Annotated in this window: 104 protein-coding genes and 1 pseudogene; 35 read left to right on the forward strand and 70 right to left on the reverse strand. The window is 57.4% G+C overall.

All coding sequences use genetic code 11. The features are described 5' to 3' along the window. From CWM54_RS18950 to fkpA, 9 genes are all read right to left on the reverse strand, one after another. Positions 1–262 (reverse strand): GTP-binding protein (locus CWM54_RS18950; protein WP_000031674.1); only part of this gene is annotated, 262 nt, incomplete at its 3' end. A gap of 67 nt (positions 263–329) precedes the next feature. Then, the gene (gene fusA, locus CWM54_RS18955) at positions 330–2,444 is read right to left on the reverse strand and encodes an elongation factor G (protein WP_061153132.1); all 2,115 of its coding nucleotides are present in this window, start codon (positions 2,442–2,444) and stop codon (positions 330–332) included. 96 nt (positions 2,445–2,540) lie between these two features. Further along, positions 2,541–3,011, reverse strand: coding sequence for a 30S ribosomal protein S7 (gene rpsG, locus CWM54_RS18960; RefSeq protein ID WP_008807044.1), 471 nt, complete (start codon positions 3,009–3,011; stop codon positions 2,541–2,543). Between the two features lie 96 nt (positions 3,012–3,107). After that, a complete protein-coding gene (gene rpsL / locus CWM54_RS18965; RefSeq protein ID WP_002920115.1) occupies positions 3,108–3,482 on the reverse strand; it encodes a 30S ribosomal protein S12 in 375 nt (124 codons plus the stop codon). Between the two features lie 124 nt (positions 3,483–3,606). Beyond that, entirely contained in the window at positions 3,607–3,894 is a 288-nt protein-coding gene (gene tusB / locus CWM54_RS18970) for a sulfurtransferase complex subunit TusB (RefSeq protein WP_061153131.1), read from the reverse strand. Positions 3,895–3,901: 7 nt separating this feature from the next. Further along, positions 3,902–4,261: a sulfurtransferase complex subunit TusC gene (gene tusC / locus CWM54_RS18975; RefSeq protein ID WP_100698126.1), complete on the reverse strand. Its 360-nt coding sequence runs from the start codon at positions 4,259–4,261 to the stop codon at positions 3,902–3,904. Continuing rightward, on the reverse strand, positions 4,261–4,647 hold the full coding sequence (tusD, locus tag CWM54_RS18980) for a sulfurtransferase complex subunit TusD (RefSeq protein ID WP_074387078.1): 387 nt from the start codon (positions 4,645–4,647) through the stop codon (positions 4,261–4,263). The genes tusC and tusD overlap by 1 nt, the downstream gene beginning before the upstream one ends. Further along, positions 4,647–5,369: a transcriptional regulator gene (locus CWM54_RS18985; RefSeq protein ID WP_002920130.1), complete on the reverse strand. Its 723-nt coding sequence runs from the start codon at positions 5,367–5,369 to the stop codon at positions 4,647–4,649. The genes tusD and CWM54_RS18985 overlap by 1 nt, the downstream gene beginning before the upstream one ends. 168 nt (positions 5,370–5,537) lie before the next feature. Next, complete coding sequence (gene fkpA / locus CWM54_RS18995; RefSeq protein WP_008807040.1) at positions 5,538–6,368, reverse strand: FKBP-type peptidyl-prolyl cis-trans isomerase; 831 nt, start codon at positions 6,366–6,368, stop codon at positions 5,538–5,540. Positions 6,369–6,590: 222 nt separating this feature from the next. Between fkpA and CWM54_RS19000 the strand changes: the two genes are divergently transcribed. After that, on the forward strand, positions 6,591–6,809 hold the full coding sequence (locus CWM54_RS19000) for a protein SlyX (RefSeq protein WP_002920136.1): 219 nt from the start codon (positions 6,591–6,593) through the stop codon (positions 6,807–6,809). Between the two features lie 58 nt (positions 6,810–6,867). Here CWM54_RS19000 and slyD read toward each other — a convergent pair whose 3' ends face one another. From slyD to kefG, 4 genes are all read right to left on the reverse strand, one after another. Next, positions 6,868–7,458 carry a peptidylprolyl isomerase gene (gene slyD / locus CWM54_RS19005; RefSeq protein ID WP_100698128.1) on the reverse strand — a complete coding sequence of 197 codons (591 nt, stop codon included), beginning with the start codon at positions 7,456–7,458 and terminating at the stop codon, positions 6,868–6,870. A 93-nt stretch (positions 7,459–7,551) separates the two neighbouring features. Beyond that, complete coding sequence (locus CWM54_RS19010) at positions 7,552–7,752, reverse strand: YheV family putative zinc ribbon protein (protein WP_002920143.1); 201 nt, start codon at positions 7,750–7,752, stop codon at positions 7,552–7,554. Positions 7,753–7,763: 11 nt separating this feature from the next. Continuing rightward, on the reverse strand, positions 7,764–9,569 hold the full coding sequence (gene kefB, locus CWM54_RS19015) for a glutathione-regulated potassium-efflux system protein KefB (RefSeq protein WP_074387077.1): 1,806 nt from the start codon (positions 9,567–9,569) through the stop codon (positions 7,764–7,766). Then, the gene (gene kefG, locus CWM54_RS19020) at positions 9,556–10,119 is read right to left on the reverse strand and encodes a glutathione-regulated potassium-efflux system ancillary protein KefG (RefSeq protein WP_100680880.1); all 564 of its coding nucleotides are present in this window, start codon (positions 10,117–10,119) and stop codon (positions 9,556–9,558) included. The genes kefB and kefG overlap by 14 nt, the downstream gene beginning before the upstream one ends. Positions 10,120–10,292: 173 nt before the next feature. On the opposite strand from kefG, the gene CWM54_RS19030 reads away from it, so the two are divergent. The 4 genes from CWM54_RS19030 to CWM54_RS19050 all read left to right on the forward strand — a co-directional run bounded on the left by CWM54_RS19030 (position 10,293) and on the right by CWM54_RS19050 (position 14,542). Beyond that, positions 10,293–12,197 carry an ABC transporter ATP-binding protein gene (locus tag CWM54_RS19030; protein ID WP_074387075.1) on the forward strand — a complete coding sequence of 635 codons (1,905 nt, stop codon included), beginning with the start codon at positions 10,293–10,295 and terminating at the stop codon, positions 12,195–12,197. 225 nt (positions 12,198–12,422) lie between these two features. Continuing rightward, the gene (locus CWM54_RS19040; protein WP_162493231.1) at positions 12,423–13,421 is read left to right on the forward strand and encodes a hydrolase; all 999 of its coding nucleotides are present in this window, start codon (positions 12,423–12,425) and stop codon (positions 13,419–13,421) included. After that, entirely contained in the window at positions 13,418–13,636 is a 219-nt protein-coding gene (locus CWM54_RS19045) for a YheU family protein (RefSeq protein WP_061153124.1), read from the forward strand. The genes CWM54_RS19040 and CWM54_RS19045 overlap by 4 nt, the downstream gene beginning before the upstream one ends. A gap of 36 nt (positions 13,637–13,672) precedes the next feature. Further along, the gene (locus CWM54_RS19050) at positions 13,673–14,542 is read left to right on the forward strand and encodes a phosphoribulokinase (protein WP_100698130.1); all 870 of its coding nucleotides are present in this window, start codon (positions 13,673–13,675) and stop codon (positions 14,540–14,542) included. A gap of 55 nt (positions 14,543–14,597) precedes the next feature. Here the strand turns inward: CWM54_RS19050 and CWM54_RS19055 are convergent, their stop codons facing one another. Next, positions 14,598–15,002: an OsmC family protein gene (locus CWM54_RS19055; protein ID WP_004202200.1), complete on the reverse strand. Its 405-nt coding sequence runs from the start codon at positions 15,000–15,002 to the stop codon at positions 14,598–14,600. A 306-nt stretch (positions 15,003–15,308) separates the two neighbouring features. Here CWM54_RS19055 and crp point away from each other — a divergent pair, with 306 nt between their 5' ends. Beyond that, a complete protein-coding gene (crp, locus tag CWM54_RS19065; RefSeq protein ID WP_000242758.1) occupies positions 15,309–15,941 on the forward strand; it encodes a cAMP-activated global transcriptional regulator CRP in 633 nt (210 codons plus the stop codon). 51 nt (positions 15,942–15,992) lie between these two features. After that, positions 15,993–18,071, forward strand: coding sequence for a YccS/YhfK family putative transporter (locus CWM54_RS19070; protein ID WP_100698132.1), 2,079 nt, complete (start codon positions 15,993–15,995; stop codon positions 18,069–18,071). Here CWM54_RS19070 and argD read toward each other — a convergent pair. The 5 genes from argD to ppiA form a co-directional block, all read right to left on the reverse strand. Beyond that, positions 18,061–19,281: a bifunctional acetylornithine/succinyldiaminopimelate transaminase gene (argD, locus tag CWM54_RS19075; RefSeq protein WP_100698134.1), complete on the reverse strand. Its 1,221-nt coding sequence runs from the start codon at positions 19,279–19,281 to the stop codon at positions 18,061–18,063. The two genes, CWM54_RS19070 and argD, sit on opposite strands and share 11 nt — an antisense overlap. A 90-nt stretch (positions 19,282–19,371) precedes the next feature. After that, positions 19,372–19,935, reverse strand: coding sequence for an aminodeoxychorismate synthase component 2 (gene pabA / locus CWM54_RS19080; protein ID WP_074387071.1), 564 nt, complete (start codon positions 19,933–19,935; stop codon positions 19,372–19,374). Between the two features lie 32 nt (positions 19,936–19,967). Beyond that, positions 19,968–20,570, reverse strand: a complete 603-nt coding sequence (locus CWM54_RS19085; protein ID WP_061153119.1) for a putative adenosine monophosphate-protein transferase Fic — start codon at positions 20,568–20,570, stop codon at positions 19,968–19,970. Further along, positions 20,560–20,727 (reverse strand): YhfG family protein, encoded by a 168-nt coding sequence (locus tag CWM54_RS19090; protein ID WP_100698136.1) that lies wholly within the window; start codon positions 20,725–20,727, stop codon positions 20,560–20,562. Before CWM54_RS19090 ends, CWM54_RS19085 begins: the two co-directional genes overlap by 11 nt. A gap of 106 nt (positions 20,728–20,833) precedes the next feature. Beyond that, positions 20,834–21,403 carry a peptidylprolyl isomerase A gene (gene ppiA / locus CWM54_RS19095; RefSeq protein WP_002920238.1) on the reverse strand — a complete coding sequence of 190 codons (570 nt, stop codon included), beginning with the start codon at positions 21,401–21,403 and terminating at the stop codon, positions 20,834–20,836. Between the two features lie 277 nt (positions 21,404–21,680). Here ppiA and tsgA point away from each other — a divergent pair, with 277 nt between their 5' ends. Continuing rightward, positions 21,681–22,868, forward strand: coding sequence for an MFS transporter TsgA (gene tsgA / locus CWM54_RS19100; RefSeq protein ID WP_061153118.1), 1,188 nt, complete (start codon positions 21,681–21,683; stop codon positions 22,866–22,868). Here the strand turns inward: tsgA and CWM54_RS19105 are convergent. Next, positions 22,865–24,187 (reverse strand): cytosine deaminase, encoded by a 1,323-nt coding sequence (locus CWM54_RS19105; protein WP_061153117.1) that lies wholly within the window; start codon positions 24,185–24,187, stop codon positions 22,865–22,867. The two genes, tsgA and CWM54_RS19105, sit on opposite strands and share 4 nt — an antisense overlap. Before the next feature lie 238 nt (positions 24,188–24,425). On the opposite strand from CWM54_RS19105, the gene nirB reads away from it, so the two are divergent. The 3 genes from nirB (at position 24,426) to cysG (ending at position 28,818) form a co-directional block, all read left to right on the forward strand. Next, on the forward strand, positions 24,426–26,969 hold the full coding sequence (nirB, locus tag CWM54_RS19110; protein WP_100698138.1) for a nitrite reductase large subunit NirB: 2,544 nt from the start codon (positions 24,426–24,428) through the stop codon (positions 26,967–26,969). Then, positions 26,966–27,292: a nitrite reductase small subunit NirD gene (gene nirD, locus CWM54_RS19115; protein WP_012540420.1), complete on the forward strand. Its 327-nt coding sequence runs from the start codon at positions 26,966–26,968 to the stop codon at positions 27,290–27,292. The genes nirB and nirD overlap by 4 nt, the downstream gene beginning before the upstream one ends. A 152-nt stretch (positions 27,293–27,444) precedes the next feature. After that, the gene (cysG, locus tag CWM54_RS19120; protein ID WP_100698140.1) at positions 27,445–28,818 is read left to right on the forward strand and encodes a siroheme synthase CysG; all 1,374 of its coding nucleotides are present in this window, start codon (positions 27,445–27,447) and stop codon (positions 28,816–28,818) included. Between the two features lie 74 nt (positions 28,819–28,892). On the opposite strand, the gene trpS is transcribed toward cysG, so the two are convergent. From trpS to CWM54_RS19185, 12 genes are all read right to left on the reverse strand, one after another. Continuing rightward, positions 28,893–29,897 (reverse strand): tryptophan--tRNA ligase, encoded by a 1,005-nt coding sequence (gene trpS, locus CWM54_RS19125; RefSeq protein ID WP_008807022.1) that lies wholly within the window; start codon positions 29,895–29,897, stop codon positions 28,893–28,895. Continuing rightward, positions 29,890–30,651 carry a phosphoglycolate phosphatase gene (gene gph, locus CWM54_RS19130; protein WP_012540418.1) on the reverse strand — a complete coding sequence of 254 codons (762 nt, stop codon included), beginning with the start codon at positions 30,649–30,651 and terminating at the stop codon, positions 29,890–29,892. The genes trpS and gph overlap by 8 nt, the downstream gene beginning before the upstream one ends. Next, positions 30,644–31,321, reverse strand: coding sequence for a ribulose-phosphate 3-epimerase (gene rpe / locus CWM54_RS19135; RefSeq protein ID WP_004202179.1), 678 nt, complete (start codon positions 31,319–31,321; stop codon positions 30,644–30,646). Before rpe ends, gph begins: the two co-directional genes overlap by 8 nt. Positions 31,322–31,338: 17 nt before the next feature. Further along, positions 31,339–32,166 (reverse strand): adenine-specific DNA-methyltransferase, encoded by an 828-nt coding sequence (gene dam, locus CWM54_RS19140; RefSeq protein ID WP_074387066.1) that lies wholly within the window; start codon positions 32,164–32,166, stop codon positions 31,339–31,341. A gap of 78 nt (positions 32,167–32,244) precedes the next feature. Next, entirely contained in the window at positions 32,245–33,546 is a 1,302-nt protein-coding gene (damX, locus tag CWM54_RS19145; protein ID WP_100680885.1) for a cell division protein DamX, read from the reverse strand. Positions 33,547–33,630: 84 nt separating this feature from the next. Then, complete coding sequence (gene aroB, locus CWM54_RS19150; protein ID WP_061153111.1) at positions 33,631–34,725, reverse strand: 3-dehydroquinate synthase; 1,095 nt, start codon at positions 34,723–34,725, stop codon at positions 33,631–33,633. Between the two features lie 55 nt (positions 34,726–34,780). After that, positions 34,781–35,302 carry a shikimate kinase AroK gene (gene aroK, locus CWM54_RS19155; RefSeq protein WP_004106441.1) on the reverse strand — a complete coding sequence of 174 codons (522 nt, stop codon included), beginning with the start codon at positions 35,300–35,302 and terminating at the stop codon, positions 34,781–34,783. A 270-nt stretch (positions 35,303–35,572) separates the two neighbouring features. Next, on the reverse strand, positions 35,573–36,814 hold the full coding sequence (gene hofQ, locus CWM54_RS19165; RefSeq protein WP_100698141.1) for a DNA uptake porin HofQ: 1,242 nt from the start codon (positions 36,812–36,814) through the stop codon (positions 35,573–35,575). Then, positions 36,750–37,130: a HofP DNA utilization family protein gene (locus CWM54_RS19170; RefSeq protein ID WP_100680887.1), complete on the reverse strand. Its 381-nt coding sequence runs from the start codon at positions 37,128–37,130 to the stop codon at positions 36,750–36,752. Before CWM54_RS19170 ends, hofQ begins: the two co-directional genes overlap by 65 nt. Further along, the gene (locus CWM54_RS19175) at positions 37,120–37,548 is read right to left on the reverse strand and encodes a pilus assembly protein PilO (RefSeq protein ID WP_100698143.1); all 429 of its coding nucleotides are present in this window, start codon (positions 37,546–37,548) and stop codon (positions 37,120–37,122) included. The genes CWM54_RS19170 and CWM54_RS19175 overlap by 11 nt, the downstream gene beginning before the upstream one ends. Next, positions 37,538–38,071, reverse strand: a complete 534-nt coding sequence (locus tag CWM54_RS19180) for a PilN domain-containing protein (RefSeq protein WP_061153109.1) — start codon at positions 38,069–38,071, stop codon at positions 37,538–37,540. The genes CWM54_RS19175 and CWM54_RS19180 overlap by 11 nt, the downstream gene beginning before the upstream one ends. Next, positions 38,055–38,855: a pilus assembly protein gene (locus tag CWM54_RS19185; RefSeq protein WP_100698145.1), complete on the reverse strand. Its 801-nt coding sequence runs from the start codon at positions 38,853–38,855 to the stop codon at positions 38,055–38,057. Before CWM54_RS19185 ends, CWM54_RS19180 begins: the two co-directional genes overlap by 17 nt. Before the next feature lie 118 nt (positions 38,856–38,973). Between CWM54_RS19185 and mrcA the strand changes: the two genes are divergently transcribed. Then, positions 38,974–41,532 carry a peptidoglycan glycosyltransferase/peptidoglycan DD-transpeptidase MrcA gene (gene mrcA, locus CWM54_RS19190; protein ID WP_100698147.1) on the forward strand — a complete coding sequence of 853 codons (2,559 nt, stop codon included), beginning with the start codon at positions 38,974–38,976 and terminating at the stop codon, positions 41,530–41,532. A gap of 53 nt (positions 41,533–41,585) precedes the next feature. Here mrcA and nudE read toward each other — a convergent pair whose 3' ends face one another. Next, positions 41,586–42,146 carry an ADP compounds hydrolase NudE gene (gene nudE / locus CWM54_RS19195; RefSeq protein WP_012967138.1) on the reverse strand — a complete coding sequence of 187 codons (561 nt, stop codon included), beginning with the start codon at positions 42,144–42,146 and terminating at the stop codon, positions 41,586–41,588. Between the two features lie 320 nt (positions 42,147–42,466). On the opposite strand from nudE, the gene CWM54_RS19200 reads away from it, so the two are divergent. From CWM54_RS19200 to pckA, 5 genes are all read left to right on the forward strand, one after another. Next, on the forward strand, positions 42,467–44,596 hold the full coding sequence (locus CWM54_RS19200; protein WP_100698149.1) for an intracellular growth attenuator family protein: 2,130 nt from the start codon (positions 42,467–42,469) through the stop codon (positions 44,594–44,596). Between the two features lie 60 nt (positions 44,597–44,656). Then, positions 44,657–45,340 (forward strand): GMP/IMP nucleotidase, encoded by a 684-nt coding sequence (yrfG, locus tag CWM54_RS19205; RefSeq protein WP_074387058.1) that lies wholly within the window; start codon positions 44,657–44,659, stop codon positions 45,338–45,340. Next, positions 45,337–45,738 (forward strand): ribosome-associated heat shock protein Hsp15, encoded by a 402-nt coding sequence (gene hslR, locus CWM54_RS19210; protein ID WP_008807008.1) that lies wholly within the window; start codon positions 45,337–45,339, stop codon positions 45,736–45,738. Before yrfG ends, hslR begins: the two co-directional genes overlap by 4 nt. 18 nt (positions 45,739–45,756) lie before the next feature. Beyond that, the gene (gene hslO, locus CWM54_RS19215; RefSeq protein WP_162676854.1) at positions 45,757–46,641 is read left to right on the forward strand and encodes an Hsp33 family molecular chaperone HslO; all 885 of its coding nucleotides are present in this window, start codon (positions 45,757–45,759) and stop codon (positions 46,639–46,641) included. Between the two features lie 359 nt (positions 46,642–47,000). Then, positions 47,001–48,623, forward strand: coding sequence for a phosphoenolpyruvate carboxykinase (ATP) (pckA, locus tag CWM54_RS19220; RefSeq protein WP_100698151.1), 1,623 nt, complete (start codon positions 47,001–47,003; stop codon positions 48,621–48,623). A gap of 77 nt (positions 48,624–48,700) precedes the next feature. Here the strand turns inward: pckA and envZ are convergent, their stop codons facing one another. Both envZ and ompR read right to left on the reverse strand, forming a co-directional pair. Next, complete coding sequence (envZ, locus tag CWM54_RS19225) at positions 48,701–50,056, reverse strand: two-component system sensor histidine kinase EnvZ (protein WP_008807005.1); 1,356 nt, start codon at positions 50,054–50,056, stop codon at positions 48,701–48,703. Then, positions 50,053–50,772 carry a two-component system response regulator OmpR gene (ompR, locus tag CWM54_RS19230; protein ID WP_001157751.1) on the reverse strand — a complete coding sequence of 240 codons (720 nt, stop codon included), beginning with the start codon at positions 50,770–50,772 and terminating at the stop codon, positions 50,053–50,055. Before ompR ends, envZ begins: the two co-directional genes overlap by 4 nt. A gap of 227 nt (positions 50,773–50,999) precedes the next feature. Here ompR and greB point away from each other — a divergent pair, with 227 nt between their 5' ends. The 5 genes from greB to feoC all read left to right on the forward strand — a co-directional run bounded on the left by greB (position 51,000) and on the right by feoC (position 57,145). Further along, a complete protein-coding gene (gene greB, locus CWM54_RS19235; protein ID WP_008807004.1) occupies positions 51,000–51,473 on the forward strand; it encodes a transcription elongation factor GreB in 474 nt (157 codons plus the stop codon). A 100-nt stretch (positions 51,474–51,573) separates the two neighbouring features. Beyond that, on the forward strand, positions 51,574–53,904 hold the full coding sequence (locus tag CWM54_RS19240) for a Tex family protein (protein WP_100680890.1): 2,331 nt from the start codon (positions 51,574–51,576) through the stop codon (positions 53,902–53,904). Between the two features lie 418 nt (positions 53,905–54,322). Then, positions 54,323–54,550, forward strand: a complete 228-nt coding sequence (gene feoA, locus CWM54_RS19245) for a ferrous iron transporter A (RefSeq protein WP_002920506.1) — start codon at positions 54,323–54,325, stop codon at positions 54,548–54,550. A gap of 27 nt (positions 54,551–54,577) precedes the next feature. Next, positions 54,578–56,896, forward strand: a complete 2,319-nt coding sequence (feoB, locus tag CWM54_RS19250; protein WP_100698153.1) for a Fe(2+) transporter permease subunit FeoB — start codon at positions 54,578–54,580, stop codon at positions 56,894–56,896. A gap of 9 nt (positions 56,897–56,905) precedes the next feature. After that, positions 56,906–57,145, forward strand: coding sequence for a [Fe-S]-dependent transcriptional repressor FeoC (gene feoC, locus CWM54_RS19255; protein WP_061153100.1), 240 nt, complete (start codon positions 56,906–56,908; stop codon positions 57,143–57,145). Positions 57,146–57,231: 86 nt separating this feature from the next. Here the strand turns inward: feoC and CWM54_RS19260 are convergent, their stop codons facing one another. Both CWM54_RS19260 and bioH read right to left on the reverse strand, forming a co-directional pair. Next, positions 57,232–57,501, reverse strand: a complete 270-nt coding sequence (locus tag CWM54_RS19260; RefSeq protein ID WP_002920510.1) for a YdgH/BhsA/McbA-like domain containing protein — start codon at positions 57,499–57,501, stop codon at positions 57,232–57,234. 120 nt (positions 57,502–57,621) lie between these two features. Then, entirely contained in the window at positions 57,622–58,395 is a 774-nt protein-coding gene (gene bioH / locus CWM54_RS19265; protein WP_100698155.1) for a pimeloyl-ACP methyl ester esterase BioH, read from the reverse strand. A 39-nt stretch (positions 58,396–58,434) separates the two neighbouring features. Here bioH and gntX point away from each other — a divergent pair, with 39 nt between their 5' ends. The 3 genes from gntX (at position 58,435) to gntT (ending at position 61,396) form a co-directional block, all read left to right on the forward strand. Further along, positions 58,435–59,109 (forward strand): DNA utilization protein GntX, encoded by a 675-nt coding sequence (gene gntX, locus CWM54_RS19270; RefSeq protein ID WP_100698157.1) that lies wholly within the window; start codon positions 58,435–58,437, stop codon positions 59,107–59,109. Positions 59,110–59,167: 58 nt separating this feature from the next. Continuing rightward, positions 59,168–59,743, forward strand: a complete 576-nt coding sequence (nfuA, locus tag CWM54_RS19275) for a Fe-S biogenesis protein NfuA (RefSeq protein WP_061153097.1) — start codon at positions 59,168–59,170, stop codon at positions 59,741–59,743. Positions 59,744–60,079: 336 nt separating this feature from the next. After that, positions 60,080–61,396 (forward strand): gluconate transporter, encoded by a 1,317-nt coding sequence (gene gntT, locus CWM54_RS19280; protein ID WP_008806999.1) that lies wholly within the window; start codon positions 60,080–60,082, stop codon positions 61,394–61,396. Positions 61,397–61,498: 102 nt separating this feature from the next. On the opposite strand, the gene malQ is transcribed toward gntT, so the two are convergent. Both malQ and malP read right to left on the reverse strand, forming a co-directional pair. Continuing rightward, on the reverse strand, positions 61,499–63,592 hold the full coding sequence (malQ, locus tag CWM54_RS19285; RefSeq protein WP_074387052.1) for a 4-alpha-glucanotransferase: 2,094 nt from the start codon (positions 63,590–63,592) through the stop codon (positions 61,499–61,501). Positions 63,593–63,602: 10 nt separating this feature from the next. Further along, positions 63,603–65,993 (reverse strand): maltodextrin phosphorylase, encoded by a 2,391-nt coding sequence (gene malP, locus CWM54_RS19290; RefSeq protein WP_100698158.1) that lies wholly within the window; start codon positions 65,991–65,993, stop codon positions 63,603–63,605. A 624-nt stretch (positions 65,994–66,617) separates the two neighbouring features. Here malP and malT point away from each other — a divergent pair. Next, entirely contained in the window at positions 66,618–69,323 is a 2,706-nt protein-coding gene (gene malT, locus CWM54_RS19295; RefSeq protein WP_061153094.1) for an HTH-type transcriptional regulator MalT, read from the forward strand. A 15-nt stretch (positions 69,324–69,338) separates the two neighbouring features. On the opposite strand, the gene CWM54_RS19300 is transcribed toward malT, so the two are convergent. Genes CWM54_RS19300 through glpE form a run of 3 tightly spaced genes read right to left on the reverse strand, consistent with a single transcriptional unit; the run spans position 69,339 to position 71,357 of the window. Beyond that, positions 69,339–70,097: a DeoR/GlpR family transcriptional regulator gene (locus CWM54_RS19300; protein ID WP_002920548.1), complete on the reverse strand. Its 759-nt coding sequence runs from the start codon at positions 70,095–70,097 to the stop codon at positions 69,339–69,341. Between the two features lie 49 nt (positions 70,098–70,146). Next, positions 70,147–70,977: a rhomboid family intramembrane serine protease GlpG gene (gene glpG, locus CWM54_RS19305; protein ID WP_008806994.1), complete on the reverse strand. Its 831-nt coding sequence runs from the start codon at positions 70,975–70,977 to the stop codon at positions 70,147–70,149. 50 nt (positions 70,978–71,027) lie between these two features. Beyond that, complete coding sequence (gene glpE / locus CWM54_RS19310) at positions 71,028–71,357, reverse strand: thiosulfate sulfurtransferase GlpE (RefSeq protein WP_032733885.1); 330 nt, start codon at positions 71,355–71,357, stop codon at positions 71,028–71,030. A gap of 203 nt (positions 71,358–71,560) precedes the next feature. Here glpE and glpD point away from each other — a divergent pair, with 203 nt between their 5' ends. Beyond that, entirely contained in the window at positions 71,561–73,069 is a 1,509-nt protein-coding gene (gene glpD / locus CWM54_RS19315) for a glycerol-3-phosphate dehydrogenase (protein WP_100698160.1), read from the forward strand. Between the two features lie 62 nt (positions 73,070–73,131). Here glpD and CWM54_RS19320 read toward each other — a convergent pair whose 3' ends face one another. From CWM54_RS19320 to asd, 8 genes are all read right to left on the reverse strand, one after another. After that, the gene (locus tag CWM54_RS19320) at positions 73,132–73,431 is read right to left on the reverse strand and encodes a helix-turn-helix domain-containing protein (RefSeq protein ID WP_004174017.1); all 300 of its coding nucleotides are present in this window, start codon (positions 73,429–73,431) and stop codon (positions 73,132–73,134) included. Beyond that, the gene (locus CWM54_RS19325) at positions 73,431–73,778 is read right to left on the reverse strand and encodes a type II toxin-antitoxin system RelE/ParE family toxin (RefSeq protein WP_100698162.1); all 348 of its coding nucleotides are present in this window, start codon (positions 73,776–73,778) and stop codon (positions 73,431–73,433) included. Before CWM54_RS19325 ends, CWM54_RS19320 begins: the two co-directional genes overlap by 1 nt. A gap of 214 nt (positions 73,779–73,992) precedes the next feature. Next, positions 73,993–76,440 carry a glycogen phosphorylase gene (glgP, locus tag CWM54_RS19330; RefSeq protein WP_100680896.1) on the reverse strand — a complete coding sequence of 816 codons (2,448 nt, stop codon included), beginning with the start codon at positions 76,438–76,440 and terminating at the stop codon, positions 73,993–73,995. 17 nt (positions 76,441–76,457) lie between these two features. Beyond that, complete coding sequence (gene glgA, locus CWM54_RS19335; protein ID WP_100698164.1) at positions 76,458–77,891, reverse strand: glycogen synthase GlgA; 1,434 nt, start codon at positions 77,889–77,891, stop codon at positions 76,458–76,460. Next, positions 77,891–79,186 carry a glucose-1-phosphate adenylyltransferase gene (glgC, locus tag CWM54_RS19340; RefSeq protein WP_008806989.1) on the reverse strand — a complete coding sequence of 432 codons (1,296 nt, stop codon included), beginning with the start codon at positions 79,184–79,186 and terminating at the stop codon, positions 77,891–77,893. The genes glgA and glgC overlap by 1 nt, the downstream gene beginning before the upstream one ends. Before the next feature lie 80 nt (positions 79,187–79,266). After that, positions 79,267–81,243 carry a glycogen debranching protein GlgX gene (gene glgX, locus CWM54_RS19345; protein ID WP_100698166.1) on the reverse strand — a complete coding sequence of 659 codons (1,977 nt, stop codon included), beginning with the start codon at positions 81,241–81,243 and terminating at the stop codon, positions 79,267–79,269. After that, positions 81,240–83,426, reverse strand: a complete 2,187-nt coding sequence (gene glgB, locus CWM54_RS19350; protein WP_100680898.1) for a 1,4-alpha-glucan branching enzyme — start codon at positions 83,424–83,426, stop codon at positions 81,240–81,242. The genes glgX and glgB overlap by 4 nt, the downstream gene beginning before the upstream one ends. A 236-nt stretch (positions 83,427–83,662) precedes the next feature. Further along, positions 83,663–84,769, reverse strand: a complete 1,107-nt coding sequence (gene asd / locus CWM54_RS19355) for an aspartate-semialdehyde dehydrogenase (RefSeq protein WP_061153088.1) — start codon at positions 84,767–84,769, stop codon at positions 83,663–83,665. A 103-nt stretch (positions 84,770–84,872) separates the two neighbouring features. Here asd and CWM54_RS19360 point away from each other — a divergent pair. After that, positions 84,873–85,234 (forward strand): annotated as a pseudogene (locus CWM54_RS19360) (hypothetical protein). On the opposite strand, the gene gntU reads toward CWM54_RS19360, so the two are convergent. From gntU to CWM54_RS19385, 5 genes are all read right to left on the reverse strand, one after another. Then, a complete protein-coding gene (gene gntU / locus CWM54_RS19365) occupies positions 85,231–86,571 on the reverse strand; it encodes a gluconate transporter (RefSeq protein ID WP_061153086.1) in 1,341 nt (446 codons plus the stop codon). The pseudogene CWM54_RS19360 and the gene gntU overlap by 4 nt on opposite strands. Continuing rightward, positions 86,571–87,101: a gluconokinase gene (gene gntK / locus CWM54_RS19370; RefSeq protein WP_012540395.1), complete on the reverse strand. Its 531-nt coding sequence runs from the start codon at positions 87,099–87,101 to the stop codon at positions 86,571–86,573. The genes gntU and gntK overlap by 1 nt, the downstream gene beginning before the upstream one ends. A gap of 180 nt (positions 87,102–87,281) precedes the next feature. Further along, complete coding sequence (gene gntR / locus CWM54_RS19375; RefSeq protein ID WP_002920777.1) at positions 87,282–88,277, reverse strand: gluconate operon transcriptional repressor GntR; 996 nt, start codon at positions 88,275–88,277, stop codon at positions 87,282–87,284. Between the two features lie 114 nt (positions 88,278–88,391). Beyond that, positions 88,392–89,087, reverse strand: a complete 696-nt coding sequence (locus tag CWM54_RS19380; protein ID WP_061153085.1) for a pirin family protein — start codon at positions 89,085–89,087, stop codon at positions 88,392–88,394. Positions 89,088–89,208: 121 nt separating this feature from the next. After that, positions 89,209–90,246 (reverse strand): oxidoreductase, encoded by a 1,038-nt coding sequence (locus CWM54_RS19385; protein ID WP_100698168.1) that lies wholly within the window; start codon positions 90,244–90,246, stop codon positions 89,209–89,211. 264 nt (positions 90,247–90,510) lie between these two features. Between CWM54_RS19385 and CWM54_RS19390 the strand changes: the two genes are divergently transcribed. Then, positions 90,511–91,164: a bactofilin family protein gene (locus CWM54_RS19390; RefSeq protein WP_100698170.1), complete on the forward strand. Its 654-nt coding sequence runs from the start codon at positions 90,511–90,513 to the stop codon at positions 91,162–91,164. 227 nt (positions 91,165–91,391) lie between these two features. Then, a complete protein-coding gene (gene yhhY / locus CWM54_RS19395; RefSeq protein ID WP_004181470.1) occupies positions 91,392–91,880 on the forward strand; it encodes an N-acetyltransferase in 489 nt (162 codons plus the stop codon). A 464-nt stretch (positions 91,881–92,344) separates the two neighbouring features. Here the strand turns inward: yhhY and ggt are convergent, their stop codons facing one another. Then, entirely contained in the window at positions 92,345–94,090 is a 1,746-nt protein-coding gene (gene ggt / locus CWM54_RS19405) for a gamma-glutamyltransferase (protein WP_100698172.1), read from the reverse strand. A 123-nt stretch (positions 94,091–94,213) separates the two neighbouring features. Here ggt and CWM54_RS19410 point away from each other — a divergent pair, with 123 nt between their 5' ends. After that, complete coding sequence (locus tag CWM54_RS19410; RefSeq protein ID WP_061153080.1) at positions 94,214–94,534, forward strand: DUF2756 family protein; 321 nt, start codon at positions 94,214–94,216, stop codon at positions 94,532–94,534. 23 nt (positions 94,535–94,557) lie between these two features. Here the strand turns inward: CWM54_RS19410 and ugpQ are convergent, their stop codons facing one another. The 10 genes from ugpQ to livK all read right to left on the reverse strand — a co-directional run bounded on the left by ugpQ (position 94,558) and on the right by livK (position 104,654). Beyond that, positions 94,558–95,298, reverse strand: coding sequence for a glycerophosphodiester phosphodiesterase (gene ugpQ / locus CWM54_RS19415; RefSeq protein WP_100698174.1), 741 nt, complete (start codon positions 95,296–95,298; stop codon positions 94,558–94,560). Then, a complete protein-coding gene (locus CWM54_RS19420; RefSeq protein WP_044649551.1) occupies positions 95,295–96,365 on the reverse strand; it encodes a sn-glycerol-3-phosphate import ATP-binding protein UgpC in 1,071 nt (356 codons plus the stop codon). Before CWM54_RS19420 ends, ugpQ begins: the two co-directional genes overlap by 4 nt. 1 nt (position 96,366) lies before the next feature. After that, positions 96,367–97,212, reverse strand: coding sequence for a sn-glycerol-3-phosphate ABC transporter permease UgpE (ugpE, locus tag CWM54_RS19425; protein WP_064323935.1), 846 nt, complete (start codon positions 97,210–97,212; stop codon positions 96,367–96,369). Further along, on the reverse strand, positions 97,209–98,096 hold the full coding sequence (gene ugpA, locus CWM54_RS19430; RefSeq protein WP_061153076.1) for a sn-glycerol-3-phosphate ABC transporter permease UgpA: 888 nt from the start codon (positions 98,094–98,096) through the stop codon (positions 97,209–97,211). The genes ugpE and ugpA overlap by 4 nt, the downstream gene beginning before the upstream one ends. Positions 98,097–98,202: 106 nt before the next feature. Beyond that, positions 98,203–99,519: a sn-glycerol-3-phosphate ABC transporter substrate-binding protein UgpB gene (ugpB, locus tag CWM54_RS19435; RefSeq protein ID WP_061153075.1), complete on the reverse strand. Its 1,317-nt coding sequence runs from the start codon at positions 99,517–99,519 to the stop codon at positions 98,203–98,205. A 284-nt stretch (positions 99,520–99,803) separates the two neighbouring features. Further along, positions 99,804–100,517 carry a high-affinity branched-chain amino acid ABC transporter ATP-binding protein LivF gene (livF, locus tag CWM54_RS19440; RefSeq protein ID WP_100631027.1) on the reverse strand — a complete coding sequence of 238 codons (714 nt, stop codon included), beginning with the start codon at positions 100,515–100,517 and terminating at the stop codon, positions 99,804–99,806. Position 100,518: 1 nt separating this feature from the next. After that, a complete protein-coding gene (gene livG, locus CWM54_RS19445) occupies positions 100,519–101,286 on the reverse strand; it encodes a high-affinity branched-chain amino acid ABC transporter ATP-binding protein LivG (RefSeq protein ID WP_008806972.1) in 768 nt (255 codons plus the stop codon). Continuing rightward, positions 101,283–102,560: a branched chain amino acid ABC transporter permease LivM gene (livM, locus tag CWM54_RS19450; RefSeq protein ID WP_008806971.1), complete on the reverse strand. Its 1,278-nt coding sequence runs from the start codon at positions 102,558–102,560 to the stop codon at positions 101,283–101,285. Before livM ends, livG begins: the two co-directional genes overlap by 4 nt. Next, positions 102,557–103,483 (reverse strand): high-affinity branched-chain amino acid ABC transporter permease LivH, encoded by a 927-nt coding sequence (gene livH / locus CWM54_RS19455; protein ID WP_002920807.1) that lies wholly within the window; start codon positions 103,481–103,483, stop codon positions 102,557–102,559. The genes livM and livH overlap by 4 nt, the downstream gene beginning before the upstream one ends. A gap of 61 nt (positions 103,484–103,544) precedes the next feature. Then, entirely contained in the window at positions 103,545–104,654 is a 1,110-nt protein-coding gene (livK, locus tag CWM54_RS19460; RefSeq protein WP_002920808.1) for a high-affinity branched-chain amino acid ABC transporter substrate-binding protein LivK, read from the reverse strand. Positions 104,655–105,077: 423 nt separating this feature from the next. Here livK and panM point away from each other — a divergent pair, with 423 nt between their 5' ends. From panM to CWM54_RS19485, 3 genes are all read left to right on the forward strand, one after another. Then, positions 105,078–105,461: an aspartate 1-decarboxylase autocleavage activator PanM gene (gene panM / locus CWM54_RS19475; RefSeq protein ID WP_100698175.1), complete on the forward strand. Its 384-nt coding sequence runs from the start codon at positions 105,078–105,080 to the stop codon at positions 105,459–105,461. A 312-nt stretch (positions 105,462–105,773) separates the two neighbouring features. After that, a complete protein-coding gene (locus tag CWM54_RS19480) occupies positions 105,774–106,316 on the forward strand; it encodes a LemA family protein (RefSeq protein ID WP_100698177.1) in 543 nt (180 codons plus the stop codon). A gap of 3 nt (positions 106,317–106,319) precedes the next feature. After that, a complete protein-coding gene (locus tag CWM54_RS19485; RefSeq protein WP_100698179.1) occupies positions 106,320–108,365 on the forward strand; it encodes a DUF2207 domain-containing protein in 2,046 nt (681 codons plus the stop codon). Positions 108,366–108,637: 272 nt separating this feature from the next. Here CWM54_RS19485 and livJ read toward each other — a convergent pair whose 3' ends face one another. The 3 genes from livJ to CWM54_RS19500 all read right to left on the reverse strand — a co-directional run bounded on the left by livJ (position 108,638) and on the right by CWM54_RS19500 (position 112,656). Next, positions 108,638–109,741, reverse strand: a complete 1,104-nt coding sequence (gene livJ / locus CWM54_RS19490) for a branched chain amino acid ABC transporter substrate-binding protein LivJ (RefSeq protein WP_074387034.1) — start codon at positions 109,739–109,741, stop codon at positions 108,638–108,640. Positions 109,742–109,998: 257 nt separating this feature from the next. Further along, positions 109,999–111,243, reverse strand: a complete 1,245-nt coding sequence (locus tag CWM54_RS19495; RefSeq protein WP_100698181.1) for an aromatic amino acid transport family protein — start codon at positions 111,241–111,243, stop codon at positions 109,999–110,001. 147 nt (positions 111,244–111,390) lie between these two features. Next, positions 111,391–112,656 carry a 4-aminobutyrate--2-oxoglutarate transaminase gene (locus CWM54_RS19500; protein WP_100698183.1) on the reverse strand — a complete coding sequence of 422 codons (1,266 nt, stop codon included), beginning with the start codon at positions 112,654–112,656 and terminating at the stop codon, positions 111,391–111,393. A gap of 118 nt (positions 112,657–112,774) precedes the next feature. Between CWM54_RS19500 and CWM54_RS19505 the strand changes: the two genes are divergently transcribed. Beyond that, on the forward strand, positions 112,775–114,298 hold the full coding sequence (locus tag CWM54_RS19505; protein WP_100698185.1) for a PLP-dependent aminotransferase family protein: 1,524 nt from the start codon (positions 112,775–112,777) through the stop codon (positions 114,296–114,298). Between the two features lie 52 nt (positions 114,299–114,350). On the opposite strand, the gene rpoH is transcribed toward CWM54_RS19505, so the two are convergent. Beyond that, positions 114,351–115,205 (reverse strand): RNA polymerase sigma factor RpoH, encoded by an 855-nt coding sequence (rpoH, locus tag CWM54_RS19510; protein ID WP_002920815.1) that lies wholly within the window; start codon positions 115,203–115,205, stop codon positions 114,351–114,353. Positions 115,206–115,343: the final 138 nt, after the last annotated feature.

Below are 115,343 nucleotides of genomic sequence, written 5' to 3' on the forward strand. Positions count from 1 at the left end.
AGTCGGCGTGGCCCGGGCAGTCTACGTGCGCGTAGTGGCGAGTCGGGGTGTCATATTCAACGTGGGAAGTGTTGATGGTGATACCACGAGCTTTTTCTTCCGGTGCGTTATCGATCTGGTCGAATGCACGAGCAGCACCGCCGTAGGTTTTAGCCAGTACGGTAGTGATTGCAGCGGTCAGGGTAGTTTTACCATGGTCGACGTGGCCGATAGTACCAACGTTGACGTGCGGTTTTGTACGTTCAAATTTTTCTTTAGACACGGCTATATTCCTTACTATAGTGCTCTCCCCTTCGGAGAGAGCACGGGACTTAGTTTAATCCAGTGGATTATTTACCACGGGCTTCAATAACGGCCTGAGCAACGTTGTTCGGCGCATCATCATACTTCAGGAATTCCATGGTGTATGATGCACGACCTTTGGTCAGAGAACGCAGCTGAGTTGCATAACCGAACATTTCGGACAGCGGAACTTCAGCGTGGATCTTAACGCCGGTTACTTCGGATTCCTGACCGCGCAGCATACCGCGACGACGGCTCAAGTCACCGATAACATCACCCGTGTTCTCTTCCGGAGTTTCTACTTCAACCTTCATGATCGGCTCAAGCAGAACTGGTTTTGCTTTCTTAAAGCCTTCTTTAAAGGCAATAGACGCAGCCAGTTTAAACGCCAGCTCAGAGGAGTCAACGTCGTGGTAAGAACCGAAGTGCAGACGGACACCCATATCAACTACCGGGTAACCTGCCAGCGGGCCAGCTTTCAGCTGTTCCTGGATGCCTTTATCAACGGCCGGGATGTATTCGCCAGGGATTACACCACCTTTGATGTCGTTGACGAACTCGTAACCTTTCGGGTTAGAGCCCGGCTCCAGCGGGTACATGTCGATCACAACGTGACCGTACTGACCACGACCACCAGACTGTTTGGCGTGTTTACCTTCAACATCGGTAACTTTCTGGCGAATCGCTTCGCGGTAAGCAACCTGAGGTTTACCAACGTTCGCTTCAACGTTGAATTCACGCTTCATACGGTCAACGATGATGTCGAGGTGCAGCTCACCCATACCAGCGATGATGGTCTGGTTAGACTCTTCGTCAGTCCATACACGGAATGACGGGTCTTCTTTAGCCAGACGACCCAGAGCCAGACCCATTTTTTCCTGGTCAGCTTTGGTTTTCGGCTCAACGGCGATGGAGATTACCGGCTCAGGGAATTCCATACGCTCCAGAATGATCGGCGCGTCCGGGTCACACAGAGTGTCACCGGTGGTCACGTCTTTCAGACCGATAGCAGCAGCGATATCGCCCGCGCGAACTTCTTTGATCTCTTCACGTTTGTTAGCGTGCATCTGAACGATACGACCGAAACGCTCACGTGCAGTTTTCACGGAGTTCAGTACGGTATCACCAGAGTTAACCACACCGGAGTACACACGGAAGAAGGTCAGGTTACCCACGAACGGGTCAGTAGCGATTTTGAACGCCAGTGCAGAGAACGGCTCTTCGTCGCTTGCGTGACGCTCAGCCGGAGTATCTTTACCGTCGTCCAGAATACCGTTGATTGCCGGAACATCGACCGGGGATGGCAGGTAATCAATTACCGCATCCAGCATCGCCTGAACACCTTTGTTCTTGAACGCAGAACCGCAGGTTACCAGGATGATTTCGTTGTTCAGAACGCGCTGACGCAGAGCTTTTTTGATCTCTTCTTCAGTCAGTTCTTCACCACCCAGGTATTTTTCCATCAGCTCTTCGGAAGCTTCCGCAGCGGACTCGATCAGGTTCTGGTGCCATTCGTCAGCCAGGTCCTGCATTTCAGCCGGGATATCTTCGTATTCGAAGGTAACGCCCTGGTCGGCATCGTTCCAGTTGATGGCTTTCATTTTCACCAGGTCAACAACACCGGTGAAACCTTCTTCAGCACCAATCGCCAGCTGCAGCGGAACCGGGTTCGCGCCCAGACGGGATTTGATCTGACCAACAACTTTCAGGAAGTTCGCACCCATGCGGTCCATTTTGTTAACGAACGCAATGCGCGGAACTTTATATTTGTTTGCCTGACGCCATACGGTTTCAGACTGCGGCTGAACACCACCAACTGCGCAGTAAACCATTACCGCACCATCAAGAACACGCATGGAACGTTCTACTTCGATAGTGAAGTCAACGTGCCCCGGGGTGTCGATGATGTTTACACGGTGCGGTTCATACTGCTTAGCCATACCAGACCAGAATGCAGTAGTCGCAGCGGAAGTGATGGTGATACCACGCTCCTGCTCCTGCTCCATCCAGTCCATGGTAGCGGCGCCGTCATGAACTTCACCGATTTTGTGGTTTACACCGGTGTAGAACAGAATACGTTCGGTAGTAGTGGTTTTACCGGCGTCGATGTGCGCACTGATACCGATGTTACGGTAGCGTGCGATGGGTGTTGTACGAGCCATTTGATTCCTCGTTTATTTCTTTAGGCGTTCAGTTAAGTTATCCAGAGCGGGCGACTCATCTGAAGCGCCCGCCTGGTGACTATGACTCCGAAGGGATTACCAACGGTAGTGTGCGAACGCCTTGTTGGCTTCGGCCATACGGTGAACGTCTTCACGTTTCTTAACTGCAGTACCTTTGTTGTCTGCAGCATCAGTGAGTTCGTTCGCCAGGCGCAGAGCCATGGATTTATCACCGCGTTTACGAGCAGCTTCAACGATCCAACGCATTGCCAGAGCATTACGACGAACCGGACGAACTTCAACTGGAACCTGATAAGTAGAACCACCAACGCGGCGAGACTTAACTTCTACAGTCGGGCGCACGTTGTCGAGAGCGACTTCGAAAGCTTCCAGTTCATTTTTACCAGAGCGCTGAGCCAGGGTCTCCAGCGCGCTGTATACGATTGCTTCTGCAGTAGATTTTTTACCATCTACCATCAGGATATTGACAAATTTAGCCAGCAGTTCTGATCCGAACTTCGGATCCGGCAGAATTTTACGCTGACCAATGACGCGACGACGTGGCATGGAAATACTCCGTTGTTAATTCAGGATTGTCCAAAACTCTAAGAGTTTAGTATGACATTAAGGTAAATCAGTTTGGCCTTACTTAACGGAGAACCATTAAGCCTTAGGACGCTTCACGCCGTACTTGGAGCGAGCCTGCTTACGGTCTTTAACGCCGGAGCAGTCAAGCGCACCACGAACGGTGTGGTAACGAACACCCGGAAGGTCTTTAACACGACCGCCACGGATCAGGATCACGGAGTGCTCCTGCAGGTTGTGACCTTCACCACCGATGTAGGAGGTGACTTCGAAACCGTTAGTCAGACGCACACGGCAAACTTTACGCAGTGCGGAGTTCGGTTTCTTAGGAGTGGTGGTATATACGCGAGTACATACGCCACGTTTCTGCGGGCAGGCTTCCAGCGCAGGCACGTTGCTCTTTGCAACTTTGCGTGCGCGTGGTTTGCGTACCAGCTGGTTAATTGTTGCCATTAAATAGCTCCTGGTTTTAGCTTTTGCTTCGTAAACACGTAATAAATCGCCTCATATAATATGAGGACGCAGAATTTTAGGGCGGTGCCGAAAAGGTGTCAAGAAATATACAACGATCCCGCCATCACCAGGCCAGCTGACCGGCATGTTTTACCGTGAGTCTGACGAAATCAGTATAGCTAACCCTACCGACACTGTCCGCAATTTGACCAGCCAGCCCGCGGGCGTCAACGTCGTCTTGCAGCACATAAAGGGTTATGGGGGCGGATTGCAGGATCTCAAGGAAACGGCCACCGGCGATGGCCGCCGTGACGCCATCAGACAGCAGTAACAGATCGTCACCGTGATCCATCAGGCGAAGTATTGCTGCGATATCGGCATGCCAGGGAGAAACACTGAGCGTATGGAGCATGGGGGCCTCAGAAACGCAAAATCACATCAAATTCATGCAGACGGGCGCGCAGGGCATCCGACGCCAGGCATTCGACATCCACCACCCACGCGGTAGCGGGGTCCAGACCGCGCTCCCGTGCGGAATCGGCACACAGCCAGCACTGATCGATATCATACAGTGACAGCAGTTTAAAGGTGGCAATGTAGTCGCGAGCCAGCACTACACCAGGCCGCTGATCGGGCAGCAGTTGAAAAACGCCGTCGCCGACAAAAAATACGCCAATCTCGTCGGTAAGCGCGGAGGTGGCGAGTAAGGCATCGAGGCCTTCCCTGCCGGCGGTGCTGCCGTGCGGCGCGGAGGAAAAAACAAAAGCCACACGTTTCATCAGAACTGTACCATCCGATCGCAAGTGAGCGCGGCTTCCGCCAGCGCACCGAGCCCGCTAAGCGTGAAACCCGGCTGCAAATTGTGGCTGGCTAGCGCGAGCTGTTGCGCTTCACGTTCGTCCGTTACGCCTCGACGTAAGGCAGCCGCCACGCAGATGTGCAATGCCACACCTTGTTCATCGTGCAGTGACTGCCATGCGCGCACCAGATCGAACTCATCGCTGGCGGGCGCCGTCAGCTGATTAGCGTTGAGTACGCCTTCGCGATAGAAAAAAACACATGCCAGTTCATGACCTTCCTGCAAAACGGCCTGGGCAAACTGCCAGGCGCTGCTTGCCTGCTGCGTCCCATAGGCAGGGCCAGTCACCGTAATGGCAAAACGCATTACTTATCCAGCCCCTGGAAATCGCCGCTCTTGAACTGGCGGATATAGAGGTAGACGGTGTGCTTGGAGATGTTCAGACGATCGGCCACCTGGTTAATGGCATCTTTGATATCGAAGATCCCTTTTTCGTAGAGATTCAGCACGATTTGACGGTTTTTCGCATTATTAGACACGCTGCGATCGGCATTCACCTCTTCAATGGTGAATTCCAGCGTCTGCGCGACCAGATCGTCAACCGAGGAAGCAAAGTTCACCGGCGAGTTAACCTCGGGCGTTTCTGGCGGAATAAAGGTGCTCATGATCTGGGAAAACGGCACATCCAGATTCATGTTGATGCACAGCAGACCAATCACCCGATGATCGCGGTTGCGAATGGCAATCGTCACCGACTTCATCAGTACGCCACTTTTGGCGCGGGTGAAGTAGCATTTGGAAACGCTGCTATCGGCGCCCGTCATATCGTGCAGCATGCGCAGCGCAAGATCGGTAATCGGTGAACCGATTTGGCGGCCGGTATGTTCACCATTGGCGATACGGATGGCAGAGCATTTAAGATCCTGCAAAGAATGCAGCACGATTTCACAGTGCGAACCGATGAGCATCGCCAACCCGTCCACCACCGCTTCATAAGATTTAAGAATATCGAAATCGGTCTGGTCAAAGGGACGTTGATCCAGCAGGTCAAGCTCGCTGGTTTCGTTGGTTAAAAGCGACCTGGACATGAAAAAAAGCACTCCTTTTCAGGAGCCTGTCGTTATTGTCAGGGCAGGCTCATCATCATTATTAAGCTATCTAAAGTAATACAGCGCCTGAGGATCTTTCCAGTTTTAATTATATCTGCGCTCAATAAAAAAGCCGCCGCCTCTGACGAGACGGCGGCCTGAACTCGATTACTTCTTAGCGTCAGCGTTCGCGTCTGCGGCTTTCGCTTCGCCAGCGGCTTCCGGCTGTGCATCCGCCTTCGGCGCCGGTTTGATATCCAGCAGTTCTACGTCAAAGACCAGCGTAGAGTTGGCCGGGATCCCCGGAACGCCGGTTTTGCCGTACGCCAGATCCGGTGGAATGACCAGCTTGATTTTACCGCCTTTCTTGATGTTCTTCAGGCCTTCCGTCCAGCCCGGGATCACGCCGTCCAGGCGGAAAGAGAGCGGCTCACCGCGGGTATAAGAGTTATCAAACTCTTTACCATCGATCAGGGTGCCTTTGTAGTTAACGACCACAGTGTCGCTGTCTTTCGGCGCATCACCAGTGCCTTCTTTCTCGACTTTATACAGCAGGCCAGTTTTCGAGGTTTTCACGCCCTTCTCTTTAGCAAAGCTATCGCGGAAGGTTTTGCCTTTGGCTTCGTTCTCAGTTGCGTCTTTTTCCATTTTCTGCTGAGCCGCGGTCTTCACGCGCGTTTCAAAGGCCTGCAGAGTCTGTTCGATCTCCTGGTCGGACAGCTTGCTCTTGTCGGCAAACGCGTCCTGTACGCCGGCGATCAGCTGGGCTTTGTCCAGCTTAATGCCCAGCTTTTCTTGTTCTTTCAGGGAGTTTTCCATGTAACGCCCCAGGGACGCGCCCAGCGCATAGGCGGATTTCTGATCGTCATTTTTAAATGCCGATTTACTCTCAGCCGCTGGGGCTGCCTTCGCCGCCGTATCTGCAGCAAAGGTCAGCGGTGCGTTCAGGGCGACGGCCATTGTGGTCGCCAGCAGCGTTACTTTAAACAGTGATTTCATCCATTTCTCCAGGGCCGGGGCCTCTCACCCCAGGGTTATCGTAAAAAGCAAAAAACGTACTATAGAACGTTGCCGTTAAAATCTACATACGGACGTTCCTGAATCTCGCCTCTTTTAGGACTATTTTTGTATGAATAAGTTTCCTGTCAGACGCAGCGATGCTGCGCGAAAAGAGAAACTTAAGTAGAATCCGCTCGCAGGATCAGACTAAAGAGGTTACCCATGCACGATAGCACATTAGAAACGCGCCTTGCAGAGCTGGAAAGCCGGCTGGCGTTTCAGGAAATCACCATCGAAGACCTCAATAAAACCGTGACCGCCCACGAGATAGAGATGGCGAAGATGCGGGAGCATATGCGTCTGATGATCGAGAAACTGAAGGCGACTCAACCGTCCCATATCGCCTCTCAGGCAGAAGAGACGCCGCCGCCACATTATTGAGACGTAAAAAAAGCGGGTTTCCCCGCTTTTTTTGGCTATCCGCGCGAACGCGACGCCATTAGTGGCAACCGCAACCGCCGTTACCGCAACCACCTTTGCCGTGTTCATGGTCGTGACCATGATCGTGGCCGTGGCCGCCGCAGCAACCGTCATGACCGTGGTCATGATCGTGATCGTGGCCATGAGCGCCATGCACGTGACCATGCTCCAGCTCTTCAGCCGTTGCTTCACGAATAGCGACAACTTCCACATTGAACTTCAGGTTCTGGCCAGCCAGCATGTGGTTGCCATCAACCACAACGTGGTCGTCTTCAACTTCAGTGATTTCTACCGGTACTGGACCCTGATCGGTTTCCGCCAGGAAGCGCATGCCAACCTGCAGTTCATCAACGCCCATAAAGACGTCTTTCGGTACACGCTGCACCAGATTTTCGTCATACTGGCCGTAAGCGTCGTTAGCGACGACAGCTACGTCAAATTTGTCGCCCACTTCGTGGCCATCCAGCGCGTTTTCCAGGCCGGAAATCAGGGAGCCGTGACCGTGCAGGTAATCCAGCGGCGCGCTTACCGGAGACTCATCAACCAACACACCGTCTTCTGTACGTACCTGATAGGCCAGGCTGACCACCAGGTCTTTTGCTACTTTCATGATATCTCCTGAGATGGGAAGAATAGTGGCGCAGATTGTAGCGGAATTCTGCTGCCGTGTACCCTCTAGCTTAAAAAAAGCCGACGGATAACGCTAGTCGGGATGAAAAATGCCAATCACCTGCTCCTCTTTGCGTACATGCTCGCGGGCCTCTTTATCCGCCTCACGCATTTGGTGACCGCACTTAACGCATTCAACGACATCGACATTATTCTCACGCCACATCGCCAGCGAATCCTGCGCCTGGCACGCCGGACATTTCGCCCCGGCAATAAAACGTTTACGTACTGCCATATGATTTACCTTTATTCAAACTCGTCCCAGCCGTCCAGCTGCCGGCTTTCTTTCTGCATTTCACGCTGAAAAATCTCTTCCAGTTCGCGTCGGGCTTCCCGCACGCGAGATATCTGTACCGTATCAGTATGCACCGGCATTAACTCACGCAGCATTCGCATATCGAGCCGTCGGAAGTGCAGCTGCGCGCGCTGCGCCTGGTGAGGATGCATGCCCAGGGTGATAAGCGCTTTCCGCCCCAGCTCCAGCGCACTGGAGAAGGTTTCACGAGAAAACTGCGTCACGCCGGCCTGCAGCAGCTCATGCGCCTCAACGCGACCACGTGCGCGGGCCAGAATATGCAGATGTGGAAAGTGTTGTTGACACATTTCCACCAGCCGCATGGTGTCTTCCGGCTCATTACAGGTGATGACGATCGACTGCGCCTCTTCCGCACCTGCCGAGCGCAGCAGCTCCAGCTGGGTAGCGTCGCCAAAATAGACTTTATAGCCATAGTTGCGCATCAGATTCACCGCGCTGATGTCCCGCTCCAGCACCGTAATACGCATCTTATTGGCCATCAGCAGGCGGCCGATGACCTGACCAAAGCGACCAAACCCGACAATAATCACCTGCGGCTTGTCATCCTCCACCCACGGCGCCTCATCGGTATCGTCCGCTGGATTCAGCCGTCGCGACAATAGCTTATCTATCCCCTTCATCAGCAGCGGCGTCGTCATCATCGACAACGTCACGGCCACCAGAAGCAGCGCCATCTGGTCATGCTGAAACAACCGCTGAGACGCGGGCAACGAAAAGAGGACAAAGGCGAACTCGCCGCCCTGGCTTAATACGCCCGCGAACTGCATCCGCTCTGAACTTCGCAGGCCATAGAGGCGGGCCAGGAGATAGAGCACCAGCATTTTTACCGCCACCAGCACCGCCACGCTCACCGCCACCCACAGCAGATGGGTATACAGCACGCCAAGGTTCAGCGCCATGCCGACGGAGATAAAGAACAGCCCAAGCAGCAGCCCCTTGAACGGATCGATAGCGATTTCCAGTTCGTGGCGATACTCGCTTTCCGCCAGCAGCACGCCGGCGATAAAGGTACCAAGCGCCATCGACAACCCCAGCGCCTCCATAAACAGCGCCGACCCAAGGACCAGCAGTAGCGTGGCGGCAGTAAACACTTCCCTGACCCCTGAGCTGGCGATGAAACGGAACACCGGCCGCAGCAGATAGCGTCCGCCAATCAGCATCCCGGCAAAGGCCAGGACCTTCATACCGACCGTCAGCCAGTTAACATGCTCATCCGCGGAACCGGCCAGCAGGGGAACCAGCGCCAGCGCCGGGATCACCGCCAGATCCTGAAACAGCAGCACCGAAAAGCCTAATTGCCCCGACTCACTGCGGCTCATTCCCTTCTCACGCATCAGCTGCAGCGCCATGGCGGTGGAAGACATCGCCAGGCCGATCCCGCCGACCACCGCCGCCTGCCATGAAAACCCGGTCGTCATCAGCAGACCGCCGAGGATCGCCGCGCTGAGCATCACCTGCGCCGCGCCAACGCCGAAGATGGAGCTCCGCAGCCGCCATAACTTGGCCGGATTAAGCTCCAGGCCGATGATAAACATCAGAAACACTACGCCGAGCTCAGAGAAATGGAGAATCTCATCCACATCGCTGATAAACCCAAGTCCCCACGGACCAATCGCAATCCCGGCCAGCAGATAGCCCAGCACCGCGCCAATACCCAGTCTTGAGGCCAGAGGGACGGCAATAACGGCGGCGAACAAAAACAGAACGCCCGCCAGCAGCAAATCAGATCCCGCCATGTATACCTCCGGCGGCGATGGGGTTAGCCAGCCAGTCCCGGTAGGCCCGGGCGCGGCTACGCAACTCCTCTGGCTGTTGCCGCCGGGCCCAGTAGACAATAATGGGACTCATCCAGTGCATACGGCACATGCCGGCGGTCAGTTCAAAAGGACGTAAAATATCGTTCATCGGATAGCGATTGGCATCGCGACGGTAGGCGCTCTCAGGTTCGCCGGTGGTGATCACACTACGCCAGTACTTTCCCGCCAGTTCGTTCCCCCCGGCACCGCTGGCGAAGCCGCGGCTTAACACACGATCCAGCCACTCCTTGAGCAGCGCCGGACAGCTCCAGGTATATAAAGGATGCTGGAAAACAATCACCTCATGCTGGCGCAGCAGGTCCTGTTCATGAGCGATATCGATAAAAAAATCCGGATAGTGCGCGTAAAGATCGTGCACGGTGACGTTCGGCAACTGTAAGGCCGGCTCTAATAAAACCCGGTTGGCCACGGAATCATGAGATTCTGGGTGGGCATACAGCAGCAACACTTTCGCTGTCTGAGACATCATTCCCCTCCCGTAGGTCTTCTGGCGGCCTGCGCAGCCCCGGCGTTTTAACACCGCCAGAATGACTTTGTGTATCGTCTTCGTTTTGGGCTACCATGGCGGCCCGGTGAAGCGATTCGCTTCCACACTACATTATCATAATGACAAATTAACATAGTCTGAACATACGGCGCCTTATGATTGTTTTCTCCTCGTTACAAATTCGTCGCGGCGTACGCGTCCTGCTGGACAACGCCACCGCTACCATCAACCCAGGTCAGAAGGTCGGACTGGTGGGGAAAAACGGCTGCGGGAAATCGACGCTGCTATCGCTTTTGAAAAACGAGATAAGCGCTGACGGCGGCAGTATGACCTTTCCAGGCAGCTGGCAGCTGGCATGGGTGAATCAGGAAACCCCGGCGCTTCCTCAGCCGGCTATCGATTATGTTATTGATGGCGATCGTGAATACCGCCAGCTGGAAGCCGCACTCCAGCAGGCTAACGAGCGCAACGACGGCCATGCCATCGCCACGGTCCACGGCAAGCTGGACGCCATCGACGCCTGGACTATCCGTTCGCGCGCTGCCAGCCTGCTGCACGGTCTGGGATTCAGCAACGAACAGCTGGAGCGGCCGGTCAGCGATTTTTCCGGCGGCTGGCGTATGCGCCTTAACCTTGCCCAGGCGCTGATTTGCCGTTCTGATCTGCTGCTGCTCGATGAACCGACTAACCACCTCGACCTCGATGCCGTCATCTGGCTCGAGAAATGGCTTAAGGGTTACACGGGCACGCTGATCCTGATCTCACACGATCGCGATTTTCTCGATCCTATCGTCGACAAAATTATCCATATCGAACAGCAGACGATGTTTGAGTACACGGGTAACTACAGCTCGTTCGAAGTGCAGCGCGCTACCCGACTTTCTCAGCAGCAGGCGATGTACGAAAGCCAACAGCAGCGCGTTGCGCATCTGCAAAGCTATATCGATCGCTTCCGCGCCAAAGCCACCAAGGCCAAGCAGGCGCAAAGCCGTATCAAAATGCTCGAACGGATGGAGCTTATCGCCCCGGCGCACGTGGATAACCCGTTCCACTTCAGCTTCCGCCAGCCGGAGAGTCTGCCTAACCCGTTACTGAAAATGGAGAAAGTCAGCGCCGGTTACGGCGAGCGTATTATCCTCGACTCCATCAAGCTCAATCTGGTGCCGGGCTCGCGCATCGGCCTGCTGGGCCGCAACGGCGCCGGGAAGTCGACGCTGATTAAGCTGCTGGCAGGTGAACTCCAGCCGGTGAGCGGCGAGATCGGCCTCGCAAAAGGTATCAAGCTCGGCTACTTCGCCCAGCATCAGCTTGAGTTCCTGCGTGCCGATGAATCACCGATACAGCACCTGGCGCGCCTGGCGCCGCAGGAGCTGGAACAAAAGCTGCGTGATTATCTGGGCGGCTTTGGTTTCCAGGGCGATAAAGTCAGCGAAGAGACCCGCCGCTTCTCCGGTGGAGAAAAAGCGCGCCTGGTACTGGCCCTGATCGTCTGGCAGCGCCCTAACCTGCTGCTGCTCGATGAACCGACCAACCACCTTGACCTCGATATGCGTCAGGCCTTAACCGAAGCGCTGATTGACTTTGAGGGAGCGCTGGTTGTCGTGTCGCACGATCGTCACCTGATCCGCTCCACCACCGACGATCTGTACCTCGTCCATGACGGTAAAGTTGAGCCGTTCGACGGCGATCTGGAAGATTATCAGCAGTGGCTCAGCGACTCGCAAAAACAGGAATCCCAGAGCGGCGAGGCGCCAAAAGAGAGCGGCAACAGCGCACAGGCACGCAAGGACCAGAAGCGTCGGGAAGCGGAACTGCGCAGCCAGACCCAACCGCTGCGCAAAGAGATCGCCCGCCTGGAAAAAGAGATGGACAAGCTCAACGCGCAGTTGGCCAGTGCGGAAGAAAAACTTGGCGACAGTGAGCTTTATGACGCCTCACGCAAAGCCGAGCTGACCGAATGCCTGCAGCAGCAGGCCAGTGCGAAGTCCGGGCTGGAGGAGTGCGAAATGGCCTGGCTGGAGGCCCAGGAGCAGCTGGAGCAGATGCTTCAGGAAGGCTAATATTGACTTCCTCATCCTGCCTGCGCGTACGATGCCGCTGGCAGGGTGGGTTTCTGCCCTCTCCATGGCCTGCCATCAGTGACATCAATGATTTGTTTTTGCTGTAACCTGGCGTCACTGGCCACAAGACCACATATTGGCTAACCCCTGTGCGCCCTGCGCGGTATAGTCATCATCACGTTTATTAATTGTTCTGGTGCTATGGTTGAAATCATCCCCACAGACATGACGCCCCCCGAAAACGATTCGCGTGAGTTCCATCCGATGCGCGGCGTGGGCAATCGTCATCTGCAAACCATGCTGCCGCGGCTGATCCGCCGTAAATTGCGCTTTACCCCGCACTGGCAGCGCCTTGAGCTGCCGGACGGCGATTTTGTCGATCTGGCCTGGAGCGAAGACCCGCATCAGGCGCGCCATAAGCCGCGCCTCGTCGTCTTTCATGGTCTGGAAGGAAGCCTGCACAGCCCGTACGCCCATGGTCTGATCCATGCGGCGATGCAGCGCGGCTGGCTGGGCGTGGTTATGCATTTCCGCGGCTGCAGCGGCGAACCTAACCGCAATAACCGCATCTATCACTCCGGCGAAACAGAAGATGGCACCTGGTTTCTGCACTGGCTACAGCGCGAGTTTGGCCCCGCGCCGACCGCGGCCGTCGGCTATTCACTGGGCGGCAATATGCTGGGCTGCCTGCTGGCAGAAGAAGGCGACCGCTGCCCGCTGGATGCGGCGGTGATCGTCTCCGCGCCTTTCATGCTCGAAGCCTGCAGCTATCATATGGATAAGGGCTTCTCGCGGGTTTATCAGCGCTATCTGCTCAATCTGTTAAAAGCCAATGCCTCACGCAAGCTGAAAGCGTATCCGGGCTCACTGCCTGTCGATTTACGCCAGCTTAAAGGGATGCGCCGCATCCGGGAATTTGACGATATGATCACCGCCAAAATCCATGGCTTCGCCGATGCGCTGGATTATTACCGGCAATGCAGCGCCATGCCGCGGCTCAGCGATATCACTAAGCCGACGCTCATCATTCACGCGAAAGACGACCCATTTATGGATCACCACTCCATACCACCGCAGGAGCAACTGCCCGCGAACGTTGAGTATCAATTAACCGAGCAAGGCGGTCACGTTGGCTTCGTCGGCGGCACCCTGCGTAAACCGGAGATGTGGCTGGAACGACGCATCCCGGACTGGTTAAACCGTTGGCTGGAGGTCCCCGTATGATTATTCCCTGGCAGGATCTGGATCCCGAAACGCTGGATAACCTGATTGAAAGCTTTGTGTTACGTGAAGGCACCGATTATGGTGAACATGAACGTTCACTTGCCGATAAAGTCGCCGATGTTAAACAGCAGCTGAAACGCGGAGAGGCGGTCCTCGTGTGGTCTGAACTGCATGAGACGGTCAATATTATGCCGCGCGGCCTGTTTAACGGCTAAGGCGACGCCACTACATCGTTTAACCAGGGAGTTGTTATGTCTGCCAAACATCCGGTGATCGCCGTCACGGGCTCCAGCGGCGCGGGCACTACCACCACCAGCCTTGCCTTTCGCAAAATCTTCGCGCAGCTAAACCTGCACGCCGCGGAGGTGGAAGGCGATAGCTTTCATCGCTACACCCGCCCGGAAATGGACATGGCGATCCGCAAGGCGCGGGATCAGGGCAAACATATCAGCTACTTTGGCCCGGAGGCGAACGATTTTGGCCTGCTGGAGCAGACCTTTGTCGACTATGGCCGCCACGGAACAGGCCAGTCGCGGAAATACCTGCACACCTATGACGAAGCCGTACCGTGGAATCAGGTGCCAGGGACTTTCACCCCCTGGCAGCCGCTGCCGGAGCCGACAGACGTACTGTTCTATGAGGGGCTGCACGGCGGGGTTGTCACGCCGCATCATGATGTCGCCAGCCATGTCGACCTGCTGGTCGGCGTAGTGCCTATCGTTAACCTCGAGTGGATCCAAAAGCTTATTCGCGACACCAGCGAGCGCGGCCACTCCCGGGAGGCGGTGATGGACTCAGTCGTCCGCTCGATGGAAGACTACATCAACTTCATTACCCCGCAATTTTCCCGCACCCATATCAACTTTCAGCGCGTGCCGACGGTAGACACTTCCAACCCGTTTGCCGCGAAAACTATTCCCTCGCTGGACGAGAGCTTTGTGGTGATCCATTTCCGTAACCTGCAGAATATCGACTTTCCCTGGCTGCTGGCGATGCTGCAGGGGTCGTTTATCTCGCACATGAACACGCTGGTGGTGCCGGGCGGTAAAATGGGGCTGGCGATGGAGCTTATCATGGCGCCGCTGGTCGAGCGCCTGATGGAAGGCCGCAAGATCGGCTAACAGAAAAAACCCCGGCCAGGCCGGGGTTGAGATGCTTCACAACGGCAGGCGAAGACTACGCCTCGATCACTTCATAGGAGTGGGTGATCTTCACTGCTTTTTCCAGCATCAGCGCCACCGAGCAGTATTTCTCTGCCGACAGATCCACCGCCCGGGAGACCGCGGCATCTTTCAGCGCCTTACCGGTGACGATAAAGTGCAGATTAATATGCGTAAACAGACGCGGCGCCTCTTCGCGGCGCTCCGACGTCAGCTTCACTTCGCAGTTGGTCACCTCATGGCGACCTTTTTGCAGAATAGAAACCACATCGATCGCACTGCAACCGCCCGCCGCCATCAGCACCATCTCCATCGGGCTGGGTGCCTTATCCCCGGAGTTGCCATCCATCAGAATCTGGTGTCCTGACGCGGACTCCCCGATAAAGGTTAACCCTTCAACCCATTTCACACGCGCTTGCATAAAATTTAACTCCAGTATCGCAATTTTCCTGTCAGATTACGCGCACATAACAATTCTCGCAACGGAAGGCGACCTGCGTCATGCTGAAGCGAGACACCAGGAGACATGCGGCGAAAGCTATGCTAAAACAGTCTGGATGCTACAGTATTACATTGATGTACTGCATGTATGCAGAGGAGTTCACATTACGGGCTGTCGAAAAATCATCAGCCAGCTTCCCAGGTATAGGGAAACAATACGATTGCATGCCCGGACGCCGTGTAGTGTCGGCGCCCGGAGATAGCTTATAACAGAGGATAACCGCGCATGGTGCTTGGCAAACCGCAAACAGACCCTACCCTTGAATGGTTCTTGTCTCATTGCCACATTCATAAGTACCCATCAAAGAGCACGCTGATCCACCAGGGTGAAAAAGCAGAAACGCTGTACTACATCGTTAAAGGCTCCGTGGCTGTACTCATCAAGGATGAAGAAGGTAAAGAGATGATCCTCTCCTACCTCAACCAGGGCGATTTCATCGGTGAATTAGGCCTGTTTGAAGAGGGTCAGGAGCGTAGCGCCTGGGTACGGGCGAAAACCGCATGTGAAGTGGCCGAAATCTCTTATAAGAAATTCCGTCAGTTGATCCAGGTTAACCCGGACATTCTGATGCGTCTCTCTTCGCAAATGGCTCGCCGTCTGCAGGTCACGTCTGAGAAAGTGGGCAACCTCGCCTTCCTCGACGTGACGGGCCGTATCGCCCAGACGCTGCTGAACCTGGCGAAGCAACCTGATGCCATGACCCACCCGGACGGTATGCAAATTAAAATTACCCGTCAGGAAATTGGTCAGATCGTCGGCTGCTCTCGTGAAACAGTTGGCCGTATTTTGAAAATGCTGGAAGATCAGAACCTGATTTCCGCACACGGTAAAACTATCGTCGTCTACGGCACCCGTTAAGTTGCTAAGCGGCGTATTGCTCCTGCAGTACGCCGTTCTTGTTTTTCCCTCATGTGGCGCAGGCTGATTTACCACCCGGAAGTCAACTATGCACTGCGGCAAACGCTGGTGCTGTGTCTGCCTGTGGCCATCGGTCTTCTGCTCGGCCATCTCCAGCAGGGGCTGTTGTTTTCCTTAGTGCCCGCCTGCTGCAACATTGCCGGTCTTGATACCCCGCATAAGCGCTTTTTCAAACGCCTGATTATCGGCGGCTGTTTGTTTGCCGGATGCAGTCTGGTCGTGCAGTTGCTGCTCGCCCAGGCCATTCCTTTGCCGCTTATTCTCAGCGGTCTGGCGCTATTGCTCGGCGTCACCGCGGAGATCAGTTCGCTGCACGCTCGCCTGCTGCCCGCGTCGCTGATCGCCGCTATCTTTACCCTGAGCCTGGCGGGCAATATGCCCATCTGGGAGCCACTGCTGATCTACGCTTTCGGTACGCTGTGGTACGGCGTGTTTAACTGGCTCTGGTTCTGGCTGTGGCGCGAACAGCCGCTGCGGGAGTCGCTCAGCCTGCTTTACCGGGAACTGGCTGACTATTGTGAAGCCAAATACAGTCTGTTGACGCAGCATACCGATCCGTCGACCGCCCTGCCGCCGCTGCTCACCCGCCAGCAGAAGGTAGTCGACCTGATTACCCAGTGCTATCAACAGATGCATATGCTGGCCTCCAACCAACGCAACGACCACAAGCGTCTGCTGCGGGCGTTCCAGGTTGGGCTGGATCTACAGGAACATATTTCGGTTAGCCTGCATCAGCCAGAAGAGGTGCAAAAGCTGGTGGAACGCAGCCATGCCGAAGCGGTGATCCGCTGGAATGCGCAAACCGTCGCTGCCCGCCTGCGCGTGCTGGCGGATGATATTCTCTATCATCGCTTTCCGCAGCGCTTTCAGATGGATAAACAGATCGAGGCTCTGGAAAAGATCGCTCGCCAGCATCCGGATAACCCGGTCGGTCAGTTCTGCGCCTGGCACTTCAGCCGTATCGCCCGGGTGCTGCATACCCAGCGCCCCCTGTATGCCCGGGATCTGATGGCCGACAAAGAGCGTCGTTTACCGCTGTTTCCCGCGCTAAAGAACTATCTCTCGCTGAAATCACCCGCGCTGCGCAATGCCGCGCGCATCAGCGTGATGCTGAGCTTCGCCAGCCTGATGGGTAACGCCCTGCATTTGCCGAAGCCCTACTGGATCCTGATGACGGTGCTCTTCGTCACGCAAAACGGCTACGGCGCCACGCGGGTGCGAATTGTTCACCGGGCGGCGGGAACGCTCGCCGGCCTGGTCATCGCCGGGCTAACCTTGCACTTTCACGTTCCGGAGAGCTATACCCTGAGTGGAATGCTGCTGATCACCCTGCTCAGCTATCTGATCATTCGCAAACACTATGGCTGGGCGATGGTAGGCTTTACGGTGACGGCGGTGTATACCCTGCAGTTGCTGACGCTCAACGGGGAACAGTTTATTGTCGCCCGGCTTATCGACACGCTTATCGGCTGCCTGATCGCCTTCGGCGGGATGGTCTGGCTCTGGCCGCAGTGGCAGAGCGGCCTGCTGAAAAAAAACGCCCACGATGCGCTGGAGGCCGACCAGCAGGCGATTCGCCTGATCCTCAGCGCCGACCCAAAAGCCCCCGCGCTGGCCTACCAACGCATGCGCGTCAACCAGGCGCACAACGCGCTCTACAACTCCCTGAATCAGGCAATGCAGGAGCCCGGGTTTAATACCCACTATCTGGAAGATATGAAGCTGTGGGTGACGCACAGCCAGTTTATCGTCGAACATATCAACGCTATGACCACCCTCGCCCGGGAGCACACGATGCTGACCCCGGATCTTGCCCAGCGCTATCTCGAATCCTGTGAGATTGCCCTGCAGCGCTGCCAGCAGCGGCTGGACAGCGATGGTCCCGGCAGCGCAGGGGATGCCAATATTCTGGAGTCGCCGGAAACAGAGGTGCCGAACGGTCCGTTAAGCACCCTGGAGCAACACCTGCAACGCATTCTGGGCCATCTGAACACCATGCATACCATATCGTCCGTAGCATGGCGTCAGCGGCCGCATCATGGCATCTGGCTGCGGAAAATCAGCCGTTAATCACCTTTGCCACTGCCTGGGCAAAGCGCGCCATCCCCTCGGCAATATCCTGCTCTTCGATGATCAGCGAGGGAACAAAACGCATCACGTCCGGCCCGGCGTTGAGCACCATGACGCCGGCTTGCGCAGCGGCATAGAGGAAATCGCGCGCGCGGCCCTTGTGCTGCGGCTTGAGTTCGGCGCCAATCAGCAGGCCCATCCCGCGAATATCACTGAACAGATCAAATTCAGCATCCAGCTGCTGCAAGTGTTTGACGAACAGTTCACGCTTCGCGTTCACGCCATCCAGCACCTCCGGGGTATTGATCAGGTCGAAGGCGGCGTTGGCGACCGCGCAGGCCAGCGGGTTGCCGCCGTAGGTTGAGCCATGGGATCCCGCATGGAAGGCACTGGCGATCTCATGGGTGGTCAGCATGGCGCTGACCGGGAAGCCGCCGCCGAGCGCCTTGGCGCTGGTCAGAATATCCGGAGTCACACCGTAGTGCATATAGGCGAACAGCGATCCGGTACGCCCCATGCCGCACTGCACTTCATCAAAGACTAACAGCGCCTGGTGCTGATCGCACAGCTCACGCAGCCCCTGCAGGAAGGCCGGCGTCGCTGCCGTCACGCCGCCTTCGCCCTGAATCGGCTCCACCACCACCGCGCAGGTGTGGTCATCCATCACCGCTTTTACCGCCTGCAGGTCGTTGAAGGGAACATGGACAATATCCGCCGGTTTCGGGCCGAAACCATCGGAGTACTTCGGTTGCCCGCCGACGGAAACGGTAAACAGGGAGCGGCCATGGAAGGCATTATGGAAGGCAATGATTTTGGTTTTATACGGGCTATGGCGGGTCACCGCATAGTGACGCGCCAGCTTGAAGGCCGTTTCATTGGCTTCAGTCCCGGAGTTCATAAACACCACGCGCTCGGCGAAGGTGGCATCGACAAGTTTACGTCCCAGACGCAGCGCTGGCTCATTGGTAAAGACGTTGCTGGTGTGCCACAGCGTTTCGCCCTGCTCGTGGAGCGCCGCCACCAGCGCCGGATGGCAATGGCCGAGCGCCGTCACCGCGATACCGCCAGCGAAATCGACATACTCTTTGCCCTGCTGATCCCAGACGCGGCTGCCTTTCCCTTTCACAGGGATGAATTCTGCTGGTGCATAAATCGGCAAAATAACTTCATCGAATGTGGCGCGGGTGATTGCCGGTTGTTCAGTTGCCATGTCTTGCCCATCCCTCTTCGTTATGCAGATGTAATCATGAAAATATAATCACAAAATATGCATAAAAAATCAGTCAATGGCAACTGAAAATCACCGCTTCAGAAAGTTTTCCAGCAATTGATGGCCCTGCTCGCTGAGGATGCTTTCCGGATGAAACTGCACGCCCTCAAGATCCCAGTCGCGGTGGCGGATCCCCATAATCTCAGCGCTGGCGCTGCGGGCGGTGACGATAAACTCGGGCGGGAGCGTCGGCGGGTCAATCACCAGCGAGTGATAACGGGTCACCGTCAGAGGATTATTCAGCCCCTGAAACACCCCTTCGCCGTTATGCTCGATAAGCGAGGTTTTACCATGCATCACCTGTGCCGCCCGTACGATGGTCGCGCCAAACGCCTGGGCTATCGCCTGGTGCCCGAGACAGACGCCCAGTAGCGGCGTTTTCCCCGCATAGTGGCGGATAATCGCGAGGGAAATCCCCGCCTCATTCGGCGTACAGGGGCCAGGCGAGATCACGATCTTCTCCGGCGCCAGCGCCGCTATCTCCTCCAGCGTCAACGCATCGTTGCGCCTGACCAGTACTTCCGCACCCAATTCACAGAAGTACTGATACAGATTCCAGGTGAAAGAGTCATAGTTATCGATAAGCAGGATCATAGTGGCTCCGGAACAATCAAAACCGGGCTATTCTACTCAGATTCCCGCGCTTCGCTTACCACTTTGCGAAAGATCGCCACCAGCGGAGCCGGATCGCCCATCGCGCTCTGCTGGCAGGCCGCGTTCCAGCCGGCAGGGTCGACGTCACGCCAGTCAAGAAGGTAGCCGGCATGTATCGCCAGCTGTTCAAAGAAAATGCGCTGGGTCAGGCCATTGCCAAGACGAAAAGGGTGCAGCACATTAATTTCACCATAGAACCAGCTCAGGCGTTCGATAAAGGTATCGCGCGGCAGGCCGCTAAGGTAATCCTCCTGCTCAAGGGCCTGCATCAGGGCGTTCCCCTCCTCCTCGATCCGGGCAAAATGGCAGAACGGCGTATCGCCCAGGTAGAGGTTCACTTCGCGCAACCGCCCCGCCCAGTCAAACAGGTCCTGGTACAGCTGATGATGAATCGCGCACAGATAGGGTAAGCCGCGCACGCGCGGGCCCAGCGGCAAGGTTGCCGCCCGCAGCGCCGTCATCTCAAAGGCGGCCTGTTGCAGATTTTTAGCCTGCCGGATGCCGAGGCGGTTGCGCAGGACATTCAGCGTCGGGTAGAGGTAAGGATCGCGTTCATCACCAAATTTATCGCTCATACTCCCTCCGCAGCGTCGCCAGACGCGCCAGCGCCTCCTCGGCAGTCAGCGTAACCAGCTGCACCGTCACACCTTCAAGGCGACGACTGGCCTGAAAATTGGTATTGCGTGTCTGTTCCCAGAGTCGGGATTTTTGCTTTTCGGTGAGTGGACGCATCGTCGCCCCCCTTATCGTCCCCTATGTGCCACAAGTATAAGCAGCAATTTCAGGTTATGCCGGGAGGCGACCGGACGCGGCGATAGCACACCGCGCCGTGGAAGGATTAGGGCAGCACTTTCGCAGAGAGGATAACGACTGGTTTGGTCGGCACATTCTGGTACGGGCCGACGTTATGGGTCTGGACCTGGGAGATCTTATCCGCAACGTCCATACCTTTCACTACCTTGCCAAACACCGCATAGCCAAAGTCGCGCTGACCATGGTCAAGGAAGGCGTTATCCGCCACATTGATGAAGAACTGGCTGGTGGCGCTATCCTGATCGGCGGTACGCGCCATCGCGATGGTCCCGCGGGTGTTGCGCAGGCCGTTGTCTGCTTCATTCTTGATCGGCGGGTTAGGCTGTTTCTGCTGCATCTGCTCGTTAAAGCCGCCGCCCTGCACCATGAATCCCGGGATCACGCGGTGGAAGGTGGTGTTGTTGTAGAAGCCACTGTTGACGTACTTCAGGAAGTTATCCACGGAAATCGGGGCTTTCTGGCTGTTTAACTCAAGCTCAATATTACCTGCCGAGGTGGTCAGCAGCACATGCGGATCGCCCTTTGCCGCCATGGCCGGGGAGAACGCTGAAATGGCGAAAACGGCAGCCATCGCCGCCAGTGTTGATTTGAGCATGGAAATTCCTTAACGGAGCAGAATAAAAGCGAGTGCCTTGATTCTAAAGAGCCTTTGCATCCTGGGCCAGCCTTTTACCAAATTTTACTTAGCTGTAATAATTGTAACCGCGCAAACGTTATCCTGTACGACGGATAAAGTGTGATGAAAGTCACATTAACCTATGCAAAAGATAACCACTTTCACAATAAACATTTGATTACATCACCTGAACGAATAAAATCTGTCCGCCCGGCGCAGCGTCAACGCGCTTTACCTTTCTATTCACAGGCCAGTCATGACTAACAGCAACCGTATTAAGCTCACATGGATCAGCTTCTTCTCCTACGCCCTGACCGGCGCGTTGGTGATCGTCACCGGGATGGTGATGGGTAACATTGCGGATTATTTCCATCTGCCCGTTTCCAGTATGAGCAACACCTTTACCTTTCTGAACGCCGGTATTCTGATCTCCATCTTCCTCAATGCCTGGCTGATGGAAATCGTGCCGCTGAAAACTCAGCTGCGCTTTGGCTTTATTTTGATGGTGCTGGCGGTGGCCGGCCTGATGCTCAGCCACAGCCTGGCGCTGTTCTCCGCATCGATGTTTGTTCTCGGCCTGGTGAGCGGGATCACCATGTCGATCGGGACCTTCCTGATCACCCATATGTATGAAGGCCGTCAGCGCGGGGCGCGTCTGCTGTTTACCGACTCCTTCTTTAGTATGGCGGGAATGATTTTCCCGATGGTCGCCGCCGTCCTGCTGGCGCGCAGCATCGAGTGGTACTGGGTTTACGCCAGTATCGGTCTGGTGTATGTCGCCATTTTCGTCCTGACTTTTGGCTGTGATTTCCCGGTGCTGGGCAAAAAAGCGCAGAGCGAAAACAGCCAGCCGGTAGTGAAAGAGAAGTGGGGCATCGGCGTGCTGTTCCTCTCCGTTGCGGCGCTGTGCTACATCCTCGGTCAGTTGGGCTTTATCTCCTGGGTACCGGAATATGCGAAAAGCCTGGGCATGAGCCTCGGGGACGCCGGTAAACTGGTGAGCGATTTCTGGATGTCCTACATGATCGGCATGTGGTCATTCAGCTTTATCCTGCGCTTCTTCGACCTGCAGCGTATCTTAACCGTCCTCGCCGGGCTCGCGACGGTGCTGATGTACCTGTTTATCAATGGTTCGCCAGAGCACATGCCGTGGTTTATTCTGACCCTGGGCTTCTTCTCCAGCGCCATCTACACCTCGATCATTACGCTCGGCTCGCAGCAGACGCGGGTCGCTTCGCCGAAGCTGGTGAACTTTATCCTCACCTGCGGCACCATCGGCACCATGCTCACTTTCGTCGTCACCGGCCCGATTGTGGCTGCCAGCGGTCCACTGGCAGCGCTGCACACCGCTAACGGCCTCTATGCCGTGGTGTTCGTGATGTGCTTTATCCTCGGCTTCGTCTCCCGTCACCGCCAGAACAACGCTCAGGCGGCGTCTCACTAAGCCTTCGGCCCCTTTGCGTCCGCAAGGGGGCTGTTCCTCATAAAAGAGAGCTCCTCGCCACCGCGGTCGGTCTGGATCCAGGTTTGCGCCAGCTGGGTGGTCGCGATCACCCTTCCCTGGCGAATTGACCAGCGCACAGGCACCTGGCAGCGGACGGCCTCAAAGCCATTCTCCGCCGGGAGAATGATCAGGTTAGCCGGGTTGCCGCTGACAATGCCGTAATCCTCCAGGCCAAACGTGCGGGCGCTGTTGTCGGTGATAAGCTTCAGGCCATCGTTGATCTGCTGGTAGCCCATCAGCTGGCAGACGTGCAGCCCCATATGCAGGACCTGCAGCATATTGCCGGTCCCCAGCGGGTACCATGGGTCAAAGACGTCATCATGACCAAAGCACACGTTGATCCCCGCCGCCATCAACTCCTTCACTCGGGTAATCCCCCGTCGCTTCGGGTAGTCATCAAACCGGCCCTGCAGATGAATATTCACCAGCGGATTGGCGACAAAGTTGATACCAGAGAGCTTAAGCAGGCGGAACAGGCGCGAGGTATAAGCGCCATTATAGGAGTGCATGGCGGTGGTATGGCTGGCCGTCACCCGCGCCCCTATTCCCGCCTTTAACGCCAGCGCGGCAACGGTTTCAACAAAGCGCGACTGTTCATCGTCAATTTCATCGCAGTGAATATCCAGCGGGCGGTCATATTTCTGCGCCAGCCGGAAGGCGATATGCAGCGACTCCACACCATATTCACGGGTGAACTCAAAATGCGGGATGGCCCCAACGACGTCCGCCCCCAGCTTGAGGGCCTCCTCCAGCAGCGCCTCGCCGTTGGGGTAAGAGAGGATCCCCTCCTGCGGAAAAGCGACAATCTGCAACTCGACCCATGGCGCTACCTCCCGTTTGACCTCCAGCATCGCTTTCAGCGCTGTTAACGTGGGATCGGAGACGTCGACATGAGTGCGGACAAACTGCACGCCATTGGCGATCTGCCACTTCAGGGTTTTCCACGCCCGGGCTTTGACGTCCTCATGGCTGAGCAGCGCTTTTCGCTCCGCCCAGCGCTCAATCCCCTCGAACAGGGTGCCGGACTGGTTCCAGTGCGGCTCGCCGGCCGTCTGGGTGGTATCCAGGTGGATATGCGGCTCAATAAAAGGCGGGATCGCCAGCCCACCGCGAGCGTTCAACACTTCGTAACTTTCGTCGCTCGCCTCGCCCATCGGCGTGATCTCGCCAAAGCGGCCCTTATCAATCGCTATCTGCCACAGGCCGTCGCGGTCTGCCAGGCGTACGTTCTGAATTAACCAAAGCGGCGCTGCTGTCATATCACCTTCTCCATTCAATATGGCTAGTTTTCTGCCCAACCCCAATCGCGGCCCATCCAATTCTTGTACACAAAATCAGCAAAAAGGAAAAGCCAGCGTTTTCCATAACTTATAAAAATACTGACAAATCAATCATATACCCATTAAGTGGTAGGTGAAGTTGTCATTGATTTGCATCAATAAGCCTGATGGCTGAATCGTTAAGGTAGGCGGTAATAGAAAAGAAATCGAGGCAAAAATGAGCAAAGTCAGAATCGCTATCATCGGTAACGGCATGGTTGGCCATCGCTTTATCGAAGAGCTTCTCGATAAGGCGCCTGCCGGACAGTTCGACATTACCGTGTTCTGTGAAGAACCGCGTATCGCCTACGACCGTGTCCACCTGTCGTCTTATTTCTCCCACCATACCGCAGAAGAGCTGTCGCTGGTGCGCGAAGGTTTCTATGAGAAACACGGCGTCAAGGTGTTGGTCGGCGAACGGGCGATCACCATCAACCGCCAGGAGAAGGTGATCCACTCCAGCGCCGGGCGCACCGTGTTCTACGACAAGCTGATTATGGCGACCGGCTCATACCCCTGGATCCCGCCGATTAAAGGCGCGGAAACTCAGGATTGCTTCGTCTATCGCACCATTGAAGATCTTAACGCGATTGAATCCTGCGCCCGTCGCAGCAAACGCGGCGCGGTGGTCGGTGGCGGCCTCCTTGGCCTGGAAGCCGCAGGCGCCCTGAAAAACCTCGGCGTGGAAACCCACGTGATCGAGTTCGCGCCGATGCTGATGGCCGAGCAGCTCGACCAGATGGGTGGCGAGCAACTGCGGCGCAAAATTGAAAGCATGGGCGTGAAAGTTCACACCAGTAAAAATACCAAAGAGATCGTCCAGCAGGGCACCGAGGCGCGTAAAACCATGCACTTCGCCGACGGTAGCGAGCTGCAGGTCGATTTCATCGTCTTCTCAACCGGGATCCGCCCGCGCGATAAGCTGGCCACCCAGTGCGGGCTGGCAGTCGCCCAGCGCGGCGGCATCATGGTCAACGATAGCTGCCAGACCTCCGACCCGGACATCTACGCGATCGGGGAATGCGCCAGCTGGAACAACCGCGTGTATGGCCTCGTCGCGCCGGGTTATAAAATGGCCCAGGTGGCCGTCGACCATCTCCTCGGCAGTGAAAACAGCTTCACCGGCGCCGACCTCAGCGCCAAGCTGAAGCTGCTGGGTGTGGACGTGGGCGGGATCGGCGATGCCCACGGCCGTACGCCGGGCGCCCGCAGCTACGTTTATCTCGACGAAAGCAAAGAAGTCTACAAACGTCTTATCGTCAGCGAAGACAACAAGACCCTGCTCGGCGCGGTACTGGTCGGCGACACCAGCGATTACGGCAACCTGCTGCAGCTGGTGCTCAACGCTATTGAGTTGCCGGAAAATCCGGATTCGCTGATCCTCCCGGCCCACGCCGGCAGCGGCAAGCCGTCGATCGGCGTCGATAAACTGCCGGACAGCGCGCAGATTTGTTCCTGCTTTGACGTCAGCAAAGGCGACCTGATCGCCGCCATCAACAAAGGCTGCCACACCGTAGCGGCGCTGAAAGCGGAAACCAAAGCCGGTACCGGCTGCGGGGGTTGTATCCCGCTGGTCACCCAGGTGCTCAACGCCGAACTGGCGAAACAGGGCATCGAAGTGAACAATAACCTGTGTGAACACTTCGCTTACTCCCGCCAGGAGCTGTTCCACCTGATCCGCGTCGAAGGTATTAAAACCTTCGACGAACTGCTGGCCAAACACGGCCAGGGCTACGGCTGCGAAGTCTGTAAACCGACCGTTGGTTCCCTGCTGGCCTCCTGCTGGAATGAGTACATCCTCAAACCTCAGCACACGCCGCTGCAGGACACCAACGACAACTTCCTTGCCAACATTCAGAAAGATGGCACCTATTCGGTGATCCCGCGCTCCGCTGGCGGCGAAATCACGCCGGAAGGGCTGGTCGCCGTGGGCCGTATCGCGCGTGAATTCAATCTGTACACCAAAATCACCGGCTCCCAGCGCATCGGCCTGTTTGGCGCGCAGAAAGACGACCTGCCGGAGATCTGGCGGCAGCTGATTGAAGCAGGCTTCGAAACCGGCCACGCCTACGCCAAAGCGCTGCGAATGGCGAAAACCTGCGTCGGTAGCACCTGGTGCCGCTACGGGGTCGGCGACAGCGTCGGCTTCGGCGTGGAACTGGAAAACCGCTACAAAGGCATCCGCACCCCGCACAAAATGAAGTTCGGCGTCTCCGGCTGCACCCGCGAATGTGCGGAGGCCCAGGGCAAAGACGTGGGGATCATCGCCACCGAGAAAGGCTGGAACCTGTACGTGTGCGGTAATGGCGGGATGAAGCCGCGCCACGCCGATCTGCTGGCCGCGGACCTTGATCGCGAGACGCTGATTAAGTATCTCGACCGCTTTATGATGTTCTACATCCGCACCGCCGATAAGCTGACCCGCACCGCGCCGTGGCTGGACAACATGGAAGGCGGCATCGACTATCTGCGCAGCGTCATCATCGATGACAAGCTGGGCCTGAACGACCATCTGGAAGAGGAGCTGGCTCGCCTGCGCGCCGCCTTCGCCTGCGAGTGGACCGAAACCGTCAACAACCCGGCGGCGCAGACCCGCTTCAAACACTTTATCAACAGCGACCAGCGCGACCCGAACGTACAGGTGGTGCCGGAACGTGACCAGCACCGCCCGGCCACGCCCTATGAGCGCATCCCGGTCACGCTGGTGGAGGAAAACGTATGAGCCAGTGGGTAAACATCTGCAAAATTGACGACATCCTGCCGGCCACCGGCGTCTGCGCGCTGCTCGGCCAGCAGCAGGTGGCAGTCTTCCGTCCCTACCAGGACGACAGGGTATTCGCCATCAGCAACATTGACCCGTTCTTCAACGCCAGCGTGCTGTCTCGCGGGATTATCGCCGAACATGACGGCGCGCTATGGGTTGCCAGCCCGCTGAAAAAGCAGCGCTTCCGCCTGAGCGACGGCCTGTGCATGGAAGATGCCAGCCACTCCATCGCCCGCTTCGACGCCCGGGTGAAAGACGGCCAGGTGCAGCTTAAAGCGTAAGTCCTCTTCCTCCCCCCGGCTACGGGGGGAGACATAAGCAACACTTCTGACCGACAACGCATGAGTGCGGGATAAGTCGCATGTTTTGTATTACCTTTGCTGCTATTCTACGACCACGCATTTTCTACCCCTTATTTTCATGAGGTTATTCTGTGGATCACTTACCCATATTCTGCCAGTTGCGCCAGCGGGATTGTTTACTGGTTGGCGGCGGGGATGTCGCCGAACGCAAGGCCCGTCTGCTACTGGATGCTGGCGCAAACGTCACGGTCAATGCGCTCGACTTCACCCCGCAGTTTCAGGTGTGGGCCGATTCACAGATGCTAACCCTGGTGCAGGGGGAGTTTATCCCCTCGCTGCTGGACACCTGCTGGCTGGCCATTGCCGCTACCGATAATGAGATGGTGAACCAGCAGGTCAGCGATGCGGCCGAAGCGCGGCGTATCTTCTGTAACGTGGTGGATGCCCCGCGTCAGGCTAGCTTTATTATGCCATCCATCATTGACCGCTCGCCGCTGATGGTCGCCGTCTCTTCGGGCGGGACATCGCCGGTACTGGCGCGCCTGCTGCGCGAGAAGCTGGAGTCAGTCTTACCCCTGCATCTCGGCCAGCTGGCCCGCTATGCCGGCCATCTGCGCGCGCGCGTTAAGCAGCAGTTTGCCAGCGTGGGCGAACGTCGCCGCTTCTGGGAGAAGCTGTTTGTGAACGACCGGCTGGCGCAGTCGCTGGCCAATAACGATCGGCAGGCGGTGGCGGATACCACCGAGCAGCTACTGACGGAGCCGTTGGAGCATCGCGGCGAGGTGGTGCTGGTTGGCGCCGGTCCCGGTGACGCCGGGCTGCTTACGCTCAAAGGCCTGCAGCAGATCCAGCAGGCCGACGTGGTGGTTTATGACCGGCTGGTTTCCGACGACATCATGAATCTGGTGCGTCGCGACGCTGACCGGGTATTCGTCGGCAAACGTTCTGGCTACCACTGCGTCCCGCAGGAGGAGATCAACCAGATCCTGCTGCGTGAAGCGCAAAAAGGAAAACGCGTGGTCCGGCTGAAAGGCGGCGATCCCTTTATCTTTGGCCGCGGAGGGGAAGAGCTGGAAACCCTCTGTGAGGCGGGCATCCCCTTCTCCGTTGTTCCAGGCATCACCGCCGCCTCCGGCTGCTCCGCCTACTCGGGGATCCCGTTAACACACCGCGATTTCGCCCAGGGCGTCCGCCTGGTCACCGGCCACCTGAAAACCGGCGGCGAGCTGGACTGGGCGAACCTGGCGGTGGAGAAGCAAACCCTGGTGTTCTATATGGGTCTGAACCAGGCGCCGGCGATCCGCGAGAAGCTCATTGCTCACGGCATGGCTGAAGATATGCCCGCCGCCATCGTCGAGAACGGCACCGCCGTGTCGCAAAAAGTGGTCAGCGGCACCTTAGGGCAACTGGATATCCTGGCGCAGCAGATGGCCAGCCCGGCGCTGATCATCGTCGGTCGCGTGGTTGGCCTGCGGGATAAACTGAACTGGTTCTCGAACCACTAACCTTCGCCTCCCCACGTGGACGACAGACATAAAAAAGGCGGGATAATATCCCGCCTTTTTAGCTGTTGCGTCGCTTACGGCCTGGCGACAAAACCAATCGCTTCGTATACCGCTTTCAGGGTCTGAGAAGCGCGCGCGCTGGCTTTCTCTGCGCCGTCTTTCATTACCTGGTTGAGAAACGCTTCGTCGTTACGGAAACGGTGATAGCGCTCCTGCAGCTCAGTCAGCATGCCCGACACCGCTTCAGCGACTTCGCCTTTCAGGTGGCCATACATTTTGCCTTCAAAATGCTGCTCCAGCTCAGGAATGGTTTTCCCGGTGACCGCGGAGAGGATATCCAGCAGGTTGGAGACACCCGCTTTTTCTTTCAGGTCGTAGCGTACCACCGGCGGCTCGTCGGAGTCGGTGACCGCGCGTTTGATCTTCTTGACCACCGATTTCGGATCTTCCAGCAGGCCGATGACGTTGTTGCGGTTGTCGTCGGACTTGGACATCTTCCTGGTCGGCTCCAGCAGCGACATCACGCGTGCGCCGGACTTCGGAATAAACGGCTCAGGCACTTTAAAGACATCGCCATAGATGGCGTTAAAACGCTGAGCGATATCGCGGCTCAGTTCCAGGTGCTGTTTCTGATCTTCCCCTACCGGAACCTGGTTGGTCTGATACAGCAGAATGTCAGCGGCCATCAGTACCGGGTAATCAAACAGACCGGCGTTGATGTTTTCCGCGTAGCGTGCGGACTTGTCTTTAAACTGGGTCATGCGGCTCAGTTCGCCGAAATAGGTGTAGCAGTTCAGCGCCCAGCCTAACTGGGCGTGTTCCGGCACGTGCGACTGAACGAAGATGGTGCTTTTTTGCGGATCGATGCCGCAGGCCAGATACAGCGCCAGGGTATCCAGGGTCGCCTTGCGCAGCTGCTGCGGATCCTGACGCACGGTAATGGCGTGCTGGTCCACGATGCAATAGATGCAGTGGTAATCGTCCTGCATGTTTACCCACTGACGCAGCGCACCCATGTAGTTGCCAATGGTCAGTTCACCTGAGGGCTGTGCGCCACTAAAAACGATGGGCTTAGTCATGTTTCAATTCCTGAGTTTCACTGTGCGGTAACCCGAGAGCGGGTAAGAGTTCATTAAACTGGTCGAAGAGATAGTCCGGCTCGCTCAGCGCAAGCGGTTCGCCATAGTTATAACCGTAGGTCAGGCCGACAGAGCAGCAGCCTGCCGCTTTGGCCGCCTGAATATCATTGCGCGAATCGCCGACGAACAGCAGCTCGGCAGGAGCCAGAGAGAGCTTTTCCGCCACCAGCAGCAGCGGTTCCGGATGCGGCTTTTTGTTCTGCACGTCATCGCCGCCAATCACCACGGTAAAATATTTCGCGATATCGAGCGCGTCCAGCAGCGGGGCGACAAACGGCGTCGGCTTATTGGTGACCAGCGCCAGCGGCAGGCCTTTGGCATGCAGCGCGCCCAACGTATCGGCCACCGCCGGGAACAGGAAGCTACCCTCTTCCGCCGTTTCGGCGTAATAGCGGTCAAACAGTTTACGCAAAATGCGCAGCTGTTCGTCTTGCGGAATATCATGATCGTCGACGGAAGGCTTACCCATCGCCGCCCGTAACGTCGCACGCTCCTGACGAGCCCAGGTCAGCGCCCGCTCCATCAGGACATCGGCGCCGTTGCCGATCCAGGTGACAACGCGTTCTTCTCCCGCCACCGGCAACTCCAGGGCGTAGAGGGCGTTATCAACCGCCGAGGTTAGACCCGGCGCGCTGTCCACCAGCGTGCCGTCGAGATCAAACGCGATGCCGCGGATCGCCTGTAATTTATCCATGACTCACCTTCGCTAATTCACTACGCATTTGATCAATCACTTTCTTGTAGTCCGGCTGACCGAAGATCGCCGAACCGGCAACAAACATATCCGCACCCGCCGCGGCGATTTCGCCAATGTTGCTGGCTTTCACGCCGCCATCCACTTCCAGGCGAATATCGTAGCCAGAAGCATCGATGCGCTGGCGTACTTCACGCAGTTTATCCAGCGTCTGGGGAATAAAAGACTGGCCGCCAAAACCCGGGTTAACCGACATCAGCAGGATCACGTCCAGCTTATCCATCACATAATCGAGATAACTCAGCGGCGTTGCCGGGTTAAACACCAGGCCCGCTTTACAGCCGTGCTCTTTAATCAGCTGCAGGCTACGATCGACGTGTTCGGAGGCTTCAGGATGGAAGGTGATGATGCTGGCGCCGGCTTCAGCAAAATCAGGAATGATGCGGTCGACCGGCTTCACCATCAGGTGGACGTCGATCGGCGCGGTAATACCGTAGTTACGCAGCGACTTCAGCACCATCGGGCCAATCGTCAGATTCGGCACGTAGTGGTTGTCCATGACGTCGAAGTGCACGACATCCGCACCTGCCGCCAGCGCCTTCGCGGTATCCTCACCCAGACGGGCAAAATCAGCTGACAGAATCGAAGGGGCAATCAAATACTGCTTCATCCGCATCTCCTTGAAATTTATTTGGTCTTAGGCGGACGGTAGAGCGCTAATAGCTCATCCACCTTTTTACGCGTACCACCGTTGCTGCTGATGCTGCGCCGAACCTTCACAATATGTGTTTCTGCCGCGTTTTTATACCATTCCTGCGTCAACGGTGTGCGGTGGTTGGAAATCAACACCGGGATCCGCTTTTTCATCAGCGATTCCGCCTTTTGCGCCAGCAGTACCTGTTGTTCCAGATTGAAGCTGTTGGTGTGGTAGGCGGTAAAGTTCGCCGTCGCCGTCAGCGGCGCATAGGGTGGATCGCAATAAACCACCGCGCGGCTATCGGCACGTTGCATGCACTCTTCATAAGATTCGCAGTAAAACTCGGCGTTTTGCGCTTTCTCGGCGAAATGATAGAGCTCTGCCTCGGGGAAATAGGGCTTTTTATAGCGGCCAAACGGCACATTAAACTCGCCGCGCAGATTGTAGCGACACAGGCCGTTGTAGCCGTGGCGATTCAGATACAGGAACAGCACCGCGCGACGCAGCGGATCCTGGCTTTGGTTGAATTCATCACGATACTGGTAGTAGCGCTCAGCGATGTTGTTTTCCGGGACAAACATCTCACGCGCAGCGGCGACGTATTCGTCGGTACGCAATTTAACGATGTTGTACAGGCCAATTAAGTCACTGTTGATATCCGCGAGGATATAACGAGAAAAGTCGGTATTGAGAAATACCGACCCGGCGCCCACAAAGGGCTCGATTAAGCACTCGCCTTCCGGCAAATGCTTTTTAATATCGTCAAGCAGGGGGTACTTCCCCCCTGCCCACTTCAGAAAAGCGCGATTCTTTTTCATGCTGCCTAACTAATTACACATTCTCCGGCTGTGGAGAAAGCTCCGACAGCATCCTGCGCTTAAGACTACCCCACGGCATTATTTCAGGTCAGCCTGAACCTGATGCAGTGGTTTTGCCCATGGATTTTTCGCCTGCACGTCCGCCGGCAGTGAGGTGACAGCGCGTTTCGCTTCTTCTTTCGAAGCATAGATACCGCTCACCAGCACGTACCACGGTTGGCCGTTACGCGACGTTTCATAGACAACATATCGATCCAGCTTCTCTTTCTTCGCCCAGTTGTTCAGGTTGTCGTAGTTAGAGGAGCTGCTGAGCTGCAGGGTATAGTTACCCGACGGCGCAGATTTCATTGAACTCACGTCACCTGCCGTTTTACCGCTCTTCGCGGCTGGCGCTGCCGTGGCTGCCGTTGCGGCTGGCGCGGCAGTGGTGGTGGTTGCTGTTGCTGCCGGTTTGCTCTGCGCTGTTGCCACCGGTTTGCTTTCGGTTACGGTGGTTTTCGCCGGGGCGGTAGTCGCCGCGCTTTCAACATGCTTCGGCTGAACCGGCTTCGTTTCTACCGGCGCTTTTGCCACGGCCTGAGGCTTCGTCTGTGGCTTCGCTTCGATAACGGTGTGCTTACGCTCAGCCGGACGCGGCGTTGCAGCCGTCTGACGCTCGGTCGCCTGGCGCGGAGCCGCAGTGCCATTGGCACCATTACGGATCTGCGCGACGGTTGCCGGTTCAGTTGGCAGCGTCGAGTTAGCCACAGCGCCGTCCAGCTGGCCCTGCTGCTGGGTCAGCGCATTGTTCAGATCGCCCTGAACTTCAACACGCTGCTGGCCCTGCGGTTCTGCCGCGGCCTGGCCCTGCGTCGGGTTCGCGGCAATAGGCGGAACCGTTACGTCCTGCTGTGGGGCGGTATTGGCGGAGGTCTGTTCCTGGCCGGCAGCAGGCGTAGGCGTGCTGGTGGACTGGTCGTCAGACAGATTAATGCTCTTCTCGCCGGAAGCGGTCTGCTGGCTGGACGATGATGGCGATTTCAGCGCAGAACCGATACCCACGATTAACAGCAGCAGCACCAGAATCCCCACGCCCATCATGATGTACTGACGGGAAGCAGGTTTGGCTGGCGCTTTTTTACGCTTGCGCGGACGACGCTCTACAGGCTGCTCTTCGAGCAGTTCCTCGTCTTCCGCATCCAGTTCTTCTTCGAACTCTTCCTCTTCACGCTCGCGACGGGCCTTACCGGCGCGCGTCGGACGGCCTTCATCGGCATCAAGATCGACGTCGTCAAAATTGATCTGCGGATCGGCATCACGCTCGGAAGACTGACGGGAACGACCAGCACGACGATCGTTGCGATCGGCTTTCATATCGTCTTCTGGTTTGAAATCATCCATTTAACACCCCACTAAAAGGCTTATGCTCACGATTATTGCACATCACCCGAAATGATAACGCCGCGCGAACGCGGCCAGACCTTCTTATTGTTGCGCCTGCTGAGTATCAGCAATCGCGCCAAGAACCACATCGTGCGGCACTCCGCCGCGCAGCTCGCTGCTTCCTATTGCGAGCGGGAGCACCAGCCGCATGTCGCCCGCCAGTACTTTTTTATCGCGCATCATATGGGGCAAATACGCCTGCGCACTCATCTCCTGCGGGCCGCGTACCGGTAAGCCTGCACGCTTGAGCAGAGCGATAATGCGCTGAGTATCCTGCGTGCGGAACTGCCCCAGCCGTTCGGACGTATGCGCCGCCATCACCATTCCTGCCGCCACCGCTTCGCCGTGCAGCCAGTTACCGTAGCCCATTTCCGCCTCGATAGCATGGCCGAAGGTATGTCCAAGATTGAGTAAAGCACGTAACCCAGTTTCACGCTCGTCGGCAGCGACAACTTCCGCTTTCAGCTCACAGCAACGGCGAATACAGTACGCCATCGCTTTTTCATCCAGCGCCAGCAGCGCATCAATGTTGTTTTCCAGCCAGCTGAAGAATTCGCCGTCGAGGATCACCCCGTACTTGATAACTTCAGCCAGTCCGGAAGCGAGCTCGCGCGTCGGCAGGGTCTTCAGACAGTTAAGATCAACCACCACGGAAACCGGCTGCCAGAAGGCGCCAATCATGTTTTTGCCGAGAGGATGGTTCACTGCGGTTTTGCCGCCGACCGACGAATCGACCTGCGACAACAGAGTGGTGGGGACCTGGATAAAACGCACGCCGCGCTGATAGCTTGCCGCGGCGAAACCGGTTAAATCACCAATTACGCCGCCGCCAAGCGCCACCAGTGTGGTGTCGCGACCATGCGGTTTTTGCAACAGAGCGGTAAAAACGGTATCCATCACCGCCAGGCTTTTATACTGCTCGCCATCGGGCAGGATCACGCTGTCAACGTTGACCCCTGCCTGCTCCAGCACAGAGCGGACGGTATCCAGATAAAGCGGCGCCAGCGTTTCGTTGGTGACCAGCATAGCCTGGTCGCCCGACTTGAGTGGCAGGAAGGAAGCTGGATCGTTAAACAAACCAGCCGCGATGGTAATCGGGTAACTACGTTCCCCGAGGGTAACAGTAAGCCTCTCCATAACGCGACGTCCACCTCAGTGACTTTTACTCTGACGCACTTTTATTAAGCCAGAATCAATTGCTTTCCAGCATATGAATAATCTGGTTCGCGACGACTTTCGCACTCTGATCGTCTGTGCGGATAGTCACATCGGCGATCTCTTCATACAGCGGGTTACGCTCGTCAGCCAGCGCTTCCAGCACTTCACGAGGCGGCGCATCGACTTGTAGCAAAGGACGCTTTTTATCGCGCTGCGTACGGGCCAACTGCTTCTCGATTGTCGTTTCCAGGTAGACCACCACGCCGCGGGCGGAGAGACGGTTACGCGTTTCACGGGATTTTACAGAGCCGCCGCCAGTCGCCAGCACAATCCCCTGTTTTTCCGTCAACTCATTGATAATTTTTTCTTCACGGTCGCGGAAGCCGTCTTCGCCTTCAACATCGAAGACCCAGCCCACATCAGCGCCAGTGCGTTTCTCAATTTCTTGATCGGAATCGTAAAATTCCATGTTGAGCTGTTGGGCTAACTGGCGCCCAATAGTGCTTTTGCCGGCACCCATAGGCCCAACCAGAAAGATATTGCGTTTCTCTGCCATTTTTTCGGTACTACTAAGACTATTCGTTAATGATAAACCCGCTTCGCAGACACCCAGCGCCGCAGGGCATGAACTGAAACCTCATATGCAATAGAGCGAGAGTCAGACTAAAAATTATCTCAATACTCCGGCTGGTTTGGCAACTGAATAAAATCGCCGGACAATAAAGGGAGGATTGATGTCGTACCCGACTCTCAAATCGGTACCCCTTGTATGCTAAATCCGTCCTCACGTCAAACACCTGAAACGTGTTTAGCATGAAAAACCTGCTTAACGTACTGCCAGAATCCGTGGCGTAATAAAGACAACCAGTTCACGGCGTTCATTATCTTTCCCGTCGCGCCGAAACAGACGCCCCAGCACCGGGATATCGCCAAGCAGCGGGACGCTGTCGCGGGCGGTTTTGTTTTTCTGCGAAAAGATGCCGCCCAACGCTAAGGTCTCGCCGCTGCGAACTTCCACCAGAGTCTCTATCTCCTGTTTATCGATGGCCAGCGCCTCGCCATTATCCTGCTTCAGCACCTGGCCCGGCGTATTTTCGCTGATCCGCAGCTTCAGTCGCACTCTCCCCTGCTGCAGCACCGTCGGCGTCACCTCCATCCCCAGCACGGCTTCTTTAAACTCCACCGACGTGGCGCCGCTTTCACCGCTGGAAACCTGATAGGGGATCTCGCTCCCCTGCTTGATGCTGGCGGGCTGCATATGCGAGGCCAGCAAACGAGGGCTGGCGATAATATCGACCTGCTGCTTGCGCTCCAGCGCGGAAAGCTCGAGTTCAAGCAAGCGACCGTTGATCTTGCCGATGTTAAAGCCCGCACGGGTGCTGGCATCGTTCACCGACAAATCGCTGCTCAGGGTGGTGATTTTACCGGAGCCCGGCGTGCCGCCGACCTCCGCCAGCCGCCACTTCACCCCCAGCTCGCGAAGGCTGGTTTCGCTCATCGACACGATATGGGCAGCCAGCTCAACCTGCCCGACGGGCAAATCCATCTCCTGCGCCCAGGCTTTCAACGCCGGCAGGTGCCGGGCATCATCGCGGATCAGCAACCGGTTGGTCCGCTTGTCCGCCATCAGGTGCCCCCTGGCGCTGAGCAACTTACCGCCTGTTTTAGCCAGCTCCTCGGCATCGGCATAGTGCAGGGTCACGTTCTCGGCCTGCAAGGGCAGGTTCTGCAGGCGTTTCTCCTGTTCGGCTTCACGCTGCGCCTGATTTGCCTTTTGCCAGGCCTGGGTATGCGCGTAGATGACCGTCCCCTGCTGTTGCAAAGAGAGGCCTGCGCTATCCGCCACCGCCCGCAACGCCTGGGTCCAGGGTACCTTTTGCAGACGCAGGGAGAGCGTACCGCTAACGTCCGGTGCCACAACAAGGTTCTTGTGGTTCATTTCGGCCAGCGCTTGCAGCACATGGGCCACCGGCGCGTCATCGACCACCAGCGAAATTGTCTTTTCATTTCGGGCGGCGCCCGCCGCCAGCGGCAGCAGCAGAAGCAGCAGGCTTATCCATCGCATCATATTGTTTCCCTTCACGTTGCCAGCGCCACGCTGGCGGTTCACACCCAGGAGGCGTAGCGATCACCAGCTCACCGGCCGTCAGCCGGCTCACCCGCCAGCCCGTGGGCAATTGATCATCCATGCGCACCCGCCGCCACTTGCCGCTCCCGTCCTGCAGAAACCCCATCCAGCCAGCGTCATCCCCGGCCGCGCCGCCATAGCGCCATTGCGATAGCTGCGCTGTGCGACAGGGATCCTCAACCGGCTGGAAAGGGTCACGCTCTGCTGCCAACAGCGACAGCGGCAACCACAGTAATGCCCAGCATTTACGCCCCATCTTCCGCCTCCAGTTGCAAACGCAGACGGAGTGCCTGCGCCTCGAGCTCCAGTGAGAACGATCGCGGGGTCATTCCACAACGCGCCAACCAGGAAAAAAGCGCGGGCAGCGTCTGCCAGGGTATGGTCAGCTCCATCTCGCCCCCGTTCCCCTGGGGTCGCCAGGCGATAAGCTTCACCCCGGCAAGCGGAATGGCTATCGGCGAAAACGGCTGTTTATCGATGCCCTCCACTGGGATTTCACCGGCGGGTATGCGCAATGCCATCACCCGACGCCATTGCATCTGCAGGACGGTGTCGCGGGACACTGCCGCCAGCGGCGGTCCGGCAGCGCGCCAGAGCGTAACGCCGAAGCCCAGCAGCCCCATCATGAGCAGGATCAGCAGCACCGTCTGGCTGCGCCGGGTGCTAATCCGCATCGGCGCGCTCTCCTGTGAGGGTAAAGCTGAACTGCCAGCGCCCCTCGGCGTCGCGCTGCGTTCCGCCCGCTTTTGCCGGCGCGAATCCCGCCACGTTAGTCAGAACGCGCTCCAGTCCGGCCAGCGCCCGCAGATTCAGGGCCAGGCCGTTCACGGTCAGAACTGCGCCCTGGTAATCCAGCCGCGTCAGCCACGCCTGCGCGGGCAGATCTGCCGCCAGCGCCAGCAGCCTGGGTTGCCAGGCGGCGATCGCCGCTCTACGCCGTTGCTGCTGACGATGACGCTGGTGCTGCTGCCACGCCTCGCGCATTGGAAGCTCGCGCTGTTTTAGCGAGGCGAGCAACTGCGCGTCGGCCGTCGCGTGGAGTGTCGTCAGGGTGAGATGCTGCAGTCGGACCGTGCGCCATACCTGCAGGATCATCAACCCCAGCAGCATAATGCCGGTAGCAATCAGCAGGAGGAAGCGCAGGCGCTGGCGCCGCCGCAGGTCACGCCAGGGGAGAAGATTAACGGCATGCGTCATGGTGTTCACTCCCCAGCGCCAGCCCAAGGGCGATAGCGTAGCGATCGCCATCGGCCGGCAGAGGAGGCTGCCGGCGGTGAATGACCTGCCAGACATCTAAGCTGTTGGCTTCATCGCCAGCGTCAGCGCACAGACGCAAAGGAACCTGAAGCTGCTCCGCCAGCTGGCTTAACGACTTCACCTCATCGCAGGTGACACAACCCCAGGCCTCCTGCGTTGCCCATAGCCAGTGATTTTCATCCCGCCACGCGAGGCCCTGCGACTGCGCGTTCAGCCAGGGGACAAACGCGCCGAGCGCGCTGGCATCCGGCACGATGGCCGCTACCCGCAGTCGCAGCCGTCCTGCCAGCTCCCGCAGGACATTGATGTCCAGCCGCTGCGCCGCCGTGACCTGCCAGCCGTCATCCCGCGAAGTGGGCGCATAATCAATACTTAAGGAGGCGGCGGGCATCGCCAGCTGCTGGGCCATCGCGCTGGCTATCCACGTCGCCTGTTCACGATCCCGCAGGGCAAACTGGGGATACGGCAGGCGCTTTTGCAGCGTGCGAACGGCGGGGAAAGCGATACTGACCTGATGCTGCACCGGTAGCTCCCGCCGCCAGGCGGCAAGCCGTGCGCCAAGGGCGCTGACGTCCACCACCATCCCCTGCCGTACCAGGCCTGACGGCAGCGGAATACGCCACCAGCGACGCAGCGCCCAGTGCGAGCGTTCATGCAGTAGTGCGACAATAGCAATGCTATCCTGTTGGATATGCATCCCGATCCGCCAGTTTCTGAAAGCCATGCTTACGATCTCCTTATCCGGCAAAACTGTCCGGCTATATCAATGCTCCTGGCTTGCCTTTATACTACCGCGCGTTTGTTTATAAACTGCCCAAATAAAACTAAATGGGAAAACACCGGTGAAGTTCGTAAAGTATCTATTGATCCTTGCAGTCTGTTGCGTACTGCTGGGAGCAGGCTCGATTTTTGGCCTCTACAAATACATAGAGCCGCAACTCCCTGATGTCGCAACCCTGAAGGATGTGCGTTTGCAGATCCCGATGCAGGTCTATAGCGCCGACGGTGAGCTTATTGCGCAATATGGCGAAAAACGCCGTATCCCTGTGACGTTGCAGCAAATTCCCCCCGAGCTGGTAAAAGCGTTTATCGCTACCGAAGACAGCCGTTTCTATGAGCATCACGGCGTCGATCCGGTGGGTATTTTCCGCGCTGCCAGCGTGGCGATGTTTTCAGGCCACGCCTCCCAGGGCGCCAGCACTATCACCCAGCAGTTAGCACGTAACTTCTTCCTCAGCCCCGAGAAGACGTTGATGCGTAAGATTAAAGAGGCCTTTCTGGCCATCCGCATCGAGCAGTTGCTGAACAAAGATGAAATCCTTGAGCTGTATCTGAACAAGATCTACCTCGGCTACCGCGCCTATGGCGTCGGCGCCGCGGCGCAGGTCTATTTTGGCAAGCCTATCGACCAGTTGACCCTGAGTGAGATGGCGGTGATTGCCGGCCTGCCGAAAGCCCCTTCCACCTTTAACCCGCTCTACTCGATGGATCGCGCGACAGCCCGCCGCAACGTGGTGCTGTCACGTATGCTAAGCGAGGGGTATATCACCCAGGCACAATACGATCAGGCGCGCAGCGAAGCGATCGACGCCAGCTATCATGCCCCGAAAATCGCCTTTTCCGCCCCTTACCTGAGCGAAATGGTGCGCCAGGAGATGGTGAATCGCTACGGCGAACAAGCCTATGAAGATGGCTACCGGGTTTACACCACCATTACCCGCAAGAACCAGCAGGCAGCCCAGCAGGCGGTACGCAATAACGTGCTGGATTACGATATGCGTCACGGCTACCGCGGCCCGGCCAGCGTGCTGTGGAAAGTCGGTGAAACGCCGTGGGAGACGAAGAAGATCGTCGACTCGCTGAAGCGCCAGCCTGGCCTCGGCCCGCTTTCGCCCGCAGTGGTCACTGCCGCGAATGCCCAGGAGGCCGTCGCGCTATTGGCTAACGGCGACTCGGTTTCTCTGACGATGGATGGCGTACGCTGGGCCCGTCGCTTTATCTCTGACACACAGCAGGGAGCGACGCCGCGTAAGGTCAACGACGTCCTGCAGGCCGGGCAGCAGATCTGGGTTCGTAAAGTGGGTGACAGCTGGTGGCTGTCGCAGGTCCCGGACGTCAACTCAGCGCTGGTCTCCATTAATCCGCAAAACGGCGCGATTATTGCTCTCGTCGGCGGGTTTGACTTTAACCAGAGCAAGTTCAACCGTGCCACTCAGGCACTGCGTCAGGTCGGCTCCAACATTAAGCCGTTCCTCTATACCGCCGCGATGGATAAAGGCTTAACGCTGGCAAGCATGCTTAACGATGTGCCGATCTCGCGCTGGGATGCGGGCGCAGGCTCCGACTGGCGACCGAAGAACTCGCCGCCGCAGTATGCCGGTCCGATTCGTTTACGTCAGGGGCTTGGACAGTCGAAAAACGTGGTGATGGTGCGCGCTATGCGTGCCATGGGCGTCGACTATGCCGCCGAGTATCTGCAGCGCTTTGGCTTCCCGGCGCAAAACATTGTCCATACCGAGTCGCTGGCCCTGGGTTCTGCCTCCTTTACCCCCATGCAGGTTGCCCGCGGATATTCGGTGATGGCCAATGGCGGCTTCCTGGTCAATCCGTTCTTTATCAGTAAGATTGAGAATGATCAGGGCGGCGTTCTCTTCGAGGAGCGTCCGAAGATCGCCTGCCCGCAGTGCGACTTACCGGTGATTTACGGCGATACGCCAAAATCCAACGTGCTGGAAAACAAAGATGTGGAAGATGTTGCCACCTCGACGGAACCGCAGAATGGCAACGTGCCGCCGCAGCCGCAGCTGGAGCAGGCCAACCAGTCGCTGATCGCGCAGAGCGGCGCCCAGGAATACGCGCCGCATGTGATTAATACGCCCCTGTCGTTCCTGATCAAAAGCGCGCTGAACAGCAACATCTTTGGCGAGCCGGGCTGGATGGGAACCGGCTGGCGCGCCGGACGCGATCTGCAGCGGCATGACATCGGCGGGAAGACCGGGACCACCAACAGCTCGAAGGATGCCTGGTTCTCAGGCTACGGGCCGGGTGTGGTGACCTCGGTATGGATCGGCTTTGACGATCATCGTCGCGATCTTGGCCGCACCACCGCCTCCGGGGCGATTAAAGATCAGATCTCCGGCTATGAGGGCGGTGCTAAAAGTGCCCAGCCAGCCTGGGACAGCTTTATGAAAAGCGTGCTGGAGGGGGTGCCGGAAGAACCATTAACCCCGCCGCCAGGTATCGTCACGGTGAATATTGACCGCAGCACCGGTCAGCTGGCGAACGGAGGCAACAGTCGTGCGGAATACTTCATTGAAGGAACCCAACCCACGCAGCAGGCGGTCCATGAGGTGGGCACTACCCTGACTGACGGCGGTGGTGAAACCCACGAACTGTTCTGACAAAAAAAGCGCCTGCGGGCGCTTTTTTATTGCTGCTATCGGCGCGCTTTCTCTCAGAGTCGGCCCTGAGCCAGCAGCCATTCGCGCACTAAAAACAGCGCGCTGACGTTACGAGCCTCGTTAAAATCTTCTTCATCCAGCAGCGACATCAGCTGCGCCAGCGGCCAGCGCACCTGCGGCAGCGGTTCGGGCTCATCGCCCGGCAGCGATTCAGGATAAAGGTCTTCCGCCACCAGGATATTCATTTTGCTGGAGAAGTAGGAGGGGGCCATACTGAGCTTCTTCAGAAACGTCAGCTTATTGGCGCCAAAGCCAACCTCTTCTTTCAACTCGCGGTTGGCTGCTTCATCCACCGTTTCACCCGGGTCAATCAGCCCTTTGGAGAAACCCAGCTCGTAGGATTCCGTGCCGACGGCATACTCGCGAATCAAAATAATGTGATCATCAACAATCGGTACAATCATCACCGCTTCACGGGTAGACGGCCGCATACGTTCATAAACGCGACGCACACCGTTGCTGAATTCCAGATCGACGCTTTCGACATTAAAGAGGCGCGAACGGGCGACGGTTTCAACATTGAGAATGGTGGGTTTTTGTAATGATTTGCTCATTGTCATCGGTCTATGCTGTGATTAAGCAGTCATTGTGCGATACGCAACACGCTTTCGGCAATCCAAATCGCTACTTATTTACAGAGTTGTAACCTTTTACCGGCAAAGGAGAAAGTAATAAAGATAAAAAAGTCAATAGCTTGAATTCTGTTTGAGAATTTACCGATTTCTGCGCATTAACGTTTTTGGTAAGCTTATACGTTGCTGCATGACATATTCACTACCCTGTAACCAGGTGCGCCGCTAACACTGCAGCTTGACGTTAGTATTGACGTTCACCGACGATATCGTAAGAAAAAAATAACTATGATGGGATGGGCATGGGCACCTTTCTGATTTTCCTTACAGCTCTGCTAATCTGCGTATTGCTCATCGGATGGTGGTATCGCTCTCACGCCAGACGTCGACGCCTTCCTCTACTGCACGCCTTTAGCGACGCGACCACACGGCCGCTTCCTGCCGATGAGCGTCAGGCTATCGAAAAGTATCTTGCGGAGCTCAGCCGCGCCCTGCAGGTCCCGGCGTCCGGCGCAACGACGGCGCCCATTGTTCTGGCGCTGAACGAACAGAGTGATACTGTCTACGCCGTGACGCGAGCCATTACTCGCTACGGGATCACCACCGACGCGCCGAACAAATGGCGCTACTTCCTCGATTCGGTGGAAGTTCATCTGCCGCCATTCTGGGAACAGCATATTAACGACGAAAACAGCGTCGAGCTGATCCCCACCGACAGCCTGCCGCTGGTTATCACCCTTAACGGACATAGCCTGAGCGACTATCGTCAGGAGGCGCAAAGCTACGCCCTGGAACGCGCATCGGCCACCCAGGCCTCCATTCGCGGCGAAGAAAGTGAGCAGGTAGAGCTGCGGCAAATCCGTCGGGAAAGCCCGGAAGAACACGCGCTGAACCGGCCGGATGGGCTGCGCGAAGCGATCCTGATCGTCGCCTCCTTCCTGTTCTTTTATTTCAGCCTGATTGGGCCAGCCGTCTTTACCCCCTGGCTGGTGGCCGCGGGTGTATTGCTTCTCGCCGCCGGCATCTGGGGGATCTATGCCCCACCGCGCCGCGCCGCGCTGCGCGAAATTCACTGCCTGCGCGGCGTCCCCAAGCGCTGGGGACTGTTTGGCGAAAACGATCAAGAGCATATCAATAACATCTCACTGGGCATTATCGATCTCATCTATCCGCGCCACTGGCAGCCATGGATCGCGCAGGACCTGGGGCAGCAGACCGATATTGATATCTATCTCAACCGCCACGTGGCCCGCCAGGGACGCTACCTGTCGCTCCATGATGAAGTGAAAAACTTCCCGCTCCAGTACTGGCTGCGCAGCGCGATTATCGCCGCCGGCGCGCTGGTGGTGGTGGTCATGCTGTGGGCCAGCGTACCGCTGAATATGCCGTTTAAGTTCACCCTGTCGTGGTTGAAGGGCGCCCAGACGATTGAAGCGACTACCGTCGACCAGCTGGCGAAAGCCCATGTGCGCATTGGTGATACGCTGCGTCTGACAGGCACCGGGATGTGTAATATCCGCACGCCGGGTAGCTGGTCGGCCAAAGAGGATTCGCCGTTCCTGCCTTTCGATTGTTCACAGATTGTATGGAACGATGCCCCGCCTCTGCCGCTGCCGGAGTCTGATATTGTCAGCAAAGCGACCGCCCTGATGCAATCCGTCCAGCGGCAGCTGCATCCGGAAACCGACGATGACTCCCGCGTGAGCCCGGCGTTGCGTTCCGCTATACAGAAATCAGGCATGGTGCTGCTGGATGATTTCGGCGATATCGTCCTGAAAACCAACGATCTCTGCTCGGCAAAGGATGACTGCCTGCGCCTGAAGAATGCGCTGGTCAACCTCGGAAATACCCGTAACTGGGAGGCGCTGACCAAGCGCGCCACCGCCGGGAAACTGGATGGCGTGAACGTGCTGCTGCGCCCGGTCAGCGCGGAGTCGCTGGAGAATCTGGTGACCACCTCCACCGCCCCCTTTGTGATGCGTGAAACCTCGCGAGCCGCGCAGGCGCTAAACAGCCCGGCGCCCGGTGGTTTCTTAATCGCCAGCGATGAGGGCAACGTGCTGGTCAATCAGCCGTGGCCGGCGGTGAGCCTGTATGATTATCCGGCACACGAGCAGTGGAGCGAGCTGCGGCGGCTGGCCGGTATGCTCATGCATACCCCTTTCCACGCCGAAGGGATCGTCACCAACCTGTTCACCGACGCCAACGGCACCCAGCATATCAACCTGCATCGCATCCCTGATCGCAGCGGGCTGTGGCGCTATCTGGGCATTACGCTGCTGCTGTTGTCGATGCTGGGATGCATGGCTTACCACGGCGTACAGGCGCTGCGTCGTTATCAACGCCATCGCCAGCGTATGGAAGAGATTCAGAAATATTACGAAAGCTGCCTGAACCCGGTGCTACTCCCCGCGTCTGACCCGCAAGATTAATTTCCCCGGCGACGGGGTATGATACCCTGTCGCCCATTTTCTGCTCGCTGGAGAGTCATCATGCATTTTGATATCGCCTGGCAGGAGGTTGATACCGTTCTGCTGGATATGGACGGCACGCTCCTAGACCTCGCTTTCGACAACTATTTCTGGCAAACGCTGGTGCCTGAAACCTGGGGAGCCGCCCGCGGCCTCAATCTGCAGGAGGCGAAAGACGCCATGCGCCAGGAGTATCACGCCGTGCAGCATACGCTAAACTGGTATTGTCTGGATTACTGGAGCGAGCGCCTGGGTTTGGATATTTGTGCGATGACCAGTGAACAGGGTCCGCGCGCCACGCTGCGCGAGGATACGGTGCCGTTCCTTGATGCGCTCAAGGCCTGCGGTAAGCGACGCATTCTGTTGACCAATGCCCATCCCCACAATCTGGCGGTGAAGCTCAAACATACCGGCCTGGATGCGCACCTTGATTTATTACTTTCCACCCACACATTTGGTTATCCGAAAGAGGATCAGCGCCTGTGGCGCGCCGTAGCGGAGGAGACCGGTCTTGAGGCGCGTAAAACGCTGTTTGTCGACGACAGCGAGGCGATTCTGGATGCCGCGAGGGAATTTGGCATTCGTTACTGCCTGGGCATTACCAATCCCGACTCCGGGCTGGCGGAAAAGCAGTATCTGCGCCATCCGGGGCTGAATGATTACCGGCGACTGATCCCTTCGCTTACCCCGAAGGAGAGGCGATGAAAGAGAAGCCCAGTGAAACCGTCAGACTGGACAAATGGCTTTGGGCCGCTCGCTTTTACAAAACCCGCGCGCTGGCGCGGGAGATGATTGAAGGCGGCAAGGTGCATTACAACGGACAACGCAGCAAGCCCGGGAAAATTGTCGAACTGGACGCCATGCTGACGCTGCGACAGGGCAACGACGAGCGTACGGTACGAATCGTCGGTATCACCGAGCAGCGCCGCCCGGCAAGTGAAGCTGTCGCCCTGTATGAAGAGACGGCGGAAAGTATCGAAAAGCGTGAAAAAGTGGCCCTGGCGCGCAAAATGAACGCCCTGACCATGCCGCACCCTGACAGACGTCCGGACAAGAAAGAACGCCGCGACCTGATGAGATTTAAACACGGCGAGAGTGAGTAACTCGCGCCAGAAAGAGAGATGATTATGACTCAACACGATCAATTACATCGTTATCTGTTTGAAAACTATGCCGTACGCGGCGAGCTGGTGACGGTGTCGGAAACCCTGGAACAGATTCTGGCGAATCACACCTATCCGCAGCCGGTGAAAACGGTGCTGGCGGAACTGCTGGTCGCCACCAGCCTGCTGACCGCAACGCTGAAGTTTGCTGGCGATATTACCGTTCAGCTACAGGGCGATGGTCCTTTACAGCTGGCGGTGATCAACGGCAATAACCAGCAGCAGCTGCGCGGCGTCGCGCGCGTGCAGGGTGATATTGCGGACGATGCAGATCTGAAAACGATGGTTGGCAACGGCTATCTGGTCATTACCATCTCCCCGAAAGAGGGTGAGCGTTATCAGGGTGTGGTCGGTCTCGAAGGCGATACGCTGGCCGCCTGCCTGGAAGATTACTTCCAGCGTTCAGAGCAGCTGCCGACACGCCTAATCATTCGCACCGGGGAACATGAAGGCCAGCCGATGGCCGGCGGGATGCTGCTGCAGGTGATGCCGGCGCAGGATGCCCAGACTGCCGACTTCGAACACCTGGCGACGCTCACCGAGACCATCAAGGCGGAAGAGCTGTTCACCCTGCCGGCGAACGATGTGCTGTGGCGTCTGTACCATGAGGAAGAGGTCACGGTCTACGAGCCTCAGAGCGTCGAATTCAAGTGCACCTGCTCTCGTGAACGCTGCGCTGGCGCGCTGAAGACTCTGCCGGATGAAGAGATAGATAGCATCCTCGCTGATGAGGGCGAGATTGATATGCACTGCGACTACTGCGGTAGCCACTATATCTTCAATGCCATGGATATTGCCGAGATCCGTAATAACGCCTCTCCGGCCGACCCGCAGGTCCATTAATCCCCGCGTCTTCCACAGGCACAGGGCGGCGATGTTGTTCATCGCGCTGTGCCTGACTTCCATTTATTCACGAGTTGAATCGATTTTCGCTGAAAGAGTTACGTAATTTTATTCCAGGAAAGCGATTACATTCACATTTCAGCAGTTTTTTTAATTACTTTTTAACCATTAATAAACATCTACCCCCAATATCCGCCCATTTCCTGAGATAATCCACTTCACTTCGTGACAGGAGTCACCGTTTTTTTCGTCATTCTGAGGAATGTCGAGATACGTAAATCTATGAGCCTGGTCGCGGTCAATACCCGGTAATAAACCCTACAATTTACAGCAGTACATCTTGGCTAAGGAGCAGTGACATGCGCGTTAATCATGGTTTAACCCCGCAGGATCTCAAGGCTTATGGTATCAATGACGTTCAGGATATCGTCCACAACCCCAGCTACGATATATTGTTTCAGGAAGAGCTCGACCCCAGCCTGGAAGGTTACGAACGTGGCGTATTAACCAGTCTGGGTGCTATCGCCGTCGACACGGGCATTTTTACCGGTCGTTCTCCGAAAGATAAGTACCTCGTTCGCGACGACACCACCCGCGATACCGTCTGGTGGTCTGATAAAGGCAAAGGGAAAAACGACAACAAGCCGCTTTCACAGGAAACATGGCAACATCTGAAAGGACTGGTCACTCAGCAGTTGTCTGGTAAACGCCTGTTTATCGTCGACGCCTTCTGTGGCGCCAACGCCGATACCCGTCTCAGCGTGCGCTTTATTACCGAAGTGGCCTGGCAGGCGCACTTCGTTAAAAACATGTTCATCCGCCCGAGCGACGAAGAGCTGGCAGCCTTCAAACCCGACTTCATCGTGATGAACGGTGCGAAGTGCACCAACCCGCAGTGGAAAGAGCAAGGTCTGAACTCGGAAAACTTCATTGCCTTCAACCTCACCGAGCGCATCCAGCTGATCGGCGGCACATGGTACGGCGGCGAAATGAAGAAAGGGATGTTCTCGATCATGAACTACCTGCTGCCGCTGAAGGGCATCGCCTCTATGCATTGTTCTGCTAACGTCGGCGAGAAAGGCGATGTCGCCATTTTCTTCGGCCTCTCAGGCACCGGCAAAACCACCCTCTCCACCGATCCAAAACGCCGCCTGATTGGCGATGACGAACATGGCTGGGATGACGACGGCGTGTTTAACTTCGAAGGGGGCTGCTACGCCAAGACCATCAAGCTCTCTGAAGCGGCCGAGCCGGATATCTATCACGCCATCCGCCGCAATGCCCTGCTGGAAAACGTGGTGGTGCGCGCCGATGGCACGATCGATTTCGATGACGGTTCGAAGACCGAAAACACCCGCGTCTCCTACCCCATCGACCATATCGACAACATTGTTAAACCGGTTTCCAAAGCCGGCCATGCCACCAAAGTGATCTTCCTGACGGCCGATGCGTTCGGCGTCCTGCCGCCGGTCTCCCGCCTGACCGCCGATCAGACGCAGTACCATTTCCTGTCCGGATTTACCGCCAAGCTAGCCGGTACCGAGCGCGGTGTGACCGAGCCCACGCCAACCTTCTCCGCCTGCTTTGGCGCAGCCTTCCTGTCGCTGCACCCGACGCAATACGCCGAAGTGCTGGTCAAACGCATGCAGGCGGCTGGCGCGCAGGCTTATCTGGTCAATACCGGCTGGAACGGCACCGGCAAGCGCATCTCGATTAAAGATACCCGCGCCATCATCGACGCCATCCTCAATGGCTCGCTGGACAACGCGGAGACCTTTACCCTGCCGATGTTTAACCTGCAGATCCCAACGGCGCTCCCGGGCGTGGATACCCAGATCCTCGATCCGCGCAGCACCTATGGTTCCCCGGAACAGTGGCAGGAAAAAGCCGACCAGCTGGCGAAGCTGTTCATTGAGAACTTTGAGAAATATACCGATACGCCAGCGGGCGCCGCGCTGGTAGCGGCAGGACCGCAGCGCTAACAGGCGCAGAGGTGAAAAAGCCGGGCTTGCCCGGCTTTTTGTTGTGCAACGTCCTGATTGGCCAACCTCGGCCGCGCTCAGCTCTCTTTGGTGGGTTTCATCGGCGCCAGCATCCGGTGCACCGGCAGCCAGGCGCGGATCAGTAATCCGCCGCGTTCGCTGGAGCCAATCTCCAGCCGGCCATTGTGATTGTCGATAATACGCTGAACAATCGCCAGTCCCAGCCCGGTGCCGCTGGTACTGCGGGCGCTATCGCCGCGCACAAACGGCTGGAACAGATGTTCGCGCTGCTCAGGTTTGATCCCCGGCCCGTCATCTTCCACCTGGAACCAGGCACGGCTCGCTTCGCTGCCGCTACTGACCTTGATCCAGCCATTGCCATAGCGAGCCGCATTCACCACCATATTCGCCAGCGCGCGCTTGATAGAAAGCGGATGCATGCGTACCGGGATTTCACCGGCCTGCAGGGCGGTGGCGATCTCACGTTCATAGCCGCTCTCTGCAGCGATAACTTCACCCAGCACGGCATTGAGGTCCGCCAGCTCCATCGGCATCTCCTGCCCGGTGCGCAGATAGTCGATAAACTGCTCGATGATGGCGTTGCACTCTTCGATATCTTTATTAATCGACTCCGCGAGATAGCCGTCCTGCTCGCCCATCATCTCGGTGGCCAGACGAATGCGCGTCAGCGGAGTACGTAAATCGTGGCTGACCCCGGCCATCAGCAGCGTACGGTCGTCAGCCAGTTGCTTCACACCCGCGGCCATATGGTTAAAGGCGCGGGTCACAGAGCGCACCTCAGAGGCGCCGTACTCACGCAGCGGCGGCGGGATAATGCCGCGCCCAACCTGCAGCGCCGCGTGTTCGAGATCCACCAGCGGGCGGTTCTGAATGCGGATAAACAGCCAGGCGCCGCCTATCGCCAGCAGCATGATCGCCAGGGTATAGCGGAACAGCGGCGAGAAGTCGCCCTGATGGATCTCGGTCAGCGGTACCCGCACCCAGATATTGGGCGACAGCCAGGTCTTCAGCCACACCACGGGGGAGCTTTTATTGACCTCCACCCGCACCTCAGTGGGGCCGCCAAGCTGATGAGCCATCTGTTGGCTTAAGAATTCATAATGCTGCGCCCAGCGCAGGCCTGCGTCTTCCGCCGCTTCATTGGAATAGAGCGAAATTCCCAGCTCACGATAAATTTCACGACGAAACGCCGGGGGTACCACCAGCTGGGTGCCATCCTCCAGTTGCAGTTTGTCGGTCATCAGCATACGCACTTCGTAGGCCAACACTTTATTAAACTGCTGGAGACTCGGCAGGATCGCGAAATTCAGTACCACCAGATAGGTCGTCACCAGGCTGACGAACAGCAAGGTGACGATCAGGAGCAGCGTGCGAGCAAAGGAGCTGCGCGGCGAAAAGCGCACGCGTTTCATGCCTTAGAGCCGTCCGGGACGAAGACGTAGCCCAGACCCCAGACGGTCTGGATATAGCGCGGATGCGCCGGGTCCTCTTCCACCATGCGGCGCAGGCGGGAGATCTGTACGTCGATGGAGCGCTCCATCGCTGAATATTCACGCCCACGGGCGAGGTTCATCAGCTTATCGCGCGACAGCGGTTCGCGAGGATGGCTGACCAATGCTTTCAGGACCGCGAATTCGCCACTGGTCAATGGCATCGGCTCGTCTTCACGGAACATCTCGCGGGTGCCCAGGTTCAGCTTGAATTTACCAAAGGCGATAACCGCCTCTTCCTGCGATGGCGCGCCCGGCAGTTCGTTCGCCTGACGGCGCAGTACCGCCCGGATGCGGGCCAACAGTTCACGCGGGTTGAACGGCTTTGGAATGTAGTCGTCGGCACCGATCTCCAGGCCAACGATCCGATCGACCTCTTCACCTTTCGCCGTCACCATAATGATCGGCATCGGGTTGCTCTGACTGCGCAGACGGCGGCAAATCGAGAGACCATCTTCCCCAGGCAGCATCAGATCCAGCACCATCAGGTGGAAGGATTCACGGGTTAACAGACGATCCATTTGTTCGGCGTTAGCCACGCTACGAACCTGGAAGCCCTGCTCGGTCAGATAACGTTCGAGCAGCGCACGCAGGCGCATGTCGTCATCCACAACCAGAATCTTATAATTCTCTTGCATTGTTTGTACTCCCAAAGGTTCACTGCAATAGTCAGTGCGTATTCTCAAAAAAGCCCGGCGCGCTCACCAGCTAAATCTGGTATACATTCCAGGCTAAATTGTTACAAAGCATATTTAACAGCAGGTTAAGTATACATTTAATCATAAGACACAGTATTTATCCTGTCGGTATTATTACGCGCTACAAATTGTGCGCAACGACAGACTGTCAGAAGGTTGAACTCACGATGAAAACGCCGCTGATCACCCGCGAGGGATATGAAAAACTGAAGCAGGAAATGGACTATCTGTGGCGCCAGGAGCGCCCGGAAGTGACCAAAAAGGTGACCTGGGCCGCCAGCCTTGGCGACCGCAGCGAGAACGCGGACTACCAGTACAACAAAAAGCGCCTGCGGGAGATCGATCGCCGGGTCCGCTATCTGACCAAATGTCTGGAGCAGTTAAAGATAGTCGATTATTCCCCGCAGCAGGAAGGCAAAGTCTTCTTCGGCGCCTGGGTAGAGATCGAAAACGACGAGGGTGACACCAAACGCTTTCGCATCGTCGGCTACGATGAGATTTTTGGCCGCAAAGACTACATCTCCATCGACTCGCCAATGGCGCGCGCCTTATTGAAAAAAGAGGTCGGCGATCTGGCTATCGTTAACACGCCGGCGGGCGAAGCCAGCTGGTATGTCAACGAGATCGAATACGTAAAATAGACAAGAACTTTCCGAGAGGCACCGGGCGCAGCTGGCATTTTCAGCCGTCAGTCCGTATAACTAGTCCCTGATTTTTGACCCTAAAGATGAATTAAAAGCCATGATGAATGATTCGCTCTGCCGCATTATTGCGGGTGAACTTCAGGCCAGAGCCGAACAGGTAGAAGCTGCCGTTCGCCTGCTTGATGAAGGGAACACCGTGCCGTTTATTGCACGTTATCGTAAAGAAGTCACCGGCGGTCTGGATGACACGCAGCTGCGTAATCTGGAAACCCGCCTCGGCTATCTGCGCGAACTCGAAGACCGTCGTCAGGCGATCCTCAAATCCATCGGTGAACAGGGCAAACTGACCGACGCGCTGGAAAAAGCCATCACCACCACGCTCAGCAAAACTGAACTGGAAGACCTCTACCTGCCGTACAAGCCGAAGCGTCGTACCCGCGGACAGATTGCCATCGAAGCCGGGCTGGAGCCGCTGGCTGAGCTGCTGTGGAACGAACCGGCTCACGAGCCGGAAGCCGAGGCGGCAAAATACATCAACGCTGACAACGGCATCGCCGACAGCAAAGCGGCGCTGGACGGCGCGCGCTATATTCTGATGGAGCGGTTTGCCGAAGACGCCGCGCTGCTGGCTAAGGTCCGTGACTATCTGTGGAAAAACGCGCACCTGGTTTCCACCGTCGTCAGCGGCAAAGAAGAGGAAGGCGCCAAATTCCGCGACTACTTCGATCACCATGAACCGATCGCCACCGTGCCATCGCACCGCGCGCTGGCGATGTTCCGCGGTCGCAACGAAGGCGTGCTGCAGCTCTCTTTAAACGCCGATCCGCAGTTTGACGAGCCGCCGAAAGAGAGCCACGGCGAGCAAATTATTATCGACCACCTTGGCCTGCGCCTGAATAACGCCCCGGCGGACAGCTGGCGTAAAGGCGTCGTCAGCTGGACCTGGCGCATCAAAGTCCTGATGCATCTCGAAACCGAGCTGATGGGCACCGTGCGCGAACGCGCGGAGGATGAAGCCATCAATGTCTTCGCCCGTAACCTGCACGACCTGCTGATGGCGGCGCCCGCCGGGCTACGCGCCACCATGGGACTCGATCCAGGCCTGCGCACCGGCGTTAAAGTCGCCGTCGTTGACGGTACCGGCAAGCTGGTGGCTACCGATACCATCTACCCGCATACCGGGCAGGCCGCTAAAGCGGCGGTGGCGGTTGCCGCGCTGTGTGAAAAGTACAACGTTCAGCTGGTGGCTATCGGCAACGGTACCGCTTCGCGTGAAACCGAGCGTTTCTTCCTCGACGTGCAGAAACGGTTCCCGAAAGTCACCGCCCAGAAGGTGATTGTCAGCGAAGCGGGCGCTTCCGTTTACTCCGCCTCCGAACTGGCGGCGCTGGAGTTCCCGGACCTCGACGTGTCGCTGCGTGGCGCGGTCTCCATCGCCCGTCGTCTGCAGGATCCTCTGGCCGAGCTGGTGAAAATCGACCCGAAATCGATTGGCGTCGGCCAGTATCAGCACGATGTTAGCCAGACCCAGCTGGCGCGTAAGCTGGACGCGGTGGTAGAAGACTGCGTGAACGCCGTCGGCGTTGACCTGAATACCGCCTCCGTTCCGCTGCTGACTCGCGTCGCCGGCCTGACCCGCATGATGGCGCAGAATATCGTCGCCTGGCGCGACGAGAACGGCCAGTTCCAGAATCGCCAGCAGTTGCTGAAAGTCAGCCGTCTGGGGCCGAAAGCCTTTGAACAGTGTGCGGGCTTCCTGCGTATCAACCATGGCGATAACCCGCTGGACGCCTCCACCGTGCACCCGGAAGCCTATCCGGTGGTCGAACGCATTCTGGCCGCCACCCAGCAGGCGCTGAAAGATCTGATGGGCAACAGCAGCGAACTGCGTCATCTGAAGGCCGTGGATTTCACCGATGAGAAGTTCGGTGTTCCGACCGTCACCGACATTATCAAAGAGCTGGAAAAACCGGGCCGCGATCCGCGTCCGGAGTTTAAGACGGCGAAATTCGCTGATGGCGTAGAGACCATGAACGATCTGCTGCCGGGGATGATCCTGGAAGGCGCCGTCACCAACGTCACCAACTTCGGCGCATTTGTCGATATCGGTGTCCATCAGGACGGACTGGTTCACATTTCGTCGCTTTCTGACCGGTTTGTTGAAGATCCACACACCGTGGTGAAAGCGGGCGACATCGTGAAGGTGAAGGTCATGGAAGTCGATCTGCCACGTAAACGTATCGCCCTGACCATGCGTCTCGACGAGCAGCCAGGCGACAGCAACGTCCGCCGCGGCGGCGGTCAGGATCGCCCGCAGGGTAACCGCCCGGCCGCGAAAGCCGCCAAACCCCGCGGTCGCGAGGCACAGCCTACGGGTAACAGCGCGATGATGGATGCCCTGGCCGCGGCAATGGGTAAAAAACGCTAATCTCTCCCTGCCCCTGTTCAGGGGCAGTTTTCATTTTTCATACCCTGGCGATACAGCCGCCATTACGCGCAAAACGGGTTCAGTCATTTCTGATAGCCTGCATTAATTCCGTTCAGGAAAGACAGCGAAATTAATATTTTCATTTCGTTAACTTAAGAAACCTTAATTAAACATTAAACCGACGAAATAATATTTCGCGCATTTTTGATTACAGCCGGACTTTGCGGCATATCAAAAAAAAGGTGATTTTCGCTATAAAAATAGCGTTTAGCGCATCATATGTATTGATGATAAAAACCATTCTCATTATCATCATTTTCAGTACGCTTTTTCCTTTTTCGTTGGCTACGGTCCCCGGCGCGGCTGTCCCAGACGCCCGGTCAATTCTTCTTCGGTTAGCGATACACAAGTAGGCCCTATGCAATTCACACCTGATAGTGCGTGGAAAATTACCGGATTCTCCCGCGATATTAGCCCAGCATACCGTCAGAAATTGCTTTCCCTCGGCATGCTGCCCGGTTCCTCTTTTCATGTGGTTCGCGTAGCGCCGCTCGGCGATCCTGTTCATATTGAAACCCGACGCGTCAGTCTGGTATTACGCAAAAAAGATCTCGCCTTAATCGAACTGGAAGCGGTTGCACAATAACGGCTGGCCGGCACAAGAGTGTGAAATATGAAAAAATTAACCGTTGGTTTAATTGGTAATCCTAATTCCGGCAAGACCACCTTATTTAATCAGCTGACCGGCGCCCGCCAGCGCGTAGGCAACTGGGCCGGGGTCACCGTTGAGCGTAAAGAGGGGGTTTTCGCCACCACTGACCACCAGGTCACGCTGGTCGACCTCCCGGGGACCTACTCCCTGACCACTATCTCCTCGCAGACCTCGCTGGACGAGCAGATTGCCTGCCACTACATCCTGAGCGGCGACGCCGACATGCTGATTAACGTGGTTGATGCCTCCAACCTCGAGCGAAACCTCTATCTGACGCTGCAGCTGCTTGAGCTGGGGATCCCCTGCGTGGTCGCGCTGAACATGCTGGATATCGCCGAAAAGCAGCAGGTGCGAATTGATATCGACGCCCTCGCCGCCCGTCTCGGCTGCCCGGTAATTCCGCTGGTCTCAACCCGCGGACGCGGGATCGAAGCGCTGAAGATTGCCCTCGACCGTCATCAGGCGAACAGCAATATTGAGCTGGTTCACTATCCGCAGCCGCTGCTGCGCGAAGCTGACCTGCTGGCGCAGCAGATGTCAGCGCAGATCCCGACCCGGCAGCGGCGCTGGCTGGGTCTGCAGATGCTGGAGGGCGATATCTACAGCCGGGCCTATGCCGGCGACGCCGCCGATAAACTGGATATTGCTCTGGCGAATCTCAGCGACGAGATCGACGACCCGGCATTGCATATCGCAGACGCGCGCTATCAGACCATCGCCGCCGTTTGCGACGCCGTCAGCAACACCCTGACCGCCGAGCCAAGCCGCTTCACCGCGGCAATGGACAAAGTGATCCTCAACCGCTTCCTCGGGTTGCCGATTTTTCTCTTTGTCATGTACCTGATGTTCCTGCTGGCGATCAACATCGGCGGCGCGCTGCAGCCGATTTTCGATGCCGGCTCAGTCGCGGTCTTTATTCACGGTATTCAATGGCTGGGCTACACCCTGCACTTCCCGGACTGGCTGACCGTCTTCCTCGCCCAGGGGATCGGCGGTGGTATCAACACCGTGCTGCCGCTGGTGCCGCAGATCGGCATGATGTATCTGTTCCTCTCCTTCCTTGAGGACTCCGGCTATATGGCGCGCGCCGCCTTTGTGATGGACCGCCTGATGCAAGCCCTCGGCCTGCCGGGGAAATCCTTTGTCCCGTTGATTGTCGGTTTCGGCTGCAACGTGCCGTCGGTGATGGGCGCCCGCACCCTTGACGCGCCGCGCGAGCGTCTGATGACCATTATGATGGCGCCGTTTATGTCCTGCGGCGCGCGGCTGGCGATCTTCGCTGTCTTCGCGGCCGCGTTCTTTGGTCAGAACGGTGCGCTGGCGGTCTTCTCGCTCTACGTACTGGGCATTGTGATGGCCATTCTCACCGGCCTGATGCTGAAGCACACCATTATGCGCGGTGAAGCCTCGCCGTTCGTGATGGAGCTGCCGGTGTACCACGTCCCGCACATCAAGAGCCTGATTATCCAGACCTGGCAGCGGCTGAAAGGCTTTGTGCTGCGCGCCGGGAAGGTGATCGTCATTGTCAGCATTTTCCTCAGCGCGCTGAACAGCTTCTCGCTGAGCGGTAAGGTCGTCGACAACATCAACGACTCCGCGCTGGCCTCGGTGAGCCGGGTCATTACGCCGGTGTTTAAACCGATCGGCGTGCATGAAGATAACTGGCAGGCCACCGTCGGCCTGTTTACCGGCGCGATGGCGAAGGAGGTGGTGGTCGGTACGCTGAACACGCTCTATACCGCCGAAGATATCCAGAATGAGGAATTCAATCCGCAGACCTTCAGCCTCGGCGAAGAACTGCTCGCCGCCGTCGACGAGACATGGCAGGGACTGAAAGACACCTTCAGCCTCAGCGTCCTGGCCAACCCCATCGAAGCCAGCAAAGGCGATGGCGAAATGGCCACCGGCGCCATGGGCGTGATGGGCAGTAAATTTGGCAGCGCGGCGGCGGCATACAGCTACCTGATCTTCGTCCTGCTCTATATCCCCTGCATCTCGGTGATGGGCGCCATCGCCCGCGAATCGAGCCGTGGCTGGATGACCTTCTCCATCCTGTGGGGGCTGAATATAGCCTATTCGCTCTCGACGCTCTACTACCAGACCGTCAGCTTTAGCGACCACCCGCGCTACAGCCTGGTGTGTATCCTGGCGGTGGTGTTGTTCAACGTGGTGCTCTTCGGCCTGCTGCGCCGGGCGCGCAGCCGGGTGGATGTCTCGCTGCTGGCCACCCGAAAAACGCCGGCCTCCTGCTGTTCCAGCCCGGCTGGCGATTGCCACTAAGGAGGGTCTGTGGCGTCGTTAATGGAAGTCCGCGATATGCTGGCCCTGCAGGGCCGCATGGAGGCGAAACAGCTCAGCACCCGCCTGCGGACGCCTCAGCCGCTGATTGACGCGATGCTGGAACGGATGGAAGCCATGGGTAAGGTGGTACGGATCAGCGAAACGAGCGAGGGCTGTCTCTCAGGCAGCTGTAAAAGCTGTCCTGAAGGGAAAGCGGCGTGCCAGCAGGAGTGGTGGGCGCTGCGATGAAAGGAGTCAGGTCAGGTCGTGCAACGAGGTAAATGAGTGAGACATCAGTGAAAAACGGGCCAGCAGGCCCGTTTTTTATGACTGGATTATTTATAAACGTCAGCGTTAGCGTGAACGGTTTTTTCGTTTTTCTGCCCGGCAATCACCACAAAGTATTTCCCACCCAGCTCATCCGCTTTTTTAGACAGATCGCGTCGAGCGTCCATCGGTGACGTCGTCCTGGAGGTCGTGATGCTGCCGACCTTGGTCAAATTCATCTTCGCCACATCTTCTTTTTGGATCTCTTTCGCAGCGAATGCGCCAAACGACAGGGTGCCAATCACCAGAGATGCAACCATTCCTGTAACAAGTTTCATAGCCTCTACTCTCCATAAGGTTGTTATTGTAGGTCACGGTGGCGGAATGAAATAATCAACCACCGTAACAACCTAAGTATTGCTAGGAATGGCCCTTTTACCATCGCGCGGCAAAAAAAATTACCCTAGCCGCTTTTTCAACGCCAGCAGCGGCTCGCAGAACGCCTCGGGATGAGAAACAAACGGCGCATGCGCTGCCTTATCAAAAAGGATCGACTCGCTTTCCGGCCACAGCTTATCCAGCAGCGGAACAATCTTGCGCGGCACCAGTCCGTCCAGCCGGCCATACAACCGCAGCAACGGCATCGGCAGCCCGACCAGCGCCTGGCGCAGATCGACCGTTCTGAGGATCTCCAGTCCGCCGTTCAACGCCTCGGCGGAAGGCATCGGCAGCGAGAGCACCGCCTGCTTTAACGCCCGCGCATCCTGACGCGCGCTCTCTGTGCCCATGGTTTGCAGAGCGAGGAATCGCTCGACGGTGCGCTGGAAATCTTCGCTCAACTGCTGCTGAAACCCGGCCAGCACCTCGGGCTTGATGCCGGGCCAGTCTTCACGGGCCGCGAAACAGGGGGAAGACGCGACCGTCACCAGCGCCTGCACGCGTTCCGGATACATAATCGCGACCTGGCTTGCCACCAGCCCGCCCAGGCTCCAGCCCAGCCACACCGCCTGAGGAGGAGCCTGCTCCAGCACCCGCTGCGCCATCGCCTCGAGCGACATCGCCCCATATCCGCCGCTGCGGCCATAGCCCGGCAGGTCCACCAGGTGGAGGGTAAAATGCGAAGCCAGCTGCGGCGTGATGCAATCCCATACCTGGGCGTTCAGCCCCCAGCCGTGCAGCAGCACAAGATGACAATCACCTTCGCCGATTGTTTGCCACCAGATGTCGTTCATCCGTTACCGTTCTCTTTTTTACTGGACAGAAGGCCAAATATGCTAACAGCACACAGCTTATGCTGGCTATGCCAAATGCCGCTGGCGCTCGCCCACTGGGGGTTCTGCTCTCGTTGCAGCCGCGCCCTGCTCGCCTGCCCCCCGCTCTGCCCGCAGTGTGGCCTGCCGGCGGCGACATCCCATCACCCCTGCGGCCGCTGCCTGCAAAAGCCGCCTCCCTGGCATCGGCTGGTGGCGGTCAACGACTATCGCCCACCGCTGAGCGGTCTGGTCCAGCAGTTGAAGTTTCACCATCGTCCGGAGCTGGGGCCCGCCCTGGCGCGTCTGCTGCAGCTGCGCCTTAAGCAGCGGCACGATTTGCCGCCGGTGGACGGTATGGTCGGCGTACCGCTGTGGCGCCGTCGTCGCTGGCATCGAGGTTATAATCAGTGCGACGAGCTGTGCCGGCCGCTAGCCCGCTGGCGAGGATGTCTTTGGCATCGCAATGGTCTGACGCGCCAGCGAGCCGGCGCCGTTCAGCATTCGCTTAATGCCCGTTTGCGCAGGCAGAACCTGAAAAATGCCTTTCAGCTTGAATTTGCCGTGCAGGGACTCCATATCGCTATCGTGGATGATGTCGTCACGACCGGCAGCACCGTCGCCGAGATATCCCGCCTGCTTTTGCGAAACGGCGCCGCGACGGTTCAGGTATGGTGTTTGTGCCGTACCTTGTAGACCCCCGCTGATGGGCGTATTATAACCCAGTAAAATAGTCAACTATTAGGCCAACGCTATGATCCGTATTTCCGATGCTGCACAAGCGCACTTTGCCAAACTGCTGGCAAATCAGGAAGAAGGGACGCAAATTCGCGTATTTGTGATTAATCCCGGCACCCCAAACGCTGAGTGCGGCGTATCTTACTGCCCACCGGATGCGGTGGAAGACACCGACACGGCGCTGAAATTTGAACAGCTGACCGCCTATGTCGATGAACTCAGCGCGCCGTATCTGGATGACGCTGAAATCGATTTCGTCACTGACCAGCTTGGCTCTCAGCTGACGCTGAAAGCGCCGAACGCTAAAATGCGTAAAGTCTCTGACGATGCCCCGCTGATGGAGCGCGTCGAATACCTGCTGCAGTCGCAGATTAACCCGCAGCTGGCGGGCCACGGCGGCCGCGTGTCGCTGATGGAAATCACCGACGACGGTCTGGCTATTCTGCAGTTCGGCGGCGGATGCAACGGCTGCTCGATGGTCGACGTGACCCTGAAAGAAGGCATTGAAAAACAGCTGCTGAATGAGTTTCCGGAGCTGAAAGGGGTTCGCGATTTGACCGAGCATCAGCGTGGCGAGCACTCCTACTACTAAGTTTTCTCGCCGGCGGCAACCTGCCGCCGGCTCTCCCTGGTCCTTTCTGTGTTACCGCGCAACATCTCCCGCTAAATGCCCGGCAAAAACCGGGGAAAGAGTATGACTTAAGTCTCATATTTAACATTTTCCCCCGTCAGGTGATTCTCAACCCTCACATGTTACCCGTATCATCCACTTCAGGCACCACCGGCAAAAAAATAGCCAGCTATCCTTTCTCTGGGTAAGGATAATGCAAGTGTTTACGGTGCCAGACTATTTTGCTCCCTGATGGAGCAGATGTCTTACAGGTTGAAACTTTGACGTTACCCATAACAAATTAAGGCCAGGTAAATCATGCCATTAATCATCGTTGCTATCGGGGTTGCCCTGTTATTGCTGTTAATGATCCGTTTCAAAATGAACGGCTTCATTGCGCTGGTTCTGGTGGCGCTCGCCGTCGGATTAATGCAGGGTATGCCGCTGGATAAAGTGATCGTCTCCATCAAGAACGGCGTTGGCGGCACCCTCGGCAGCCTCGCGCTGATCATGGGCTTCGGCGCTATGCTCGGTAAACTGCTGGCAGACTGCGGCGGCGCCCAGCGTATCGCCACCACCCTTATCAATAAGTTCGGTAAGAAGCATATTCAGTGGGCGGTTGTGCTGACCGGCTTCACCGTCGGCTTCGCGCTGTTCTATGAAGTGGGCTTCGTGCTGATGCTGCCGCTGGTGTTTACCATCGCCGCCTCGGCCCGCATCCCGCTGCTGTACGTCGGTGTCCCGATGGCTGCTGCGCTCTCCGTCACCCACGGCTTCCTGCCGCCGCACCCGGGTCCGACCGCGATTGCCACCATCTTCCATGCCGATATGGGCAAAACGCTGCTCTACGGTACCATTCTGGCTATCCCGACGGTTATCCTGGCAGGGCCGGTGTTTGCGCGCTTCCTGAAAGGCATTGATAAGCCGATCCCGGAAGGCCTGCATAACCCGAAAGTGTTCACTGAAGAAGAGATGCCTGGCTTTGGCGTCAGCGTCTGGACCTCGCTGGTACCGGTGATCCTGATGGCGATGCGCGCCGTGGCCGAGATGATCCTGCCGAAGGGCCACGCCTTCCTGCCGATTGCTGAGTTCTTCGGCGACCCGGTGATGGCCACCCTGATTGCGGTACTGATCGCCCTGTTCACCTTCGGTTTGAACCGCGGCCGCTCCATGGAGCAGATCAACGATACCCTGACTTCTTCTATTAAAATCATCGCGATGATGCTGTTGATCATCGGCGGCGGCGGCGCCTTCAAACAGGTGCTGGTGGATAGCGGCATGGATAAATACATCGCCTCTATCATGCACGAATCGAACATGTCTCCGCTGTTTATGGCGTGGTCTATCGCCGCAGTACTGCGTATCGCGCTGGGTTCAGCGACCGTTGCCGCCATCACCGCGGGCGGGATTGCCGCGCCGCTGATCGCCACCACCGGCGTCAGCCCGGAACTGATGGTTATCGCCGTTGGCTCCGGCAGCGTTATCTTCTCTCACGTCAACGATCCGGGCTTCTGGCTGTTCAAAGAGTACTTTAACCTGACCATCGGCGAGACCATCAGGTCCTGGTCGGTGCTGGAAACCATTATCTCAGTGTGCGGCCTGGTAGGCTGTCTGCTGCTGGGGATGGTGGTGTAAGGTAACTCCCGCCATAGAAAAAGGCCGGTCCGCATTATGCGGGCCGGCCTTTTTTTTCAGACATGCTCTTCGCCGCGCAGCGAACGACGCGGCGAGAAGTCATCAGGAGGCGGCTTTCTTGCTCGCCGCCTTACGCCGTTTATCCAGATCCTTAATCAGCTTATTGACCTGTTCATCGGCAAACATCTGCTCCAGGGTGACGGACAGCTTCCGGCGCCAGTTCGGGTATTCGGTGCTGGTACCCGGAATGTTAACCGGCGACGCCATCTCCAGCCAGTCTTCCGGCTGCAGGCCTAACAGGGCACTATTGCTGTCGGCAATGTAACGCTGCATCCCCCGATTGAGGATCCCCGTCATGCTCATCAGCGAGGCCTTATGTCCGGCACGCTTGGGCAGACAACCGTACTTATGCAGCGCATCCAGTAGCCCTTGCTTCGCCAGCTCACGGTCCTGGTACAGTCCGCGCAGCACCACCTCGTCGGGATAGAGCCCCAGCGCTTTACCTAACGTCAGATCGCCGCTTTCCCAGTAGCCGCGGAGGGTGGGCAGGTCGTGCGTCGTCGCCACAGCCATTGATTGCTCCGGGTACAGCGCCGGCGCGCGGAACGTTTTCTCTGCATCACTCTCAAAATAGAGCACCTTATAAGAATAGACGCCGCTATTGCGTAACTTGCTGACAATCTCCACCGGTACCGTGCCCAGATCTTCACCGATCACCATGCAGCGATGACGCTGGCTTTCCAGGGCCAGGAGCGACAGCAGATCGTCGACGGGATACTGAACGTAAGCGCCATGGTCGGCGGTCTCACCATAAGGGATCCACCACAGACGCAGCACCGACATCACGTGATCGATGCGCAGCGCACCGCAGTTTTGCATATTGGCGCGCAGCAGTTCGATAAACGGCTCATAGGCGCGGGCGGCAATAATATGCGGATCCATCGGCGGCAAGCCCCAGTTCTGGCCCAGCGGGCCCAGAATATCCGGCGGCGCGCCCACGGACGCTTTCAGGCAGTACAGCTCACGGTCGCACCAGGTCTCCGACCCGCCTTCGGCGACGCCCACCGCCAGATCGCGGTAAAGACCGATCGGCATGCTATCGCGCTGGCTGGTTTCCCAGCAGGCGGCAAACTGGCTCCAGGCCAGCCACTGCAGCCAGAGATAGAAACTGACGTCGTCCTCATGCTCAATGCAGAAGGCTTTCACCTCCGGGCTGTCGATATCCTGAAAGGCCTTCGGCCAGGCCGGCCAGCCCCAGCGCAGCGGGTCCTGTTGTACCTGCCAGGCGTGAAGCGCATCGAAAGCGGCCTGCCAGTAGAGGCTTTCCCCTTCGCGCAGAACAAACTCGCGGAACGCCGTCATCTGCTCATCTTCACGACGAGAGAATCGTTTCCACGCCATACGCAGCGCGGTCATTTTCAGCGTGGTGACCGCGGTATAGTCGACATCATCCGTTTGCCGCGCCGCCTGCAAGGCCTGCTGGGTCGCTGCGGACTGCCACCACGCCTGCGCCTCTTCGCTACGCTGGAAATCTTCAACCGCGTTGACGTCGATATAGATGACGTTCAGCCAGCGACGTGAAGACGGGCTATACGGACTGGCGCTCTCCGGGTTCGCCGGATAGAGAGCATGTATCGGGTTAAGGCCAATAAACGACCCGCCGCGGCGGGCGATTTCCGGCAACATGGCCCGCAGATCGCCAAAATCGCCGATCCCCCAGTTTTTCTCCGAGCGCAGGGTATAAAGCTGCACGCAGGTGCCCCACAGCTTTTTCCCCTCTTTTAGCGGCTGCGGCTCGTAGCAGCGGGCTGGCGCGACGATGGTCCGGCAATGCCAACGCTCCCCCTCCTGAGTGAGGGTCAGGGAGTGGTACCCCTCCGGCAATTTGGCCGGCAGCGGCAGTGCTTCGCCGCCGCGGGTTTTCCCTTGATACTGCTTACCGTCCTCAGTGGTCAGGATCCACTGATACTCACCGCGTCCTGCCACCGGCAGCGACATTTTTTTGCCGTGGGTGAAAATTTTCACGTTCGGCAGCGGGTTAACCGCCACTTTCGTGGCGGCGGTAGAGCGATGCATCGCATCCAGCAGGCGCTGTTTGGTGACAGCCGCGATAGACTGCGGCTTGCCGTGCGCGTTGATATAGCTGGGGCTGATGCCCGCCGCCAGCGCGGCATTATCGAGGCGTTTACTCTCCATAGGCCTTCCTTTAGCGTTTCGCCTGCCAGATACGTTGCTGATAATCGCGGATCGAGCGGTCAGAGCTGAACATGCCGCAGCGCGCGGTGTTGAGGATAGTCGCGCGAGTCCAGGCCTCCTGGTCGCGATACAGCTCATCTACCCGTTTTTGCGCCGCCACGTAGGCTGCGAAATCGGCCAGCACCAGGTACGGGTCGCCGCCCTGCAGCAGGCTGTGCAGCATCTCGTCGAAGGCATGCTTGTCGCCGTTGCTGTAGGTACCGTTCTCCAGTTCCTTAAGCACCGCATCGAGCAGTTTGTCTTTTTTACGCCATTTCAGCGGATCGTAGCCTTTCGCTTTCAGCGCTTTTACTTCTTCTACCGTGTGGCCGAAGATAAAGATGTTCTCCTCGCCCACCTGCTCGGCGATTTCCACGTTAGCGCCATCCAGCGTCCCGACGGTCAGCGCGCCGTTCAGCGCCAGCTTCATGTTGCCGGTGCCAGAGGCTTCTTTACCCGCGGTGGAGATCTGCTCGGAGATATCCGCCGCCGGGATCAGTTTTTCCGCTGCCGATACACAATAGTCCGGCAGGAAGACCACTTTCAGCTTATCGCCGACTTTCGGGTCGTTGTTGATCGCTTCCGCTACCTTATTGATGGCAAAAATAATGTTTTTCGCCAGATAGTAGCCCGGCGCCGCTTTCGCGCCGAACAGGAAGACGCGCGGTACGCGATCGGCCTGCGGATTTTCGCGGATCTCTTTGTACAGCGCGAGGATATGCAGCAGGTTGAGATGCTGACGCTTGTACTCGTGCAGACGTTTGATCTGGATATCGAAAATCGCCTGCGGGTTAATCTCAATCCCGGTGCGCTGCTTCACAAACTCGGCCAGATGGACTTTGTTGGCCTGTTTAATATCACGATAGGTCTGACGGAACGCCGCATCGTCAGCGTATTTTTCCAGGTTGATCAGCTGATCGAGGTCATTGGCCCACTCTTTTTTCAGCGTCTCATCCAGCAGCGAGGCCAGCGCCGGGTTGCACTGCTTGATCCAGCGGCGCGGCGTGATGCCGTTGGTCACGTTATGGAATTTGTTCGGCCACAGCTGGTTATATTCCGGGAACAGATCTTTCACCACCAGGTCAGAGTGCAGCGCTGCCACGCCGTTGACGGCAAAACCGCTCACCACGCACATGTTGGCCATCCGAACCTGCTTGTCATGCACCACCGCCAGCTTCGCCCAGACCTGCTTATCGCCAGGCCAGGTTTTATCCACCAGCAGTTTAAAGCGGTCGTTAATCTCTTTAATGATCTGCATATGGCGCGGCAGCAGCGCTTTCACCAGCTTCTCATCCCAGCACTCCAGCGCTTCCGGCATCAGGGTGTGGTTGGTGTAAGCAAAGGTTTTGCTGGTGATCGCCCAGGCGTCGTCCCAGCTTAGCTGGTGCTCATCAATCAGCACGCGCAGCAGTTCCGGGATAGCAATGGTCGGGTGCGTATCGTTCAATTGGATCACTTCGTAGTCCGCCAGTTCGGACAGCTTGCGACCTGCCAGATGATGGCGGCGCAGGATATCGGCCACCGAGCAGGCGCACTGGAAGTACTGCTGCATCAGGCGCAGTTTTTTACCGGCCTGATGGTTGTCGTTCGGGTACAGCACCTTAGTCAGTTTTTCCGCGTCGATACCCTGCTGCTCGGCACGCAGGAAATCGCCGTCGTTGAATTTGGTCAGGTTGAACGGATGGGCGTGTTTGGCCTGCCACAGACGCAGCGGCTGGGCGACATTGTTGCGATAGCCGAGCACCGGCAGATCCCAGGCTTCGCCGGTAATGACGAACGCCGGCTGCCATTCACCGTTTTTGCTGACTTTACCGCCGATGCCAACCTGGACATCCAGTGCGTCGTTATGGCGGAACCAGGGGTAGTTGTTACGACCCCAGTCATCCGGGGCTTCCATCTGCTGGCCATCGTCAAAAGACTGGCGGAACAGACCATACTGGTAGTTGAGGCCGTAACCGGTGGCCGACTGGCCTACGGTCGCCATGGAGTCGAGGAAGCAGGCAGCCAGACGTCCCAGGCCACCGTTACCCAGCGCCGGGTCGGTTTCTTCTTCCAGCAGATCGGTGAGGTTGACGTCATAACCTTTCAGCGCATCGCTCACGCCCTCGTACCAGCCCAGGTTGAGCAGGTTGTTGCCAGTCAGACGACCAATCAGAAACTCCATCGAGATGTAGTTAACGTGACGCTGTCCTTGCGCTGGTTTTGCCACCGGCTGCGCCGACAGAAGTTCCGCCAGCGCTCCGCTGACCGCGCGCCACCATTGACGCTGCGTCATCTCGGAAGCGGACTGTAAACCAAAATGCTGCCACTGACGCGTCAGTGCAGCTTGAAACTGAGCTTTGTTAAATGAAGTCTGTGACATAATGAGATCCGGGTCCTTTACTAAAACGATGGCGCTAGTGTGCCGACCTCCCGATTCATCGTCCTCATCCCGACGGGGATTAGACAGGGAGGAGTGGCGGGGATGAGCGAAAAGTGTGATCCTGGACACTATAGTGTGGGTGAGAAGGCAAAAATATGCTGTAAAAATCACCGCCGTATGACAATCAAGAAGTGACGTCCGCAGGGTAAAAATTTGTTACAGGCCAATACGCGCTAAAAATCTTCCCGCCTCTCGCCAGGTTATTAAAAAAATAAATAGATCGCTCTGGAGAAATAAGCACATTTCATCACATTGCCCCGCAAAAAAGATTACTTCTAAGAAATCACTGACAATAATTTAATAAAAACAAACGACTACTCTTCACATAAAATAAATCTCTCCCCGCTCCGCCAGCCGCCGTCTAAAAACCGCTGACGGCGAGTCCTGTCTGCGATTTTTCCCCATTCTCAACCAATGTCAAAATTTGTGACATAGAGCAAATTCAAGAGCATAAAGTTCGGACATAACTTGCAATAAATTTCATAATCACCGACCTTATTAGATATTAATTACGAAGCGCAAAAAAAATCGCAACCTCTCTCTTGCACAGCGAAATGTAGAACTATGTTGATTCCGTCCAAATTAAGTCGTCCGGTCCGCCTTGAACACACTGTGGTTCGTGAGCGTTTACTGGCGAAACTTTCCGGCGCGAACAATTATCGTCTCGTGCTGATCACCAGCCCTGCCGGGTACGGTAAAACAACGCTCATTTCTCAGTGGGCCGCGGGTAAAAACGATCTCGGGTGGTTTTCGCTGGACGAAGGCGACAATCAGCAGGAGCGTTTTGCCAGCTATCTGATCGCGGCGATCCAGCAGGCCACCGGCAACCACTGCGCGGCCAGTGAAGCGATGGTGCAAAAGCGCCAGTACGCCAGTCTCTCCTCTCTTTTTGCGCAGCTGTTTATTGAACTCGCCGACTGGCAGCGCCCGCTGTACCTCGTCATTGATGATTATCATCTGATCAATAATCCGGTGATCCATGACGCGATGCGCTTTTTCCTGCGCCATCAGCCGGAGAATATGACCCTGGTGGTGCTGTCGCGTAACCTGCCGCAGCTGGGCATTGCCAACCTGCGCGTCCGCGATCAACTGCTGGAGATTGGCAGCCAGCAGCTGGCCTTTACCCACCAGGAAGCGAAACAATTTTTCGACTGCCGTCTGACATCGCCAATCGAAGCCGACGACAGCAGCCGGCTGTGCGACGACGTCGCCGGGTGGGCCACCGCGCTGCAGCTCATCGCCCTCTCCGCCCGCCAGAATAACTCTTCCGCCCAACACTCCGCCCGCCGCCTCGCCGGGATTAACGCCAGCCATCTGTCAGATTATCTGGTGGATGAAGTACTGGATAACGTCGACGCCCGCACGCGTAGCTTTTTGCTGAAGAGTTCTCTGCTGCGCTCAATGAACGACGCGTTAATCGTGCGCGTCACCGGCGAAGAGAATGGCCAGATGCAGCTGGAGGAGATCGAACGTCAGGGGCTGTTCCTGCAGCGGATGGATGATTCCGGCGAATGGTTCCGCTATCACCCGCTGTTTGGCAGCTTCCTGCGCCAGCGCTGTCAGTGGGAGCTGGCGGTTGAACTGCCGGAGATCCACCGCGCTGCGGCGGAAAGCTGGATGGCGCAAGGGTTCCCCAGCGAGGCCATTCATCATGCGCTGGCGGCTGGCGATGCCAAAATGCTGCGCGATATCTTACTCAACCACGCCTGGGGCATGTTTAACCATAGCGAACTGGGGCTGCTGGAGCAGTCGCTGTCGGCACTGCCCTGGTCAAATCTGCTGGAAAATCCGCGCCTGATCCTGCTGCAGGCCTGGCTGATGCAGAGCCAGCATCGTTACAGCGAAGTCAACACCCTGCTGGCGCGCGCCGAGCAGGAGATGAGTGTGGAAATGGACACCGCGATGCATGGCGATTTCAACGCTCTGCGCGCACAGGTAGCGATTAACGACGGCGACCAGGACGAAGCGGAACGTCTGTCGATGGTGGCCCTGGAAGAGCTGCCGCTGGCCAACTATTACAGCCGCATCGTCGCCACCTCGGTGCATGGTGAAGTCCTCCATTGTAAGGGGAAACTGACCAAATCCCTCGCGGTGATGCAGCAGACCGAACAGATGGCCCGCCGCCACGACGTGTGGCATTACGCGCTGTGGAGCATCATTCAGCAAAGTGAAATTCTCTTTGCCCAGGGCTTCCTGCAGGCTGCCTGGGAGAGCCAGGAGAAAGCCTTCCAGCTGGTGCGTGAACAGCACCTTGAGCAGTTGCCGATGCATGAGTTCCTGCTGCGCATCCGTTCTCAGCTGCTGTGGGCATGGGCGCGCCTCGACGAGGCAGAAGCTTGCGCCCGCCAGGGAATGGACGTTCTCTCTACTTATCAGCCGCAGCAGCAGCTGCAGTGTCTGGCGCTGATGGTCCAGTGCTCGCTGGCGCGCGGCGATCTGGATAATGCCCGCAGCCACCTGAACCGGCTGGAAAACCTGCTCGGTAACGGTCACTATCACAGCGACTGGGTCTCCAACGCCGATAAGGTGCGGGTGATCTACTGGCAGATGACCGGCGATAAAACCGCGGCGGCCAACTGGCTGCGCCAGACGCCGAAGCCGGAATTCGCCAACAACCACTTCCTGCAGAGCCAGTGGCGCAACATTGCCCGGGCGCAGATCCTGCTGGGCGATTTCGAACCGGCGGAAATGGTGCTGGAAGAGCTGAACGAAAATGCGCGTTCGCTGCGTTTGATGAGCGATCTCAACCGCAACCTGCTGCTGCTCAATCAACTGTACTGGCAGGCGGGACGCAAGAGCGAAGCGCAGAAAGCCTTGCTCGAAGCCCTGACGCTCGCCAACCGCACCGGCTTTATCAATCACTTTGTGATTGAAGGCGAGGCGATGGCTCAGCAGCTGCGCCAGCTGATCCAGCTGAACACTCTGCCGGAGCTGGAGCAACACCGCGCCCAGCGTATTCTGCGCGACATCAACCAGCATCATCGCCACAAATTCGCCCACTTTGACGAAGGGTTCGTCGAGCGGCTGCTGAATCACCCGGAGGTGCCGGAGCTTATCCGCACCAGCCCGCTGACCCAGCGCGAATGGCAGGTGCTTGGCTTAATCTATTCCGGTTACAGCAACGAGCAGATTGCCGGCGAGCTTGACGTGGCGGCTACCACCATCAAGACCCACATTCGCAACCTGTATCAGAAACTGGGCGTCGCCCACCGGCAGGACGCGGTGCAGCATGCTCAGCAGTTACTCAAGATGATGGGATACGGCGTCTGACGACGCCGTTGCCGTTTAGCACAGCTCCAGTTGGAGGTTGTTATCGGTGATGACCTTCAGCACGCCCGCCGGCGGCAGCACGTCGGTATAGACCGCATCGACCATACTGATACTACCCATATTGACCATCGCATTGCGGCCAAACTTGGTATGATCCACCACCAGCATCACGTGGCGTGAATTCTCAATGATCGCGCGCTTGGTGCGCACTTCATGATAATCAAACTCCAGCAGCGAGCCATCGCTGTCGACGCCGCTGATGCCAAGAATGCCGAAGTCGAGACGGAACTGCGAGATAAAATCCAGGGTCGCTTCCCCAATGATCCCGCCGTCGCGACTACGCAGTTCACCGCCGGCGAGAATAATGCGGAAGTCCTCTTTGACCATCAGCGTATTGGCCACGTTCAGGTTGTTGGTCACAATGCGCAGATCGTTGTGATCGAGCAGGGCATGCGCCACCGCTTCCGGTGTGGTGCCGATATCAATAAACAGCGTCGCGCCGTCCGGGATCTCGCTGGCCACCCGCCGGGCGATACGCTCTTTTTCCGCCGTCTGGGTCGCTTTGCGATCGTGCCAGGAGGTGTTCACCGAGCTGGAGGGCAGCGCCGCGCCGCCGTGATGGCGGAGGATCATTTTCTGTTCGGCTAAATCGTTCAGGTCACGGCGGATGGTCTGCGGGCTGACCGCGAACTGCTCAACCAGCTCTTCCGTGCTGACGTAACCCTGTTTTTTTACCAGCTCGATAATCGCGTCATGACGTTGTGTTTGTTTCATGAAATATCCCTGGAAAAATGTCGCCTACCCGACCCCTGTCGGTAAGTCTTTATGCGCGTTTTCGCCCATGCAAGGTATCAACAAACGCCATCGCCAGGCCGGTCGCCAGACCAGCCACGTGCGCGCCGTTAGCGATCGCCATGCCGAAAACGTCAAACCAGCCAGCAATTAACCATACTAAAGAGAAGAGTATCAACCCGCGCTGCAGATAAATACCGCTCTGCGGATCGCGCTCGCCCCGCAGCCAGACGTAGCCCATCAGCGCGTATACCACGCCCGATAAGCCGCCAAACCACGGGCCGCTAAACTGATGCTGCACGAAGCCGCTCAACAGGGCGCTGATAACGGTGATCACCACCAGTTTGCCACTGCCGATGCGCTTTTCCACCGCGCCGCCGAGATACCACCACCATAGCAGGTTGAAGAGAATATGCATCAGCGAGAAATGCATGAAAGCATGGCTGAAATAGCGCCAGGCTTCGAACTGCAGCGAAGGATCGTAGGGCCAGGCCAGCCAAATCATCACCGGCTGATCGCCAAGCAGATTTTGCAGGATAAACACCGCGATGCAGATGAGCAGAATCGCCCAGGTGAACGGGCCGGCGTTATGCCGCAGCGTGGCAAAGAAAGGAAAGCGCTGATAACGCAACCCGCTATTGGTCTGTCCGGACTGCCAGCTCGCGGCCAGATAACGCGGGTCCGCAGGATTCTCAAGGAAGCGGGCCAGCTCAGCCCTGACGCGACCGGCCTGACTCTCATCAGCCAGCCAGACGTCGCTCTGGGCGTGCTGCTGAATGGTCAGGATAATCCCCTGCGTCGCCATATAATCGACAAACGCCTGGGCCACCCGCGGATTGGCAAAAGAGGTAATCATTAACATGCAGCGAATCGCTTATTCCACACAAAGGGGGATAGTATACCTGCCAGCCGTTAAAACGTCCCGTGCGCCACTTCCGCCGGGAAATGGCGATGCCAGGCGTCGAACCCGCCATCAACGCTGTAGACCTTATCGAATCCCTGCTGCAGCAGATATTGCGCGGCGCCCTTACTGCTGTTGCCGTGATAGCACATCACCATCACCGCCGTGTCAAAGTCGTTATCACGCATAAACGCGCCCAGCGTATCGTTGGTCAGGTGAAACGCGCCCGGCGTATGGCCCATCGCATAGCTTTGCGGATCGCGGATATCGACCAGCACTGCCTTCTGCTGATGCAGTTTCTGGTGCGCTTCTTCAACATTGATACATTCAAACTGTTCCATGGTTCTCTTCTCTTTCTCGTCATGACGGGCGATGGCGGCCCAATTTTACCCTGTAGTGTACCGTCAGGCGGTAAAGAAACGCCAATATGTTACACCCATCACTCCAAAATGTTTTTTTGATGTTACCAAAAGCGCGTTTGTTTGCTATAGTGAGCGATATCGAGCATTTGTGAGCTTAAACGAAAGTGTGAGAGGGTAAGAACGTGGAAACCAAAGATCTGATTGTGATAGGCGGAGGCATCAACGGTGCCGGTATCGCGGCAGATGCCGCCGGGCGGGGTTTATCCGTACTGATGCTGGAAGCGCGCGATCTCGCCTGCGCTACCTCCAGCGCCAGTTCCAAACTGATCCACGGCGGGCTACGCTACCTCGAACACTATGAGTTCCGCCTGGTCAGCGAAGCGCTGGCCGAGCGTGAAGTGCTGTTAAAAATGGCTCCGCATATCGCCTTCCCGATGCGCTTTCGCCTACCGCATCGTCCACATCTGCGTCCGGCATGGATGATCCGTATCGGCTTGTTTATGTACGATCATCTGGGCAAACGCACCAGCCTGCCGGGCTCCACCGGGTTGCGTTTTGGCGCAGAGTCGGTGCTGAAGCCGGAAATTGTGCGCGGTTTCGAATATTCCGACTGCTGGGTCGACGATGCCCGCCTGGTGCTGGCCAACGCGCAGATGGTCGTCCGCAAAGGCGGCGAAGTGCGCACTCGCACTCGCGCCATCTCGGCAAAACGTGAAAACGGCCTGTGGGTGGTGGAAGCGGAAGATATCGATAGCGGCGAGAAGTTTACCTGGAAGGCGCGCGGTCTGGTCAATGCTACCGGCCCGTGGGTCAAACAGTTCTTCGACGACGGCATGCATCTGCGTTCCCCTTACGGTATCCGTCTGATCAAGGGCAGCCACATCGTGGTGCCGCGAGTGCATACTCAGAAGCAGGCCTATATTCTGCAGAACGAAGATAAACGCATTGTATTTGTTATCCCGTGGATGGATGAGTTCTCCATCATCGGCACGACGGACGTGGAATATAAGGGCGATCCGAAAGCGGTAGCCATTGATGATAAAGAGATTAATTACCTGCTGAACGTCTATAACGCGCACTTTAAAAAGACCCTCAGCCGGGACGATATCGTCTGGACCTATTCCGGCGTCCGTCCGCTGTGCGATGACGAGTCGGATTCGCCGCAGGCGATCACCCGCGACTACACGCTGGATATTCACGATGAGAACGGCCAGGCGCCGCTGCTCTCCGTCTTCGGCGGGAAGCTGACCACCTATCGCAAACTGGCCGAGCATGCGCTGGAAAAACTGACCCCCTATTACAAAGGGATCGGTCCGGCATGGACCAAAACCGCGGTGCTGCCGGGCGGCGATATCGGCGGCGACCGGGATGACTACGCGGCAAAACTGCGTCGTCGCTTCCCGTTCATCAGCGAATCACTGGCCCGCCATTATGCCCGCACCTACGGGAGCAACAGCGAGTGGATCCTGAAGGAAACCAGTGCTCTGAGCGACCTGGGAGAAGATTTCGGTCACGAGTTTTATGAAGCCGAACTGAAATATCTGGTTGAGCACGAATGGGTGCGCAGCCTGGATGACGCCATCTGGCGTCGTACCAAACAGGGCATGTGGCTGAATGCCGAGCAGCAAGCGCGCATCAGCGAATGGCTGGCGCAACATACGGGAAAGTCTGAGCTGTCGTTAGCGTCCTGACATCGCGTGGCGCCAGGAGAGAAATACCCGGGCTATGGCTTGCGCTTGGCCCGGATACCTGTTCACAAATTAAACGAGACTTTTTTTCCAGTCGGCAATGTGACATTTATACTGAGTTCTCCACCCAATGCCGCAATGTAGCGTTTTAGGGTCGAAAGCCGAGGGTCGTTATCAGTCTGTTCCATTTTAGCGATCGTTGGCTGCTTTACCCCCATAGCCGCAGCCATCTCTGTTTGCGACATTTGCAACTCTTCTCGAAGCAAGTTTAAAGCGACAGACTGGCGTATCTCTGCCGCTTTCGCTGCAATACGCTGCTGGCTTTCAGGACTCTGTTTCGCCATGAGTTCTTTTAGCGTGGCCATTATCGCTCCTTAGTCAGGTGTTGGCTGAATTCTCTATCAGCCAGAGTAATCATCTCTTTGTAAAAACGTTTCTCATTCATGCCATCCTTATTGCCCGCACATAAAACGATAGCTTTCCGCAGAGGATCAAAAGCAAAAAAGGTGCAAATGGGGAGCCCATGATGCTGAACCCGCAGTTCTTTCATATTCTGAAACGTTGAATCTTTCACCGTATCAACATACGGGCGCCCAAGCTGCGGACCAAACTCAGACAAGATGAGCATCGTGGCCAACATATCCTCTTTTAAAGCTCTACTTTGTAATTCGAACCAGGCATCAAACGTATCCGTCGTTTCTACATCCCACATAGGCGATCCCTCATAGCCTAAAGGCTATTATCCATATTATAGCCATTAGGCTATGAACGTAAACTTATTGAGCCTTTATCGTACTGCTGGCGAATTCACGTCAATAGTATATTCCCGCAATAGCCTGAATCCTCCCCGGCACTTTTCCGAATAAAACGTTCTCCGCACAGACAGAAACGGGGCCAAATGGCCCCGTTGTGTTGCATTGACTGGCTTACAGCCTTACCGGATCGATATGCCAGATATATTTCGCGTACTCCTGGATCGTCCGGTCGGAAGAGAAGTAACCCATATTGGCAATATTCAGCATCGCCTTATAGGCCCACTCTTCCGGATGTTGATACAGGTCGTCGACGCGATCCTGGCAGTCCACATAGCTCCGATAGTCCGCCAGCACCTGATAATGGTCGCCAAAGTTAATCAGGGAATCCAGCAGGTCGCGGTAGCGTCCCGGTTCCGTCGGGCTGAATACACCGGTACCGATCTGCGTCAGCACCTGGTGTAGCTCTTCATCCTGCTCGTAGTATTCGCGCGGTTTATAGCCGCTGCGACGCAGCTCCTCCACCTCTTCCGCGGTGTTACCGAAGATAAAGATATTCTCTTCGCCCACGTGCTCCTGCATCTCGACGTTTGCCCCATCGAGGGTGCCGATAGTCAACGCCCCGTTAAGGCCAAATTTCATATTGCTGGTGCCGGAGGCTTCGGTGCCGGCCAGAGAAATCTGTTCCGACAGGTCTGCCGCCGGAATGATCAGCTGCGCCAGGCTTACACTGTAGTTGGGGATAAAGACGACCTTCAGCTTGTCGCCAATCTGCGGATCGTTATTGATCACCGCCGCCACATCATTGATCAGGTGGATAATATGCTTGGCCATATAGTAGGCCGAGGCCGCTTTACCGGCGAAAATATTCACCCGCGGCACCCACTCCGCCTGCGGATCGGCTTTGATCCGGTTATAGCGGGTAATGACGTGCAGCACATTCATCAGCTGGCGTTTGTACTCGTGGATACGTTTGATCTGCACATCAAACAGCGCCTTCGGATTCACCACCACATTGAGCTGCTGAGCAATATAGCTGGCGAGCCGCTGTTTGTTCTCCAGCTTGGCCTGACGCACCGCCTGATTGACCGTCGGATAGTCGATATGCTGCTTCAGTTCTTCAAGCTGGCTCAGATCGGTCCGCCAGGTGCGGCCGATATGCTCATCCAGCACTTTCGACAACGGCGGGTTGGCCAGCGCCAGCCAGCGGCGCGGCGTGACGCCGTTGGTGACGTTGGTAAAGCGCATCGGGAAGATTTTGGCGAATTCGGCAAACAGCGACTCCACCATCAGCCGCGAATGCAGCTCAGACACCCCGTTGACCTTGTGGCTGACTACCACCGCCAGCCAGGCCATCCGCACGCGACGTCCGTTGGACTCGTCGATAATCGAGGTACGGCTAAGCAGCGCGGTATCGTTGGGATACTGCTCCTGAAGCGTCTTGAGGAAGTAGTCGTTAATCTCAAAGATAATCTGCAGATGACGCGGCAGAATTTTGCCCAGCATATCCACCGGCCAGGTCTCGAGCGCCTCGCTCATCAGCGTATGGTTGGTATAGGAGAAGACCTGACAGGTCACCTCGAACGCCTCGTCCCAACTGAATTTATGTTCATCGATCAGCAGGTGCATCAGCTCCGGTATCGACAGCACCGGGTGGGTGTCATTCAGGTGAATGGCAATCTTGTCCGCCAGGTTGTCAAAGGTCTTATGCAACATGTAATGACGGCTCAAGATATCCTGTACCGTGGCCGACACGAGGAAATACTCCTGGCGCAGACGCAGCTCGCGTCCGGAGTAGGTCGAGTCGTCCGGATACAGCACGCGAGAGACGTTCTCGGAGTGGTTTTTATCCTCTACCGCAGCGAAGTAGTCGCCCTGGTTGAATTTACCAAGGTTAATCTCGCTACTGGCCTGCGCGCTCCACAGACGCAGCGTGTTGGTGGCGTCGGTGTCAAAGCCGGGGATGATCTGATCGTAGGCTTCCGCAATAATCTCTTCCGTCTCAATCCAGCGGGTTTTCTTCCCTTCCTGCTGAATGCGGCCGCCGAAGCGTACTTTATAGCGGGTGTTGTGGCGCTCAAACTCCCACGGGTTACCGTATTCCAGCCAGTAGTCAGGGGACTCTTTTTGCCGGCCATCGACGATATTCTGTTTAAACATCCCGTAGTCGTAGCGGATCCCGTAGCCGCGTCCCGGCAGGCCCAGCGCCGCCAGGGAATCAAGGAAGCAGGCCGCCAAACGGCCCAGACCGCCGTTGCCCAGTCCGGGGTCATTCTCTTCATCGATCAACTCTTCCAGATCGAGCCCCATCTCCGCCAGCGCGCTGCTCACATCGTCATAAATGCCCAGCGACAACAGCGCGTTAGAGAGGGTACGGCCGATCAGGAACTCCATCGACAGATAGTAAACCTGGCGCACTTCCTGCGAAAGCTGCGCGCGGTTGGAGCGCAGCCAGCGCTCTACCATGCGATCGCGAACGGCAAACAGCGTGGCGTTAAGCCATTCATGCTTGTTGGCGATGGCCGGATCTTTACCGATGATAAACATCAGCTTATAGGCAATAGAGTGCTTTAACGCCTCAACGCTCAGCGTCGGTGATGCATAGCTAAAGGGTACATTCATAACAATGACTCCAGTGGTTACATCAAGCGTTGATAAAGTTCGCGATAGGAGTTCGCGGCAACATGCCAGCTAAAATCCATATTCATCGCCTGACGCTGCACATAGCGCCAGAGCGACGGGCGCGACCAGAGAACAAAGGCGCGACGAATAGCGCGCAGCAATGACAGCGCATTGCTGTCCTCAAAGACAAACCCTGTCGCCAGACCATCGGCAAGGTTCTCCAGCGAACTGTCAGACACCGTATCCGCCAGCCCCCCGGTGCGGCGCACCAGCGGCAACGTGCCGTACTTCAGACCATACAGCTGAGTTAAGCCGCACGGTTCAAAGCGGCTCGGCACCAGAATGACGTCGGCGCCGCCCATAATGCGGTGGGAGAAGGCCTCATGGTAGCCAATCTGCACCCCCACCTTGCCCGGATGTTCGGCGGCAGCGGCGAGGAAACCTTCCTGCAGCACCGGGTCGCCGGCGCCCAACAGGGCCAGCTGGCCGCCCTGCTCAAGCAAACCCGGCAGCGCTTCGAGCACCAGATCCAGCCCTTTCTGACTGGTCAGGCGGCTAACCACGGCAAACAGCGGCGCTTTATCATCGACCTTCAGGCCCATGGCGATCTGCAGCTGACGCTTGTTCTCCGCCTTCTCCTCCAGCGTGTCGCGATCGTAGCGCATCGGCAGCAGCAGATCGTTTTGCGGACTCCAGATACCGTCGTCAACGCCGTTGAGGATCCCCGACAGCCGCCCCTCATGATGGCGCTGACGCAGCAGCCCTTCCATGCCGTAGGCGTATTGCGGTTCGGTGATCTCGCGCGCGTAGGTCGGGCTCACTGCCGTAATATGGTCGGCGTAGTAAATTCCGGCCTTCAGAAACGAGATCTGACCGTTAAATTCGAGGCCATGCATGTTGTAAAACGACCAGGGCAGCTCGATATCATTCATATGCCAGGAGTAAAACATCCCCTGGTACGCCAGATTGTGCACGGTAAAGACCGATTTAGCCGGATGCCCACGCGCTGCCAGATAGGCTGGCGTCAGGCCAGCGTGCCAGTCATGGGCATGCACGACATCCGGGCGCCAGAATGGATCCAGTCCGCTGGCCATTTCGCTTCCCACCCAGCCCAGCAGCGCAAAGCGCAGGACGTTGTCGGTATAAGCGTGCTGGTTGGTATCGTGGTATGGGCTCCCCGGCCGGTCATAGAGATGTGGGGCATCTATCAGGTAGATCCCCACGCCGTTAAAGTGGCCGTACAGCAGCGTGATCCGCCCGGCGAAGGTATCGCGGCGGGTCACCACCTGGGCATCCACCACGCCGCGGCGGATATCGGGAAACGCCGGCAACAGCACGCGGGTATCGATACCCTCCGCAATTTGCGCCGCCGGCAGTGCGCCGATGACGTCCGCCAGACCGCCCGTCTTTAACAGCGGGAACATCTCAGAACATACATGTAAGACCTGCATTAGCGCTCCTGTTTGTGCCCCAATTTCCGCAGCATGTCGCGGGTCACCAGCACGATACCTTCCTCTGAGCGATAGAAGCGGCGTGCATCCTCTTCCGCGTTCTCACCAATCACCATACCTTCCGGGATGACGCAGGCGCGGTCAATCACGCAGCGACGCAGGCGGCATGAGCGCCCTACCCAGACATCTGGCAACAAGACTGCCGAATCAATGTTACAGAAGGAGTTCACCCGCACGCGCGGGAACAGCACCGACTGCACCACCACCGACCCGGAGATAATACAGCCGCCGGAAACCAGCGAGTTCAGGGTCATGCCGTGGCTACCGGAGCGGTCCTGCACGAACTTCGCCGGCGGCAGCGATTCCATATGGGTGCGGATCGGCCAGTTCTGGTCGTACATATCCAGCTCCGGCGTGACTGACGCCAGATCGAGGTTGGCCTTCCAGTAAGCCTCCAGCGTCCCCACATCGCGCCAGTACGGCTCAGCGTTCGGGTCAGACTGCACGCAGGAGAGCGGGAAAGGATGTGCATAAGCCATGCCAGCTTCGGTGATCTTCGGAATGATATCTTTGCCGAAATCGTGGCTGGAGTTTTCGTTGCGATCGTCTTCTTCCAGCAGCTCATAAAGATAGGCGGCGTCAAAGATATAAATGCCCATACTGGCCAGTGATTTGGTCGGATCGGTTGGCATCGCCGGCGGGTTAGCGGGTTTCTCGACGAACTCAATGATTTTTTCGTTTTCATCGACCGCCATAACGCCGAAGGCGGATGCCTCTTCAATGGGCACAGGCATGCAGGCCACGGTGCAACGCGCCCCTTTTTCGACATGGTCGATCAGCATGCGCGAGTAATCCTGCTTATAAATATGATCGCCCGCGAGGATCACCACGTACTCCGCTTTGTAGCGGCGGATGATATCCAGGTTCTGCGTCACGGCGTCCGCCGTGCCGCGATACCAGTTTTCGCCGTGCACGCGCTGCTGGGCTGGCAGCAGATCGACAAACTCATTCATCTCTTCGCTGAAGAACGACCAGCCGCGCTGGATGTGCTGCACCAGCGTGTGCGACTGATACTGGGTAATGACGCCGATACGGCGGATCCCTGAGTTAATGCAGTTAGATAATGCGAAATCGATAATACGGAACTTGCCGCCGAAGTGAACGGCAGGTTTCGCACGCTTAATGGTGAGATCCTTGAGCCGGGTGCCACGCCCGCCCGCGAGGATCAACGCCACGGATTTGATGGGTAATTGACGCGCCAGCATCAGCGGATCGTTTTTTTCAAGCCTAACCATGATTAACTCCTTTTTACACCCCAGCTTTCCTTCTCATCCCGCCGCGCCGCCGCCACGAGTTCAACCGGAAGCTTCAGGGATTACGACCTTTGAAATACGCACACTCCGTGCGCGGGCCCATGCCAGACAGCCATGATGACCGGATTATCCTCTCCGGCGAAGGGAGGAACGGCGCGCCATTCCCCCTCAGGTAAAACCATATCGACCACCTCTGCGGTGGCGTTCAGCGTAAGCAGCCAGCGATCAGACAACTGGATCTGCATACACGCTGCGCCCTGCTGCCACTCCCCGGCAGTCAGCGGCTGGGCGTTTTGATTAAGCCAGCGGACGTTGCCATCCCCCTCCTGCCACCAGCGGTTGCCGGTCAGCGCCGGAATGCGGCGGCGCAGGTGGATCAGCGCCGCGGTAAACGCGGTTAATCCCAGGTTCGCCTGGCGCCAGTCCAGCCAGGTCAACGCGTTATCCTGGCAGTAGGCATTATTGTTGCCGTGCTGGCTGTGGCCCTGCTCATCGCCCGCCAGCAGCATCGGCGTCCCCTGAGCCAACAGCAGCGTCGTCAGCAGCGCATGCACGCTGGCGCGCCGCCGTTCAATCACCGCAAGATTGGCGTCTAATCCCTCTATACCATGATTGTTGCTGTAGTTATTGTTAGTCCCATCGCGATTCTCCTCCCCGTTTGCCTCATTGTGTTTCTGATTGAAACAGACGCAGTCGCGGAGCGTGAAGCCATCATGGGCCGTCACCAGGTTGACCGTCGCCGATGGCAGCTTGCCATCGCGAGCAAAAATATCGCTGGAAGCAGCGAAGCGTTGCGCAAAGTCACCGAGGGAGACGTTTTGCTGCAGCCAGAAACGACGGGCAATATCACGAAAATGGTCGTTCCACTCGGTAAACAGCGGCGGAAAATTGCCCACCTGATACCCCCCCGGGCCGATATCCCAGGGTTCTGCAATCAGTTTCACCTGCGACAGCACGCTGTCGCGGCGGATAGCCTCGAACAGCGGCGCATCCTGGCGGAATTCCGGCGTCCGCCCCATCACCGAGGCAAGGTCGAAGCGAAAGCCGTCGACATGGCACTCGTCCACCCAGAAGCGCAAACACTGGCGCGCCCATTCCACCACCCCGGGGTGGCTGAGATTGAGCGTATTACCGCAGCCGGTCCAGTTGTGATAATCGCCATCCTCCCTTACCCAATAATAGCTACGGTTGTCGATTCCGCGCAGGGAGACGGTGGGTCCTTCAAGATCGATTTCCGCGCTATGGTTGAGCACAACATCCAGAATCACCTCGATGCCGGCGGCATGAAGCGCCTTAACCGCATCACGAAACTCATCGAGGGCACGCGCGGGGTCGCTGGCATAGCGCGGATCCAGCGCAAACCATGCCAGCGGGTTGTAGCCCCAGTAGTTACTTAACCCCATTCGCTGCAGACGCGGCTCACTGGCAAACTGCGCCACCGGCATCAACTCGAGGGCGCTGATGCCTAGCGATTTGAAGTAAGCGATCATCACCGGGTGGCCCAGCGCTTTATAGGTCCCGCGAATGGCTTCCGGCAGCTGCGGGTGCAGCAGGGTGAGTCCTTTCACGTGCGCTTCATAAATCACCGTTTCCCCCCACGGGGTACGCGGCGGCTTATCGCCAAGCCAGTCGTAATGCAGATCCACCACTTGCGATTTTGGCGCGATTGCGGCGCTGTCGCGATGATCCGGCTCCCACATTCCACCATGCAGGCGTTCGTCATCCGGCAGATCGCCCTCGACCCGATGCGCGCAGGGATCGAGCAGCAGCTTTGCCGGGTTAAAGCGGTGCCCCTGCGCCGGATCCCAGGGGCCATGCACCCGGTAGCCGTAGCGCAGGCCCGGCCCGGCAGCGGCCAGCCAGCCGTGCCAGATGTCGCCGCTGCGCGCCGGAAGATCGAGGCGTTGCTCATTGCCTTGCTCGTCGAACACGCACAGCTCCACCCGCTCCGCATGGGCGGAGAAGAGCGCGAAGTTCACTCCCTTACCGTCATAGCTGGCGCCCAACGGCGCAGGTTTGCCTGCCGCGATGGTGGTCATTGCGCCTCCCGAACCAGCCAGATCGTCGCCAGCGGAGGCAGGGTCAGCGACAGCGAATGCTCGCGGCCATGGCTGGCGATCGCGTCGCTCTCCACCACACCGCCGTTACCCTGGTTGCTGCCGTGATAGTGCATTGAGTCAGTATTCAACGCCTCGCGCCAGCGTCCCGGCTGGTTAATGCCGAAGCGGTAGTCGTGGCGCGGCACCGGTGTAAAGTTGCTGGCGACGATAATCTCATTACCCGCCCGGTCACGGCGCACAAAGACAAACACCGAACGCTCATGGTCGTCGACCACCAGCCATTCGAAACCGTAGGGGTCAAAATCCAGCTCGTGCAGCGCTTTATGGTGACGATATGTGTGGTTCAGGTCGCGCACCAGCCGCTGAACGCCGTGGTGCCAGTTGTCGCCGCCTTCCAGCAGATGCCAGTCGAGGCTGCCATCGTGGTTCCACTCGCGGCCCTGAGCGAACTCATTGCCCATAAACAGCAGTTTTTTACCCGGGAAGGCGAACAACCAGCCGTAGTAGGCGCGCAGGTTGGCGAACTTCTGCCAGGCATCTCCCGGCATGCGGTCGAGAATCGATTTTTTACCGTGTACGACCTCATCATGGGAGAGCGGCAGCACGAAGTTCTCGGTGTAGTTGTAGAGCATGCCGAAGGTCATTTTGTCGTGATGGTAGCGGCGATGCACCGGATCGAGCTTCATGTAATCCAGGGTGTCGTGCATCCAGCCGAGGTTCCATTTGAACCAGAAGCCCAGCCCACCGCCGGCTGGCGGACGGGTGACGCCGGCAAAATCGGTGGACTCTTCCGCCATCGTCACCGCGCCCGGCGTCTGTTCGCCGAGGATGCGGTTGGTGCTGCGCAGAAACTCAATGGCTTCCAGATTTTCCCGGCCGCCGTATTCGTTGGGGATCCACTCACCTGCCTTGCGGCTGTAATCGCGATAGATCATCGAGGCCACCGCGTCGACCCGCAGGGCATCAATCCCGAAGCGCTCGATCCAGTACAACGCGTTACCGACGAGGAAGTTGCTGACTTCGCGGCGACCGTAGTTGTAGATCAGGGTATTCCAGTCCTGGTGATACCCCTCGCGCGGATCGCTGTGCTCATACAGCGAAGTGCCATCAAACGAGGCCAGCGCAAAATCATCCTCCGGGAAGTGTCCCGGCACCCAGTCAAGAATGACGTTCAGCCCGGCGGCATGCGCGGCGTTAATAAAATAACGGAAATCGTCGCGGGTGCCGAAACGGCGGGTCGGTGCATAAAGCCCGGTGGGTTGATAGCCCCAGCTGCCGTCGAACGGGTGCTCGTTAACCGGCAACAGTTCGAGATGGGTGAAGCCCATCCATTTCGCATAGGGCACCAGCTGGTCGGCCAGCTCGCGGTAGCTCAGCCAGAAATTATTGTCAGTATGACGGCGCCAGGAGCCGAGATGCACTTCATAGATAGAGATCGGCGCATCGAACTGGTTCGCCACCTTGCGATCCGCGGGCTGTTCTACTTTTGGCGGCAGGTCGCAGATAAGCGAAGCGGTGTCAGGACGCATTTGCGATTCAAAGGCGTAAGGGTCGGCTTTGACCCGCAGATGGCCGTGGGCATCAATCAGTTCGAATTTGTACAGTTGGCCGTTATGCGCACCGGGGACGAACAGCTCCCAGATCCCCGACTCTTTGCGGAATCGCATCGGGTGGCGTCGGCCATCCCAGTAGTTAAACTGCCCCACCACCGAGACGCGGCGGGCGTTCGGCGCCCACACCGAGAAACGGGTACCGGTGACGCCGTCCATGGTGGCAGCGTGTGCGCCCAGCGTTTCGTAAGGGCGCAGGTGGGTCCCTTCCGACAGCAGCCAGACGTCAAGATCCTGCAATAGCGGACCAAAGCGATAAGGGTCATCAATCAGGTTCTGCTGCCCGTGCCAGGTGACGGCCAGCTGATAGCGAAAGGCGTTTTTGCGACGTGGCAGAACGCCGCTGAAGAAACCACGCGAGTCGAGGCATTCGAGCTTGCCGACTTTGCGTCCGGTTTTCGGTTCAATAACCCACACTTCGGTGGCATCGGGTAATAATGCGCGCACTTCCAGCCCGGCGTCAGTACGGTGCATGCCGAGCACGGAAAAAGGGTCCGCGAAATGACCGGCGATTAGCGCATTAATCACGTCTCTATCGATATGATTAGACATGCTTTCATCCTGTTGTAAGTGTCGCTCATTCCTGTAACTGGCGACTTTTTTGACCTGAACGGCGCAGTGCTCTCAGCATCCTCCTGCTCCGTCCCACCTTCAGGTAAGGAATTCCTTACTTAAAGCATAGCCAAGGCTGGGTTACCTCCGTGGGGAAAAATCTAACATCCGCGTTTACTCCTTGTATTACGCAAAAAAAAGGGGGCTTGAAGACCCCCTTTATGTTCATCCTGCGCTTACGCCAGCTGCCGAAGCATCCGGCGCAGCGGCTCCGCGGCGCCCCACAACAGCTGGTCGCCAACGGTAAAGGCCGACAGATACTCCGGCCCCATATTCAGTTTACGCAGGCGCCCTACCGGGGTGGTCAGGGTGCCAGTCACCGCGGCTGGGGTCAGCTCGCGCATGGTAATCTCGCGATCGTTCGGGACCACTTTGGCCCACGGGTTGTGCGCGGCCAGCAGTTCCTCAACGGTCGGGATAGACACATCTTTTTTCAGCTTGATGGTGAACGCCTGGCTGTGGCAGCGCAGTGCGCCAACGCGTACGCACAGGCCGTCTACCGGGATAACGGACGAGGTGGCGAGGATCTTGTTGGTCTCCGCCTGGCCTTTCCACTCTTCGCGGCTCTGGCCGTTATCCAGCTGTTTGTCGATCCACGGGATCAGGCTGCCCGCCAGCGGCACGCCGAAGTTATCGACCGGCAGTTCGCCGCTGCGGGTCAGCGACGTCACTTTGCGCTCGATATCCAGAATGGCGGAAGCCGGGTTCGCCAGCTCTGCCGCAACATGGTTGTGCAGCTGACCCATCTGGCTCAGCAGCTCGCGCATATGACGCGCACCGCCGCCGGAAGCCGCCTGGTACGTCGCCACGCTGACCCACTCCACCAGATCCTGGGCAAACAGGCCGCCGAGGGACATCAGCATCAGGCTGACGGTACAGTTGCCGCCGACAAAGGTTTTGACGCCGTTGTTCAGGCCGGCGGTAATCACGTCCTGGTTAACCGGGTCGAGGATAATGATCGCATCGTCCTTCATGCGCAGCGACGACGCGGCGTCAATCCAGTAACCCTGCCAGCCGCTTTCGCGCAGCTTCGGATAAATATCGTTGGTGTAATCGCCGCCCTGGCACGTGACAATAATGTCCAGAGCCTTCAGCGCGTCCAGATCGAACGCATCCTGAAGCGTGCCACCGGTGCTACCGCCGAATGACGGCGCTGGCTGTCCCAGCTGGGAGGTAGAGAAGAACACCGGGCGAATGGCGTCGAAATCGCGCTCTTCAACCATGCGTTGCATGAGAACAGAGCCGACCATTCCGCGCCAGCCGATAAAACCAACATTTTTCATAACGTATTCCTGCGAGGTGTGTGCTGTTTGTGCCTGGCCAGTTTCCAACTGGATTATCCCTCACCTTACAAAATGCAGCTAAAGTCGCAAGTGAAATTAATCAATGATTGCTGAACAATCAGAAATGCAACTTATCCTGCACATTGTCCACCGTCGCTGGTCGTCGTCAAAAACGCAACGATTATCGGGGAAATCCCCCGGGGAATGGAATATTTTCCGTCGCTATTTTATTGATCCTGATTATGGATTAAGCGCGAAATCGGGTGATTTGCCGCTTGCCAAAAAAAAGCGACAAACCCAGACACAGCAGGGCCTGGTGAGGGATACGAGTCTTGTCGTAGTGCTCATCGTCGTGGGTAGCGGAAGGGGAAAAGAGGGAAAAAGGGCGGCTTATGACAAAGAAGCCAGGGTAAGCAGCGTTACCCTGGCTTTTTATCCCCGCGAGCGGGAGGTGAGCGGGCTTAGCTCAGCAGCTGGAAGGCGATCATACCGACAATCGCCCCGGTAGTACCCAGGATGGTTTCCATCATGGTCCAGGTTTTCAGCGTCTGGGCTTCCGTCGCACCGGTAAATTTACCGAACAGCCAGAAGCCGGCATCGTTCACGTGGCTCACCACAATCGAGCCGCCGGCGATACAGATAGACAACGCTGCCATCTGCGCGCCGCTGTAGTTCAGTTGCTCAATGACCGGCATCACCAGGCCGACCGCCGTCAGACAAGCAACGGTCGCGGACCCCTGAATGATACGGACGGCAGCCGCCAACACGAAGCAGGTAATCGCAATCGGCAGACCCAGGCCTGTCAGCGCTTCGCCGAGCGCCGGGCCGACGCCGGAGTCAACCAGCACCTGCTTGAAGACGCCGCCGGCGCCGATCACCAGCAGGATAATCCCCGCCGGCTGCAACGCGTGGCCACAGATCTCCATCACGCGGTCTTTCGCCATCCCCTGGCGCATCGCCAGGCCGTAGATCGCAACCAGGCAGGCAACCAGGATCGCGGTGAACGGATGGCCGATAAACTCGAACCATTCGTAGGCGGTAGATCCCACCGGCACAAAGCGCGCGGCGATGGTTTTGAGGCCCACCAGCACCAGCGGCAGCAGGATCAACGACAGGCTAAAGCCGAAGGACGGCATTTTGCCTTCGCCGAGATGCGGTTCGCTGATATCGTCAGGAATGTGCAGCTCAACGTAGCGGCTAATGAAGTTCCCCCATAACGGACCGGCGATAATCATCCCCGGGATCGCCGCACACAGGCCAATCAGGATCATCCAGCCAAAGTCGGCGTGCATCTGCGACGCCAGCAGCATCGGCGCCGGCCCCGGCAGCAGGAATGCCGCGGCGGCGGCAACGCCTGCAAACAACGGGATCACCAGCTTCACAAGGTTAGTGCCGGTATGGCGCGCCATCGAGAAGGCGACGCTAATCAGCAGCACGATCGCCACTTCGAAGAACAACGGCAGCGCACAGATAAGACCAGCAAGGCCAATCGCATAGTGCGCGCGGCTGTGGCCGAAGGATTTGAGCATCTTGACGGCAATCTGATCGACCGCCCCCGTTTCATGCAGGATCTTACCGAACATCGCGCCGAGCGCGACGACGATCGCCAGGAAGCCCAGCGTACCGCCCATCCCTTTCTCCATCGTCGCCGCGATTTTATCCAGCGGCATGCCGGAGAAGAGACCTGCACCAATAGAAACCACCATCAAAGCCACGAAGGCGTGCATCCGCGCTTTCATGACTAAAAACAGCAGCAGCAATACCGAGCCGACTGCTGTTAAAACAAGCGTTAAAGTACTCACTAGTGACTGCCTTTGTTGATCACCTCGATGGTGCTGGCCACCACGCCTTCCAGCGGCTGGTCGATATCGACGATAAGCACATCGCTCTCGTCGGCGCCTGGTTCCTGCAGCGTTTCAAACTGCGTCACCAACATTTGGGTTTTGAAGAAGTGTCCTTTGCGTGCCTTCAGACGGTTTTCGATCACGTCGAAGTCGCCTTTCAGATAGATGAAGGAGAGGTTCGGGTTACCCTTGCGCAGAATGTCGCGATAGCTCTTCTTCAGCGCCGAGCAAACAATCAGCGACACCTTGTTGGTACGCTGCATGGCAAACGCGGCGTCATTCAGCGCCTGCAGCCACGGCGTGCGGTCATCATCGTTCAGCGGCTCACCGGAGGCCATCTTGGTGATGTTGCTGCGCGGATGCAGAAAGTCGCCGTCAAGAAACGCGGCATGCAGTTGATGCGCCACTTCGCTGGCGACAGCGGATTTCCCGCTGCCGGAAACGCCCATCAGAACATAGACGTGGTGATCATGATTAGTCGTGCTCAAAGCATCCTCCCACCGGACAGGTACGCCGCGCCATAGCTGACTCATCCAGCGCGAAGGCGGCGTATCGGTTGATTGTTACGGGTAACTGTTATCGGTAACATTGTCATGCCGGACCTGTGGAGAAGCAATATCCATTCGTGCCAGATGTGAATATGTGTGATCTACTTCAAATTTGTCAGTTTAAATTGATCCGCCCGGTGACAATGTGAAACCTAAATCTAACATCTTAGGGGTAATCGCTTCACCACGAATACGCGCCAGCAGCCGTTCGGCGCCGATGCGCCCCATCCGCTCGCGCGGGGTCAGGACGCTGGCCAGCCGCGGCTCCATCACCTGGCCGATATCGTGGCCGTGGAACCCGGCAATCGCCATATCATCGGGGATCTTCAGCCCCAGGCGCTGGCATTCAAACGCCGCACCGACCGCAAGGTCATCGTTGGTACAGAAGATACCGTCAAGCTGCGGATATTCGCGGCGCGCCTGACGCATCAGCTCGATCCCCGACGAGTAGGACGAAGATTGCTCCACCATCACGCTATAGGGCGTCATCCCGGCGTCGAGCATCGCCTGCTCGTACCCCTTCTGTTTGATGATAGTACGTTCATCGAGACGCGCCCCCAGATAGGCGACGTGGCGATGGCCGCGGGCGATAATCGCCGCGGTCATCTGCCGGGCGGCTTCAAAGTTATCAAACCCGACGGCGATATCGAGGCACGGCGACCGGCTGTCCATCAGCTCCACCACCGGAATGCCGGCGACTTCAATCATCTTCAGGGTGCGAGGCGTATGGGTGCGTTCGGTAAGGATCAGACCGTCAATGTTCCAGGAGAGCATCGATTCGAGGCGTTTCTCTTCCATTTCCGGCTTATAGCCGTAGTGCGCCAGCATGGTTTGATAGCCGAAGGCGTCGGTGACGCTTTCGATACCGCGCAGCACTTCCGAGAAGACCTGGTTGGTTAACGACGGCAGCAGCACGCCGATGGCGCGACTGGTCGCGTTGGAGAGAATGTCAGGGGCGCGATTGGGAATATAACCCAGTTCATCGAGGGCAACGGCAATCTTGCCACGCAGCGCTTCGGAGACCTGCTCCGGGTTGCGTAAATAGCGACTGACCGTCATTTTGGTCACGCCGACAAGATCGGCTACATCCTGAAGTACGGGTCTTTTCTTTTTCATCGTCCTGACTGTGATCAACGGGGAAACATTTTCTCAGTTTATCACGGACAAAGCGCAACCTTCGCCGATGTTGGAGAAGGTTGCGCAATTTATTTAACCTGGCCCAGATAACTATCAAACCGGCGGCAGATCGAACAGCAGGATCTCGCTATCGCTGTCGGCGTGAACCGAAATCGCCTGCTCGTCCCAGATGGCCAAACCGTCGCTGGTGGTGGCTTTGGTACCGTTGATGGTCACTTCACCTTTGACGACCTGGATCCACACGCGGCGTTCCGCGGCAATCTGATGAACCGACTGCTCATCTTTCAGCAGCGCCCAGCGATACAGCTCCATATCCTGGTACACTTTCAGCGAGCCATCTCGCGCATCTGGCGACAACACCAGCTGTTTACCCTGCGTGGCGTCGAAGCGGCGTTGCTCGTAGCGCGGGGTAATGCCGGTTTCTTCCGGAATAATCCAGATCTGATACAGACGCAGACGATCGGTTTTACTCGGGTTGTACTCAGAGTGGCGCACCCCGGTACCCGCACTCATGATCTGGAACTCACCCGCCGGCACCTGCTCTTTGTTGCCCATGCTGTCCTGGTGCTCCACCGCCCCTTCCAGCACATAAGTCAGGATTTCCATGTCTTTGTGCGGATGGGTACCGAAGCCCTGACCAGCGTCGATGACGTCGTCGTTAATCACCCGCAGGGCAGAGAAGCCCATAAAATTCGGGTCATAATAGTTGGCGAAAGAGAAAGTATGCCAGGAATCCAGCCAACCATGGTTAGCGTGGCCACGTTCGTTCGCTTTGCGTAAGTAGATCATGTTGCACCCCCGTATGTTTTCGATGGAGTCAGTGTGGACCCATTCCGCCGGCGATCATAGAGGGTGAAAATTGACTCCTCTGTTCAAAAAATATGAACAAGTGCCGAGGAGCCCGTTTTGCTTATTTTGCCAGGGTGATGGTGGCCGGAGAAGGCTGCTCAAAGCCGCGCTGCAGGATCTCCATATTGGTGAGAACGTCAGATTCCTTGACGTAATTCGGCTGGCCGTTGACGAGGGTGTCATACAGCGCGTCGTACACCCGACCGTAGTCGCCGGTCTCCAGCGGCACTGCTTCACGCACCGTCTCCCCCGCCTCGTTGACGTACACCAGCTCGCCGACGCTGTCGTCCGCACCAAAACCCGGCTCGCCCGGCATGATATTGGCCTTCAGGCTGGTCTCCTGCTGGTCAATGCCGTATTTCACAAACGAACCTTTATGGCCGTGAACGATAAATTTCGGGTAGTCGATCTGCACCAGATGGCTGGTCTTAACGATGGCCTTCAGATCGCCGAAGAACAGCTGGGCCTCAAAGGTGTCATCCGGGTTGGCTTTATTGCGCAGCGAACGCAGATCGTAAGAGACATGGTCCGGGCGGCCGAACAGCGAAATGATCTGATCCAGGGTATGCACGCCGAGACCATAGAACTCGCCGTTTTGCGGGCCGCCGGGGTTGGTCTCCGCTACCGGGCGGTAGTTATCGAAATGGCTTTCGATCTCCACCAGTTCGCCGAGCTTCCCGCTCTCAATCACCTTTTTGGTGGTCAGGAAGCAGGAGTCGAAGCGACGATTCTGGTAGGGCGTCACCGTGAGGCCCTTGCTGTTTGCCAGGGCAAACAGGGTTTTGGCCTCCTCCAGCGTCGGGGTGAACGGCTTTTCCACCAGCACGTTTTTCCCCGCCTCCAGCGCCTTTTTCGCATATTCAAAATGGCTGTCGGCGTGAGTGCAAACCACCACCAGATTGACCTGTGGGTCGTTTAACACGTCATCAAGATCGCTGGTGAAATGGATATGGGAATACTGCGGCGCCTGCTCCTCAGGCTTCGCCCGGCGGCGGTAGATATGCGCCACATGCCAACGGTCTTTGCGGTGCAAAACGTAAGGAAGATGGTAGCGGGTGGTACTTTTGCCGAAGCCAATAAATGCGCAGTGCAGAGTCATAACGCTGTCCTTAGTTGATGAGCTACCTTCAACCATAGCGCAAGCCGGGGCAAGACTTCATCCTCTCTGTCCGCTTTCCGCGAAGATTCGCCAGCAAAATAGTTCGAGTACTACCTATACGAAAATATTAATAACCAATTGATTAACCAGTGATTAATTCATCATTTTGCGGCTAAAAAACTTGATCGCAACGGCGAAACTACGGATAAGTGGAGGGCAAACCAGGACGTTGCTGATGACTAACGGAGTAGCCAGCCGCTGCTGATGGACAAACAATATCTCGCCATAAACGGCGCCCTTTTTTTCTGGCTTCTCGCGCTGATCGCCTGGTCTGTCGATGCGATCGCGCTGGTGCGCCTGACGGCCGCCTGCGCGCTTGTCGCCTTCCTCCTCCATAGCCAACGGAACAAGATTAACGCGATGTTTATTAAGAAAAATAAAACTGAACCTCAGATGGCCGAAGTGGCCACTCCTGCCGCAATGACCCCAGAACCCGAAGCGGCCACCAGCAAAAAACAAGAGACCACGGTTATCGCCAACGGGGTGCATTTTGTCGGCAATATTGTCGCCAGCGGCCATGTCTATATTCACGGCCAGTTGACCGGTAACATTGAGGCCAAAGAACATCTGATTAAGGTGATGCGTGAAGGAAAGGTGGAGGGCAACGTCAGCTGCCGGGAGCTGATAATCGACGGCAAGGTGCAGGGCCAGTGTCATGGCGGCAGCATCACCATCGAGGAGCATGGCCATCTGGATGGTACCCTCGCCTATCGCGCGCTGGCGATCAAGAAAGGCGGGGTTTTTACCGGTCGCGCTGAAATGCTGGCTGCAGCGGAGAACAAAAGTCATATTGTCGGTTTGGTAGCAGACACGCCATCCAAAGCCGACGCGGAGCCCGCCAGGCCGCAGAGCGCCTGAGGTTGTCGCAAAAAAAAAGCCAGCACCCGGCTGGCTAAAGTAATACTGGAAGCAATGTGAGCAATGTCGTGCTTTCAGGCTTTCCGCAGGGGTCTTCCTGAATGCAGAGCAATAATAATCATTCTCATTCGCAGTTGTCTACTTTTTTTTGCAAATAATGCGTGTTGACTCGAACGCCGTAGTCAGTGATGTTTAAAGGGACTTTTCACCTGAATGAGGAACAAGGAATGAGTGACATCGTGATACGCCATGCTGAACCGAAAGATATTGACGCGATTCGTCAAATTCACGCCCAGCCGGAGGTGTATCACAACACGCTACAGGTCCCTCATCCATCCGAACATATGTGGCGGGAGCGGCTAACCGATACGCCAGGCGTGAAGCAGCTGGTGGCCTGTATCGATGAGCAAGTCGTCGGCCATTTGAGCATTGCCGTCGTCCAACGTCCCCGCCGTAGCCACGTCGCCGATTTTGGTGTCAGCGTGGATTCGCGCTGGCACAACCGCGGCGTCGCCAGCGCGCTGATGCGTACCATGATTGATATGTGCGACAACTGGCTGCGCGTCGAGCGTATTGAGCTGACGGTGTTCGCCGATAACGCCCCGGCAATTGCGGTGTATAAGAAGTACGGCTTTGAGATCGAAGGCACCGGCAGGCGTTACGCGCTGCGCAACGGTGAGTATGTGGATGCGTATTATATGGCGAGAATGAAGTAGTGTGTTGCCGGGTGGCGGCTTCGCCTTACCCGGCCTACCGTTCGTGCGGCCTGCCTTTAATTTATTCACCATGCTGGCTGAAACTGCCGGTGTTGATGGGCCTCAAAATCGCTGAGACGTTCCCAGAAGGCCGGGGCAGCCCGCATGGATGCGGGCTGAGGGCCGTGTTTTGCACGGACGCTGCCTCGGCCCGACCCGAAGCCTGCCGGGATAAGTCGAAGGTACCACGAAGTGGCGATTTTGGCGGCCAGAGCCCGGGAGTACAGAGGGCGGCGGCGACTGGCCGCCCTCTGTGCGCTCCCTGCGCCATGAGAGTCATAACGCAGAAGAAATATCGGGAGCGCAATGTGCTCTGAATTAACACAAAGCACATATTTTTCCCGGACCAAAAGTTGCAAACCGATAACAGTATCTACGTTCGTGCAGTTGTAGGCCCGGTAAGCGCAGCGCCACCGGGCAACACATCAATACCCCGCCGTTAAATCATCCGGCGAACGCGGATCGGAGGCGCCATACAGCATGCCGTCCGGCCCTACCATGATGCTCTGGGTACTGCCCATCGCCTCTTTCAGCGCCACTTTCTGCCCCTTCGCCTCCAGTAGCTTCAAGGTATCCGGGCTAAAGCCTTTCTCCACCCGCAGCTCATCCGGCAGCCATTGATGGTGGAAGCGCGGCGCGTTGGTGGCTTCCGCGACGTTCATTCCGAAATCGATGGTATTGACCACCATCTGCAGCACGGTCGTGATGATCCGGCTGCCGCCCGGGCTGCCGGTCACCAGCCAGGTTTTACCGTCTTTCACCACAATGGTCGGCGACATCGACGACAGCGGGCGTTTTTTCGGCTCCACCGCATTGGCGTCGCCGCCCACCAGACCATAGACGTTAGGCACACCGGGCTTCGCCGAGAAGTCATCCATCTGGTTATTCAGCAGAATGCCGGAGTCCCCCGCCACGATGCCGGTGCCAAAGGTGGTATTCAGCGTATAGGTCACCGCCACCGCATTACCCTCTTTATCGACCACCGAGAAGTGGGTGGTCTGGTTACTTTCATAGGGCGCCAGCTTGCCCGGGCGGATCTGACTGGAAGGTTTGGCCTTGTTGACATCAATCTCGGCGGCAATTGCTTTGGCGTAAGCTTTGCTGGTCAGCGCCTGCCACGGCACTTTGACGAAGTCAGGGTCGCCGAGATATTCAGAACGGTCGGCATAGGCGTGTTTCTCCGCCTCCGCCATTACCTGCATGGCGTCGGCGCTGCCAAAGCCATATTTCTGCATATCAAAATTTTCGAGGATATTGAGGATCTGCACGATGTGGATCCCGCCGGAAGACGGCGGCGGCATGGAGTAAACTTCATACCCGCGATAGTCGCCGCTAATCGGCGTACGCTCGACGGCCTTATAGCTGGCGAGATCGGCTTTGGTGATAAGCCCGCCGTGCTTTTTCATCTCGTCAGCGATCTGGTCGGCGATAGCCCCTTTATAGAAGGCGTCCGGGCCGTGCTCAGCAATCAGCTCCAGGCTCTTACCGAGATTCTTTTGCACCAACCGGTCGCCCTTTTTCAGCGGCTCGCCGTTCTTCCAGAAGATCGCTTTACTGTTTTCATGCTGGGGGATCACTTCGCTGCCGTAGGTCTTCAGATCGTCCGCCAGCGCATCGTTAACAATAAAGCCCTCTTCCGCCAGCTTAATCGCCGGGCGGATCACTTTGTTCAGCGGCATGGTGCCGTACTTTTCCAGGGCGAGGGAGAAGCCCGCGACGCTGCCTGGCGTGCCGGAGGCCAGATGCGAAGTCAGCGATTTTTTACTGTCCGGGTTGCCCTGGTCGTCAAGGAACATGTCGCGGGTGGCCTGTTCCGGCGCCATTTCGCGGAAATCGATCGCCGTGGTCTTGCCGTCTTTAGTCCGCAGCAGCATAAAACCGCCGCCGCCGATATTCCCGGCCTGCGGATGGGTGACCGCCAGCGCGTAGCCAACCGCAACTGCCGCATCGACAGCGTTGCCGCCCTGGCGCAGAATATCCACGCCGACGCGGGTCGCCAGCGCGTCCACCGACGCCACCATCCCCTGCCGGGCGCGTACCGGGTGGAACACATCTTCCTCTACGCCATAAGAGACCGGTGGCGGCGGTGGCGGATTGGCGGCGACGGTGAAACTACCGCCCACCAGCAATGCAGCGATGACCACCTGGCGCCATATTGTTGTTTTTATCATTGTCTTACTCCTGAAAGGTAGGTTTCATTCCCCGCTTAAGCCTGGTTGATAACGCCTAAAAAATCATTGTTATGGCGGATTCGAGGTACACTTAAGTGATCCCACGCACGGGAGGAGAAAACCATGAAAGCGATTCTGTTTCTGGCGGCGCTGATGCCGCTTGGCGTATTAGCCCAGCCGATCAATGTTAATAACAACCCTAACCAGCCGGGTTACGTGGTCCCCAGCCAGCAGCGCATGCAAAATGAGATGAAGGTGCAGCAACAGCAGCAGCAGAGCATGCTGAAGCAGGATCTGAACAATCAGACCCGCTCACAGCAGCAGCATTTGCAAAACCAGTTGCAGACTAATCAGCAGCGCGCGGCCCAGGGCGGCAATCTCAATCCGCCGCAGCAGGTGCTACCGAACAACAACGGTGGAATGCTGCGGCAGACCAACCCGTAAAGGTCAGCCGCAGCAAGTCCGTCTCAAGGCTGGAAATTCGGCCCAATGACGTCAATGGCATCGGTGCAGATGCAGTCTACGCCCCAGCGCAGCAGCTCGGCGGCGCGCTGGGGTTTATTGACCGTATACACCAGAATGTGCAGGCCGGCCTGTTTCAGGCTCGCCACCCGCGCCGCATCCAGCAGTTTGTGGTTGAGATGAATCGACACGCAGCCCAGCCGGGTGGTCAATTCGCGCCAGTCATCGCGCCACTCATCCAGCAGCAACCCGCACGGCAGCTCGGGTGCGGCTTTCTGCGCCGCTTCCAGGGCATCAATTTCAAAAGAGGAGAGCAGCGGCGCGGTCATGCCTTGCCACAGATCGCGCGCGGCCAGGGCCACCACGTTGCCGGTCTGCGGCCCTAGCCCGGTGGTCGGCTTAATTTCGATATTCGCCATCATGCCGTGACGGCGGCAGCGCTCCGCCACCTGAGAGAGCAACGGCAGCGGCTCGCCCTTAAATTCACGGCTGTACCAGCTGCCGGCATCGACCTTCAGCAGATCGTCCCACGCCAGCTCGCCCGCCACGCCCCAGCCATTGCTGGTGCGTTCGAGATTATCGTCATGCAGCAGAAAGATCTGCCCGTCCTTCGACAGCTTGGCGTCAAATTCAATCATCGTGTGCCCGTAGCGGGCGCCGACGTCGATAGCCGCCAGGGTGTTCTCCGGCGCCAGTTTACCGCCGCCGCGATGGGCGACGATGCGGGGATAAGGCCAGTTACTCATGCGCGTTGTCCTGTTTCACCATCAAAGAGGTGCAGATGTTCCAGGGGCAGATGCAGCCATAGCGTGCTGCCGCCCGCCGGGCGCTGCTGATGCGGCAGTCTGACCACCAGCTTCTGCTCGCCCCAGCGCCCGTGGGCGAGGTTATCGGCACCTAAGATTTCCAGGGTATCCATCAGCAGCGGAATGCCACCTTGCGCCTGCGAACTTAAAATAAAGTGCTCCGGGCGGATACCGAGCGTCATTTTACGCCCGGCGTAGCGCCGATGCTCGTGATTCATCGGCAACGCCATGCCTCCGGCCAGCTCGAAGCGGCCGCCGTCATCGCTGACCCGCCCTTCCAGCAGGTTCATGGCCGGGCTGCCGATAAAGCTCGCCACAAAGCGGCTGGCAGGCTTTTCATACACTTCCACCGGGGTGCCGATCTGCTCGGCAATACCTTTATTCATCACCATCACCCGCTGGGCGAGGGTCATCGCCTCCACCTGATCGTGGGTGACATACAGCGAGGTCGTTTTCAGGCGGCGATGCAACTGCTGCAGCTCAAGACGCATCTGCACGCGCAGTTTGGCATCGAGGTTTGACAGCGGTTCGTCGAACAGGAATACCGCCGGGTCACGCACGATGGCGCGGCCCATCGCCACGCGCTGGCGCTGGCCGCCGGAGAGCTCACGCGGGCGGCGCTTAAGCAGGCCGTCCAGCTCCAGAATACGCGCCGCTTCCTGCACGCGCTCGGCGATCAGTCCCTTCCCCATGCCGCGGATCTTCAGACCCCACGCCATGTTCTCTTCCACGCTCATATGCGGATATAGCGCATAGTTCTGGAACACCATCGCGATGCCGCGATCCTTCGGTTCCATCTCAGTCACCCGTTTGCGATCGATCCAGATATCGCCGCTGGTCACTCGCTCCAGTCCGGCGACCATCCGCAGCAGCGTTGATTTCCCGCAGCCCGACGGGCCGACCATGACGATAAATTCCCCGTCCGCCACGTCCAGCGTCAACGGTTGAATCACCTGGGTTTTGCCATCCCAGCTTTTGCTTACTGCCTGTAGTTTTAAACCAGCCATTTTATTTCTCACTATCGACCAGGCCACGCACAAACGCGCGCTGCATGGCTAAAACGATGACAACCGGCGGGATCAGAGTGAGCAGCATCGCCGCCATCACCTGATTCCACTGGGTGGTGCCTTCGCCGGTGGCGATCATGCCTTTGATACCGGCGACGGCGGTGCCAAGATTCACATCCTGAATAATCAGCAGCGGCCACAGATACTGGTTCCAGCCGTAGATAAAGGTGATAACGAACAGCGCCGCAAGATTGGTTTTCGACAGCGGCAGCACGATGTCGCGAAAGAAGCGCATCGGCGAAGCACCATCGATACGCGCCGCTTCAATCAGTTCGTCCGGCAGGGTCATAAAGAACTGGCGGAACAGGAAGGTGGCGGTGGCCGAAGCCATCAACGGCAGCGTTAACCCGGCGTAGCTGTCGAGCATTTTGAGGTTGGCGATGACCTCCACCGTCGGGAAAATTCGCACCTCGACCGGCAGCATCAGGGTGATAAAAATCATCCAGAAGAACAGGTTACGCAGCGGAAAGCGAAACCAGACGATGGCGAAAGCCGAAAGCATCGACACCACGATTTTGCCCAGCGTAATGCCAAACGCCATGATGAAACTGTTGAGCATCATCAACCAGAACGGCGCGCTGTTGACGCCGACGCCGTTCACCCAGATGGTCTTCATGTTCTCCAGCAGATGGCCGCCGGGGATCAGGGTCATCGGCGTTTCGAACACCGATTGGTTATCCAGCGTCGCCGCCACGAAGGCGACGTACAGCGGGAATAAAATGACGGCAATACCCAGAATGAGCATGGTGTGGCTGAAAATCGTCAGCCCGCGACGGTTCTCAATCATTGGTAACGCACCTTACTTTCAACGTAACGGAACTGCACCACCGTCAGGATAATGACGAGGAACATCAGCACCACTGACTGTGCAGCGGAAGCGGAAAGATCGAGTCCGGCAAAACCTTCGCGATAGATTTTGTAGATCAAGGTGGTGGTGGCCTGCACCGGGCCGCCGGCGGTGGCGGCATCGATCACCGGGAAGGTGTCGAAGAAGGCGTAAACCAGGTTGACCACCAGCAGGAAGAAGCTCACCGGCGCAATCAGCGGCAGCGCCAGCTTGAAGAAACGACGAATGGGCCCGGCGCCGTCGATGGCGGCGGCCTCAACCAGCGAACGCGGGATCGACTGCAGCGCGGCGAAGAAGAACAGGAAGTTGTAGCTTATCTGCTTCCATACCGAGGCGAAAACCACCAGGAACATCGCCTGGCCGCTGTTCTGCGCGTGGTTCCAGTCGTAGCCCAGCTCGCCGAGGAAATGGGTGATCAGCCCGCGCCCGGGGTTGAAGAGGAAGATCCACAGCACTGCCGCGACGGCGGGGGCCACAGCATACGGCAGCAGCATCAACGTCTGATAGAAGCGGCTACCGCGCACCACGTAGTCGACCAGCGCGGCAAAAAATAGCGAAATGAGCAGGCCGCTGGCGGTTACCAGGGTGCTGAATTTTATGGTCGTCCAGAACGAGTCCAGATAGTACGGGTCGTGGAACAGCGTGACGAAGTTATCCAGGCCGACAAACTGGCTGGAAAGGCCAAACGGATCGACGCTCTGCAGCGAGTACCACAGCGCTTCGCCCGCGGGCCAGATAAAGAAAATCAGCGTAATAATCAGCTGCGGCGCGACCAGCACATAGGGCAGCCAACGCGAGCGGAATACCGGACGGGTTGATGACATTGAGATTGGGTTCCTGAACAATGCCGGGTGGCGGCTACGCCTTACCCGGCCTACATAGGGCACATCGTAGGCCCGGTAAGCGCAGCGCCACCGGGCAAGTTACAGATTACGATTTGGTCGCTTGTTCGAAGCGACGCAGCAGCTGATTCCCACGCTGAACAGCGGAATCCAGCGCCTGTTGCGGGGTTTTCTTGCCGGTCCACACGCTCTCCAGCTCTTCATCGACGATAGTGCGGATTTGCGGCATGTTGCCCAGACGCAGGCCTTTGGTGAACGGCAACGGCGGCTTGTTCAGCATCTGGCGGGTGGCGATATCGGCGCCCGGGTTCTTATCATAGAAGCCCTGCTGGCGCGTCAGATCGTAGGCCGCAGTGGTGATCGGCAGATAGCCGGTTTTCTGGTGCCATTCGGCGGCGATTTCCGGTTTGGTCAGGAAGTCGAGGAACTTCGCCACGCCGGTGTAAGTCTCTTTGTCTTTACCCTGCATCACCCACAGGCTGGCCCCGCCGATGATGGCGTTCTGCGGCGCGCCTTTCACGTCGGCATCGTATGGCATCATGCCGACGCCGTAGTTGAATTTGGCATACTGACGAATATCCGCCAGCGAGCCGGATGACGCGGTAGTAATCCCGCAGTCACCGTTATAGAACTTCTCGGTGGACTCGTCTTTGCGCCCGAAGTAGCTGAAATCGCCCTTCTTGTTCATCTCTTCGAGCAGAGCGATATGCTTCACCTGCTCCGGCTTGTTGAACTCCAGTACCGCGTCGGTACCGTCGAAGCCGTTATTCTTCGTGGCCACCGGCAGACCGTGCCAGGCGCTGAAGTTCTCAATCTGGATCCAGCCCTGCCAGCCGCTGGCGTAACCGCACTTCATCCCGGCGGCTTTCAGCTTCGCGGTGTAGGCCGCCAGATCCTGCCAGGTCTTCGGCGGCTGCTCCGGATCTAAACCGGCTTTTTTGAAGGCGTCTTTGTTGTAGTACAGCACCGGGGTAGAACTGTTAAACGGCTGGGAGAGCAGATGGCCGGTTTTTGAATCGGTGTAATACCCGGCCACCGTCGGCACGAACTGCGATTCATCAAACTTGATGCCCGCCTCGCTAAACACCTGGTACACCGGCTTAATGGCTTTTGACGCCATCATGGTCGCGGTGCCGACTTCATACACCTGCAGGATCGCCGGGGCGTTGCCGGTACGGAAAGCGGCGATACCGGCACTCAGGCTCTGTTCATAGTTGCCTTTGTATACCGGAACGATTTTGTAATCAGGATTGGCCGCGTTAAAGCGTTGCGCCAGAGAATCCACTTCTTTACCCAGCTCGCCTTCCATTGAGTGCCAGAATGGGATGGTGGTAACCGCCAGGGCCTGACCGGCAAAAGCCAGGCTCAGCGCCAGTCCTAAAGCTGTATGTCGTAACGATATCATCGGTTATCTCTCTTGTTGTGCCGGATGCGCGATTTCACGCGTTTTATGCTCGCGGGGTAACATGACATGTTCGAATTACAGAAAAATAACTTTTTTATTACAAAAAAAAGATAGTAACGGGTCAGAGAGATGACAAGCCGATGAAAGGACGGGGGAGGTAAAGTGGGAGCTGAGACACGGATAATATTCGTGCGATTGGCTCCCGGGGTCGGCGCAAGCGCCTCGCCCGGGCTACAACGGCTTGGGTAGCCCGGCCAAGCGAAGCGCCGCCGGGTTACGATGAACTAACCGCCGAGATAGGCGCTGCGCACCGCCTCGTTGGCCAACAGCGCGTCGCCGGTATCCTCCAGCACCACGTGGCCGTTCTCCAGCACGTAGCCGCGGTCGGCCAGCTTCAGCGCCTGATTGGCGTTCTGCTCAACCAGGAAGATAGTCATTCCCTGCTCGCGCAGCTGCTCGATGGTGTCGAAAATCTGCTGAATGATGATCGGCGCCAGTCCCAGCGACGGTTCATCCAGCAGCAGCAGGCGCGGTTGGCTCATCAGGGCGCGACCGATCGCCAGCATCTGCTGCTCGCCGCCGGACATGGTCCCGGCGCGCTGGATGCGGCGTTCGAGCAGACGCGGGAACAGTTCATACACCCATTTGATACGGGTCTGGAACTGATCGCGGTCGGCAAAGAAACCGCCCATAGCCAGGTTCTCTTCCACCGTCATGCGTGAAAAGACGCGCCGCCCTTCCGGGACGATCGCCACCGCTTCACGCATGATTTTCGCCGTCTGCCAGTCGGTAATATCCTTACCGTCAAAGACAATGCGCCCGCTTGACGCACGCGGGTCGCCGCACAGCGTACCAAGCAGCGTGGTTTTCCCCGCGCCGTTGGCGCCGATAAGCGTCACGATCTCGCCCTGCTTGATTTGCAGGCTGACGTTGTGCAGCGCCTGAATCTTGCCGTAGTGGGCGCTGACGTTGTCAAAAGTTAACATCGCGTTTTCCATCTTATGCCTCACCAAGGTATGCGCGGATCACGTCCGGGTTATTACGAATCTCTTCCGGCGTCCCGTTGGCCAGCGGTGTCCCCTGGTTCACGACGTAGATGCGATCGGAAATGCCCATCACCAGCTTCATATCGTGTTCGATAAGCAGGATGGTGGTGTTGTGATGGTTACGCAGCTCGGCGATAAGCTCGTCCAGCTCTTTGGTCTCTTTCGGGTTCAGCCCCGCCGCCGGTTCATCGAGCATCAGAATTTCCGGCTGGGTCACCATGCAGCGGGCAATCTCCAGCCGGCGCTGGTCGCCGTAGGCCAGGTTGCTGGCCTGACGGTTGGCGTGCTCCAGCAGGCCGATACGCTCCAGCCAGGTGGCGGCCCGGTCCAGCGCTTCGCTCTGCGCCCGGCGGAAGGCCGGCGTTTTCAGCAGGCCGGAGAAGAGCCCGGTTTTCAGCTGCTGATGCTGCGCCACCAGCAGGTTTTCAATCACCGTCATTTCGCGGAACAGACGCACGTGCTGGAAGGTCCTCACCACGCCCATCCGCGCAATCTGCTGACCCGGCAGCCCTTCCAGGTGCTGGTCGCGCAGCATAATGGTGCCGCCAGTGGGCTTGTAGAAACCGGTCAGGCAGTTAAAGACAGTGGTCTTCCCGGCGCCGTTAGGGCCGATCAGCGAGACAATCTCGCGCTCTCTGAGCTCCAGCGACACATTGTTGACAGCCAGCAGACCGCCGAAACGCATCATCAGGCCGCTGACGGATAATAATGGCTGACTCATGCCTGCTCTCCTTTCGCCTGACCGTTTTTCAGCTTCAACTGCACGCGCGTCATTGGCAGCAGCCCCTGCGGGCGCCAGATCATCATCAGCACCATCAGGCCGCCGAGCATTAACATGCTGTATTCGTTGAAGTCACGCATCAGCTCGCGCGAGACCACCAGCAGAATAGCCGCGAGGATCACCGCGAACTGCGAGCCCATCCCGCCCAGCACAACGATCGCCAACACGAAGGCCGACTCGGCGAAGGTGAAGGATTCCGGGCTGACAAAGCCCTGGCGCGCAGCGAACAGCGTCCCGGCGAAGCCAGCAAACGCGGCGCTGATGGTAAAGGCGGTCAGCTTGATGCGCGTCGGGCTCAGGCCCAGCGAACGACAGGCGATCTCATCTTCACGCAGCGCTTCCCACGCCCGCCCCAGCGGCATTCGCAGCAGGCGGTTGATGACGAACAGGCTGAGCACGACCAGCAGCAGCGCCACCAGGTAGAGGAAAATCACCCGGTCGGAGGGATCGTATTTGACGCCGAAGAAATTGCTGAAGGTATCCCAGCCGCCTTCGCGGGCGGTACGGCTAAATTCAAGGCCGAAGAAAGTCGGTTTCGGGATCTGGCTGATGCCGTTCGGCCCGCCGGTGATCTCGGTATTGTTGAGCAGCAGAATACGCACAATTTCACCGAAGCCTAAGGTCACAATCGCCAGGTAGTCGCCGCGCAGACGCAGCACCGGGAAGCCCAGCAGGAAGCCGGCCGCCGCGGAGACCAGGCCAGCCAGCGGCAGACAGGTCCAGAAGCCGAGACCGTAATAGTGGTTCAGCAGCGCGAAGGTATACGCGCCGATGGCGTAGAACCCACCGTAGCCCAGCACCAGCAAGCCGGAAAGGCCGACCACCACGTTCAGCCCGAGGCCGAGGATGATATAGATCATCGTCAGCGTGGCGATATCCACCGTGCCGCGCGACACCATAAACGGCCATGCCACGGCAATCACCAGCAGGGCTATCAGGAACAGCTTCTGCTTCACCGTCGAGCCGTCAATCGCCGGCATAATAAACTTCGGCCCGGAGACGTTCTTAACCGCTTTCTGGAACAGCGGCCGCAGCAACTGGAAGAAAAAGACCACCGCGGTGCCAATAAAGATCCACTGCCAGCGAATATCGGCGGCGGTATCGACCACCAGTTTGGTGCCGTCCAGCTCCAGCTGCACGCCCATAAAGACGCCCGCCAGAATGAAGAACATCACGGCAGACAGCAGCGCCATTGCAATTTGCATCGGTTTCATACTTTTTCTACCTCCGGGCGGCCCAGAATGCCGGTCGGCATCACTAACAGCACCAGAATCAGCAGCGCGAAGGAAACGACGTCCTTATATTCGGTGCTGAGATAGGCAGAAGAGAGCGCCTCGGCAATACCCAGGATCAGGCCGCCGATCATCGCGCCAGGGATACTGCCGATACCGCCAAGCACGGCGGCGGTGAAGGCCTTCATCCCGGCCATAAAGCCGATGTAGGGATTAATTACGCCGTAGAACTGGCCGAGCAGCACGCCCGCCACCGCCGCCATCGCTGCACCAATGACAAAAGTCAGGGCAATGACGCGGTCGGTGTTAATGCCGAGCAGGCTCGCCATTTTCAGGTCTTCGGCGCAGGCGCGGCAGGCGCGCCCCATCCGCGAGTAGCGAATAAACAGCGTCAGGGCCAGCATGGCGATAAAGGTCACCACCCAGATCACCAGTTGCATGGTGGTGATCGTCGCGGAGAAACTGTCGCTGTGGCCAACGACCCACTGGCCGTTAAACAGGCTCGGCAGCGCCACGTCGCGCGACCCCTGAGTCAGGCTGACGTAGTTCTGCAGGAAGATAGACATCCCGATAGCGGAGATCAGCGCAATCAGACGCTTAGAGTTACGCACCGGCCGATAGGCCACGCGCTCGATACTCCAGCCGTAGGCGCTGGCAATCACAATGGCGCCCACGAATCCGGCGGCGACCAGCAGCCAGCTGGTATCGATGCCCATCATCATCAGCGCGGCGATGATCATGAAGGAGACATAGCTGCCAATCATGTAGACCTCGCCGTGGGCGAAGTTGATCATGCCGATAATGCCGTACACCATCGTATAGCCGATGGCGATCAGCGCGTAGGTACTGCCCAGCGTGACGCCGTTAAACATCTGCTGCAGAAAATAGAGAAACTGCTCGGACATAAGGTAACCTTTTTCAAACCGCCCGCGGATCGCGGGCGGAGGGATAACTCGTCTTCAGCGCTTATTTCGCCGCGCTCGAAGAGCCGTCGGCGTGCCACTGGAAGACACCAAACTCAAATCCCTTCAGATCGCCTTTTTCATCCCAGGTCAGCGGCCCAATCACGGTTTTCGCCCCGTGCGCTTTCAAATCTTTGATTAAATCCAGCGGCTGCTGGCTGCCGGTTCTGTCCATCGCCTGCGCCAGCGACTGAACGGCGGCATAGGTGATCCAGACGTACGGCCCACTCGGATCTTTCTTCTCCGCTTTCAGCGCGTTGACGATGGCGCTGTTGGCAGGATCCTGATCGTAGCGTTTTGGCATCGTCACCAGCATCCCTTCCGCCGCGGCGCCCGCGATATTGGACAGCGAGGCGTTGCCTACCCCTTCCGGCCCCATAAACACGGTTTTCAGCCCAACGGAGCGCGCCTGGCGCAGCATCTGGCCCATTTCCGGGTAGTAGCCGCCGTAGTAGACGAAGTCGATGTTCTCTTTCTTCAGGCGCGCCAGCAGGGCGGAGAAATCTTTCTCACCCGCGGTGATGCCGTCGAAGAAGACGATGTTGGCCCCGGCTTTTTTCAGGTTGTCCTGCACCGAACGTGCCAGCCCTTCGCCGTACTGCTGCTTGTCATGAATGATGGCAATTCGCTGCGGTTTCACTTTCTCGACGATATATTTCGCCGCGGTCGGCCCTTGCGAGGAGTCGAGGCCGGCGGTACGCATGATGTACTGATAGCCGCGCTGGGTCAGCTCCGGGTTGGTCGCTCCCGGGGAGATCATCAGGATGCCTTCATCCTCATAGATGTCGGAAGCCGGCTGAGTGGAAGAGGAGCACAGGTGGCCGATAACGTACTGAATGCCGTCGTTGACGATTTTGTTGGCCACCGCGACCGCTTGCTTCGGATCGCAGGCGTCGTCATATTCCACGGCCACCAGCTTGTCACCCTTAATGCCGCCGCTGGCGTTGATGTCTTTAATCGCCTGACGCGCGCCATTGAACTCCATGTCGCCCCACTGGGCCACCGGACCCGACATCGCGCCGACGACGGCGACCTTAATATCCTTGGCCATCGCCGCGTGCGACATCGCTAATGCGACAATGCCCGCGACGATGGTTTTCGCGTTCCTTTTCATGCTGCAGAACCCCGTTCGTGATGTGGTGTAAATGTTTTGTATTTTTATGGTTAAAAAGCATTCTGTGCTTTTATTAAACAACGCCATTTTTACCATTGAGTTTAATGGTTTAGCGCAGCTTTTCACTAAAAAACAGATTAAAATCTCTATTTTTCAGTCGATTAAGCAAAGATAATATTCTGTATTTTGGTGAAGATAAACAAAAAAAAGTCCATCCTGCAGCATAAAATAACGATACATAAGGCGGAATAAAACGCTGCACATTAGGTTAAAATTCTGCTTATTTTTCGATCCATGACGGATTGCGCTACCCTGACTACATCCGGAAAACGAATCCCCTGATGTACGCGCAAAAAACAGCGCTCCGCCAGACAGCAATTTTGGGTACACTGGCGCCTCTGTTTTGCACTGGATTTGCCGCCCATGAAACTGACCATTATCCGTTTACAGTACTTCAGCGATCAGGATCGCATCGACCTGGGGAAAATCTGGCCGTCGCAGGATCTGTCGACGTTAACCCTGGACGAGAATCATCGTCTCTACGCCGCCCGCTTTAACGAGCGCCTGCTGGGCGCCGTGCGCGTCACCCTGCGCGGCGTCGAAGCTGAGCTCAGCGATCTGTGCGTGCGTGAAGTGACCCGCCGCCGCGGCGTCGGGCAATACTTAGTGGAAGAGACGTTACGTGATAACCCGGCCATCAATAGCTGGCGCGTCGCCGACCACGGGGTGGAAGACCGTGGCGTGATGGCCGCATTTATGCAGGCGCTCGGCTTTAGCGCCCAGCAGACCGGTTGGGAAAAGCATTAAGAAAAGCGTTCGTCGGGTAACACAGCGCTTGTTTGTTGCCTCCCGGCAACGGAATAAAGCCCAGCCGCGGCTAAACGGCTGGGCTTGTTTATTTCATGCTGCGACGATAATGCCATGGTTCCCCGAACGTGAAGCTGAGGATTGCCCTGTCCGATATCCGCCAGGGTAAAGGCGCGTGTGACATTTCAGAATTTAACGCGCAAGTGCACGTTTCCCCTGCGCTTCACGTGAGGTAAGATTCGCTGACGCGTAAAATTGCGCAGAAAGTATTCAGCGTAACGCGATCATCAGCAGTCAACATGGAACAAACATATGGAAATGTCTATCGGGCTGGCTATTGTCGCCGTGATCCTTATCTGGGCGATCTTCACTTATAACCGTTTTATCTCTCTACGCCGTTTCAAAGATGAAGCATGGAGCGGTATTGCCGTCCAGCTCAAGCGCCGTCACGATCTGGCGCCCAACCTGTTCAGTCTGGTCAAACGCTATGCGCAGCACGAAAAAGATCTGCTGGAAGAGATCGGCCGCCAGCGCAGCGTCCTGACCGGTAATCCCCGGCAGGTGGCCGACAGCGAGCAGCAATATGCCGGAACGTTGAGCCGTATATTCGCCCTGGCGGAAGCCTATCCGGAACTCAAAGCCAGCGAAAACTTCCTCTCGCTGCAGCAATCCCTTAGCGAAATAGAAGAACAGCTGCAGATGGCCCGCCGTTACTTCAACGCCACGGTCCGCGAGTTTAATATTCTGGTGGAGTCTTTTCCCAGCCTGCTGCTGGCCCGCCTGTTTAGCTTCAGGGCGGAACTTTTCTTTGAACTGGAGTCCCCTGAAGAAGCCAAATTGCCACGGATGGAGTGACCCATGTCCACCTGGTCCATGCAGATACTGCGCAGTATTGGCCTGTTGCTGCTGCTGTTGAGCAGCCCTGGTTCAGCCGTCAGCGACGATAAAGCTATCACCGATGCCTCGCCCCCCCCGGCTAATGCCCGCCGGGTCCCCGCGTATGAACATATTCTCTTTTTCGATTCCCTGGCGCGTTTTCAGCCAAATGGCAGCATGGAGATGCGGGAAAATATCACCGTGCTGGCCCTGGGAAAGGAGATCCGTCGGGGGATTTTCCGCACGCTGCCTCTCAACTGGCACCGTCAGGACGGCAAAATTTTTAGCGTTGATTACGCCATCAAATCGGTCTCGCGCAATGGACTCCCGGAACCCTACAGCCTCGATCGCACGACAAAAACGCTGACCGTGCGCATTGGCAGCGCCGATCGCACCCTGAAGCCAGGTATTTATAACTATGAAATTCGCTATCAGGTTAGCCACCATTTCAGCCGCTTCCCCGACTGGGATGAGCTTTACTGGAACGTGACAGGCAACGACTGGAGCTGGCCAATCGGGAAAGCCCGTTTCCAGCTTGCACTGCCTGACGCCGCCGGGCAGTTGAATGCGGATGGCAGAGATGCAAGGTTGCGCACCATTGATGTTTACACCGGTCGTCAGGGGGCGAAAGATCACCATGCGATCATCCTGCCTGATGGCAGCATACAAACGTCGCGCCCCCTTGCCGCCGGCGAAGGGCTGACCGTGGTCTATACCTGGCCCCGCGCCATTCTGGCAAATGCCGCCGCCCCCGAAGCGGTTTGGCCGTTGGTCCATTTACTGGTGCCGACGCTGGCCACCAGCGTTATCTGGCTTCCCCTGCTACTGCTTGTTGGCTACTACTGGCTGTGGTGGCGCAAAAACGTCACGGCGACGGGTTTAAAAATGCCGCCGGTGACGCCGCAATTTTCGCTGCCCGCCGCGATGTCGCCAGGCTATCTGCGCTTTATTACGCAACGTAAGTATGACGATGTGGCATTCAGTAGCGATTTGCTGGGGCTGGTTGCCAAACGAGCCATCACATTGACGAGGAAAAAAAGCCAAACCAAAGGCGCATGGTCTTCATCTCCTGTTGATGAGCAGTGGCTTTCCCGCCAGCCAGACGAAAAGCATAAACCGCTGAATCCCATAGAGAAGCAGCTGATGAGCCTGCTTTTCAGCGCTAAACGTAAGAACATCAATCTCAGTACGCCCCATCAAACGTTGATGCAAAACGCGCGCCGGTGGCTGGAAAAATGTTGTGAAGAGCAGAAACCGCAGCTATTCCGGACATGGGGTAAACCGCTGCGTCATTGTATTTATATTGCTCTGCTGGTTCCGATCGTTTGCGGCATCGGATTTAGCCCGGCGGCAGCGGCGCTCACCGTTCCCAGCCTGCTGTTTGTATCGGTCGGCGGGGTGATGACGTACTTGTGCCTGAAGTTTTTACGCAACCCGATGAAAACATTGCGTAGTTTGGGACCAGTTATGATCCTGATGGCGCTGGTATTTAGCCCTTTCGCCACCGTGGCGGGAGGCGTTTTCCTGCTCGGCATGTTACCCATCACCCAACTTCCTGCCGGGTACCTGGGCGCCTTGTTAACCGCCATCGTGCTGTGTGCGCTCGTCGCCTGGAAAACGCCACGCTATACGCAGAAGGGGTTAAACGATCTGGCCGTCGCCAAAGGGTTGAAACGGTATATTAAAACGGCCGAAGAGAAGCGTTATCAGACACTTTATCCACCTGACCAGATGGTCGCGCACTTTGAAAGCCTGCTGCCGGTCGCTCTGGCGCTCGGCGTAGGAAAGACCCTGGCGAACACTTTTGCCCGATACTTAAGCAGCACCGGCGCGATGTCGGAAGTGTTACAGCAGACGGACTGGCAGGACATGCATCATTTCTACCAGCGCTGTCATTCCGCCGCCAGCGACAAGCCGGTGCAGCGTTCAGAAGGTGGCTCTTCAGGGTCGGGCTATAGCGGTTCCGGCTCTTCCGGCGGCGGATCGTCAGGCGGCGGTTCCGGTGGCGGCGGCGGCGGTGGCTGGTAAGAGAAGGCCGGATAGCATTTATCCGGCCAACACATCTGGGGCGTGAAAGGCGTCAAGACCCGAAATCCCCGGGAGCTTACATCAGTCAGTGACCGGGGTTGAGGGCCGCAGACAACGCATTTGCAGCGTGAAAGGCGCCCCACCCATTTAACCCAGCATTTCGCGTTGCAAAAAGGCGTCAAGACCCGACATCCCCGGGAGCTTACATCAGTAAGTGACCGGGGTTGAGGGCCGCAGACAACGCATTTGCAGCGTGAAAGGCGCCGGTTAAATTATTTGGCGTCGGTCGCCGTACCGTTCGCATGCCAGGTAAAAATACCGAATTCAAACCCTTTCAGGTCGCCTTTCTGATCCCACGACAGCGGCCCCATCACGGTATCAACGGTCGCGCCTTTCAGGTATTTAGCGATTTCCGCCGGATCGTCAGACTGGTTCAGGCCCGCCTGCAGCGACTGCAGCGCCGCGTAGGTGGTCCACACGAAAGCGCCGCTCGGATCCTGTTTCTTCGCCTTGATCGCATCCACGATCGGTTTGTTCGCCGGCACCTGGTCGTAGTTCTTCGGCTTGGTCACCAGCAGACCTTCCGCCGACTCGCCGGCGATGTTAGACAGGGAGACGTTCGCTACCCCTTCCGGGCCCATAAACTGGGTTTTCAAACCGGCGGCACGGGCCTGACGCAGGATCTGGCCCATTTCCGGGTGGTAGCCGCCGTAGTAAACGAAATCGATATTCTCTTTCTTCAGGCGCGCCACCAGGGTGGAGAAATCTTTCTCACCGGCGGTGATGCCGTCGAAGAAGACCACGTTCGCCCCGCCTTTTTTCAGGCCATCCTGCACCGCACGGGCCAAACCTTCACCGTACTGCTGTTTGTCATGTACCACAGCGATACGCTGCGGCTTCACTTTGTCGAGAATGTATTTCGCTGCGGTGGGTCCCTGGTCGGAGTCCAGACCGGTGGTGCGCAGGATCAGCTTATAGCCGCGCGCGGTCAGCTCCGGGGCGGTCGCTGCCGGCGTGATCATCAGAATGCCTTCGTCTTCATAGATGTCAGACGCCGGCTGAGTGGAAGAGGAGCACAGGTGGCCGATAACGTATTTGATGCCGTCGTTGACCACTTTGTTGGCGACCGCTACCGCCTGTTTCGGGTCGCAAGCGTCATCATATTTGACGATCTGCAGCTTATTGCCCTTGATGCCACCCTTGGCGTTGATATCTGCTACCGCCTGCTCAGCGCCGGTAAATTCCTGGTCGCCGTACTGGGCCACCGGGCCGGACATCGCCCCGACGACCGCGATTTTGATATCTTCGGCCAGCGCCGCGCTGCTCATAACTAAGGCAATACATCCTGCCAGTAACGCTTTACCCTTCATATTCATCCTGAGGCTCCCCATTATTATGGTTTTTGCATTTGTTGTGATGTTGTTTGTTAGCGCATTATTTTGTTTATATCGATAGGAAAAGCATATGATAGCTAATCCACCGGGGGCTGCTCGCGCTTTTGCAGCACACTATGCTAAACATACCGTCATTCTGAGGAATTTGAAACGACTAAATTGCGGGCTATGTAACAGATAAGTGACAAATAAAAAAACCGCGCCAGCATGAACCAGACGCGGTGCAAAACAGGCCCTGATTACCAGCCAGCGGGCAGATAGCCTACCGCGGACGCTATCGCATAGACGGCGCTGCAAAGATACAACAACACAATGAAGCATTGGATAAGCGGATGGGTCATCCAGGTCGGACAGGTCCAGCCAGGGGTCAGGTCGCCACGCTGGCGCGCACCCTTCAGCATCAGGATCGGCATAATCGATAAAATAACGCCGCTGAACACCCCGGCAAAATAGAGCGCGTTGACGAAAGAAACCATGCCGCTATAGGCCAGCACGAACGGCGGGATCGCCACCACCAGCAGCACCATCAAGCGCCGGGCGGGTTGCTCATCATTCCCCAGGCGGAACTGATCGAAAATGTTGGTCAGGAAGCTACCACCCAGCCCCCAGTAAGAGGTCAGCATGGCGCACAGCGCAAACAGGTTGGCTGAGAAGAACGCCCATTCGCCAAGCGCCCGGCCCCAGGAGATGGTGGCCACATCCGAGATATTGTCCAGGCCATTAAGCGAGATAACTGACAGCGGCACCAGTGCCAGCAGGGCAAAGGTCAAAGCCATACCGACCATAATGGCCCTGGGCAATTTTTCCGGTTTGTCGGCGAAGCCCCGCGCCATCTCCGGCACGATATACTGTGCCGAGAAGCAGAATGCCACAACGTTGAAGACCGGAACCATATACAGCCAGTTGCCGTCGAGCAGATAGCCGACGCGGGTGGTCTCTTTCAATAGCGTGGCAATCACCAGCACCGAGATCATCACCACCATGCCGATGCTGATAAATTTCTCGCCGCGGCCGATCGCCTTCAGGCCCAGGTAGAGCACCCCTGCCGCCGGGACGAAAAACATCACGCTCCCCAGCGCCGGCGAGATGCCAAACAACGAGTGCAGCAGCTTGCCGCTGCCGGTCATATAAGCCGTCAATGCGCCGACGCTGTTGACGCAAACGGAGAGGAACATCATCAGCGCGCCAAAGCCGCCGACGTAGCGCTTCGATAAACCGCTGAGCTGCAGATGTTTCCGGGTGCGGAGCGTGGATTCCGCGACATAGAGCATGGTCACCGTCGTCAGGCTGCCCACCAGCACCAGCCAGAACAGCAGCGGTAAGAAGCCCGCTTTGCTCGACGCATAGGCGATAGAGAGGACACCCGCACCGATATTGGTACCGACAATCATCGATACGCCTTCGACGAAGCTCAGAGATTTTGTAGGGACAGCCGTACGTTCCCGGCCGGTGAGGACGGGAGAAAAGGTGGAGTTTTCAGACATAATACTTTCCGTTTTACTCCGACGGTTGTTACCGCCGGAAAAAAGGTGATATCAGGGTGATAAACCACTCACGCTGAGCATGAACAGCCGGCTGCGGCGTCCTGTTTCTGTTCGGCTTCCGTGCCGCCGCAGCCCGCCGGGGAGACGTTAGCTCTTCAGGATGCGCGCCAGAATATCCAGCGCTTTCGAGAACTGGGCGTCGGGGATAGTCAACGGATACAGGAAGCGGATCACGTTGCCGTAGACGCCACAGCTCAGCAGCAGCAGGCCGTTTTCCTGCGCTTTCTGTTGCACCTGACGGGTAAACTCCGGCGACGGCTCGCCAGTTTGCGGATCGTTAAATTCCACCGCCACCATCGACCCCCGGCCACGGACATCAACAATCGCCGGGCAGGTGGCGCGCGCCTGGTTGAGCACCTCCTGCAGATGGCTACCCAGCTGTTCAGCCCGCTGACACAGCTGCTCTTCGGCAATGACATCCAGCACCGCGTGCGCCGCGGCCACCGCCAGCGGGTTACCGGCATAGGTTCCGCCCAGCCCGCCAGGCGCTGGCGCATCCATCACCTCAGCGCGACCGACAACGCCCGACAGCGGGAAGCCGCCAGCGAGGCTTTTCGCCATCGTCATCAGATCCGGTTTCACCTCATAGTGCTGCATAGCGAACAGCTTGCCGGTGCGGGCGAAACCGGTCTGCACTTCATCAGCGATCAGCAGAATACCGTGGGTATCGCACAGGTCGCGCAGCGCCTGCATAAAATCGGCCGGCGCGACGTTAAAGCCGCCTTCCCCCTGGATCGGCTCGAGGATGATGGCCGCTACCTGGTCCGGCGCAATATCCGCTTTGAAAATATGCTCCAGGCTTTTCAGCGCATCCGCGGTGGTCACGCCGTGCGCCTCATTGGGATAAACGCCGTGATAGACCGATCCCGGGAACGGCCCGAAGCCGATTTTGTAAGGAGCAACCTTACCGGTGAGGGCCATGGTCATAAAAGTACGGCCGTGGAAGCCGCCGCCGAAAGTAATCAGCCCCGGGCGGCCGGTGTAAGCGCGGGCAATTTTCACCGCGTTCTCGACCGCTTCCGCGCCGGTAGTGAAGAAGGCCGTTTTTGCCGGCCCGTCAATTGGCGCCAGATCGTTGATACGTTCCGCCAGCGAAACATAACTTTCGTACGGCACAATCTGATAGGCGGTGTGGGTGAACGCCTGCAGCTGATCGGCGACCGCGGCGACCACTTTCGGATGGCGGTGACCGGTATTTAACACGGCGATCCCGGCGGCGAAATCGATCACCTCATTGCCTTCGATATCCCACAGCGTGGCGTTTTCCGCCTTCTCGACAAAGTAATTACACATTACGCCTACGCCGCGCGGCGTCGCCTGCTGGCGACGTTGATTCAGTTCTGAGCTTTTCACCTGCGAATCTCCTGTCGTGTATGTCACGTTATCGCAACAAATTAGAAACGATGTCGTTTATTTACACAGGAGTTGGCCCTATAATCGAGTACCAATTTAGAATATCTGAGGGATCCAATTGCGTTCGCTGGTGGGTGACCTGGTGCTGGTCCGTCTGCAGGAAGAGCGGGATCCTCTTCTGCACAAACGCTTATATAACGCGCTGCGCCGCGCGATCCTCGACGGTTCGCTGGCGCCGCAAAGCCGCCTGCCGCCGTCGCGCGATCTGGCGGGTGAACTCGGCGTATCTAGAAACACCATATTAACAACTTATGAACAATTACTGGCGGAAGGATATGTGGTTTCCCGCCGGGGAAGTGGAACATTCGTTGCCCAAACCGCCCCTGAGAGCTCATTGACGGCTAAAGGTCAGCAAGAAAGCAGCAGTATCGCGGCACCGACGGCGCATCTTTCACGCCGAGGCCAACATCTGCTCGGCCAGGTCAGCGCCAGCCCGCGCCAGTGGGGGGCGTTTATACCCGGCGTGCCGGACGTTAACGCCTTTCCCCACCCGCTGTTCAGTAAGATCCAGGCCCGTATCAGCCGTCGGCCCAAACCGGAGCGGCTTAGCTATAGCTGCAACGGTGGCACCCCGGAACTGCAGCAGGCGCTGGTGGATTATCTGCGCGTGTCGCGCGGCGTCCACTGTCAGGCAGATCAAATTCTTATTACCGAGGGGATCCACCAGGCTATCGATCTGGTCACCCGCATGCTGTGTGACAACGGCGATCTGGCATGGGTGGAGGAGCCTTCCTATTGGGGGATCCGCCACGTGCTGGCGATGAACGACGTTCGGGTGGAACCCCTGACCGTCGATGCCAACGGCCTGTGCCCGCCGGAAACGGTTGACGACGCGCCGAGGCTCATCTTCGTTACGCCTTCCCACCAGTACCCGCTGGGCGCGGTAATGAGCCTTGAGCGCCGCCAGCGACTGCTGGCGCTCGCCCGTCAGCAGGGGAGCTGGATCGTCGAAGATGATTATGACAGTGAGTTTCGCTTTTCCGGCCAGCCGATCCCCGCCCTGCAGGGTCTGGTCCCCGATGCCCCGGTGGTCTATATCGGCACCTTCAGCAAAACGCTCTATCCCGGCCTGCGCCTGGGCTACGTGGTGATCCCCCGTCCGCTGGTCAGCGATCTGAAGCACGCCCATGCCGAGCTTTACCGCGGCGGCCATTCGCTGATCCAGATGGCGCTGGCGGAGTTTATTACCGCCGGCCACTATTCGGCCCATATCCGCCGTATGCGGTTGCTCTACAGCCGTCGCCGCGCCTTTTTAACTGAGCTTATCCAGCGGCACTGTATGCCGTACGCCCTGTCTGACTTCAGCGATAATGCCGGGCTGCATTTGATCCTCAATTTGCCCGCAGAGGCTGACGATGTGGCGATCGCCAAAGAGGCTAATGCGCGCCACATTCTGGTGCGGCCGCTGTCGCGTTACTACCTGACGACGGCGCGGAAGAAAGGATTACTGATGGGATTCGCCAGCCAGCCCGAAGAGCAGATGGCGTCGGCGTTCAGCGTCTTACTCGGCTGCCTGCAGACGCACTGCCCGCAGATGCTCCTGCCCAGGGAGGACGCAGAAAAACAAAACGCCCCAACCTGAGGCGGGGCGTTATCGGGGAGCCTGATATCAGGTATCAGGCAGGCGTGGCGTATCAGGCTTCGATAGCGGCACGCAGTTTTTTCATAGCGTTCTTTTCCAGCTGACGCACGCGCTCTGCGGAGACGCCGTAGCGGTCGGCCAGTTCCTGCAGCGTGGACTTGTTGTCTTCGTCCAGCCAGCGGGCGCGGATGATGTCCTGGCTACGCTCGTCCAGGCCCTGCATCGCGTCAGTCAGCTTATTCGCCGCCTGCTCTTCCCAGTTGTCGTCTTCGATGCCGTCGGCAAAGTTAGACGTTTTGTCCTGCAGATACAGGACCGGCGCCATCGGCTGGCTGTCGGACTCATCGTCGGAAGACATGTCGAAGGTCATGTCCTGGGCCGCCATGCGGGATTCCATCTCGCGGACGTCTTTGCTCGACACGCCCAGCTCACGGGCCACCATTTCCACTTCATCCTGGTTGAACCAACCCAGACGCTGTTTGGTTTTACGCAGGTTAAAGAACAGTTTACGCTGTGCTTTGGTGGTAGCGACCTTCACAATACGCCAGTTACGCAGCACGTATTCGTGAATTTCGGCTTTAATCCAGTGCACGGCGAAGGAGACCAGGCGCACACCCACTTCCGGGTTGAAGCGACGCACGGCTTTCATCAGGCCGATATTGCCTTCCTGGATCAGATCCGCCTGCGGCAGGCCATAGCCCGAGTAGTTACGAGCAATGTGAACAACAAAGCGCAGGTGAGACAGAATCAGCTTTTTCGCTGCTTCCAGATCGCCCTGGTAATGCAGCTTTTCAGCAAGCTCCCGCTCTTCATCAGCCGACAGCATCGGCCAAGTGTTAGCGGCCCGGATGTACGATTCCAGGTTACCAACGGGGGCTAAAGCTAAAGTTTGCATTTCTTTGGTCATTCAAATCCTCTCAATTGATATCTTCTGACGCGTTCTTGTCCCCATCAGGCAACAAGCATGCCAGCATTCATGAGCAACGAGAATATCACTCACATTAGTATCAGACAGTGATTTTATCCACAAGTTCCATGCAACGGT

This window comes from Klebsiella sp. D-Nf1, from assembly GCF_002810515.1.
GTDB lineage: Bacteria > Pseudomonadota > Gammaproteobacteria > Enterobacterales > Enterobacteriaceae > Klebsiella > Klebsiella variicola.

Bases quoted from the DNA above. Each gene is read 5' to 3' on its own strand.
- CWM54_RS19010 (WP_002920143.1), bottom strand. From the start codon at position 7,752: ATGGCAGTACGTAAACGTTTTATTGCCGGGGCGAAATGTCCGGCGTGC.
- glgC (WP_008806989.1), bottom strand. From the start codon at position 79,186: ATGGTTAGGCTTGAAAAAAACGATCCGCTGATGCTGGCGCGTCAATTA.
- CWM54_RS19070 (WP_100698132.1), top strand. From the start codon at position 15,993: ATGTGGCGCAGGCTGATTTACCACCCGGAAGTCAACTATGCACTGCGG.
- glpE (WP_032733885.1), bottom strand. From the start codon at position 71,357: ATGGAACAGTTTGAATGTATCAATGTTGAAGAAGCGCACCAGAAACTG.
- damX (WP_100680885.1), bottom strand. From the start codon at position 33,546: ATGGATGATTTCAAACCAGAAGACGATATGAAAGCCGATCGCAACGAT.
- bioH (WP_100698155.1), bottom strand. From the start codon at position 58,395: ATGAACGACATCTGGTGGCAAACAATCGGCGAAGGTGATTGTCATCTT.
- CWM54_RS19240 (WP_100680890.1), top strand. From the start codon at position 51,574: ATGATGAATGATTCGCTCTGCCGCATTATTGCGGGTGAACTTCAGGCC.
- ugpQ (WP_100698174.1), bottom strand. From the start codon at position 95,298: ATGAGTAACTGGCCTTATCCCCGCATCGTCGCCCATCGCGGCGGCGGT.
- CWM54_RS19050 (WP_100698130.1), top strand. From the start codon at position 13,673: ATGTCTGCCAAACATCCGGTGATCGCCGTCACGGGCTCCAGCGGCGCG.
- gph (WP_012540418.1), bottom strand. From the start codon at position 30,651: ATGGATAAATTACAGGCGATCCGCGGCATCGCGTTTGATCTCGACGGC.
- CWM54_RS19200 (WP_100698149.1), top strand. From the start codon at position 42,467: ATGGGCACCTTTCTGATTTTCCTTACAGCTCTGCTAATCTGCGTATTG.
- ppiA (WP_002920238.1), bottom strand. From the start codon at position 21,403: ATGCTCAAATCAACACTGGCGGCGATGGCTGCCGTTTTCGCCATTTCA.
- kefB (WP_074387077.1), bottom strand. From the start codon at position 9,569: ATGGCGGGATCTGATTTGCTGCTGGCGGGCGTTCTGTTTTTGTTCGCC.
- CWM54_RS19105 (WP_061153117.1), bottom strand. From the start codon at position 24,187: ATGACAGCAGCGCCGCTTTGGTTAATTCAGAACGTACGCCTGGCAGAC.
- CWM54_RS19175 (WP_100698143.1), bottom strand. From the start codon at position 37,548: ATGCGGATTAGCACCCGGCGCAGCCAGACGGTGCTGCTGATCCTGCTC.
- CWM54_RS19180 (WP_061153109.1), bottom strand. From the start codon at position 38,071: ATGACGCATGCCGTTAATCTTCTCCCCTGGCGTGACCTGCGGCGGCGC.
- CWM54_RS18985 (WP_002920130.1), bottom strand. From the start codon at position 5,369: ATGTCCAGGTCGCTTTTAACCAACGAAACCAGCGAGCTTGACCTGCTG.
- ugpB (WP_061153075.1), bottom strand. From the start codon at position 99,519: ATGATATCGTTACGACATACAGCTTTAGGACTGGCGCTGAGCCTGGCT.
- pabA (WP_074387071.1), bottom strand. From the start codon at position 19,935: ATGATCCTGCTTATCGATAACTATGACTCTTTCACCTGGAATCTGTAT.
- malT (WP_061153094.1), top strand. From the start codon at position 66,618: ATGTTGATTCCGTCCAAATTAAGTCGTCCGGTCCGCCTTGAACACACT.
- malQ (WP_074387052.1), bottom strand. From the start codon at position 63,592: ATGGAGAGTAAACGCCTCGATAATGCCGCGCTGGCGGCGGGCATCAGC.
- glpG (WP_008806994.1), bottom strand. From the start codon at position 70,977: ATGTTAATGATTACCTCTTTTGCCAATCCGCGGGTGGCCCAGGCGTTT.
- CWM54_RS19390 (WP_100698170.1), top strand. From the start codon at position 90,511: ATGGACAAACAATATCTCGCCATAAACGGCGCCCTTTTTTTCTGGCTT.
- panM (WP_100698175.1), top strand. From the start codon at position 105,078: ATGAAACTGACCATTATCCGTTTACAGTACTTCAGCGATCAGGATCGC.
- dam (WP_074387066.1), bottom strand. From the start codon at position 32,166: ATGAAAAAGAATCGCGCTTTTCTGAAGTGGGCAGGGGGGAAGTACCCC.
- livM (WP_008806971.1), bottom strand. From the start codon at position 102,560: ATGAAACCGATGCAAATTGCAATGGCGCTGCTGTCTGCCGTGATGTTC.
- nudE (WP_012967138.1), bottom strand. From the start codon at position 42,146: ATGAGCAAATCATTACAAAAACCCACCATTCTCAATGTTGAAACCGTC.
- hofQ (WP_100698141.1), bottom strand. From the start codon at position 36,814: ATGATGCGATGGATAAGCCTGCTGCTTCTGCTGCTGCCGCTGGCGGCG.
- nfuA (WP_061153097.1), top strand. From the start codon at position 59,168: ATGATCCGTATTTCCGATGCTGCACAAGCGCACTTTGCCAAACTGCTG.
- nirB (WP_100698138.1), top strand. From the start codon at position 24,426: ATGAGCAAAGTCAGAATCGCTATCATCGGTAACGGCATGGTTGGCCAT.
- CWM54_RS19385 (WP_100698168.1), bottom strand. From the start codon at position 90,246: ATGACTCTGCACTGCGCATTTATTGGCTTCGGCAAAAGTACCACCCGC.
- feoB (WP_100698153.1), top strand. From the start codon at position 54,578: ATGAAAAAATTAACCGTTGGTTTAATTGGTAATCCTAATTCCGGCAAG.
- CWM54_RS19480 (WP_100698177.1), top strand. From the start codon at position 105,774: ATGGAAATGTCTATCGGGCTGGCTATTGTCGCCGTGATCCTTATCTGG.
- tsgA (WP_061153118.1), top strand. From the start codon at position 21,681: ATGACTAACAGCAACCGTATTAAGCTCACATGGATCAGCTTCTTCTCC.
- ggt (WP_100698172.1), bottom strand. From the start codon at position 94,090: ATGATAAAAACAACAATATGGCGCCAGGTGGTCATCGCTGCATTGCTG.
- pckA (WP_100698151.1), top strand. From the start codon at position 47,001: ATGCGCGTTAATCATGGTTTAACCCCGCAGGATCTCAAGGCTTATGGT.
- CWM54_RS19030 (WP_074387075.1), top strand. From the start codon at position 10,293: ATGATTGTTTTCTCCTCGTTACAAATTCGTCGCGGCGTACGCGTCCTG.
- glgB (WP_100680898.1), bottom strand. From the start codon at position 83,426: ATGTCTAATCATATCGATAGAGACGTGATTAATGCGCTAATCGCCGGT.
- ompR (WP_001157751.1), bottom strand. From the start codon at position 50,772: ATGCAAGAGAATTATAAGATTCTGGTTGTGGATGACGACATGCGCCTG.
- CWM54_RS19380 (WP_061153085.1), bottom strand. From the start codon at position 89,087: ATGATCTACTTACGCAAAGCGAACGAACGTGGCCACGCTAACCATGGT.
- crp (WP_000242758.1), top strand. From the start codon at position 15,309: ATGGTGCTTGGCAAACCGCAAACAGACCCTACCCTTGAATGGTTCTTG.
- kefG (WP_100680880.1), bottom strand. From the start codon at position 10,119: ATGATGTCTCAGACAGCGAAAGTGTTGCTGCTGTATGCCCACCCAGAA.
- hslR (WP_008807008.1), top strand. From the start codon at position 45,337: ATGAAAGAGAAGCCCAGTGAAACCGTCAGACTGGACAAATGGCTTTGG.
- argD (WP_100698134.1), bottom strand. From the start codon at position 19,281: ATGGCAACTGAACAACCGGCAATCACCCGCGCCACATTCGATGAAGTT.
- CWM54_RS19045 (WP_061153124.1), top strand. From the start codon at position 13,418: ATGATTATTCCCTGGCAGGATCTGGATCCCGAAACGCTGGATAACCTG.
- greB (WP_008807004.1), top strand. From the start codon at position 51,000: ATGAAAACGCCGCTGATCACCCGCGAGGGATATGAAAAACTGAAGCAG.
- aroK (WP_004106441.1), bottom strand. From the start codon at position 35,302: ATGGCAGAGAAACGCAATATCTTTCTGGTTGGGCCTATGGGTGCCGGC.
- CWM54_RS19410 (WP_061153080.1), top strand. From the start codon at position 94,214: ATGAAAGCGATTCTGTTTCTGGCGGCGCTGATGCCGCTTGGCGTATTA.
- fusA (WP_061153132.1), bottom strand. From the start codon at position 2,444: ATGGCTCGTACAACACCCATCGCACGCTACCGTAACATCGGTATCAGT.
- CWM54_RS19055 (WP_004202200.1), bottom strand. From the start codon at position 15,002: ATGCAAGCGCGTGTGAAATGGGTTGAAGGGTTAACCTTTATCGGGGAG.
- CWM54_RS19000 (WP_002920136.1), top strand. From the start codon at position 6,591: ATGCACGATAGCACATTAGAAACGCGCCTTGCAGAGCTGGAAAGCCGG.
- hslO (WP_162676854.1), top strand. From the start codon at position 45,757: ATGATTATGACTCAACACGATCAATTACATCGTTATCTGTTTGAAAAC.
- yrfG (WP_074387058.1), top strand. From the start codon at position 44,657: ATGCATTTTGATATCGCCTGGCAGGAGGTTGATACCGTTCTGCTGGAT.
- yhhY (WP_004181470.1), top strand. From the start codon at position 91,392: ATGAGTGACATCGTGATACGCCATGCTGAACCGAAAGATATTGACGCG.
- fkpA (WP_008807040.1), bottom strand. From the start codon at position 6,368: ATGAAATCACTGTTTAAAGTAACGCTGCTGGCGACCACAATGGCCGTC.
- CWM54_RS19485 (WP_100698179.1), top strand. From the start codon at position 106,320: ATGTCCACCTGGTCCATGCAGATACTGCGCAGTATTGGCCTGTTGCTG.
- CWM54_RS19300 (WP_002920548.1), bottom strand. From the start codon at position 70,097: ATGAAACAAACACAACGTCATGACGCGATTATCGAGCTGGTAAAAAAA.
- glgX (WP_100698166.1), bottom strand. From the start codon at position 81,243: ATGACCACCATCGCGGCAGGCAAACCTGCGCCGTTGGGCGCCAGCTAT.
- CWM54_RS19090 (WP_100698136.1), bottom strand. From the start codon at position 20,727: ATGCGTCCACTCACCGAAAAGCAAAAATCCCGACTCTGGGAACAGACA.
- livF (WP_100631027.1), bottom strand. From the start codon at position 100,517: ATGGAAAACGCGATGTTAACTTTTGACAACGTCAGCGCCCACTACGGC.
- gntT (WP_008806999.1), top strand. From the start codon at position 60,080: ATGCCATTAATCATCGTTGCTATCGGGGTTGCCCTGTTATTGCTGTTA.
- rpoH (WP_002920815.1), bottom strand. From the start codon at position 115,205: ATGACCAAAGAAATGCAAACTTTAGCTTTAGCCCCCGTTGGTAACCTG.
- ugpE (WP_064323935.1), bottom strand. From the start codon at position 97,212: ATGATTGAGAACCGTCGCGGGCTGACGATTTTCAGCCACACCATGCTC.
- ugpA (WP_061153076.1), bottom strand. From the start codon at position 98,096: ATGTCATCAACCCGTCCGGTATTCCGCTCGCGTTGGCTGCCCTATGTG.
- livG (WP_008806972.1), bottom strand. From the start codon at position 101,286: ATGAGTCAGCCATTATTATCCGTCAGCGGCCTGATGATGCGTTTCGGC.
- rpe (WP_004202179.1), bottom strand. From the start codon at position 31,321: ATGAAGCAGTATTTGATTGCCCCTTCGATTCTGTCAGCTGATTTTGCC.
- livH (WP_002920807.1), bottom strand. From the start codon at position 103,483: ATGTCCGAGCAGTTTCTCTATTTTCTGCAGCAGATGTTTAACGGCGTC.
- rpsG (WP_008807044.1), bottom strand. From the start codon at position 3,011: ATGCCACGTCGTCGCGTCATTGGTCAGCGTAAAATTCTGCCGGATCCG.
- nirD (WP_012540420.1), top strand. From the start codon at position 26,966: ATGAGCCAGTGGGTAAACATCTGCAAAATTGACGACATCCTGCCGGCC.
- CWM54_RS19320 (WP_004174017.1), bottom strand. From the start codon at position 73,431: ATGGCCACGCTAAAAGAACTCATGGCGAAACAGAGTCCTGAAAGCCAG.
- tusC (WP_100698126.1), bottom strand. From the start codon at position 4,261: ATGAAACGTGTGGCTTTTGTTTTTTCCTCCGCGCCGCACGGCAGCACC.
- slyD (WP_100698128.1), bottom strand. From the start codon at position 7,458: ATGAAAGTAGCAAAAGACCTGGTGGTCAGCCTGGCCTATCAGGTACGT.
- envZ (WP_008807005.1), bottom strand. From the start codon at position 50,056: ATGAAACGCGTGCGCTTTTCGCCGCGCAGCTCCTTTGCTCGCACGCTG.
- livK (WP_002920808.1), bottom strand. From the start codon at position 104,654: ATGAAAAGGAACGCGAAAACCATCGTCGCGGGCATTGTCGCATTAGCG.
- glgA (WP_100698164.1), bottom strand. From the start codon at position 77,891: ATGCAGGTCTTACATGTATGTTCTGAGATGTTCCCGCTGTTAAAGACG.
- asd (WP_061153088.1), bottom strand. From the start codon at position 84,769: ATGAAAAATGTTGGTTTTATCGGCTGGCGCGGAATGGTCGGCTCTGTT.
- CWM54_RS19325 (WP_100698162.1), bottom strand. From the start codon at position 73,778: ATGTGGGATGTAGAAACGACGGATACGTTTGATGCCTGGTTCGAATTA.
- tusB (WP_061153131.1), bottom strand. From the start codon at position 3,894: ATGCTCCATACGCTCAGTGTTTCTCCCTGGCATGCCGATATCGCAGCA.
- malP (WP_100698158.1), bottom strand. From the start codon at position 65,993: ATGTCACAGACTTCATTTAACAAAGCTCAGTTTCAAGCTGCACTGACG.
- CWM54_RS19495 (WP_100698181.1), bottom strand. From the start codon at position 111,243: ATGTCTGAAAACTCCACCTTTTCTCCCGTCCTCACCGGCCGGGAACGT.
- CWM54_RS19040 (WP_162493231.1), top strand. From the start codon at position 12,423: ATGACGCCCCCCGAAAACGATTCGCGTGAGTTCCATCCGATGCGCGGC.
- trpS (WP_008807022.1), bottom strand. From the start codon at position 29,897: ATGACTAAGCCCATCGTTTTTAGTGGCGCACAGCCCTCAGGTGAACTG.
- aroB (WP_061153111.1), bottom strand. From the start codon at position 34,725: ATGGAGAGGCTTACTGTTACCCTCGGGGAACGTAGTTACCCGATTACC.
- glgP (WP_100680896.1), bottom strand. From the start codon at position 76,440: ATGAATGTACCCTTTAGCTATGCATCACCGACGCTGAGCGTTGAGGCG.
- feoA (WP_002920506.1), top strand. From the start codon at position 54,323: ATGCAATTCACACCTGATAGTGCGTGGAAAATTACCGGATTCTCCCGC.
- tusD (WP_074387078.1), bottom strand. From the start codon at position 4,647: ATGCGTTTTGCCATTACGGTGACTGGCCCTGCCTATGGGACGCAGCAG.
- CWM54_RS19185 (WP_100698145.1), bottom strand. From the start codon at position 38,855: ATGGCTTTCAGAAACTGGCGGATCGGGATGCATATCCAACAGGATAGC.
- gntX (WP_100698157.1), top strand. From the start codon at position 58,435: ATGCTAACAGCACACAGCTTATGCTGGCTATGCCAAATGCCGCTGGCG.
- CWM54_RS19170 (WP_100680887.1), bottom strand. From the start codon at position 37,130: ATGGGGCGTAAATGCTGGGCATTACTGTGGTTGCCGCTGTCGCTGTTG.
- CWM54_RS19260 (WP_002920510.1), bottom strand. From the start codon at position 57,501: ATGAAACTTGTTACAGGAATGGTTGCATCTCTGGTGATTGGCACCCTG.
- gntR (WP_002920777.1), bottom strand. From the start codon at position 88,277: ATGAAAAAGAAAAGACCCGTACTTCAGGATGTAGCCGATCTTGTCGGC.
- rpsL (WP_002920115.1), bottom strand. From the start codon at position 3,482: ATGGCAACAATTAACCAGCTGGTACGCAAACCACGCGCACGCAAAGTT.
- CWM54_RS19420 (WP_044649551.1), bottom strand. From the start codon at position 96,365: ATGGCTGGTTTAAAACTACAGGCAGTAAGCAAAAGCTGGGATGGCAAA.
- CWM54_RS19085 (WP_061153119.1), bottom strand. From the start codon at position 20,570: ATGAGCGATAAATTTGGTGATGAACGCGATCCTTACCTCTACCCGACG.
- livJ (WP_074387034.1), bottom strand. From the start codon at position 109,741: ATGAATATGAAGGGTAAAGCGTTACTGGCAGGATGTATTGCCTTAGTT.